This is a genomic window from Flavobacterium sp. CG_23.5 (assembly GCF_017875765.1).
Lineage (GTDB): Bacteria > Bacteroidota > Bacteroidia > Flavobacteriales > Flavobacteriaceae > Flavobacterium.
This window is the reverse complement of record NZ_JAGGNA010000001.1, coordinates 3036099-3151441: the sequence shown is the minus strand read 5'-3', so window position 1 is coordinate 3151441 and position 115343 is coordinate 3036099. Positions and strand designations below refer to the sequence as shown.

General features: G+C 34.0%; 96 protein-coding genes, 4 tRNA genes and 1 pseudogene (2 of these 101 cut by a window edge). 40 read left to right on the top strand and 61 right to left on the bottom strand.

Going from position 1 to position 115343, the window contains the following annotated elements; translation table 11 throughout:
- Positions 1-407 carry the 3' portion of a hypothetical protein gene (locus tag H4V97_RS13635; RefSeq protein WP_196850646.1) on the top strand. The gene continues 175 nt to the left of window position 1, outside the view, so only the last 407 of its 582 coding nucleotides appear in the window; the start codon falls outside the window, past its left edge; its stop codon occupies positions 405-407.
- 55 nt (positions 408-462) lie between these two features.
- Here H4V97_RS13635 and H4V97_RS13630 read toward each other — a convergent pair whose 3' ends face one another.
- The 3 genes from H4V97_RS13630 to H4V97_RS13620 form a co-directional block, all read right to left on the bottom strand.
- Positions 463-2238 carry a cytochrome c peroxidase gene (locus H4V97_RS13630; RefSeq protein ID WP_209549973.1) on the bottom strand — a complete coding sequence of 592 codons (1776 nt, stop codon included), beginning with the start codon at positions 2236-2238 and terminating at the stop codon, positions 463-465.
- An 87-nt stretch (positions 2239-2325) separates the two neighbouring features.
- Entirely contained in the window at positions 2326-3774 is a 1449-nt protein-coding gene (locus H4V97_RS13625; RefSeq protein ID WP_209549972.1) for a hypothetical protein, read from the bottom strand.
- 187 nt (positions 3775-3961) lie between these two features.
- Positions 3962-4843 carry a PPK2 family polyphosphate kinase gene (locus H4V97_RS13620; protein WP_196850643.1) on the bottom strand — a complete coding sequence of 294 codons (882 nt, stop codon included), beginning with the start codon at positions 4841-4843 and terminating at the stop codon, positions 3962-3964.
- Between the two features lie 172 nt (positions 4844-5015).
- Between H4V97_RS13620 and H4V97_RS13615 the strand changes: the two genes are divergently transcribed.
- Positions 5016-5837, top strand: a complete 822-nt coding sequence (locus H4V97_RS13615) for a DUF6929 family protein (RefSeq protein WP_196850642.1) — start codon at positions 5016-5018, stop codon at positions 5835-5837.
- Positions 5838-5853: 16 nt separating this feature from the next.
- Here H4V97_RS13615 and H4V97_RS13610 read toward each other — a convergent pair whose 3' ends face one another.
- Entirely contained in the window at positions 5854-6720 is an 867-nt protein-coding gene (locus H4V97_RS13610) for a L,D-transpeptidase (protein WP_209549971.1), read from the bottom strand.
- Positions 6721-6942: 222 nt separating this feature from the next.
- Here H4V97_RS13610 and H4V97_RS13605 point away from each other — a divergent pair, with 222 nt between their 5' ends.
- The gene (locus H4V97_RS13605) at positions 6943-7659 is read left to right on the top strand and encodes a 3-ketoacyl-ACP reductase (RefSeq protein WP_196850640.1); all 717 of its coding nucleotides are present in this window, start codon (positions 6943-6945) and stop codon (positions 7657-7659) included.
- 231 nt (positions 7660-7890) lie between these two features.
- On the opposite strand, the gene mtaB is transcribed toward H4V97_RS13605, so the two are convergent.
- The 10 genes and pseudogenes from mtaB to hisS all read right to left on the bottom strand — a co-directional run bounded on the left by mtaB (position 7891) and on the right by hisS (position 18712).
- A complete protein-coding gene (mtaB, locus tag H4V97_RS13600) occupies positions 7891-9219 on the bottom strand; it encodes a tRNA (N(6)-L-threonylcarbamoyladenosine(37)-C(2))-methylthiotransferase MtaB (RefSeq protein WP_209549970.1) in 1329 nt (442 codons plus the stop codon).
- Positions 9220-9455: 236 nt separating this feature from the next.
- Positions 9456-10259: a Cof-type HAD-IIB family hydrolase gene (locus tag H4V97_RS13595; RefSeq protein WP_209549969.1), complete on the bottom strand. Its 804-nt coding sequence runs from the start codon at positions 10257-10259 to the stop codon at positions 9456-9458.
- Between the two features lie 29 nt (positions 10260-10288).
- Positions 10289-10507, bottom strand: a complete 219-nt coding sequence (locus tag H4V97_RS13590) for a DUF2007 domain-containing protein (protein ID WP_196850637.1) — start codon at positions 10505-10507, stop codon at positions 10289-10291.
- Between the two features lie 267 nt (positions 10508-10774).
- Positions 10775-11437: pseudogene (locus H4V97_RS13585) on the bottom strand (DEAD/DEAH box helicase); the annotation flags it as partial.
- 86 nt (positions 11438-11523) lie between these two features.
- Complete coding sequence (locus tag H4V97_RS13580; RefSeq protein WP_196850635.1) at positions 11524-12687, bottom strand: sigma-54-dependent transcriptional regulator; 1164 nt, start codon at positions 12685-12687, stop codon at positions 11524-11526.
- 124 nt (positions 12688-12811) lie between these two features.
- Positions 12812-14128 carry an ABC transporter permease gene (locus H4V97_RS13575; protein WP_209549968.1) on the bottom strand — a complete coding sequence of 439 codons (1317 nt, stop codon included), beginning with the start codon at positions 14126-14128 and terminating at the stop codon, positions 12812-12814.
- 71 nt (positions 14129-14199) lie between these two features.
- Positions 14200-15120 carry an ABC transporter ATP-binding protein gene (locus H4V97_RS13570; RefSeq protein WP_209549967.1) on the bottom strand — a complete coding sequence of 307 codons (921 nt, stop codon included), beginning with the start codon at positions 15118-15120 and terminating at the stop codon, positions 14200-14202.
- A 165-nt stretch (positions 15121-15285) separates the two neighbouring features.
- Positions 15286-16401 carry a molecular chaperone DnaJ gene (dnaJ, locus tag H4V97_RS13565; protein ID WP_196850632.1) on the bottom strand — a complete coding sequence of 372 codons (1116 nt, stop codon included), beginning with the start codon at positions 16399-16401 and terminating at the stop codon, positions 15286-15288.
- A 50-nt stretch (positions 16402-16451) separates the two neighbouring features.
- Positions 16452-17030: a nucleotide exchange factor GrpE gene (locus tag H4V97_RS13560; RefSeq protein ID WP_196850631.1), complete on the bottom strand. Its 579-nt coding sequence runs from the start codon at positions 17028-17030 to the stop codon at positions 16452-16454.
- 311 nt (positions 17031-17341) lie between these two features.
- Positions 17342-18712 (bottom strand): histidine--tRNA ligase, encoded by a 1371-nt coding sequence (gene hisS / locus H4V97_RS13555; RefSeq protein ID WP_209549966.1) that lies wholly within the window; start codon positions 18710-18712, stop codon positions 17342-17344.
- A gap of 424 nt (positions 18713-19136) precedes the next feature.
- On the opposite strand from hisS, the gene H4V97_RS13550 reads away from it, so the two are divergent.
- Positions 19137-20381, top strand: a complete 1245-nt coding sequence (locus tag H4V97_RS13550) for an ABC transporter permease (RefSeq protein WP_196850629.1) — start codon at positions 19137-19139, stop codon at positions 20379-20381.
- A gap of 73 nt (positions 20382-20454) precedes the next feature.
- Here H4V97_RS13550 and prmC read toward each other — a convergent pair whose 3' ends face one another.
- Positions 20455-21312, bottom strand: a complete 858-nt coding sequence (gene prmC / locus H4V97_RS13545; protein ID WP_196850628.1) for a peptide chain release factor N(5)-glutamine methyltransferase — start codon at positions 21310-21312, stop codon at positions 20455-20457.
- 135 nt (positions 21313-21447) lie between these two features.
- The gene (locus H4V97_RS13540) at positions 21448-21933 is read right to left on the bottom strand and encodes a GNAT family N-acetyltransferase (protein ID WP_196850627.1); all 486 of its coding nucleotides are present in this window, start codon (positions 21931-21933) and stop codon (positions 21448-21450) included.
- Positions 21934-22050: 117 nt separating this feature from the next.
- Between H4V97_RS13540 and ribD the strand changes: the two genes are divergently transcribed.
- Genes ribD through H4V97_RS13525 form a run of 3 tightly spaced genes read left to right on the top strand, consistent with a single transcriptional unit; the run spans position 22051 to position 24333 of the window.
- Positions 22051-23094 (top strand): bifunctional diaminohydroxyphosphoribosylaminopyrimidine deaminase/5-amino-6-(5-phosphoribosylamino)uracil reductase RibD, encoded by a 1044-nt coding sequence (gene ribD, locus H4V97_RS13535; protein WP_196850626.1) that lies wholly within the window; start codon positions 22051-22053, stop codon positions 23092-23094.
- Entirely contained in the window at positions 23087-23689 is a 603-nt protein-coding gene (locus H4V97_RS13530; RefSeq protein WP_196850625.1) for an HAD family hydrolase, read from the top strand. The genes ribD and H4V97_RS13530 overlap by 8 nt, the downstream gene beginning before the upstream one ends.
- A gap of 14 nt (positions 23690-23703) precedes the next feature.
- Positions 23704-24333, top strand: a complete 630-nt coding sequence (locus tag H4V97_RS13525) for an IMPACT family protein (protein WP_196850624.1) — start codon at positions 23704-23706, stop codon at positions 24331-24333.
- A 30-nt stretch (positions 24334-24363) separates the two neighbouring features.
- Here H4V97_RS13525 and H4V97_RS13520 read toward each other — a convergent pair whose 3' ends face one another.
- Positions 24364-24768 (bottom strand): acyl-CoA thioesterase, encoded by a 405-nt coding sequence (locus tag H4V97_RS13520; protein WP_196850623.1) that lies wholly within the window; start codon positions 24766-24768, stop codon positions 24364-24366.
- Positions 24769-24951: 183 nt separating this feature from the next.
- Here H4V97_RS13520 and dnaA point away from each other — a divergent pair, with 183 nt between their 5' ends.
- The 12 genes from dnaA to H4V97_RS13460 all read left to right on the top strand — a co-directional run bounded on the left by dnaA (position 24952) and on the right by H4V97_RS13460 (position 37355).
- Positions 24952-26379, top strand: coding sequence for a chromosomal replication initiator protein DnaA (gene dnaA, locus H4V97_RS13515; protein ID WP_209549965.1), 1428 nt, complete (start codon positions 24952-24954; stop codon positions 26377-26379).
- 7 nt (positions 26380-26386) lie between these two features.
- Positions 26387-26854, top strand: a complete 468-nt coding sequence (locus tag H4V97_RS13510; RefSeq protein WP_209549964.1) for a low molecular weight protein-tyrosine-phosphatase — start codon at positions 26387-26389, stop codon at positions 26852-26854.
- 109 nt (positions 26855-26963) lie between these two features.
- Entirely contained in the window at positions 26964-27686 is a 723-nt protein-coding gene (locus tag H4V97_RS13505; protein ID WP_209549963.1) for an SAM-dependent methyltransferase, read from the top strand.
- A 515-nt stretch (positions 27687-28201) separates the two neighbouring features.
- Positions 28202-28732: a hypothetical protein gene (locus H4V97_RS13500; protein WP_209549962.1), complete on the top strand. Its 531-nt coding sequence runs from the start codon at positions 28202-28204 to the stop codon at positions 28730-28732.
- A 165-nt stretch (positions 28733-28897) separates the two neighbouring features.
- On the top strand, positions 28898-30028 hold the full coding sequence (locus H4V97_RS13495; protein WP_196850618.1) for a methionine aminotransferase: 1131 nt from the start codon (positions 28898-28900) through the stop codon (positions 30026-30028).
- A gap of 77 nt (positions 30029-30105) precedes the next feature.
- Positions 30106-30987: an SDR family oxidoreductase gene (locus H4V97_RS13490; RefSeq protein ID WP_196850617.1), complete on the top strand. Its 882-nt coding sequence runs from the start codon at positions 30106-30108 to the stop codon at positions 30985-30987.
- A 240-nt stretch (positions 30988-31227) separates the two neighbouring features.
- Positions 31228-31836: a uridine kinase gene (udk, locus tag H4V97_RS13485; RefSeq protein ID WP_196850616.1), complete on the top strand. Its 609-nt coding sequence runs from the start codon at positions 31228-31230 to the stop codon at positions 31834-31836.
- A 223-nt stretch (positions 31837-32059) separates the two neighbouring features.
- On the top strand, positions 32060-32386 hold the full coding sequence (locus tag H4V97_RS13480; protein ID WP_196850615.1) for an FtsB family cell division protein: 327 nt from the start codon (positions 32060-32062) through the stop codon (positions 32384-32386).
- A gap of 26 nt (positions 32387-32412) precedes the next feature.
- Positions 32413-33783, top strand: coding sequence for a methylmalonyl-CoA mutase subunit beta (locus H4V97_RS13475; RefSeq protein WP_196850614.1), 1371 nt, complete (start codon positions 32413-32415; stop codon positions 33781-33783).
- A gap of 40 nt (positions 33784-33823) precedes the next feature.
- Positions 33824-34081 carry a hypothetical protein gene (locus H4V97_RS13470; protein ID WP_196850613.1) on the top strand — a complete coding sequence of 86 codons (258 nt, stop codon included), beginning with the start codon at positions 33824-33826 and terminating at the stop codon, positions 34079-34081.
- A 275-nt stretch (positions 34082-34356) separates the two neighbouring features.
- Entirely contained in the window at positions 34357-36486 is a 2130-nt protein-coding gene (gene scpA / locus H4V97_RS13465) for a methylmalonyl-CoA mutase (protein WP_196850612.1), read from the top strand.
- A gap of 329 nt (positions 36487-36815) precedes the next feature.
- Positions 36816-37355, top strand: coding sequence for a hypothetical protein (locus H4V97_RS13460; protein ID WP_196850611.1), 540 nt, complete (start codon positions 36816-36818; stop codon positions 37353-37355).
- A gap of 236 nt (positions 37356-37591) precedes the next feature.
- On the opposite strand, the gene H4V97_RS13455 is transcribed toward H4V97_RS13460, so the two are convergent.
- The 5 genes from H4V97_RS13455 to dapF form a co-directional block, all read right to left on the bottom strand.
- On the bottom strand, positions 37592-38233 hold the full coding sequence (locus tag H4V97_RS13455; RefSeq protein WP_196850610.1) for a peptidoglycan-binding protein LysM: 642 nt from the start codon (positions 38231-38233) through the stop codon (positions 37592-37594).
- Positions 38234-38330: 97 nt separating this feature from the next.
- Positions 38331-39176, bottom strand: a complete 846-nt coding sequence (locus H4V97_RS13450; protein ID WP_196850609.1) for a DUF2279 domain-containing protein — start codon at positions 39174-39176, stop codon at positions 38331-38333.
- Between the two features lie 77 nt (positions 39177-39253).
- Positions 39254-40294 carry an endolytic transglycosylase MltG gene (mltG, locus tag H4V97_RS13445; RefSeq protein ID WP_196850608.1) on the bottom strand — a complete coding sequence of 347 codons (1041 nt, stop codon included), beginning with the start codon at positions 40292-40294 and terminating at the stop codon, positions 39254-39256.
- A 12-nt stretch (positions 40295-40306) separates the two neighbouring features.
- Positions 40307-40867, bottom strand: coding sequence for a GNAT family N-acetyltransferase (locus H4V97_RS13440; protein WP_196850607.1), 561 nt, complete (start codon positions 40865-40867; stop codon positions 40307-40309).
- Between the two features lie 101 nt (positions 40868-40968).
- On the bottom strand, positions 40969-41751 hold the full coding sequence (gene dapF, locus H4V97_RS13435) for a diaminopimelate epimerase (RefSeq protein WP_196850710.1): 783 nt from the start codon (positions 41749-41751) through the stop codon (positions 40969-40971).
- A gap of 136 nt (positions 41752-41887) precedes the next feature.
- Between dapF and H4V97_RS13430 the strand changes: the two genes are divergently transcribed.
- The 6 genes from H4V97_RS13430 (at position 41888) to H4V97_RS13405 (ending at position 49054) form a co-directional block, all read left to right on the top strand.
- The gene (locus H4V97_RS13430; protein ID WP_196850709.1) at positions 41888-43288 is read left to right on the top strand and encodes a trypsin-like peptidase domain-containing protein; all 1401 of its coding nucleotides are present in this window, start codon (positions 41888-41890) and stop codon (positions 43286-43288) included.
- A gap of 158 nt (positions 43289-43446) precedes the next feature.
- Positions 43447-44895 carry a glyceraldehyde-3-phosphate dehydrogenase gene (locus H4V97_RS13425; RefSeq protein WP_196850606.1) on the top strand — a complete coding sequence of 483 codons (1449 nt, stop codon included), beginning with the start codon at positions 43447-43449 and terminating at the stop codon, positions 44893-44895.
- A gap of 580 nt (positions 44896-45475) precedes the next feature.
- On the top strand, positions 45476-46714 hold the full coding sequence (locus H4V97_RS13420; protein WP_209549961.1) for a T9SS type A sorting domain-containing protein: 1239 nt from the start codon (positions 45476-45478) through the stop codon (positions 46712-46714).
- 491 nt (positions 46715-47205) lie between these two features.
- Complete coding sequence (gene lgt / locus H4V97_RS13415; protein WP_209549960.1) at positions 47206-48054, top strand: prolipoprotein diacylglyceryl transferase; 849 nt, start codon at positions 47206-47208, stop codon at positions 48052-48054.
- 440 nt (positions 48055-48494) lie between these two features.
- Positions 48495-48740 (top strand): AbrB/MazE/SpoVT family DNA-binding domain-containing protein, encoded by a 246-nt coding sequence (locus H4V97_RS13410; protein WP_196850603.1) that lies wholly within the window; start codon positions 48495-48497, stop codon positions 48738-48740.
- A complete protein-coding gene (locus H4V97_RS13405; RefSeq protein WP_196850602.1) occupies positions 48731-49054 on the top strand; it encodes a type II toxin-antitoxin system PemK/MazF family toxin in 324 nt (107 codons plus the stop codon). The genes H4V97_RS13410 and H4V97_RS13405 overlap by 10 nt, the downstream gene beginning before the upstream one ends.
- Positions 49055-49120: 66 nt before the next feature.
- Here the strand turns inward: H4V97_RS13405 and H4V97_RS13400 are convergent, their stop codons facing one another.
- Positions 49121-49579 carry an Lrp/AsnC family transcriptional regulator gene (locus tag H4V97_RS13400; RefSeq protein WP_196850601.1) on the bottom strand — a complete coding sequence of 153 codons (459 nt, stop codon included), beginning with the start codon at positions 49577-49579 and terminating at the stop codon, positions 49121-49123.
- 213 nt (positions 49580-49792) lie between these two features.
- Between H4V97_RS13400 and ald the strand changes: the two genes are divergently transcribed.
- Positions 49793-50923 (top strand): alanine dehydrogenase, encoded by a 1131-nt coding sequence (ald, locus tag H4V97_RS13395; protein WP_196850600.1) that lies wholly within the window; start codon positions 49793-49795, stop codon positions 50921-50923.
- A gap of 296 nt (positions 50924-51219) precedes the next feature.
- Here ald and H4V97_RS13390 read toward each other — a convergent pair whose 3' ends face one another.
- Positions 51220-52626 (bottom strand): APC family permease, encoded by a 1407-nt coding sequence (locus H4V97_RS13390; RefSeq protein WP_196850599.1) that lies wholly within the window; start codon positions 52624-52626, stop codon positions 51220-51222.
- A 445-nt stretch (positions 52627-53071) separates the two neighbouring features.
- On the opposite strand from H4V97_RS13390, the gene H4V97_RS13385 reads away from it, so the two are divergent.
- The 7 genes from H4V97_RS13385 (at position 53072) to H4V97_RS13355 (ending at position 60323) form a co-directional block, all read left to right on the top strand.
- Positions 53072-53980 (top strand): type II restriction endonuclease, encoded by a 909-nt coding sequence (locus H4V97_RS13385; RefSeq protein ID WP_196850598.1) that lies wholly within the window; start codon positions 53072-53074, stop codon positions 53978-53980.
- On the top strand, positions 53980-54954 hold the full coding sequence (locus tag H4V97_RS13380; protein ID WP_196850597.1) for a Dam family site-specific DNA-(adenine-N6)-methyltransferase: 975 nt from the start codon (positions 53980-53982) through the stop codon (positions 54952-54954). Before H4V97_RS13385 ends, H4V97_RS13380 begins: the two co-directional genes overlap by 1 nt.
- A gap of 273 nt (positions 54955-55227) precedes the next feature.
- Positions 55228-55782: an REP-associated tyrosine transposase gene (locus H4V97_RS13375; RefSeq protein WP_196850596.1), complete on the top strand. Its 555-nt coding sequence runs from the start codon at positions 55228-55230 to the stop codon at positions 55780-55782.
- Between the two features lie 138 nt (positions 55783-55920).
- Positions 55921-56781, top strand: coding sequence for an NAD(P)-dependent oxidoreductase (locus H4V97_RS13370; protein ID WP_196850595.1), 861 nt, complete (start codon positions 55921-55923; stop codon positions 56779-56781).
- A gap of 101 nt (positions 56782-56882) precedes the next feature.
- On the top strand, positions 56883-57779 hold the full coding sequence (locus H4V97_RS13365) for a 3-hydroxyacyl-CoA dehydrogenase (protein ID WP_196850594.1): 897 nt from the start codon (positions 56883-56885) through the stop codon (positions 57777-57779).
- Positions 57780-58992: 1213 nt separating this feature from the next.
- Positions 58993-59439, top strand: a complete 447-nt coding sequence (locus H4V97_RS13360) for a hypothetical protein (protein ID WP_196850593.1) — start codon at positions 58993-58995, stop codon at positions 59437-59439.
- 431 nt (positions 59440-59870) lie between these two features.
- Positions 59871-60323, top strand: coding sequence for a ferritin-like domain-containing protein (locus tag H4V97_RS13355; RefSeq protein ID WP_231385464.1), 453 nt, complete (start codon positions 59871-59873; stop codon positions 60321-60323).
- 300 nt (positions 60324-60623) lie between these two features.
- On the opposite strand, the gene H4V97_RS13350 is transcribed toward H4V97_RS13355, so the two are convergent.
- The 5 genes from H4V97_RS13350 to H4V97_RS13330 form a co-directional block, all read right to left on the bottom strand.
- Entirely contained in the window at positions 60624-62108 is a 1485-nt protein-coding gene (locus tag H4V97_RS13350; protein WP_209549959.1) for a peptidoglycan endopeptidase, read from the bottom strand.
- Positions 62109-62897: 789 nt separating this feature from the next.
- Positions 62898-65159, bottom strand: coding sequence for an aconitate hydratase (locus tag H4V97_RS13345; protein WP_196850591.1), 2262 nt, complete (start codon positions 65157-65159; stop codon positions 62898-62900).
- A 127-nt stretch (positions 65160-65286) separates the two neighbouring features.
- Complete coding sequence (locus tag H4V97_RS13340) at positions 65287-68058, bottom strand: bifunctional aconitate hydratase 2/2-methylisocitrate dehydratase (RefSeq protein WP_196850590.1); 2772 nt, start codon at positions 68056-68058, stop codon at positions 65287-65289.
- A gap of 336 nt (positions 68059-68394) precedes the next feature.
- Positions 68395-69348 (bottom strand): AAA family ATPase, encoded by a 954-nt coding sequence (locus H4V97_RS13335; protein ID WP_209549958.1) that lies wholly within the window; start codon positions 69346-69348, stop codon positions 68395-68397.
- 79 nt (positions 69349-69427) lie between these two features.
- Positions 69428-70855, bottom strand: a complete 1428-nt coding sequence (locus H4V97_RS13330; RefSeq protein WP_209549957.1) for a peptidylprolyl isomerase — start codon at positions 70853-70855, stop codon at positions 69428-69430.
- A gap of 761 nt (positions 70856-71616) precedes the next feature.
- On the opposite strand from H4V97_RS13330, the gene H4V97_RS13325 reads away from it, so the two are divergent.
- Together H4V97_RS13325 and H4V97_RS13320 are read left to right on the top strand one after the other, a co-directional pair.
- The gene (locus H4V97_RS13325) at positions 71617-73056 is read left to right on the top strand and encodes an alpha-amylase (protein ID WP_209549956.1); all 1440 of its coding nucleotides are present in this window, start codon (positions 71617-71619) and stop codon (positions 73054-73056) included.
- A 191-nt stretch (positions 73057-73247) separates the two neighbouring features.
- Positions 73248-74837, top strand: coding sequence for a peptide chain release factor 3 (locus tag H4V97_RS13320; protein WP_209549955.1), 1590 nt, complete (start codon positions 73248-73250; stop codon positions 74835-74837).
- Positions 74838-74923: 86 nt separating this feature from the next.
- Here H4V97_RS13320 and H4V97_RS13315 read toward each other — a convergent pair whose 3' ends face one another.
- From H4V97_RS13315 to H4V97_RS13220, 20 genes are all read right to left on the bottom strand, one after another.
- Positions 74924-75262: a hypothetical protein gene (locus tag H4V97_RS13315; protein ID WP_209549954.1), complete on the bottom strand. Its 339-nt coding sequence runs from the start codon at positions 75260-75262 to the stop codon at positions 74924-74926.
- A gap of 293 nt (positions 75263-75555) precedes the next feature.
- Positions 75556-75867: a DUF3467 domain-containing protein gene (locus tag H4V97_RS13310; protein WP_196849898.1), complete on the bottom strand. Its 312-nt coding sequence runs from the start codon at positions 75865-75867 to the stop codon at positions 75556-75558.
- A 3-nt stretch (positions 75868-75870) separates the two neighbouring features.
- The gene (rpoC, locus tag H4V97_RS13305) at positions 75871-80184 is read right to left on the bottom strand and encodes a DNA-directed RNA polymerase subunit beta' (RefSeq protein ID WP_196849897.1); all 4314 of its coding nucleotides are present in this window, start codon (positions 80182-80184) and stop codon (positions 75871-75873) included.
- A gap of 299 nt (positions 80185-80483) precedes the next feature.
- The gene (rpoB, locus tag H4V97_RS13300; RefSeq protein ID WP_196849896.1) at positions 80484-84296 is read right to left on the bottom strand and encodes a DNA-directed RNA polymerase subunit beta; all 3813 of its coding nucleotides are present in this window, start codon (positions 84294-84296) and stop codon (positions 80484-80486) included.
- A gap of 271 nt (positions 84297-84567) precedes the next feature.
- The gene (gene rplL, locus H4V97_RS13295; protein ID WP_039109063.1) at positions 84568-84936 is read right to left on the bottom strand and encodes a 50S ribosomal protein L7/L12; all 369 of its coding nucleotides are present in this window, start codon (positions 84934-84936) and stop codon (positions 84568-84570) included.
- Between the two features lie 90 nt (positions 84937-85026).
- Positions 85027-85539 carry a 50S ribosomal protein L10 gene (gene rplJ, locus H4V97_RS13290; RefSeq protein ID WP_196849895.1) on the bottom strand — a complete coding sequence of 171 codons (513 nt, stop codon included), beginning with the start codon at positions 85537-85539 and terminating at the stop codon, positions 85027-85029.
- A gap of 22 nt (positions 85540-85561) precedes the next feature.
- Positions 85562-86251 carry a 50S ribosomal protein L1 gene (rplA, locus tag H4V97_RS13285; protein ID WP_066082291.1) on the bottom strand — a complete coding sequence of 230 codons (690 nt, stop codon included), beginning with the start codon at positions 86249-86251 and terminating at the stop codon, positions 85562-85564.
- Positions 86252-86264: 13 nt separating this feature from the next.
- Complete coding sequence (rplK, locus tag H4V97_RS13280) at positions 86265-86702, bottom strand: 50S ribosomal protein L11 (protein WP_035619182.1); 438 nt, start codon at positions 86700-86702, stop codon at positions 86265-86267.
- 67 nt (positions 86703-86769) lie between these two features.
- The gene (gene nusG, locus H4V97_RS13275) at positions 86770-87321 is read right to left on the bottom strand and encodes a transcription termination/antitermination protein NusG (RefSeq protein ID WP_196849894.1); all 552 of its coding nucleotides are present in this window, start codon (positions 87319-87321) and stop codon (positions 86770-86772) included.
- 8 nt (positions 87322-87329) lie between these two features.
- Positions 87330-87527: a preprotein translocase subunit SecE gene (secE, locus tag H4V97_RS13270; protein ID WP_209549953.1), complete on the bottom strand. Its 198-nt coding sequence runs from the start codon at positions 87525-87527 to the stop codon at positions 87330-87332.
- An 18-nt stretch (positions 87528-87545) separates the two neighbouring features.
- Positions 87546-87616 (bottom strand) — tRNA-Trp (locus tag H4V97_RS13265).
- Between the two features lie 57 nt (positions 87617-87673).
- A complete protein-coding gene (gene tuf / locus H4V97_RS13260) occupies positions 87674-88861 on the bottom strand; it encodes an elongation factor Tu (protein WP_196849892.1) in 1188 nt (395 codons plus the stop codon).
- A gap of 54 nt (positions 88862-88915) precedes the next feature.
- Positions 88916-88987, bottom strand: a tRNA-Thr gene (locus tag H4V97_RS13255).
- 36 nt (positions 88988-89023) lie between these two features.
- Positions 89024-89104 (bottom strand) — tRNA-Tyr (locus H4V97_RS13250).
- A gap of 47 nt (positions 89105-89151) precedes the next feature.
- Positions 89152-89225, bottom strand: a tRNA-Thr gene (locus H4V97_RS13245).
- Between the two features lie 92 nt (positions 89226-89317).
- Positions 89318-89620, bottom strand: coding sequence for a ribosome hibernation-promoting factor, HPF/YfiA family (gene hpf, locus H4V97_RS13240; RefSeq protein WP_196849891.1), 303 nt, complete (start codon positions 89618-89620; stop codon positions 89318-89320).
- A 34-nt stretch (positions 89621-89654) separates the two neighbouring features.
- On the bottom strand, positions 89655-90548 hold the full coding sequence (locus tag H4V97_RS13235; RefSeq protein ID WP_209549952.1) for a tyrosine-type recombinase/integrase: 894 nt from the start codon (positions 90546-90548) through the stop codon (positions 89655-89657).
- A gap of 70 nt (positions 90549-90618) precedes the next feature.
- Entirely contained in the window at positions 90619-90813 is a 195-nt protein-coding gene (gene rpsU, locus H4V97_RS13230; protein WP_035670421.1) for a 30S ribosomal protein S21, read from the bottom strand.
- A 390-nt stretch (positions 90814-91203) separates the two neighbouring features.
- Positions 91204-92373, bottom strand: coding sequence for an acyl-CoA dehydrogenase family protein (locus H4V97_RS13225; protein ID WP_209549951.1), 1170 nt, complete (start codon positions 92371-92373; stop codon positions 91204-91206).
- A 176-nt stretch (positions 92374-92549) separates the two neighbouring features.
- Positions 92550-93437 (bottom strand): ComEA family DNA-binding protein, encoded by an 888-nt coding sequence (locus tag H4V97_RS13220; RefSeq protein ID WP_196849888.1) that lies wholly within the window; start codon positions 93435-93437, stop codon positions 92550-92552.
- Between the two features lie 283 nt (positions 93438-93720).
- Between H4V97_RS13220 and H4V97_RS13215 the strand changes: the two genes are divergently transcribed.
- Entirely contained in the window at positions 93721-95199 is a 1479-nt protein-coding gene (locus tag H4V97_RS13215) for an amino acid permease (RefSeq protein WP_209549950.1), read from the top strand.
- A gap of 76 nt (positions 95200-95275) precedes the next feature.
- On the opposite strand, the gene H4V97_RS13210 is transcribed toward H4V97_RS13215, so the two are convergent.
- The 7 genes from H4V97_RS13210 to H4V97_RS13180 all read right to left on the bottom strand — a co-directional run bounded on the left by H4V97_RS13210 (position 95276) and on the right by H4V97_RS13180 (position 105946).
- Positions 95276-95503, bottom strand: coding sequence for a PspC family transcriptional regulator (locus H4V97_RS13210; protein ID WP_066082307.1), 228 nt, complete (start codon positions 95501-95503; stop codon positions 95276-95278).
- A 55-nt stretch (positions 95504-95558) separates the two neighbouring features.
- Positions 95559-96830, bottom strand: coding sequence for a DUF2851 family protein (locus tag H4V97_RS13205; protein WP_209549949.1), 1272 nt, complete (start codon positions 96828-96830; stop codon positions 95559-95561).
- A 107-nt stretch (positions 96831-96937) separates the two neighbouring features.
- Positions 96938-97420 (bottom strand): 3'-5' exonuclease, encoded by a 483-nt coding sequence (locus tag H4V97_RS13200; protein ID WP_209549948.1) that lies wholly within the window; start codon positions 97418-97420, stop codon positions 96938-96940.
- Positions 97421-97515: 95 nt separating this feature from the next.
- Positions 97516-98877, bottom strand: coding sequence for a pyridoxal-phosphate dependent enzyme (locus H4V97_RS13195; RefSeq protein WP_196849884.1), 1362 nt, complete (start codon positions 98875-98877; stop codon positions 97516-97518).
- A 202-nt stretch (positions 98878-99079) separates the two neighbouring features.
- Complete coding sequence (locus H4V97_RS13190) at positions 99080-101035, bottom strand: putative porin (protein ID WP_209549947.1); 1956 nt, start codon at positions 101033-101035, stop codon at positions 99080-99082.
- A 283-nt stretch (positions 101036-101318) separates the two neighbouring features.
- Entirely contained in the window at positions 101319-102794 is a 1476-nt protein-coding gene (locus H4V97_RS13185) for a RagB/SusD family nutrient uptake outer membrane protein (RefSeq protein WP_209549946.1), read from the bottom strand.
- Between the two features lie 11 nt (positions 102795-102805).
- A complete protein-coding gene (locus H4V97_RS13180; protein ID WP_209549945.1) occupies positions 102806-105946 on the bottom strand; it encodes a SusC/RagA family TonB-linked outer membrane protein in 3141 nt (1046 codons plus the stop codon).
- Between the two features lie 197 nt (positions 105947-106143).
- On the opposite strand from H4V97_RS13180, the gene H4V97_RS13175 reads away from it, so the two are divergent.
- Positions 106144-106809 (top strand): ribonuclease HII, encoded by a 666-nt coding sequence (locus H4V97_RS13175; RefSeq protein ID WP_209549944.1) that lies wholly within the window; start codon positions 106144-106146, stop codon positions 106807-106809.
- On the opposite strand, the gene lipB is transcribed toward H4V97_RS13175, so the two are convergent.
- The 3 genes from lipB to H4V97_RS13160 form a co-directional block, all read right to left on the bottom strand.
- A complete protein-coding gene (gene lipB, locus H4V97_RS13170) occupies positions 106798-107508 on the bottom strand; it encodes a lipoyl(octanoyl) transferase LipB (RefSeq protein WP_209549943.1) in 711 nt (236 codons plus the stop codon). The genes H4V97_RS13175 and lipB overlap by 12 nt on opposite strands.
- Before the next feature lie 214 nt (positions 107509-107722).
- Positions 107723-108841 carry a glutathione-independent formaldehyde dehydrogenase gene (locus tag H4V97_RS13165; protein ID WP_209549942.1) on the bottom strand — a complete coding sequence of 373 codons (1119 nt, stop codon included), beginning with the start codon at positions 108839-108841 and terminating at the stop codon, positions 107723-107725.
- Between the two features lie 234 nt (positions 108842-109075).
- A complete protein-coding gene (locus H4V97_RS13160; RefSeq protein WP_209549941.1) occupies positions 109076-109807 on the bottom strand; it encodes a hypothetical protein in 732 nt (243 codons plus the stop codon).
- A gap of 207 nt (positions 109808-110014) precedes the next feature.
- On the opposite strand from H4V97_RS13160, the gene lysS reads away from it, so the two are divergent.
- Together lysS and H4V97_RS13150 are read left to right on the top strand one after the other, a co-directional pair.
- On the top strand, positions 110015-111724 hold the full coding sequence (lysS, locus tag H4V97_RS13155; RefSeq protein ID WP_196849876.1) for a lysine--tRNA ligase: 1710 nt from the start codon (positions 110015-110017) through the stop codon (positions 111722-111724).
- Between the two features lie 210 nt (positions 111725-111934).
- Positions 111935-112456, top strand: coding sequence for a hypothetical protein (locus H4V97_RS13150; RefSeq protein WP_209549940.1), 522 nt, complete (start codon positions 111935-111937; stop codon positions 112454-112456).
- A gap of 91 nt (positions 112457-112547) precedes the next feature.
- Here H4V97_RS13150 and H4V97_RS13145 read toward each other — a convergent pair whose 3' ends face one another.
- Positions 112548-114359: a hypothetical protein gene (locus tag H4V97_RS13145; protein ID WP_209549939.1), complete on the bottom strand. Its 1812-nt coding sequence runs from the start codon at positions 114357-114359 to the stop codon at positions 112548-112550.
- 219 nt (positions 114360-114578) lie between these two features.
- Between H4V97_RS13145 and H4V97_RS13140 the strand changes: the two genes are divergently transcribed.
- Entirely contained in the window at positions 114579-115049 is a 471-nt protein-coding gene (locus tag H4V97_RS13140; protein WP_196849873.1) for a hypothetical protein, read from the top strand.
- A 66-nt stretch (positions 115050-115115) separates the two neighbouring features.
- On the opposite strand, the gene hemL is transcribed toward H4V97_RS13140, so the two are convergent.
- Positions 115116-115343: the 3' end of a glutamate-1-semialdehyde 2,1-aminomutase gene (gene hemL, locus H4V97_RS13135; protein ID WP_209549938.1), read on the bottom strand. It continues 1059 nt past the right edge of the window; the window shows 228 of its 1287 coding nt (coding positions 1060-1287); the start codon falls outside the window, past its right edge — the gene reads right to left on this strand; its stop codon occupies positions 115116-115118.

Genomic DNA, 115343 nt, shown 5'->3' with positions numbered 1-115343 from the left:
GAGCCGATGTAAGAGGGCAATATGATTTATCAAAAAGATACTCTTTGACTTTAACTACAGGTTATACTAACTTATTTGTAAGCAAAGCTGATACTTTTCCTGGACAAACTGAAGGAAAAGATTTAGGGATTATCCCAGCTAAAGCGGGTTTCAAAGCTTTTGTATGGAATGACGAATTTTATGTAATGGGAGAAGCTGGAGCTGCATTTGCAGTAAGCAATGTAGATAACACTAGAGACAAAACTTCTTTATTGTTATCTCCAAGTATTGGGTACGCAACAAAATATATCGATATTTCTTTGAACTATACCCATTACAATCATTTTGATCGTTTAAACAACAATGGTACTCTTGGTAGAGGAGTTGGACAAGTTGGTGTACGTTTAGCTTATGGTTTTCAACTATAAAACTATTTTGAATTAGTTTAAAAAAATGCGCTGAAATTCAGCGCATTTTTTTGTTTTAATTTTTTAAATATTTTTTATCCGTTAGCGTTTTCATAAAGGCAATAAGTTGCTTTTTTTCTATAGATGTCAAGTTCAGTTTATCCTCTGGCAGCGTTTGATTTGGCAAATTAAATCCCAATCCTTTTCCTCCTCCATCATTATAAAAATCAATTACTTCTTCTAAGGTTTTAAAAACACCATTATGCATATATGGCACCGTTAAGGCTACATTTCTAATAGTGGGAGTCTTGAAAGAATTTCTGTTAATTTCAGCTTTTGTCAATTCGAATTTTCCTAAATCAGCATCTAATTTTTTATTTGCATTGGGAACGCCCAGTACTTCGCTTTCTGATTTTATAAAACTTGGAGGCACTGTTCCGTTAGTTAATGGAATAAAATGACAAGTAGCACATTTTGCCTTTCCGGCAAATAAATTAAATCCAGCAATCTCATCCAAATCAAATTTCTCCTCTCCCCGCATGAATTCATCAAACTTTGAATCATAGTTACTCAATGACCTAATATAAGATGCTAAAACATTTTTTATTGCGAATTCATCAATTGCCTTTTTTGGAAATGCTTTTTGGAATTTAGCGGCATATTTCCGGTTAGTTTTTAAAGCCAAAACTGATTTTTTCAAAGAGCCATGCATTTCATTTTCATTTGTAATTACAGCTATCGCTTGATCCTCTAGGTAATTAACTCTGGAATCCGAAAAGAAAACACGTTGAAAAGCAATGTTAGAAAGCGTAGGTGTATTTCTTTTTACCAATGATCTTCCATCCAACGAAACTGCTTTTTCTAATCCGTCAGTAAATGCATTTTCCGAATGATGGCAGGAAGCACACGAACGGGAATTATTACCAGACAAAATAGGATCATTGAATAACAATTTTCCTAACTCAATTTTCTCTGGCGTAGTTTTATAATCTGGAAATCCTGAAAAAGCTTCGGCATCAAAAGCAGTTGCATCAAAAAGTGTTTGGGCGGTAGTTTTTAATCCTCTTACTTCTTTAATCAAAGGAATTTTCAATTCCATTTGAGTTCTATACAAACCTTTACTCAGCGGGTTTGCAATTTCCCGAATAAAAACAGCGCGGTCAAATTCATTAAACTTGGTATTCTTATGTAAATACTCTTTCCCGGTTTTAATCGTTTTTAAAACTGACTTAGCAATCAAATCCTCTGAATTGTCCAAATAAATTTGATAATATTCCTCAATACTTTCCAGTGACGAGACTGCTTCAGGAATAGAATTTTGAACAATTGGAGAATCAAATCCAGTTATTCCTAAAGTGATTATCCTAAAAACTTCTAAACGCATCGCATCAAAAATATGGGAATCCGTTAGTTCATTGGTTTGCGACACTTTGTCCAATCGTTTTAAATTAGCCGAAAGAATCCCAATTTCTTTTAGAAGTTCCTCTTTTGATTGAGGATCATAATTAGGGAAAAGAAATTCTTCGATAACTTGAAATCCCTCAGGAGGAACTGTTTTTCCTTCATCTTCTTCAAACTCGGCTAATGCGGGTCCGTTAATCGATTTAGAAACAACAGGAAAATAATATTCGCTTATCATTTCTACTCGTTTATAGTTTTGATGTGCTTGAAGAAATTGTTTTTGGATTTGTGTTGGCTTTGAATCCGATTGTACCAAAAGTTCCAATTGCGAAACATTTTGAATTAGAACCTGAATATCCGCTTGGAACAAATCCTTTATTTTTTCATGTGTGAGTTTGTTTTTACAAGAGAAAAGGGAAATCAATAATAAAAGAAAAAAGAAATTTTTCATAAGAAATTTTAAAAATGGAGAGAAAACAAAAACCACGATTCCTAATAGGAAATCGTGGATTTTCGTAACTATTTACTTTAGAATATATTATCTAGCAAGTCCTTTGATTATTACAATTTGACTGGCTTGATCTTCATTTGGACGATTTGTTCCTCCATCAACCCCCTTATATTTTATCCCTCTCCAAGTATGTGGTTGAACACTTAATAAAAAGGTATCATCCATTCCTAATTGTTCGGACACATCAATCAATGCACCGTATTCCCAATCACCAAATTTGCTAACGCCACCTACATTATATTTTGCAGCATCAGTAGCATCACGACGGTGATCTAACTCTACAACAACTTTCAATTGTTTAGTTGCAATATTGTATTGATAAATATAACCATCATGAGTTTCATCCCCGTAACCATTAGCATCTTCTTCAACATACACATAGTTTTTAGTTACGCAAATGTTATCTGGATTTTGGAATTTTCCAGCAATGCCGGTACGATCGTCTCCGTCAAGAATTACTTGCAAAGTTCCAACTAATGGATTGGCAGCGTCTAAATTCAATTTATAAACTCTACCATATTTAGTTCTTGAAGCATCAGCATTTGTTCCTGTAGTATTTTGTCCTGTAGCATTAAAGTAGATTTCACGATCTGCTGCATCTCCGCCTTTTCGGTAATCTAAATCTTCAATTCTACCAAATTTTATCGCTTTTAGTGTATTTACCGCTGCGTTAATTTGGGCTCCAGTCATTGTAGTATGATTCTCAATTTTCACAAACGAAACAGAGTACGATTGTCCCGCAACCATATCTTTTTCTCTCTGATTATCATCTGTTCTTTTCATCATGTATAAAGAACCATTCGCTAAATCACCTACAGTATTAGAAACATACATGAATACCTGACCTCCATAAGTTCCGGAATCATCATCACCTATTACAACTACCGTTTTTCCTGCAAAAGCAGACTTTCTTAAAGGCAAAGCATTCTCAGCGCTTAATCTTCCAAAACCAGGCAACTCTTTAGAAACAGAATTGGACCCAACATCTCCATAAGGATTTAAAGCATGTGTTCGAGATTCTTCTCCAGATTCACCGCAAGTTAAATAAAGCGGACCAAAACCATGTTCAGCAACTGTAGCCATTGTAGCGCCACACAATCTCCAGGTTCCACCATTAGAATTCAGCAAATATTCTCCCTTTGTAGGTTTGAATGTCTTGTCTAAAGTAATTCTTGAAACCGCAAAATTATCTTCTTGATTTACTAAGAAAGTAAAAGTCCCATCTGCATTTTTTAATAAACCGGAACCATCCGCTGATCCACCAAAAACATAATTTGGACTTCCTGCTAAAACATCATCTGAAGTAATTAGTGAAAAAAGTTCTAAGTTTTCAAAACCAGCTTGCTTTTTTAATAATACTGGAGTAACCGATTGGTTTGCTAAAACTACACTTGTAGTTTCCTTCGAAGATTTAGGATCATTCTCACAAGAGATTAATGAAACTAAAAATAACATTGGTAAAATAATTCTTTTCATTTTGGTCGATAGTTTAAAATTCAAAGCAAAGAAATGAACTGAATTTTAACTTCAAATGAACGGAATATTAATAAAAAGCCAAGAGTTTACTGTAAAATCCAACGCTGTAAACCAATAAATTTACATACTAACAATTTGATAATAAAGTAATAAACTTGTAATAACTTTCACCGAAAAAATATTCAAACTAATTCTCTTCCTTTAGAATCTCCTTATACTTTTCTATATTCTCCATTACTGTTTTATCTAATTGTGGTTCTTTTATATCCGTATGTTTTTGCATTTCTTCCCAAATAATTTTGGCAACAATGTAACGAGACATTTCCTTATCATCAGCAGGAATCACATACCAAGGAGCATAGTCCGTAGAAGTATTATTTATCGCCTCTTCATAAAAATGCATATAATCATCCCAACGCTCTCTTTCTGCCAAATCCCCAGTAGAAAATTTCCAATTTTTTTTCTCATCTTCTAACCTGCTCAACAAACGTTTTCTCTGCTCTTCTTTGCTCATGTGCAAAAAGAATTTCAGCACAATAATTCCGTTTTGAGTAATGTGTTTCTCAAAATGTCTAATTTGCTGCATTCTATTGTCCCAAAACTCAGGCGTAATAGCCGAAACAGTATCTATTCCCGGCAAGTTTTCCTTTAGGATATATTCAGGGTGCACCCGTGTGACTAAAACATTTTCATAATGAGATCTGTTAAAAACAGCAAACTTTCCTTTTTCTGGCAAAGCCAAATAGTGTCGCCACAAATAATCATGTTCTAATTCTGTTGTATTAGGAGTTTTAAAACTGTGCACCACAACTCCGCGAGAATTAAATTCATCGAAAACTTCCCGAATTAAGCTGTCTTTCCCAGAAGTGTCCATGCCTTGTAAACATATCAGCACACCATAGCGATTATGAGCATACATTACATCCTGAATCTCGCTTAACTTGGCCTGCACCTTGTCCAGTTTTTCTTCCTTCTTATTATCACTAGCACCAATATCTAAATTGGTAGGCAATTTTGACAATTCTATCTTGTCAACAACTTTAAAATCAATAGGATTTATAGACTTCATAAGAAATATTTTATCTTTACTAACTCAAATATAATGAATAAATAGGATTAATCCTGATGAATTTCAGGAGCTATTTCCGGCTATCCGTTACAATCTTTCTATTTTTAAAGAAAAAATAAAAAGGATTTTTACTATTATCCGGGCTAGGGCATTCGATTTCAAAAATACATTTATGGAAAAATTTACACTTGAATTACAATTTCAAATCGCAGGCATTGGTTCGTCATCAGGACTCATTTATAAAGACAATTCCTTATACATTATATCTGACAACAGCTCCTTTCTTTACCAATATCGAATCCAAGAAAAAGAACTCAACAAAATAAAACTCTTTGATAACGGTCAGGAAAACATCGCAAAAAAGGAAAAATACGACTTTGAATCCATTACCCTAAAAGGAAATAAACTCTATCTTTTCGGGTCCGGTTCCACACCTAATCGAAACAGACGAATTACTTTTCACTTGGAAAATAGAAAAGTTGAAGAAAAAGATTTATCATCCCTTTATGACAAACTAAAACAAACCGCTTACATCTCAGATGATGATTTAAATATCGAAGGCGCTTTATTCCATAACGAAAAATGGCATATGTTTCAAAGAGGAAATGGAGCACAATCTAAAAACGGACTTTTTACTTTGGATAAAAAAGGAAATGACATTCACTTTTTTCCTATCTCATTGCCAAAAATTCAAAACATAGAAGCCACTTTTACAGATGCAATTCTCGTGGAAGATAAAATCTATTTTCTGGCAGCTGTCGAAAATACCACCTTAACGTATGATGACGGAGAAGTATTGGGCAGTTTTATAGGCGCATTGTCCTTAGAAAATTTCGAAGTACTGATTACCCAAAAAATTTCGGATATACATAAATTCGAAGGACTAACATTATACGCCAAAACAGAACAAAAAATAGATTTTTTGCTCTGCGAAGACAAGGATACTGAAGCTCTGGAAACGGATATTTACAAACTTAGTGTTGACCTAAAATAAAACGAAACCCAGAGGTTTATTTCTTGGAATCTTGAAATGATTGTCTGTTTTTCTGTTCTTTTAAAATGCTACTTAAAAAAGGCAGAGTAACTTTTTCGATTTCGTTTTCAGAAATATCCAAGGCTTTAGGATTTGTCGCCAATTGTAACCAAGGCTTAGGGGCACTAAAATTATAAGCACCAAAAACAATTACCGGAGTTCCTTTTACTTTTACATTTTCCTCGTCGGCTAATTCCCATTGATCCGCCCAATCATAAAGATTACGGGCATCTTTTTCTTGAAGTCTTAAACAAGAATGAGAAGCTGGATAACCTGGTAAAGTATATTGATGCCATCCCACACCCAATTTATTTTCAATATTAAAATTCCAACGCAAGTCCCATTCATCATCAAAAGTACTTGTGGTTTGTTCGGCTTTCCAGTTCGTATAAAAAAGTCCTGTAGGGGTCAGATCCTTTTTTCTTCCCATATTAGTTGGTCCAGTATAAACTAATTGTCCTTTTTCATAAGCGGCAAATGTTTGTGTAGGATAGGAGAAAAAAATGATTTTATTAATTTCTTTCAAGGAAGAAACCTCTAGTGGAAAAGGAAGATAAAACTCTATATCACCACTCATATCATCTGGAATAACAACAGAACCCATATTTTTAAAATTGGCTCCATCAGTTCTGTTCACGGCATACGCGATGTGAAGTTGGGTACTGTCAGTGTTATTTTTTGACAGCCATTCTTTCGTGTTCTCAAGTCGATAGGACAATTTTTTAGGCTGATGTCTTTCCTTCACTTTCACAGGTTCTCCAGTAACATCTGTTTTATCTTGTTGTTTACAGGAAACTAACAACATTACAATACTAATATTTAAAAGAAGGACAATTTTTTTCATAGTTTAATTTTTACGTTGCAAAATTCAATCATTTTGCCAATCTAAATGTTACATAATTACGGGGTTTTGTTGTCTAATTATAATATTGGCAAAATAACCTACGCATTTTAATTTTTGAAGCAATGCGCAAATGTTAATAGTATCCATTTTTTACTTTTTATTACCAGTTAAAAAAAGCTAATGGTTTAACTTTGCTAATCACATTACAAAACGTAAACGAACATGACCGACTTAAAAAATAAAAACGCATTAATTACCGGTGCTGGAAAAGGAATTGGTAAAGCAGTAGCTATTGCTTTGGCAAAAGAAGGTGTAAACGTAATTTTACTGGCAAGAACTCAATCTGATTTAGATGAAGTAGCACAAGAAGTGAATGCATTTGGAGTAAAATCATTAACCCTTATTGCTGATGTTGCCGATATTAAATCCGTAAACATAGCAGTAGAAAAAGCCTTAGCCGAATTCAAAACCATTGATATTTTAATCAACAGTGCCGGAATAGCTGCTTTTGGTAAATTTATGGAATTAGAACCTGTAGCCTGGGAACGAATTATTCAGGTAAACTTAATGGGAACTTATTATGTAACACGTGCCGTTTTGTTTAATATGATTGAAAGACAAACTGGAGATATCATCAATATTTCTTCCACAGCCGGATTAAGTGGAAATGCTTTAACCAGTGCCTATAGCGCCTCTAAATTTGCAGTTTTAGGATTGACGGAATCGTTGATGCAAGAAGTCCGCAAACATAATATTCGTGTGACGGCATTAACACCAAGCACCGTTGCTACTGACATGGCCAAAGAATTGAAATTAACTGATGGCAATCCTGATAAAGTCATGCAAGCCGAAGATATGGCCGAATTAATTATCGCGCAACTCAAATTAAACCGAAGAGTTTTCATCAAAAACAGCAGTATTTGGTCTACGAATCCTTAAAATTTTCAACATATAAGTCATATGATTTTTAACCATTAAGGCATTTAAACTTAAAATATAAAACCATTAAGAGATTAAGTTTCATTAAGTCTCACGCTTAATTTTCTTAATCTCTTAATGGTTTAAAAATTTCGAGTCACTTATTTAAATATCACTCTTACTCTCTTAATCTCTTTGTTAGTTAAATTCCTGGTTAGTTCTAAAAACTTAAATGACTTATATGTTTAAAAACTAAACCAAAGCCGAAACAAAATCCATCCGGACGCTTCCATCTTCATCAATTTTAGTCAAATTAATTTCATGTAAAGTATTCACTAATTCGGGATTCCATGGTGTTTTTACTTTTACGTAATTTTCAGTAAATCCATGAATGTATCCTTCTTTATTTTCACTTTCGAACAAAACAGTTCTATTACTACCCAACTGACTTTCATAAAAAGCACGACGCTTTTTAACTGAAAGTCCACGCATCATTTTGCTTCTTTTTGCGCGAACATTAGCAGGAACAACTCCGCTCATGTCAGCAGCTTCCGTATTATCACGTTCTGAATACGTGAAAACATGCAAATAGGAAATATCCATTTCATTCAGAAAATTATAAGTCTCCAAGAAATGTTCGTCCGTCTCTCCGGGAAATCCAACAATCACGTCCACGCCAATACAGGCATGAGGCATCACTTCCCTAATTTTATTTACTCTTTCGGTATATACTTCACGTAAATAACGACGTTTCATCAACTTTAGAATATCGTTACTTCCGGATTGCAACGGAATGTGAAAATGCGGTACAAAAGTTCTGCTTTTCGACACAAATTCAATCGTTTCGTTTTTCAATAAATTCGGTTCAATAGACGAAATTCGCAAACGCTCAATTCCTTCCACTTTATCTAATTCCTGAACCAATTCCAAGAAGGTATGTTCGTGTTTTTTATTTCCAAATTCTCCTTTTCCGTAATCTCCAATATTTACTCCAGTCAAAACAATTTCCTTGATATTTTGAGCTGAAATGTCCTTTGCATTTTTCAACACGTTTTCCAACTCATCACTTCTTGAAATTCCTCTTGCCAAAGGAATAGTACAATAGGTACATTTATAGTCGCAACCATCCTGGACTTTTAAGAAAGCACGCGTTCTGTCACCAATAGAATAACTTCCCACATAAAAATCAGCTTCAGAAATCTCGCAAGAATGCACTTCGCCCATATCATTTTTGGACAAATCATTGATATAATCGGTGATTTTAAATTTTTCAGTTGCACCAAGAACCAAGTCAACTCCATCAACAGCAGCTAATTCCTCTGGTTTCAATTGTGCATAACAACCAACCGCAGCAACAAAAGCTTTGTTATTTAACTTCATTGCTTTCTTTACAATCTGCTTGAATTGCTTATCTGCATTTTCAGTTACGGAACACGTATTTATCACATACATGTCAGCCACTTCTTCAAAATCAACACGGTCAAAACCTTCATCCTGAATAGAACGGGCAATCGTTGAGGTCTCCGAAAAATTCAGTTTGCAACCAAGCGTATAAAAGGCAACTTTTTTTCTTTCTGTCATATTCTTTTAGTTTGTGCGAGTCCCTTACTTCGTCGGGTCAGGCTATGCGCTGTATCCACGCCAAAAAAAGGCGCGGGATGTCGCTTCTATCCCTCTCGCAACACGGTGCAAATTTACACACATTTTTCATTAAAACGAAATCGATAATCGGCTATATATCAATATCCTAAATAGAAGTGAAATATTATTTTTTAATCTTTAATGAGTTTTCGACTGTGTTTAAATTACGCACAAACCTAATTCAAAATAAATCTACGAACAACCTCAGCCACACCATGATTATTATTCGAGGCAACAACAAAATCTCCTTTATCTCTCAATTCCGGATCTACATTATCTACCCAAACACCCAATCCTGCATATTCTATCATCGATAAATCATTTCCAGCGTTTCCTACGGCTATAATTTCGCTTTGATGAATGTTTAGTTTTTCTGCTAAAAATTTCACACTTGCAGCCTTATCAATTCCGTTCTGAGCTACTTCCAGAAAAAAAGGTTTTGACATGGAAACACTCAAATGTGGCATTGCTTCTTTCAAATCAATTTCAATTTTTTTGAGATAGCTGGGTTCTTCCAATAAAATACATTTTACAGCAGAAGAAGTCACGGCATTCTTGAAATTAGGGACTTTGATATGCTGCAATCCAGTAATATTTTTTTCTACATCAATATATTCCGAATCGGTTTCGCTGACAATCTTACCATCTATATAAGTAATAATATCAGTTTTGCTTTTTAAACTGTAATCGTATAATTCATGAATTTGTTGCTGCGTCAACATTTGTTCAAACAACACTTTATCTTCTTTCAAATCTGTAATTACGGCCCCGTTAAAAGATAACATATACGAATTATTGATATCCAATTCTAATTCTTTGGCAAAAGCAGTCATGGCTAATGTTGGTCTGCCCGAAGCCAAAACAACATACACACCCAATTCCTGAGCCTTAAACAACATTTCTTTATTCTCTTTTGAAATTTTATGGTCATCAGTCAACAAGGTGTCATCCATGTCTAAGACCAACATTTTATATTTCATCTACTTCTTTTTGCAATTATAATTTGAGCTTAAATGCTCATTCTAAATTCTTCAATTACTGGATTTACTTTTGCAAATTCCGTTTCTTGAACGAATAATTCAACCGCTAAATCCGAATTTCCAAAACCGCCTAATCTAGCTGATTGTATGTTGTTTTTTACCAATACATCTACACCTATCGCTTCGATTTTTTCTTGTAAAGCCATTGCTAGAATTTCACTTCCCGAAAACACTTTCATTAATCCCATCTTGTTCTTTATTTTTTATTAAAGTTATTCCTTCAGCTCCTCTGCTCCGCAAAGTCTCCGACTTTGAGGAAGTGTAGGAAGGTCTCCTGACCTTTTAGACATAATGATTATTTCAGTCTAAGACTGAAATTCACATCCTCAAAGTCGGAGACTTTGCGGAGCATATTAATTTTTATCTTCTTCTTCATTTTCCCCTTCTAATTCCTCTAAATCGTCTTCTTCCTCGAAAACTCCTTCCTCTTCCGCAGCTTCTTCCTCTAAATCCTCATCGTCTTCGTCATCTTCGTCTTCATCATCTTCGTCTTCTTCGTCTTCGTCTTCATCAATTTCGAATAAATACGGCTCCAATAGCATTTTATCAGCCAAGATTTCAATTCTTTCCGTGAGCTGCTCCGAGAAAATAATTCGTTGGGTTTTATTAATACTGTTGGAAATACGCATGATTTTAGTTTCGTGACGCAATTTCAAAATAGGATCTGCATCATCAAGAATGAACATTTTAAGTCTGTTTACATTAAATCCTGCCGTAGTAAACATTTCGCTCAATTTATTTGGTGTTCCAATTAACACATCAATTCCGGTAGAAATATAATTTTTGTCATATTCCATATCTCCTTTATCATGTACACCGTACACACGTAAATCTGTATATTTTCCAAATTTTTCAAAAAGCTCTTCCATCTCCAAAACTTTGGCTTTGTCTTCTACAATTACCAAAGCACGAGGCGATTCCTCACCCTCACGAACTAATTGTTGAATCACGTTTAGCACAATTGTTGTGGATTTTCCGCTTCCTTCCGGCGCGATGATAATACAATCTGAACCGCTTTTTAGTGTCGAAAAAGTTTCTTTTTGCATGGCATTAGCCTCAGTTAAACCACTTTCAATTAAGGCTTCTTGTAACTTTTCGTTTATTTTTTTTAGTTTCATTTATTTTAGATTGAAAGATTTAAATATTCAAAAATTAAAAGATTACTTCACTAATTTTTAAATTATTCAATCTTTAAATTATTTAATTATTTCGATGCAAACAGCTTCACATCATTTTCGGAAATTTCGTTTCCTCCAAGGATTATTAAGCGCTCCACTACATTTCTTAATTCTCGAATATTCCCCGTCCAATCATATGCCTGCAACAAATCGATAGCTTTCTTAGAGAAATGTTTCAATGCATTGCCTTGCTCCGAAGCAATTTTATCTGCAAAATGGCTAATCAGCATCGGGATATCTTCTCGTCTGTCATTTAGTGCCGGAACTTTTATCAAGATAACTGCTAATCGATGGTACAAATCCTCACGGAAACGACCTTCGGCAATTTCTACTTTTAAATCTTTGTTGGTGGCTGCAACGACACGCACATCTACTTTTATGTCTTTATCCGCTCCTACTCTAGTAATCATACTTTCTTGTAAAGCTCGCAATACTTTGGCTTGCGCCGAAAGGCTCATATCACCAATTTCATCTAAGAAAATAGTTCCTTTATCGGCTGCTTCAAATTTTCCTGCTCGGTCTTTCACTGCCGATGTAAAGGCTCCTTTTACGTGACCAAATAATTCACTTTCGATTAATTCAGATGGAATTGCTGCACAATTCACTTCGATTAAAGGAAAATTAGCTCTTTCGCTTTTTTCGTGCAATTGGTGCGCAACCAATTCTTTTCCGGTTCCGTTTGGTCCAGTTATTAAAACTCGGGCTTCAGTTTGAGCGACTTTTTCAATCATCAGTTTGATGTGATTAATTGCTTCGCTTTCGCCAATCATTTCGTAGTTTTTACTAACTTTTTTCTTTAGAATTTTGTTTTCTACTACGAGTTGTTTTTTGTCTAAAGCATTGCGAACTGTATTCAACAATCGGTTTAAATCAGGTGGTTTTGAAATGTAATCAAACGCACCGAGACGCATCGTATTAATTGCCGTGTCCAGATCACCATGGCCGGAAATCATAACCATAGGGATTTCGGGCTTGATTTTTTTTACGGCTTCCAAAACCTCAACGCCATCCATTTTCGGCATTTTGATATCGCACAAAACCAAATCGTAATCGTTATTTTTTATTTTTTCAAAACCAGCAGCACCGTCTTCGGCTTCTTCTACCTGATAGGTATCATTTTCTTCGGAGAGTATTTTTGTAAGCACTCGTCGAATTGCGGCTTCGTCTTCTATGATTAATATTTTTGGCATGTCTTTATTTTTTTTTAGCCCCGATTGAAGTGGAAATCCTTTTTTGAGGTTTTTACCGAAAAAAAGATTGCAACGGAAAGCGGGAAATAGCTCCTAAAACTAATTAGGGAAATTGTAAATTATTTTAATATTTCAACCATTTGTATAATTCGCCCCAAGTTGGTTTTTTGCCATACATGAGTATTCCTACTCTATATATTTTAGCCGCAAACCACACTACGGAAAAGAATGTTCCAAATAATAATGTTACTGATATTGCAATTTGCCACAAAGGTACGCCAAACGGAATTCGCATCAGCATAACGATGGGCGACGTGAGCGGAATCATGGAAAATATGATTGCAATTGTGCCGTGTGGGTCATTGATGACGGTGAAAAATCCTATATAAACGCTTAGCATTAATGGCATAATGATTGGCAAAAGGAATTGTTGCGAATCTGTTTGATTGTCAACAGCAGCGCCAATTGCGGCATAAAAAGAACTATAAAGGAAATAGCCACCAATGAAATAAATCACGAATCCAATTAAAATGCTGGCAATAGGCAAATTCCATAATTCCTTAATATACATTTGTGCCGTTCCCGCAAATTCCTGTGTTGCAGAGTTCATTAATTCTGGTGAAATTCTGGCTGTTGGCCCTACATTTACCCCGAAAAATACGGAAGCTGCAAACATTAAAGACAATCCAATAATTGCCCAAATAAGAAATTGCAATAATCCTGCCAATGAAGTTCCTATGATTTTCCCCATCATAAGCTGGAATGGTTTCACGGAAGAAATAATAATTTCGACGATGCGATTTGTTTTTTCCTCTATCACGCTGCGCATAACCATGTTTCCATAAATGATGATGAACATCATAATAAGATATCCAAAGGCTCCGCCAATCCCTATTTTTATTTCGTTAAGTCCTTTTACACTTTCCTCTCCAGAAGCTTTTGCCAAGCTGATATTCACTTTCGATTCGGCATTTTTTATGGCCAAAGTATCGAGATGTGCATTTTCCAGATTCGTTTTGGTCAACTTCTTTGCAATTACATCTTGAACGTTTTCGATGAAAGAAATACTCGGACTGTTGTTTGAAATAAACTGTATTTTATTTTCAAAATCCTTTGTATTGTTCTCTTTTGGGATATATAATAATCCTTCGTAGCTTTCATTTGTGATACTGTCTTTAAGAAACTTCAAATCAATCAAAGACAAATCGAGGTATTTATATTCCCCTTTCTTAGTGTTTTGCGAAGTGAATTCTTTGACAAAAAGGCCCGATTCGTCGTGAATCGCGATTCGTTTCGTATCCGCTTTCATGGAACTCAAATACCCTACAAACGCTGCAATTCCCACAAATAATAGCGGACTTAGAAAAGTCATTACAATGAAAGACTTATTACGAACTTTGGCAATAAATTCTCTTTTTATGATTAATGAAATTATACTCATTTATATTTAGATTATTGGATTGTCGGATTGTTAGATTTTCGAAAAATCGAAATGTCAAATAATCTGACAATCTATTTACTTACTGTTTGAATGAAAATATCATTTACACTCGGTATTTTTTCTACAAAATGGGTGACTTGTCCGCTTTGTGTCAGGACATTCAACAACTCATTTGGTGTGGCATTCCCTAATTGAATTTCTAGTTTTAATTCGTTGTTAAGCGATTTGAAATTAGCGGGACCAACGGTGAATTTTTGTGTAATATCGTACATCAATCCTTCCACGTTATCCGACAAAACACCCACTTCATAACTATTGGTTTTGAATTGTCTTTTGACATCATTTAGCTTTCCTTCAATCAATTTATTTGACTTATGAATTAAAGCAATATGATCGCACAATTCCTCCACACTTTCCATTCGGTGAGTTGAAAAAATTATCGTAGCTCCATCCTCTCGCAACTTCAAAATTTCATCTTTAATGACATTAGCATTTACGGGATCAAAACCAGAAAAAGGTTCGTCAAAAATTAACAATTTTGGCTTGTGCAACACACAAACGACAAATTGAATTTTTTGAGCCATTCCTTTAGATAATTCTTGAATTTTTTTGTTCCACCAACCCTGAATATCTAATCTTTCAAACCAGTATTCGAGTTGAATTTTTGCTTCCGCTTTTGAAAGTCCTTTCATTTGAGCTAGATACAAACATTGCTCACCAACTTTCATCGTATTGTACAATCCTCTTTCTTCCGGAAGATATCCAATATATTGAATGTGTTTAGGTTGCAATTTTTCTCCATCAAGGATAATTTCGCCACTGTCAGGTAAGGTAATTTGATTTATGATTCGGATCAGCGATGTTTTTCCGGCTCCATTTGGACCTAGGAGACCGTAAATACTGCCTTTGGGAACAGTTAATGAAACTTCGTTAAGCGCCACGTATTCACCATATTGCTTTACAACTTTATTAACTTCAAGTATATTACTCATGCTTTATTTTTAATTGGTGTAAAAGTAAATAATTAGTGCCGAAATAGTTACTATTGTTACAAAAAAAACCCACCCTTGTAAAATAAGGATGGGAAATGTATTTTTTTGTACAGACGCGATAAATCACATCTAATTAATACAGACGCGATAAATCGCGTCTCTACACTATGAAAACATATCTTTTACTTTCTCGAAAAATGATTTGTCCGATTTTTCCGGATTTGGAATAAAATTCTCATCCGTTAAGGAATCTTCAAAAAACTGTTTTTGTTCTTTGTTTAATGTTTTTGGCGTCCAGACATTCACGTGAACCAATAAATCTCCGTTACCGTATCCGTTGATATTTGGAATTCCTTTTCCTTTCAGTCTAAGAATTTTACCAGATTGAATACCTTCTTCTAGTTTGATTCTCACTTTACCGTTTATAGCTTCGATGTCTTTAGAAATTCCTAGAACAGCTTCAGCAAAACTGATATATAAATCAAAATGTAAATTCTCCCCTTCACGTTTCAAAAACTCATGTTCCAGTTCTTCAATCGCCACAATTAAATCTCCCGGAATACTATTTCCTGGAGCATCGTTTCCTTTGTTAGAAACTTTTAATTGCATCCCGTCTACTACACCGGCAGGGATTTTTATAGAAACGGTTTCATCTTCAAGGATCATTCCTTGAGAATCCGCATTTGTTGGTTTTTTATCTAGAATTTGACCCGACCCGCCACAAGTTGGACAAGTTGAAGCAGACTGCATTCTACCCAAAATTGTATTGGTAACACGCATTACTTGACCTTGACCGTTACAAGTAGAACAGGTTTTGTATGAAACACCTGGCGCTTGAACTTTACGTTTTACTTTTACTTTTTTCTCAACACCATTGGCAATTTCTTCCAGTGTCAATTTTACTTTTATACGTAGGTTACTTCCTTTAGCGCGACGAACTCCGCCACCGCCACCGCCTCCAAAACCACCGAAACCACCTCCAAAGATATCACCAAACTGACTGAATATGTCATCCATATTCATTCCGCCGTGACCACCTCCACCAAAACCGCCTGAGCCATCGAAAGCTTGATGTCCCATTTGGTCATACTTAGCTCTCTTCTGTGGGTCACTTAATATTTCATAAGCTTCGGCTGCTAATTTGAATTTCTCTTCTGCCGATTTGTCTCCAGGATTTTTGTCAGGATGATATTGTAATGCGTTTTTTCGGTATGCCTTTTTAATTTCGGCAGCATCAGCACTTTTTGAAATGCCTAATATTTCGTAAAAATCTTTTTTCATTTTTATTTTTTTTGTTGAGATGCACTGAAGTGCGTCTCTACGCGTCTCTATTACTGCCCTATAACAACTTTAGGAAAACGAATGATTTTGTCACCCAATTTGTACCCTTTTTCAAGAACATCCACAATTTTACCTTTCAACTTAGGTGATGGAGCAGGAATTTGAGTAATTGCCTCAGCAAAATCAGCGTCAAAAGGATCTCCAGCTTTAATTTCAACTTGCTCTAATCCCTTAGCAACTAAAGTGTTTTTCAATTTTTCATGAATAAGCTCAACACCTTTCAATAAATGTTCCTCTTCTGATTTGCTTATTTCTACCATGGCTCTATCAAAATCGTCTAAAACTGGAAGCATAGCAAGTAAAACCTCTTGATTGGCTGTTTTAAATAACTCAATACGCTCTTTTGAAGTTCTTCGCTTGTAATTTTCAAATTCAGCAAACAATCGCAAATACTTATCTTTTTCCTTCGCTAAGTCTTGCGTTAATTGCTCCTCTACACTTAATTCCTCAATAATAAGTTGTTCTCCGTTCGCATTATTTTCTAATGTTACTTCGTCTATTTCTTGATCGATTTCTGTATTTTCAGTAGTCATATTACTTGTATTTTTAAAAATATTCTTAAACTTCATTTTTTATTCTTTTCTTTGGATTGCAAAAGTACTGCCAATTCTTTTAAAATGTCAAATTGTCACCTTTTTATTGAAATCCTCTTCCATTCCTATCTCCTTTTCTTTGAAATAATTAAATGGTAAACCCCAAAAATTTAATATAATTTTAAGAATATCTCGATATAGTTTCTCTAGATTTGTCTAAGTTTTTTTTCTAAAAAATTAAAACCCAAGGTTGCCTTCAAAAAAATTATTAATTCACCTTTGTATTATATTAGAAAAAGCTTCGTTTTATCCAAAACGAAGCTTTTTTTTATGTATTAAAATCAGGTTTACAACAGTGCGGCTTTTAAACTTTCGAAATCAAGTAAAACCTGTTCACCGCTAACTAAATTTTTAAGAGAATACGAATTGGAAGCCATTTCCTGTTCTCCAATAATAACTGCAAAAGGAATCCCACGCTTGTCCGCGTGTTGAAACTGTTTGGCCACCTTTGTATTATCTGGATACAATTCTACTTTAATACCCGAAGATCTCAATTTTTGTATCGCTTGTAAAGCATAAAAAGCTTCCGCATCTCCATAGTTAATAAATAATGCTCTAGACGTTTCCGTTACGGTTTCAGGAAATAAATTCAATTCTTCGATAACCAAATAAATTCGGTCTAATCCAAATGAAATTCCCACACCACTCATATTTTTCAATCCAAAAATTCCTGTCAAATCATCGTATCGACCTCCACCACCAATGGAACCCATTGCAACTGATTTGGGCGGAGCCACTTCAAAAATAGCTCCTGTATAATAATTCAATCCTCTTGCCAGCGTTACATCTAAATCCAACATGGAATTATTCAATCCTAATTTCATTACGTTTTCACAAATAAAACGCAATTCTTCCACTCCTTTCATTCCTTCTTCGGAAGTCGAAAGTAAGTCAGAAAGTTTTTCAATTTTCTCCGAAATGGTTCCCGTGAAATTAAATAAGGGCTGCACTTTTACTATTGCTTCTTCTGAAATTCCTTTCTCAATCATTTCTTTTTTCACACCGTCCTCGCCTATTTTATCGAGTTTATCCAACGCAACTGTGAAATCTATTAATTTTTCTGATGCTCCAATAACCTCAGCAATTCCAGACAATATTTTTCTGTTGTTGATTTTGATGGTTACGCCATTTAAACCCAAAGCGGTAAAAACAGTATCATATAATTGAACCAATTCTACTTCTTGCCACAACGATTTTGATCCTACCACATCGGCATCACATTGAAAAAATTCTCTGAAACGTCCTTTTTGAGGTCTGTCCGCTCGCCAAACGGGTTGTATCTGATAGCGTTTGAATGGGAATTCGATTTCGTTTTGGTGTTGTACTACGTAACGAGCAAACGGAACCGTTAAGTCATAACGCAACGCTTTTTCTGAAATACTTGACGTCAATTTGGTACTGTCTTTATTTTCCAAATGAGTTTCATTGGCTTTCGCCAAATAATCTCCGGAATTTAATATTTTGAAAATCAATCGATCGCCTTCTTCTCCATATTTTCCCATCAAGGTTTCGGAGTTTTCGAATGAAGGAGTTTCTATTGGTTGGAAACCAAATTTCTCGAAATTACTTTTTATAATCTGAATTATATATTGACGTTTTGCCACCTCAGATGGTGAAAAATCTCTTGTTCCTTTTGGAATGCTGGGTTTTGATGCCATTTTTTTTATTTAAGATTTTAGATTCAGGATTCAGGATTTAATCGTTGGCCAAAAAAACAGTTGTCATCCTGAACGCATTCGAAGAACCAAATCATAATTCTATCTGCAAATATCTTACTTTTTAAAATAATTCTTTCTAAAAAAATTCGCATTTTATTTTCCGAAGCCCTAGCCCAGATTAGAGTGGAAATTAAGCGCTAAAAATAATATTATTTTCTTGGCGAAAAGAGCGACCAAAGGAAGCTCCTTTTTGACAATTGAAAATAAATTATTTTCAGTGCTTGATTACTTCACGTATTCTATATTTATATTTGAGTTCAGTGAACTTCGTTTGTAGCGAAAGCTGGAAATAGCTCCCAAAAATAAATTAGGTTTTTAAAAAAGAAAATTTGTAACAAAAATTGTATTTTCGTGTCAAACTACCATGATGTTTAAATTATTCAAAGAAAATATTCGGATTGCCTTAGGATCCATCAAAACACAGTTGTTAAGAACCATTCTTACTGTCTTGATAATCGCTATTGGAATCACCGCATTAGTTGGAATTCTGACGGTTGTTGCCGCTTTAGAAAATACCATTTCAACTGATTTTGCTTCCATGGGAGCAAACACTTTTAATATCAATCAGTACGAAAATACAGCTCGAAGACAAGGTGGTGAGGAACGAAAAATCATAAATCCAATCATTTCCTATCCCGAAGCAGTAGCTTTTAAAAACAAATTCAAGTATCCTTTTACCGAAACTTCACTTTCCTTTACTGCAACATCAACAGCCGAAGTAAAATACGGGGCAGTCAAAACCGATCCCGAAAATAAAATCGTGGGAGTTGATGAATTTTTTTATACCAATTCAGGTTTAGAAACAAGTTCAGGAAGAAATTTTACTGGATTTGACATTCAAAATAATGCTTATGTATGTATTGTAGGTTCTGATTTTGAAAAAAGTTTACTCAAAGACGTCAATCCAATCGACAAAATCATATCGATTAGAGGAGCCCGATTTAGAGTTATTGGCGTATTAAAAGAAAAAGGCGCCACCTTTGGCAACAAACAAGATCTACGAGTTTTAATTCCTATTCAAGTCGCACGTTCTTTATTCACGGCACCGAACATTAATTATACGATGAGCGTGATGGTTTCCAAAAAAGAATTGTTGGACCAAGCCATCGATAACGCAACAAGCACGATGCGCAGGGTTCGTAAATTAAGTCCGGTGAAAGACAATAACTTTGGAGTCGTTCGCAGTGATGACCTAATCAACAAAATTTTGGGAATTACAAAATATCTTGGTCTTGCCTCTTGGCTTATTGGGATAATCACGGTATTGGGATCTTCTATTGCTTTGATGAATATCATGATCGTTTCCGTAACGGAGCGCACGCGAGAAATAGGCGTTCGTAAAGCATTGGGCGCCAAAAAAACCACAATTGCCGTCCAATTTTTCATTGAAACTTTACTAATTGGTCAGTTAGGCGGTTTGGCAGGTATTATTTTTGGAATTTTGATTGGTTTTGGTATTGCAACCGCCATGAATTTTGACTTTATAATTCCATGGGGAGCAATTATGGCAGCCTTTATAACCAGTTTCATAGTCGCTATCGTTTCTGGTTTATATCCTGCTATAAAAGCGGCGGTATTGGACCCGATTGAGGCCTTGAGATACGAGTAAAGCTCCCTAACCCCCGAAGGGGGAATAAAAAAATGGTCAGTATTCAGTTAGCAGATTTGAAACCGAATACTGATTACTGAACACTTCCCTTAATCATCCTATCATTCCCATAAATATCTTTTCGCAATTCGATGTTTTTAAAATTCATTTTTTCAAGTAAGTCGATCATTTCCGCACCTAAATATTGATTGATTTCGAAATATAAGTGTCCGTTTTCTGACAGGTTTTTTTGAGCCATTTCTGCTATTTTTTTATAAAAAATTAAGGCATCATTGTCTTCCACAAAAAGCGCCAAATGCGGTTCATTGTCCAAAACGTTTTTCTTGATTTCCTCTTTTTCTAAATTTCGAACATAAGGAGGATTAGAAACTATAATGTCAAATTGTTGCAGTAAATCTTCGGTTTCAAGAATGTTTTGATTGATAAAAGTAACATTGACGGAATTATTTTCTGCATTTTTATTGGCCGTAGCTAAAGCTTTTTCAGAAACATCAATCGCATAAACTTGTGCATTCGGGATATTTTTTGCCAATGAAATTGCAATACAACCGCTACCGGTTCCGATGTCAAGAATTTTTAAATCTTTAAATTTTTCAATCTTTAAATTTGAACTAATAATCCAATCCACCAATTCCTCGGTTTCTGGTCTTGGAATTAAAACGGCTGGATTGACTTCAAAATCCAACCCATAAAAGCTCGTTTTTCCTAAAAGATACTGAATCGGAATTTCTTGTTTTAATTGTTCCAAAATTAAATTCCAAATACTAATTTCTTCGTCAGAAAAATCTAAATCAGGATGTAAAGCCAAATCAATTCTTTTCAATTGGTGCTTTTCTTCCAGAATCAAATAAAAGAAACTTTCCGCTTCTCCAGCATCATAAATTGGAGTGAGTTCTTCAATGAAATGATTTCTATATTCTTTTATTTTCATTGGTTTTATACTATTATTTGTTCCAAATTGAATATTCAGTTTTTTGATTGGAAATTCGCTACTCAAAATTGAATATTCAACATTTAAAAAATTAAAGTTTGAACAAGGAATGTTGATCAACGAATTTTAAAGTTTTTATAAATCTTTCAACATCCAAACCGGACATGAGGTATGACCTGTGCTTCCCATAGGTGAACAAATGTATTCAAAGCCTACTTTTTTGTAAAGTTTCTGAGCATCATGCATAAAAGGCATCGTTTCCAGATAACATTTTTCGAAACCAAAATCCTTAGCACTTTGCAAACATTTTGCCATCATTTGGCTTCCAATTCCCAACCCACGTGTTTCTGGCAGAAAGTACATTTTCTGCAATTCACAAATCGTTTCGGCTTCGTTTTCTAGCGGCGCCACTCCGGCTGAACCGATAATTCTGCCTTCTTTTTCAACGACGTAATAAACCGATTTTGGTTTGTTGTACTCCTCAAACATCAAATCCAAATATGGATCTTCATAAGCGGTTCCAACTTTTGGAATATTCAATTCGTCAAAAACGGCTCTTATCAATGCTGCAACTGAACTATTGTCTTCTTTTTTAATTTTTCTAATGCTGTAATTTTCCATTTTTTGACACTACTTATTTTACTCGCAAAAATAGAAATTGTTTATTGTAATTTTCGAAAGTTTTAAAACAAATCGGGAAGTTTCAAGGCTAAACTCAAAAATAACTACTTTTGTAAGGTGAAAATACATGAAAAATATATAGCTCGTTGCATTGAATTAGCCAAAAACGGATTGGGAACAACCTATCCCAATCCTATGGTAGGAAGTGTAATTGTTTATGAAAATAAAATCATTGGCGAAGGCTGGCATAAAAAATCAGGAGAACCGCATGCCGAAGTAAATGCCATAAATTCGGTCAAAGACAAATCGTTGTTAAAAAAAGCGACTATTTATGTGAGTTTAGAACCCTGCAGTCATTTTGGAAAAACACCTCCTTGTTGCGATTTGATTGTAAAAAATGAAATCCCAAATGTGGTAATTGGAACTTTTGACCCAAATGAGAAAGTGTCCGGAAATGGCATCAAAAAATTAATTGAAGCCGGAATAAATGTTACAGTTGGCATTCTTGAAGCCGAATGCAATGAGCTGAACAAACGCTATTTTACTTTTCACAACAAGAAAAGACCCTACATTATTTTGAAATGGGCCGAAAGTAAAGATGGCTTCATCGCTCCTTTAGAAAAATTAGAAAAAAAACCAGTTTGGATTACCAACGTTTATTCGAGACAATTGGTCCATAAATGGAGAAGTGAAGAACAAGCCATTCTTGTGGGAACCCAAACCGTTATTGACGATAATCCAAAATTAGATGTAAGAGATTGGACGGGAAAAAATCCTGTTCGGGTGGTTCTGGACCAAAACAACCGCATTTCCAATGACTGTCACATCTTTAACTGTCAGATCAAAACAATCGTATTTTCGAAATTAAAGCCTGCAGTTGAAAAAGAAAATATTATCTTTGAAGTAATTGATTTCGAACAAAATATAGCTGCACAAATAGTCAAAACACTTCACCAGCATCAAATTCAATCCGTAATTATTGAAGGAGGCAGACAAACGTTACAGACTTTTATTGATGCCAACCTTTGGGACGAAGCCCGCATTTTTGTTGGAAATATCCAATTAAAAGAAGGAATTGAAGCACCAATAATTGCTAAAAAATCGTTCGACAAATCTACGATTGGCGACGATGAATTAATACTATCTAGAAACCATGATTAATACTATAATTTTTGATTTTGGAGATATTTTTATCAATTTAGATAAAAAATCCACTATGGACGGTCTAAAAAAACTAGGATTGACAGAGTGGAATGACGATTTAGATCATTTAAATATTCAATTTGAAACAGGGAAAATCTCGCGAGAAAATTTCCTTTTCGGGATTCAAAAACACATTCCAAATGCAAGTATTAAAGAAATTTTAGCTGCTTGGAATGCTATTCTTCTTGACTTTCCACTGTATCGATTGGAATTTATTCAAATGCTATCAAAAAAATACCGATTATTTTTATTGAGTAACACCGATTCCATTCATATCGAAACTTTCGAAAAAAAAGTAGGAGTTTCATTTTACAGTGATTTTTATCAATGTTTTGAAAAAGTATATTTTTCATTTGAAATTGGAATGAGAAAACCAGGTCCTGAAGTTTTCAATCACCTAATAAACAACCATGAATTGTCACCAAAAAGGACCTTATTCATAGATGACAAAAAAGAAAATACCGACGCTGCACATGCATTGGGATTAGAAGTTTGGAATTTAATAGTTGGTAAAGAAGATATCGTTGATTTATTTGACAAAAAAATAATTTAGAAAATAATCCGCTTTTGGAATTTAAAGACACCTACAATACCATTGAATTTTCACCAGAAGAAGTACTATTCAAAGAAAAAAACAGCAAATTTTTTGGTTATGCTTTCCCAATTCAATCGGAAGACCAAGTAAAACCCATTATCGACAGTTTACGAAAGCAGCATCCTAATGCAGGACATTTTTGTTATGCCTATCAAATTGGTACTGATTCGATAACTTACAGAGCTAATGATGATGGAGAACCAAGCAACAGCGCTGGAATGCCTATTTATGGTCAAATTCAGTCCTTTTCTATTACTAATGTATTGATTGTAGTGGTTCGGATTTTTGGAGGCGTAAAACTGGGTGTAGGTGGATTGATTTCAGCTTATAAAACTACAGCACAAATAATTCTTGAGACTTGCGAAATAGTTGAAAAAACAATTGATCTACATTTTTTGATCTCTTTTGATTATAAAAATATGAATAAAGTGATGCGAGTAATTAAGGAAAAGAAGCTGGAAATTGTTACTCAAGAAATGGAAATAAATGAAGTTTCAGGTCTTCCAATTGGTAAAATCGAGATAAAAACACGAAAAAAAAATGCCGAAAAAATCTTCGACATTTTTAATTCAATGTTTGAAATTGATATTAAAAAAAAATAATTTCTCTATAAAAATTACTTTTTTATTATTTTATTCCATTGTTTTTAACAATTCCAAAATATAGTGCGGTGGAGCGGTTGGACGACCTGTTTTTATGGACACAAAAACTAAAATAAATTGGGCAGTTGTTAATAACTCATCTGATTCATTATAAATCGTACAATCAAATTCTATCTTCACAGAGCTCTGACTTTTAAAAACGGTGTGCACAGTAAGTAGCTCATCATATCGCGCCGATTTTTTATAATTTATATTCATGGAAACGATAGGAAGCGCAATACCACTTTCTTCCATACTTTTATAAGAAATCCCTTTGTCTCTAAGCCATTCGACTCTTCCTATCTCAAAATAAGGAATATAATTCCCATGATAAACAACACCCATTTGGTCTGTCTCAGAGTAACGCACCCTAACTTGAATTTGATGATCTTTCATTAATTATTTATTAAAAATTTAAAATATAAAAAGTTCCTTACAACAATAATTTAAAAAATTACCACCTAAATTATTTTTTTTTACAGAAATTTGTTCACATATTTGTTACCCCGAAAAAAAGACAAAACTTACTATTTTTTTGGTAGGACAATAATTACCAATTAAATATAATTAACAGAATATATGAACAAAACTGCTCAATCAGTATGGGAAAACTGTTTGTCTTTTATTAAAGACAACATCCAAGATCAAGCCTATAAAACTTGGTTCGAACCAATCAAGTCAGTTGAACTTACCGATAACGCATTATATATTCAAGTTCCAAGTAAATTTTTCTACGAATGGTTAGAAGAACACTATGTGAAATTGTTAAAAGTGGCACTTACCAAAGAACTTGGAAAAAACGCAAAGTTACTCTATAAAATCAGAATGGAAAACACTTACGGCAACAAACAACCTTTCACGGAACAATTGCCAAGTGCCAATAGAGTACCTATGAAGCCTCAAGAAGTTGATGCTCCATTTAAGAACTTAAATCCTGAATTAAAAAACCCATTTGTAATTCCCGGAATTCGAAATTTGAAAATCGAATCCCAGTTGAACGCGAATTATAGTTTTGATAATTTTTTAGAAGGGGATTCAAATAGATTAGCTCGTTCTGCCGGTATGGCTGTGGCCAATAAGCCTGGAGGAACTTCATTTAATCCATTATTGATTTTTGGCGGTGTTGGTCTGGGGAAAACACATTTAGCGCATGCTATTGGAGTTGAAATAAAAGACAAATATCCTGAAAAAACAGTTTTATACATTTCTGCTGAAATTTTCACTCAACAATATATTGATTCCGTAAAGAAAAATAACAGAAATGATTTCATTCATTTCTACCAGTTAATTGATGTTTTAATCATTGATGATGTTCAATTCCTTTCTGGAAAATCAGGGACTCAAGATGTATTTTTTCATATATTCAACTATTTGCATCAAAACGGAAAACAGGTAATCTTGACATCAGACAAGGCTCCTGTTGATATGCAAGATATCGAACAACGGTTATTATCTCGTTTCAAATGGGGATTGTCCGCTGAATTGCACCAACCTGATTATGAAACCAGAATTTCTATCTTGAAAAATATATTATACAGAGATGGTGTAGAAATCCCTGAAGAAATTATTGAATATGTGGCTCGTAATATTAAATCTAATGTTCGAGAACTAGAAGGAGCTATCATTTCCTTGATTGCGCAATCGTCATTTAATAAAAAAGAAGTTACGCTGGAACTTGCGAAAAGTGTCGTTGAAAAATTTGTTAAAAATGTAAAACGAGAAATTTCTATTGATTACATTCAAAAAATTGTGTCTGATTATTTTCAATTGGATTTAGAAACATTGCAATCAAAAACTAGAAAAAGACATGTAGTTCAAGCAAGACAATTAGCTATGTTTTTTGCTAAAAAATTCACCAAAGCGTCTTTAGCGAATATTGGTTCTCAAATAGGCGATCGCGATCATGCTACGGTATTACATGCTTGTAAAACTGTTGACAATTTAGTTGCTACTGACAAACAGTTTAAAAAGTTTGTTGATGACATTAATATCAAATTAACGTTATAAAAGCATCATGCCCATAAAAATTTTAATGGTCTGTTTAGGAAATATTTGTCGGTCACCTTTGGCCGAAGGCATATTAGCTTCAAAACTTCCAAAAAACAAATTCACTGTAGATTCGGCAGGAACAGGTTCGTGGCATATTGGTCATGCGCCTGACGAACGTTCCATCGCTGTTGCAAAAAAAAACAGGGTATTTATTTCCCATCAGAAAGGCAGACAATTTAGCAAATCTGATTTCGATTCTTTTGACTATATCTATGTGATGGACCATACTAATTACCAAGATGTACTGGAACTTGCAGAAAATAACGAACAAAAAGACAAAGTCAAGCTTATATTGAATGAGCTATTTCCAAACGAAAATGTAGATGTTCCGGATCCATACTTTGGTTTGCCAAATGGATTTCAAATAGTTTACAATATGCTTGATGAAGCTTGCGATGTCATTGCCAAAAAACTAATAGTCAAACACCAATAAACTTTGATTTAATTTTAAAAAAAAACTAATGTCACAATCTGATTATTAGCGCATTTTCATAGAAAAATTAATCTCACATTATTCATTTTAGAAATAAAATAACCTACTTATGAAACCAACTGCACTTTTAGGAAAACTTTATTTAATCCCTACGACCATGGGTGATTGCGACCCGATGGATGTTTTACCGCAAACCGTAAAAAGAAGTATTGATTTTATAGATTATTATATTGTTGAGAACGAAAAGACAGCTCGTAAGTCTATTAAAGGTGTAAGTCCAGAAAAAAAACAATCTGAACTTATCCTTTTTGTGTTAAACAAACATACCGAAACCAAGGAACATTTAGACTTTATAAAGCCTTTACTTGAAGGAAAAAATGTTGGATTAATGAGCGAAGCTGGGTGTCCTGGAGTAGCTGATCCGGGTGCAGTAATTGTGAAATTGGCTCATGAAAAAGGAATTCAAGTCATTCCTCTGGTAGGACCTTCTTCGATACTTTTAGCGATGATGGCTTCTGGTATGAATGGTCAAAGTTTTACGTTCAATGGATATTTGCCAATTGAAAAAAGCGAAAAGAAAACCGCTCTTAAAAATTTAGAGAAGCTTTCTCAAGACAAGAACCAATCCCAAATTTTTATTGAAACTCCGTATCGAAACAATAAAATGTTGGAAGATATTTTACAAGCTATAAACCCTGCAACTCATCTTTGTATCGCAACAGATATTACTTTACCTACAGAGTACATCAAAACGATGAGAGCTTCTGATTGGAAAAAAGTTACGGTTGATTTACACAATCGTCCTACTATTTTTATTATTCATAAAATGTAAAGTTCTCGATTTCCATTATTAAAAGACATAAACTAAAATTCTATACTAAAGGAATTATTAGTTGGTCTAAAAATATTTGATTCAAAAACAAAAACTACAGCTGTTTTATGAATTAATGAATTGCTTTTTTTGGAGCTTTTTATTCTTTTTAAAAGCATAACATGTTCCCTTAAGAACTATAATTATAAGGATTATTTTTTTTCTTTTTACCTAAAAAACCACCTATTTTATTTAAATAAAGATGGATTTTCTGATTAATAAATAACAGAAAATCTACGATTATATTAACAATAATTATAGAAAATATTAACCGTAAAACTCTAAAAAAAGTGTTAATTTTACTTGTGCCTATCATTTTTTGATATCAAAATTCAAAAAAATAAATAATTAAAACTCTGAATTATAGTGATTTAAAATAATTTATAAAAACCAAAAGGGGAAGAAAAAAATAAGCCTTGCTACAATTAATTAATCATTAAAATTCTTCAGAAATAACTAATTTAAATCTAAAAATCATGAAATCAATTATTGTTATTTTGTTTTTATTAAGTCTGGTTCCTCATTCCTATTCTCAGGTTACAAAAGATACTGTTAATGGGAATATGAGAATGGAAGAATTACCCGCAGTTGTCATCAAAAAAGCGGGAAAGGATTTTTCAGTATATTTACCTGATCGAAACGCTGATTTAAAAGTAAGAAATCTAGAAGATAAATTTATTGCCTATGATGTTGGAAAAGATTATGAAGGATATGAGGAGTACTTGGTGATTATGGAAACCAAAGACGGCTCTTTGAATGCGACCTATAATGAAAATGGAAAATTAACACGAGTTATTGAAAATTATAAAGATGTAAAACTTCCAAGTAGTGTGATTTATTCAATATACAAAGCGTATCCGGGCTGGCAAATTGTAAATGACAAATATTTATATTCTCAAAAAGAAGGCGATGTTCTTAAAAAAGAATATACTATTCGAATTAAAAAAGATAAAGAAATTCGAAAATTAATTGTTAATGCCGATGGAGTTATTACCAAAGATAAATAATAAAATTAATTTTAATTACAAGCTGCCTTCGGGTAGCTTTTTTTTTATGGAATCTTAAAAAGCCTTTTTTTCTCCACAGGAATAAATGAACTTCAATTTTTGCAAAAACGAATCAAGATAATTATAAAACGAGTACATTTATAAACAATAATAAATGTGATTTTCATGAGTAAACTTCCAAATATTGGGACTAGCATCTTTACGGTAATGTCAAAAATGGCAAGCGAATTCAACGCCATAAATCTTTCACAAGGTTTTCCAAACTTTCCAGTCGATGAAAGATTAACGGATATTGTGGCTCAACTTGCCAAAGAAAATGTACACCAATACCTGCCGATGTCAGGCTATCCGCCGTTATTGTTGAAAATCGCTCTACTGATCAAGAATTCATACGGAAGAGCAGTTCAACCTGACACTGAAATCCTAGTTACCGCTGGCGCTACTCAAGCAATTTTTACAACAATCACAGCCTTGGTAGAAACAAATGATGAAGTAATCATTTTGGACCCAAGTTATGATTGCTACGAAGCTCCTGTATTACTTTGCAATGCGAATCCGGTTCGTGTATCTTTAAACGATGACTATACGCCAAACTGGAATTCAATCGAGAGCGCTTGCAGTACTAATACCAAAATGATTATTATAAATAATCCTCATAATCCGACAGGGAAGATTTTAACTCAAGCAGATTTTGAAATTTTAGAATCACTCTTAGAAAAGTATCCAAATATCATTATTCTTTCAGACGAAGTCTATGAATACATCACTTTTGAAGAAAAACATATTTCTGCAAATACGCGGGAAAAATTGCTCAATCGATGTGTGATGATTTCCTCATTTGGAAAATCCTTTCATGTTACGGGGTGGAAAGTAGGTTATTTAATAGCTCCCGAATATTTGATGAAAGAAATCAAAAAAGTACATCAATTTTTGGTTTTTAGTGTAAATAGCATTTGTCAAGTTGCCATCAGCGAGTATCTAGATTTAGTTTCCGTCAATGAAATAGGAAACTTCTATCAGGAAAAACGGAACTACTTTAGACAATTATTAAAAGAGAGTCAATTTGAACTCATGCCTTGCGAAGGAACCTATTTTCAAGTTGCATCCTATGCCTCTATTTCTGATAAAAATGACGTTGATTTTTGCAAATGGTTGATAACTGAACATGGAGTTGCAGCTATACCTATTTCTACTTTTTATGCAAATGGTAAAGATCTTAAACTAATTCGGTTTTGCTTCGCCAAAGACAATGATACGCTAGAGGCAGCCGCGAAACGATTGTGCGCAATCAAATAGCCTGATATTTACTATTTTTTTATATGCATGCATACTATTTAATTTTATTATATTTACGAATCAAATTATAAAACACTATGAATTATACAGATAAAATGTTACGCGATGACGCCTTAAAAGGAAAAGTGATAGTTGTAACCGGCGGTGGTAGCGGTTTAGGTAAAGCAATGACTAAATATTTCATGGAATTAGGCGCACAAGTTGCCATCACTTCAAGAGATTTAGAGAAATTAAAGAATACTGCTTCAGAACTGGAAACCGAAACTGGCGGAACTTGTTTGCCCCTACAATGTGATGTGCGTCATTACGAAGAAGTGGAAAACATGCTGCAAGAAGTATTAAAAGCTTTTGGAAAAGTAGATGTGTTACTTAACAATGCTGCAGGAAATTTTATTTCACCAACGGAGCGATTGTCTGCTAATGCGTTTGATACTGTAATTGACATTGTCTTAAAAGGGTCTAAAAACTGTACTCTTGCATTTGGAAAACATTGGATTGATACCAAGCAAAAATCTTCTACCATTTTAAATATTGTAACTACTTATGCTTGGACAGGATCCGCTTATGTAGTACCCAGTGCAACTGCAAAAGCAGGAGTTCTGGCTATGACGCGAAGTCTTGCCGTAGAATGGGCAAAATACGGAATTCGTTCTAATGCAATAGCTCCTGGACCTTTTCCTACCAAAGGCGCTTGGGATAGATTATTGCCTGGCGATTTAGCCGAAAAATTTGATATGGCAAAAAAAGTGCCTTTGAAACGTGTGGGAGATCATCAAGAATTAGCCAATTTAGCCGCTTATTTAGTTTCTGATTTCTCTGCTTATGTAAATGGCGAAGTCATTGTTATCGATGGTGGCGAATGGTTGAAAGGAGCAGGACAATTCAACATCCTCGAAGCAATTCCTGAGGAACTTTGGGATCAGTTAGAAATGATGATTAAAGCAAAAAAGAATAAATAGAAAATCGAATATTATAAATGTAAAAAGGAGAGCCGTTTTTTGGCTCTCCTTTTTTTAAATATTTATTTAAATTTCACAGAATAATTGAAATAACAAGAATAACACGAAAGAAAGACACCTAAAATCGAGATTTACTAATAACGCAATAAGTATATTAAATTAGCAAATATTTCTCCCAAAACAAAATTCACTCCCAATTAAATTCCTATTTTTGCAGGACAAAAACATAACAAAACATTTATGCTCATTATAGGAATTGCAGGCGGAACAGGAAGTGGGAAAACAACAGTAGTTCATCAGATTATGAATGAATTACCAGAAACGGAAGTAGGTATTATTTCGCAAGATTCTTACTATAAAGAAAATCATGGGTTGTCATTTGATGAAAGAGCGCTAATAAATTTTGATCATCCACGCGCCATTGATTTCGAATTATTGGTTGCACATCTTAAGGAATTGAAAGCCGAAAGAAATATTCACCAACCTGTTTATTCTTTTGTAACGCACAATAGAACAGACGACACCATTTTCACGCATCCAAGAAAAGTAATGATTGTGGAAGGGATTTTAATTTTGGCAAATGCTGAATTGAGAGAACTTTTTGACATTAAAGTTTATGTTCATGCCGATTCTGATGAGCGTTTAATTCGCCGTTTAAAACGTGATATTGCGGAACGTGGTCGCGATATGAATGAAGTTTTAAATCGGTACCAATCAACACTAAAACCAATGCATGAGCAATTTATTGAGCCTACAAAAGCATTTGCCGATATCATCATACCAAACGACAAATATAATACCGTTGCCATAGACGTAGTTCGTGCCGTAATAAATCAAAAAATTCTATAATTTATTGTAATTTTATTGCAAAATTAGAAAACATAATACCATGATGTCATTCCGATGAAAAGAGGAATTAGGATCTATTTCCTGTCTCGTCGTAAAGACATTATTATTATTTTTTTTCCTAGCAAAGACGAGTCAATATAAGATTTCCAATTCAAAAGGAGTTCACAGAACTCCGATGAAAATAAAAGTTAAGTGCAGTAATCAGGGCTAAAAAATATTATAAATGACAAATCCGTATAAAGGCAAACCTTGGTTTAAATTTTTGAGTAACAAGTATGTTTGGGTCTTGTTATTTTTTTCTACTTGGATGATTTTCCTTGATAACTATTCGTATTTCGATCACCGTTTTTTGGATAAACAAATTGATGAACTTCAAGACAATAAAGAATATTATCAAGAAGAAATAAAAAAAGACCAAGAGAATATTAAACAATTAAAAAATTCTGAACAAATAGAAAAATATGCCCGAGAAAAATACTATATGAAAAAAGATAGTGAAGATATTTATATCATCGAATTCGAAGGTGACACGATTGAAAAAAATAAATAATAAAATTATTAAAATCAACTACCAAAATGGCTAATTCCCTTTTCGATGATTTCAATCCCCTTTCTTCCAAACAATGGAAACAGAAAATCCAATTTGAACTCAATGGAGCCGATTATAATGAAACTCTAATTTGGAATTCCCCAGAAGACATAAAGGTAAAACCATTTTATCACAAAGATGAATTCACGAAAGTTTATCCAGTTGTAACGAAAGCAACCGAATTTAAAATATGTCAGAACATTTTTGTTTATGATGTAGAAAAATCCGTAGAAAGAGCCTTAGATTCTATAAATCGTGGTGCAGAAAGTCTGCGTTTTACCATAGAAAAGGATACTATTGATGTCGAAAAATTATTAGCGAAACTACCCTTGGAAGAAGTAACAGTTTACTTTAATTTGGCCTTTATTTCAATCGATTTCGTGAAAAAAATTGAAACAATTGCAAAGGAAAAGAACGCGACAATTTTCATCAACCTAGACCCAATCGGGCAATTGGCCAAAGACGGAAACTGGTTCGTTACTAAAGAAAAGAATAATTTTGAAACGCTCAATTTACTTTCGAAAGAAGCAACATCAACTTCTTTACTAAGTATTAATTCAGCATTATATCAAAATGCAGGAGCTAACATGGTACAGCAAATCGCTTATAGTTTAGCGCATGCCAATGAATATTTCAACAAGATTACAACCATAAATCAGCCTATTGTTTTCGAAGTTGCTGTAGGAACAAATTACTTTTTCGAAATTGCAAAACTGCGAGCTTTACGTTTGCTTTTTAATCTAATTGCAAAAGAATACGACCACAATCTTGATTGTAACATTATAGTTTCGCCGACAAAACGCAACAAAACATTGTACGATTATAATGTGAATATGTTGCGAACTACAACGGAATGCATGTCGGCAATTCTTGGCGGGGCTGATGCTATTGCTAATTTACCTTATGATGCATTGTATCATAAAGACAATGAATTTGGTGATAGAATAGCGAGAAATCAGTTGTTGGTTCTCAAGCATGAAAGTTACTTTGCCAAAGTCAATAATCCGGCCGATGGAAGTTACTACATAGAAAATATTACCAATCAATTAGCCGAAAAATCTTTAGCTTTATTCAAAGACATCGAGGCTAACGGCGGTTTCTTAAAACAACTCAACGACGGAATCATTAAAAGAAAAATCCAAGAAAGCGCAGACAAAGAACAAGAATTATTTGATACAGGAAAAGAAATTTTATTGGGAACCAATAAATATCCCAACAAAGACGATAGAATGAAACACGATTTAGAATTATTTCCTTTTGTAAAACAAAATCCTAGAAAAACATTGATTACACCAATAATCGAAAAACGTTTAGCCGAAAAATTGGAACAGGAAAGGTTAAAAGGAGAAGAAAACTAGATCTCTTTTTTGGTTTATTTGAATATAAATAATAATAATTATGGAAGCGATTAGACAAATTGTTACAGTTATAAATCACAAAATAACCATCACCTTGCCCGCTGATTTTTCAGCTGAGGAAGTGGAAGTAATTATTTTGCCTAAATCAAATGGGTATGAAATTCCGCAATGGCAAATTGATGAAGTAAGAGAAAGAACCCAAAGATATTTGGACGATCCTTCCTCGGCCCAAGATATTGATGATTTTTTAAAAGAAATCGACAGTGAATTATCAGATGATAATTTTAGCGGAAGCTAGATTAGACTTTAAAAAAAGTTTTGAGGGATATAAAGACATTCATCCTAAACTTGGAGAACGATTTAAAAATTCGTTTAAAGAAAGTTTCAAAATAATTAAGTCAAATCCATTATTATTTTAAATTAGATAATAATAGAGTTATCCTATTAGAAAAATTTCCTTATTTAATACATTTTAGTGTAGATGATAAATTAATTCAGATTAAGGCTGTTTTTCATACTTCAAGAAACAGCGAAATAAATAAAATTGTTTAATTAGATTTATACAAAATAACATTGAGAAAAAGCATTCAACATATAGAATTAGAAAAGTCTGAAGGTAGAAGTCCTAAGTTAGAAGAAAAAAGCTTTTTAACCGCTGAAAATATCGAACTTAAACAAACGTACTCAGACGAGGATATCAAAGATATTAAACATCTTGATTTCGGTGCTGGCTTTGCGCCAAATTTACGCGGACCTTACGCAACGATGTATGTGCGCAGACCATGGACAGTGAGACAGTACGCTGGATTTTCAACAGCTGAAGAAAGCAATGCTTTTTACAGACGAAATCTTGCAGCAGGACAAAAAGGATTATCAATCGCTTTTGACTTACCTACGCATCGCGGATATGATTCAGATCACGAACGTGTAGTGGGCGATGTGGGGAAAGCGGGAGTCGCAATTGACTCGGTTGAGGATATGAAAGTATTATTCGACCAAATCCCTTTAGATGAAATGTCCGTTTCTATGACTATGAACGGAGCGGTTTTACCAATCATGGCTTTTTATATTGTCGCTGCCGAAGAACAAGGCGTAAAACCAGAACAACTTTCCGGAACGATACAAAATGATATTTTGAAAGAGTTTATGGTGCGTAACACCTATATCTATCCTCCAACACCTTCGATGAAAATCATTGCTGATATTTTTGAATTTACCAGCAAAAAAATGCCGAAATTCAATTCCATTTCAATATCGGGTTACCACATGCAGGAAGCGGGAGCTACCGCTGATATTGAGCTGGCATACACACTTGCCGATGGATTGGAATACATTAGAACTGGACTTGCCACAGGAATGAAAATCGACGAGTTTGCTCCTCGCCTATCGTTTTTCTGGGCGATTGGTATGAACCATTTTATGGAAATTGCCAAAATGCGTGCGGGAAGAATGATTTGGGCAAAACTGGTAAAACAATTTAATCCAAAAGATGACAAATCATTAGCATTGCGAACACACTGTCAAACTTCTGGTTGGAGTTTAACGGAGCAAGATCCTTTTAACAATGTGGCTCGAACCTGTATTGAAGCTTCGGCGGCAGCTTTTGGAGGGACACAATCGTTGCATACCAATGCACTGGATGAAGCTATTGCCTTACCAACTGATTTTTCTGCCAGAATTGCCAGAAATACCCAGATATTTTTGCAGGAAGAAACTAAGATTACCAAAACAGTTGATCCTTGGGCCGGAAGCTATTATGTGGAAAGTCTGACAAATGAAATTGCCGAAAACGCATGGGAACTCATCCAAGAAGTAGAGGAATTGGGAGGAATGACCAAAGCCATTGAAACAGGAATTCCAAAAATTCGTATCGAAGAAGCTGCAGCAAGAAAACAAGCAAGAATAGACAGCAGTCAAGATATTATCGTAGGTATCAATAAATACCGATTAGAGAAAGAGGATCCCTTGCAAATTCTTGATGTTGACAACCAAATGGTACGAAAGCAACAACTGGAACAATTAGATCGAATTAAAACAACGCGGGACACCGAAAAAGTACAAAATTCACTTAAAAAATTAACTCTTTGTGCTCAAACTGGTGAAGGAAATTTACTGGAATTAGCTGTTGATGCCGCAAGAAACCGAACTACATTAGGCGAAATTAGTGATGCCTTAGAAACCGTTTTTGGAAGATACAAAGCACAAATAAAATCCTTTAGTGGCGTGTATAGCAAAGAAATAAAAGACGACAAAAGCTTTGAAAAAGCGAAACAAATGGCAGATGAATTTGCTAAAAAAGAAGGCCGTCGACCAAGAATTATGATTGCCAAAATGGGACAGGATGGACACGATCGTGGAGCGAAAGTTGTCGCTACTGGTTATGCCGATGTAGGTTTTGATGTTGACATTGGCCCACTTTTTCAAACTCCGGCTGAAGCGGCTAAACAAGCCATAGAAAACGACGTACATATTCTAGGTGTTTCCTCTCTTGCTGCAGGACATAAAACGCTGGTTCCGCAAGTAATTGAGGAACTCAAAAAGTACGGTCGTGAAGATATTATGGTGGTTGTTGGCGGTGTAATCCCTGCACAGGATTACCAGTTTTTATTTGACTCAGGTGCAGTTGCAGTTTTTGGACCTGGAACAAAAATTAGTGAGGCGGCGATAAAAATATTAGAAATTTTAATAGGAGGAATGGAATAATTATTTTAAGCCATTTTCATAAGGAGATAAATAATAGTTACAAAACATCAATTTTATAATTGGTGTTTTTTTTATTTCTTACACACAAGACGTTCATTTTTCCTATTAAAAAAAACATCAAAAAAGTTTTTATATTAACATAATTTATAGTAAATATTAACAGAAACTACTTAATAAAAAAACTAAATTTACTTAATAAAAATATGTTTGATTCTTACAAATATTTGTCAAAATATTGATTTACAATTTATTACATTTTAAAGTAAATAAAATATCAACTATTTTAATTTCATAAAAAAAAATACATTATTAATTTAAAACTGAATATTATGAAAACATCTATTACTATTATTTTAGCTTTTTTGGCAGTAACATCCTCTTTGTATTCTCAAGTAGAAACTGGCAAAATTAAAATCGAAGAATTACCCGAAGTTGTTATTAAAAGAGCAGGAAAAGATTTTTCTGTTTTTTTACCAAGTAATAGCCCGGATCAAAGGGTAAAGTCTGTCGAGGAAAAATTTATCGCTTATGACCTTGGTAAAGATGCCGAAGGAGCTGAAGAATATCTTGTGATTATGAAGGCAAAAAATGGTTCATTGGCTGCAACTTATGATGATAAAGGTAAATTGATTCGTGTTGTAGAAGAATTCAAAAATGTAAGACTTCCCAATCAGGTGATTTACTCAGTTTATAGAACGTATCCTGGATGGACTATTGTTAATGATAAATTTCTCTACACACAAGAGAAAGGAGATGTTACCAAAAAACAGTATAATATAAAAATCAAAAAAGACAAGGACGTAGTTAAATTGGTAGTTAAACCAAATGGGGAAATAGTTAAAACAAGTAAACCAATGTTAATAAAATAAAAAGACAGAACGAAAAACCTGTCGTGAACACTTAAAATTGAGTAGTATATTAAACCCAAATTGCACGGATTTGCAAAAATTAATTAGTGCAAATTCGTGAAATTTGGGTTTTTATTTTTAAAATCAACTTAAAAATCAGTGTAAATCTGCTTAATAAGTACTACTTGTGTTATCAGTGTACTATTTTAAACTTGCTTCCAAACAACGGTACGTCAAGAGACACAATTTGTAATAATTTATATACTTTTTATAGTTGCATTACTGTCTGCTACGATAAATGAAGTGTCGTAGCCACCAAAGGCTTTCATATAACTTCGTATTGAAGTTCCATAAGCATCTCGAAAGGATCTTTTACCTTTATTTTTAAAAAATCTTCTTACTGTTCCAGGTCCTCCAAGGTGCGCTGCAGCCAGAATTCCTGATTCCGTGATATAAATTCCATTAAGAATAGTACCTTCATATTTCTCGATTTCTTTTTTCAATTCCCATTTATTTTGAGCTAAAAGTGCTATAAATGCTTTTTCTTGCATTTCGGGACTGTTCAAAAAAGCGGAACTACTATGTATTCCAACAGATTTTAATGTTTCTATACCAAATTGATATTTACCTAAGTATCCCAGAGAATTAACTTTTTTATATTTACTTTCCGATTCTCTGTAGCCGATTGCTTCTTTAAAACCAATAAAGAAATTGCCGGTAAAAGGGATATTCAATTTGGTGTAATCATTTTGTTGTTCAGAGGGAAATAAGTAGGGTGATCCGTCTGTTTCGTGAACTAAAAACCATGGGGTAGTTTCTAAATTAAAAGGTTTAAACCCTGAGCTTAAAAAAGCTATAATAATCGTCAAACCTGAGTAAAAATACCATTTCTTTATCATAAATTGTTTTTCTTCAAAACGCTGTCCCGTTAAGAAATTTCTGCGGGCAAAGATACAACAATTTAATTTATACTGATTTTCAGCCTGTTAAATAATTCTAAAAATAGATTAAGTGCCATTTAATTCCGTTTAAGTGCGTGATTTCTATCGTTGGCGCTGGAATTTTTACTGTATTTAAAACAGAAAAAACCGTCTTTAAAAAATGGGATTTTGTATTTATTTTAGTCAAATCGGCGTCCAAACTGAGATAAAACTGTCTGAATCTCTGTGGATTATACGTTACATTTTGGGCGTAATTTTCCTTATTTCCTGTAACCATTCCTTCTGCTCCATAACCCACAGCCAGATTTAACCATTTTGGGATTTTTGAGCCCTTTGAAAAGGAATGTAAATTGACAGAAAGCCAATAGGTTTGACCATTATAATCTTTTAGAATTTGTTCTGTAAATGAACTTCCTAACACTTCCGGTCTATAACTGGGGTATTGTGTCGTATGAAATGAAAATTTAGGGGTTATCCGTTGTTCTTTCCACAATAATTCTTGAGAAACATACAAAGCGGTACCGGAAGCATTAGCAATTATATCACCTGTAGAAGCGCCCCATTCCGCTGAAAACCCGTCAAAAACCTCAACAGCAGTAAGGAAAACAAATCCTAAACCGGCTCCGTAAACCAGCTGCTTTTTTTTACTGGCTCCGCTCCAATTCAACAATTCTGCACCAGCTCGCCCCAAATGATAGGCCGAAAATAAATGTCCTGCTTTATCCATTTGAAGCCATTCGGAATTATCATTTATAAAATGAAAATTAGATTTTGGATAATCGGCATACCAAAGTTGGTTTAAGCCTACCAAAGCTCCTGAAGCCAATACGGCTTCAGAAATGATTACCGTATTTTGCCTTTTACTATTTAAAGAATCCGATGGTTTCAGGAAACTCTCCATTTTATTTTGACCAAAAACAGGTTGGAGGCCAATCAAAAATAAAAGAAGAAAACAATAGTTTTTTTTATATTTCAAAACTATCTCTTTACACCTTGACTGTTTATCCAATCCGAATATTTTTTGGCATTCACGTTATGTTCTTCTAAAGTGGTCGCAAATTCATGATATCCAAAACGCTCCACGCTTGCACAGAAATAGATGTAATTGTTTTTTTCTGGATTTAAAACTGCTTCTAATGCCGTAATATCGGGCATTGCGATTGGTCCTGGAGGCAGACCAACATTCATATACGTGTTATAAGGTGAGGCAATTTTTAGATCATTATAAAATACTCTTTTGATTACTTGGTCAAAATCGTTAAACTTCAATTTTAAAGCATATATAACAGTGGGATCCGCTTGAAGAGGCATTTGCAATCTTATACGATTTAAATAAGCGCCCGCAATTCTTGGTCTTTCATCTTTTTTTACGGACTCTTTATGAACAATCGATGCCAAAATTGTAGCTTGGATTGGAGTCAATCCTTGTTTTGCTGCTTTTGCTACACGCTCTTTATTCCAAAAATTTCTATATTCCTTAATCATTTTATCTCGGAATTTTTCAGCCGAAGTATTCCAATACGTTTCATATGTATTTGGAATAAACAATGCCAACACATTTTCGTTAGTGAAACCGTTTTCTTTTAAAAATATAGAATCTTTAAAAGATTTCAATAAGGACAAACTGTCTGATTCAATTTGAGAACCTACTCTTCCCGCTAAATTCTCCAGTCTTTCTTGGTTATTGAATGCTAAATTCACAGGAACATTTGTTCTTAAAGCCTTTACCAGATTGTAACTGCTCATTCCTTTTGTGAATAAAAATCGTCCTGGATTTACATTGTCTGGATAACTTCTTTTATCGGCAACCATTTCAAAACGATCTATGTTTTGAACATAAGGGGCAATTATTTTTTTGACATTATCATAGGTCGAACCCGTTGGGACATACACATAGACTTCTTTCTCTGAAAATTTTGTATTATCAGAAAAAATTTGACGTACTAAAACAAATCCGTAAACGATTAATCCTGTTATTAAAACAACAGATACGATTGTTATAATTTTTTTTATATTCAAAATAATTATTGTTTAAAATTGCTGCGTCAGTTCGCTGTCGCTCGCGTGATTATTAATTAATTGAAAAATAGCTTCGTCTTTATAATTGCCGTTTACTAAATTCCAATCTTTTTTTATTCCTATACTTTGAAAGCCAAATTTAGTAAAAAGAGCTATACTAGCCACATTTTCTGTACCAATATTTGCATATAATTGATGCAAATTAAGATGGCGAAAAGCATACTGAATTAACAACGCTAAGGCTTCAGAACCAATATTTTGCTTGCGGTTTTCATGCCCTTGTAACATTATACCAACTCCTGCTCTATTATTTTTTGGATCAAAATCAAACAAATCAATTAATCCCAATGCCGGAAAATCCTGATCTTGACAAATAGCCAATCGCAATTGCTTGGCTTCATAAATATCCTGGTGCGCATTTTCTAAATATTGTTTCACTAAAAACCGACTATAAGGTGTATTAGTGTTACTTACTTCCCAAATACTTTGATCATTTTCGACGGCATAAATAAACTCTAAGTCATTTGGTTCTAATGCACGAATATAGATATTCTCTCCTTTTAATGTTATCATTTTAAATTTAGGATTTAGGAATTCAGAATTAGGAATTAACGCTTCGACTATACTTCGACTTCTCTCACTGTAGACTTCCTAAGGTGACGTAAGGATTTTGTTTAAATTTCAATAGTTCCTTTGAATACAAATTCGGCTGGTCCTTTTAGGAAAACATTCGTGAACATACCGTCTTTTTTATCAAAAGAAACAGTCAGTTTTCCGCCTTCCACATGCAAAATAATTGAACTGGCATTCGTTTTTCCTAATTCATTCATGGCTATAGCTACTGCTGTTGCGCCAGTTCCGCAAGAAAGTGTTTCATCCTCTACTCCTCTTTCGTAGGTTCTTAAAGAAAAAGTTGCTTCATCGATTTGCTTTACAAAATTGATGTTGCTTCCTTCTTTTCCATACAAATCTCCGTATCTGATTATTGCTCCATTTTCTTTTACATTAAAATCTTCTAAATTCTCTACCAATTGAACATGATGCGGGGAACCCGTATTGAGAAAAACATAATCGGGATGAGTCTTAATAGTGGAAACATCAATCATTTGCAAAGAAACTAATCCGTCTTCGCCAATTGTTGCATGATGTACCCCATCAATCGCTATAAAAATAGTGCTGTTTTGAATCACATTTCGATTTTTGGCGAAAGCCACCAAACATCTTCCTCCATTACCACACATCGAACTTTGATTTCCATCGGAGTTGTAATAGACCATTTTAAAATCAGTTTCCGTGTCATTTTCCAATAAAATAAGCCCGTCGCCGCCTATGCCAAAACGCCGGTCACATAAATGAGCGATGAGTTGAATATTATCTTTTGGAAAAAAATCCGAACGATTATCAATCATTACGAAATCATTCCCGGTTCCTTGGTATTTATAAAATTCTATTTGCATTTTATTTGAATTGTGTTGTACAAAAGTACGAACTATTAATGAAATGTTAATCATTGTTAAAGAGCGTTAAACCGTATTGTGAGAAAACAATTTAGTTTTATTTTTACCTGTAAATAATTTAAAAATGAATTCTAACATGAACCGATTTTCAACCTTATTTTTAGTGTCATTATTAAGCGGAGCCACTACATTGGGCGCGTACAAGTTATTATTTGACAATAACGGATATTTTTCCAACAGGAACAACCCAACTGTCACCCTGGCATCTGAATCATTTGGTAAAAACGTAGGACTATCCGTAGAAAATGTTGATTTTACGGAAGCTGCCGAAAAAACGATTCACACCGTGGTTCACGTAAAAAACGTGTCCCGAAAAACAGTCAATGATCCCATGTTAGAATATTTTTACGGATACCAAGGCGGACAAACTCAGGAGCAAGTAGGAACAGGATCCGGTGTAATAATTTCGGAAGACGGCTATATTGTAACGAATAATCACGTGATAAAAGACGCAACGGAAATTGAAATCACACTAAATAATAAAAAATCATACAAAGCAAAACTCATTGGAACCGATTCCAAAATGGACATTGCTTTATTAAAAATTGATGCCGATGAAAAATTACCCTATACCGCTTTTGCCAATTCTGATTCGGTTAAAATTGGAGAATGGGTTCTGGCAGTTGGAAACCCGTATAATTTAACTTCAACGGTTACCGCTGGGATTGTTTCGGCAAAAGCGAGAGATTTAGGTACTAGCGGAATTCAATCATTCATACAAACCGATGCCGCTGTAAATCCCGGGAATAGCGGTGGCGCGTTAGTGAATACACGAGGGGAATTAATTGGAATCAATACCATGATTTCGTCAATGACGGGTTCTTATGTTGGGTATTCCTTTGCAGTTCCATCAAATATCGCCCGGAAAATAATCGAAGACATTATGGAATTCGGGAATGTGCAACGAGGAATTCTAGGCGTTGAAGGAGGCGAATTGAATTCAAATGCTTCAAAAGAACTAGGTATTCCGGAAACGCAAGGTTTTTACATAAAAGATGTAACTAAAAATTCAGGTGCCGAGAGATCCGGACTTGAAAAAGGGGATATTATCATAAAGCTGGATAATCAAAATGTGGCGACTTATGCTGACCTTTCGGGTTACATTAATACAAAAAGACCAAATGACAAAGTTCAGGTGACTTTTATAAGAGATGGAAAAAACAGAGTTCTCCCAGTTGTATTAAGTAAAAATGAATTTTTTAGTACCGAATTTAAAGGAATGGAACTGGAAAATATCAATGCTACCGACAAAAAGAAATATAATCTGGATTACGGAGTGAAAATTAAATCGATTACCAATGATAATCTAAAGCAATATGAAAATGAACTTAAAGGAAATATAATTCTGAATATTGATAATGAAAAAGCAAAAGATATTGAGACCGTTTCTAAACTTTTGAGTAAAAAAGAAGAAAGCCAAAGCGTTCGAATAGAAATGATCAATAAAAACGGTGAAATTCTAAAAATTATTATCTAAATATTTTTCCAATCCAATTTAACAACCATCTTGCAAAAACAAGATGGTTTTTTTTATTTCAAAAATAAATCACAAAATAGCTTACGAAATCGATTGAAATAGGTATTTTTGCGCCAAATTTAAAAAAATAACTACTAAATTTTTACAAATTTTCAGCTATGAACAATACAACTTTGTACCAAAAAGAAGTTTCATTTCAAGTCGACAGACGACGTGCCGGGGTCGAGTTAATCAAAATTATTAGCGATTTATGGTACGACAAATCCATAGAAATGGTTTTGTTTAAAAATCAATTACTGGATAAAAACGTAAATGAGATCATCAACTTGCATCAATATGCAGGTGAATTTGTGGGAAAACCAATTACCGTTTTCGATTCGGTTGAAATTGCCAGAGTCATTTTAGAATTAGATTTACCACCTTCCAAATTGGACATTGGTAAACTTACTTACGAATATCGTTTAGAAGACGAAAAATATCCAGATGCAAGACATTTTGTAATCGACAAATTAAAGGAAGCTAAATCTACAGAAGAAATTCAACCTAAAGATGTGATTCTTTATGGTTTTGGTAGAATTGGGCGTTTATTGGCCAGAGAATTAATGTCGAAAACTGGAAAAGGAAATCAATTGCGATTGAGAGCCATTGTAACCAGAGATAAAAATGACGCTTCAAGTCTAGAGAAAAGAGCTTCTTTATTGCGCTACGACTCTATTCATGGTGATTTTCAAGGTTCAGTAACTGCTGATCCCGAAAATAATGCGCTAATCATCAACGGAACCACCGTTCATGTGATCACAGCAAATTCACCGGAGGAAATTGACTATACACTTTATGAAATTGACAACGCTCTAGTGATTGATAACACTGGCGCTTTCACAACGCATGAAGCATTAAGCCGACATTTAAGTTCAAAAGGAGTAGAAAAAGTGTTGCTTACCGCTCCTGGAAAAGGAGTTCCAAATATCGTTCACGGTGTAAACCAAAACGAATACAATCCGGATGAAATAAATATTTTCTCGGCAGCATCTTGTACTACAAATGCTATTACGCCAATTCTAAAAGCAGTCGAAGACACTTTGGGCGTTGTAAAAGGGCATTTAGAAACCATTCATGCCTATACCAATGACCAAAATTTAGTAGACAACATGCACAACAAATACCGTCGTGGTAGAGCTGCTGCACTAAATATGGTAATTACCGAAACTGGTGCTGGAAGTGCTGTTGCAAAAGCGTTGCCATCGCTGGAAGGAAAATTAACGTCTAATGCGATTCGGGTTCCCGTTCCTAATGGTTCACTTGTTGTTTTGAATCTTGAAGTATCCAGAGAAACTTCTGTACAGGAAATCAATGCCATTATGAAAAAATATGCACTAGAAGGTGAACTGGTAGAACAAATAAAATATTCCTTGAATAACGAGTTGGTTTCTTCGGATATCGTGGGTACATCGGCACCTTCAATTTACGACAGTAACGCAACAATCGTTTCTAGAGATGGAAAGAATATCGTCTTGTATATTTGGTATGACAACGAATATGGCTACAGCCATCAAGTAATACGATTGGCGAAATACATTGCTAAAGTAAGACGTTTTACGTATTACTAGCGTTCGTTTTAGTTATCGTTTTTTTAGTTTTTAGTTTTTTTAGACTAAAATCCGTCTCGTTTGCAAGAACTTGGCGGATTTTTTTGTTTAAAAGATTTAGATTTTCTTATAATCATCGGGCGATTATTTTGGGCGTGCCCTCCGTGATTTTTTCATCGTTCCTCCTTGCAAAGTCACTGCGGTCGGGCTATACGTTTCTCTCGTCCCAAGAGACGAGATTTACTGCTAACCCTCACGCAAACCCTGCTCAAAATCACATTAATTTTCCCAAATTGAATTTCAAATACGGTAGGAATTCACATCATGTTATATTATTTTTGTAAGAATAAAACACTATATTTGATTTGTTGAACTGCACTTAATTATAGTCAAATTCCTTATAATTTTATCGAGAATAGAAGTATAAAAAGTGACATATTAGGTTTGTTGATAGAAAAAAACACGATGCGTTTTTTGTGTTGCTGAAATTAAAATAGTAACAATCAAGTAAATTAAATATTTAGCACTTTCTAAGGAGTAGTATACATTTAAGAGTTAGCAGAAAACTAAAAAAAACAAAATCAACAAAAATTAAATAAAAATGAAAAAAATTCTACCTTTTCTATTGCTTGGAAGTAGCATGTTATCATTTGCACAATTACAGGTTAATACACTAAACTTAACAACAAATGATTTGGTATACGATTCATTTACAAATAAAATTTATGCAAGTATCCCTAGTTCAAATGGTTCAAACGGAAATAGTATTGGAATCATTAATCCTACTAATAATACATTAGTAAACACTGTCTTTATAGGTAGTGAGCCTACAGTTTTGGCAATTTCTGATAATGGTCAATATATATATTCCGGCTTTAGCGGTTCTTCAACAGTTAGAAGATTTGATGTTGCAAATCAAACTGCAGGTCTTCAATTTAGTTTAGGAAGTGACCCTTCTACAGGTTCGTTTTATGTGGAAGATATTGAAGTTATGCCAGGTCAATCAACAACTATTGCTATTTCAAGAAAAAATAATGGCTTTTCACCTAGACACGAAGGAGTTGTAATTTACGACAATAATGTCATGAGACCAACAACAACACCTGACCATACAGGAAGTAACAGAATAGAATTTACAAGTCCAAACGCATTAATTGGATACAATAATGAAACAACCGAGTTTGGAATTAGAAGATTATCTGTAAATAATAGTGGAGTAACTAATGTAAGTGTAGCTCAAAATGTTTTATCTAACTTTTATTTAGATTTTATTTACAAAGACAATTATCTGTATTCATTTGACGGTAAAGTTGTAGATATTACAACTGCACCATTCGTAATTGGAAAATTTACAAATACAACAGGTCCAGTTGTTTATGATACATATTACAATAGAGTTTGCTTTGCAAGTTATGATTTTTCTGGAAATATTACATTCAAGAGGTTTAACCCAAATACATTTTTGCTTTTTGATAGTTTACCTATTTCGCAAGCATTTGGTTCAGTGAAGAATATTATAACATGCGGAAATGGTTGTTACGCCTTTAATACAACTGACAATAAAGTTATAATTATTAAAGATTCTACTTTGGGATTATCTGAATTAGAAACTAAAAATAGATTAACCATTTATCCAAATCCCACATCAGATTATTTATATATTAAAAGTGAGATAGAAATAAAAGAAATCATAATTTCTGATTTAAATGGTAGAATAATAAATAATATTGATCATGTAGATAATAAAATATCTTTAAAAAATTTAGAAACTGGTTTATATATAGCGAAATTGATAGATATTAATGGTAACGTAAAGACCGAAAAAATTATAAAAAAATAGGCTAATACCACTAGCAAAAGCTTCGTTTGCAAAACCAACAATGAAGAATTTTTTCCACGAAGCTGTTGTGATTCCGCTCATATGGGGCTATCATTATTGAATGTTAAGAAATTAAAGAGGCGTAAGCGCCTCTTTTTTTTATGGAATATTGTTTTTGCAGTACTTATAACTTTTTTACACCATTAAAAAATTCGAAAAACATTTGTACAAAAATTAAAAAGCGTCTTTATTTTGTAAGAATAAAGCGCTACATTTGATTCCTTGTAACTGCATTTATTCATAGTTAAATTCCTTAATGTTAATTAGGAATAGGAATTTAAAATATAAGATTTATTAGTACAAAAAAATGCAATGTCTTTTTTGTATTGTAGAAATTAAAACAGTGACAATCAATACATTAAATAGTTAGCAATTTTAAGGAGTTGCATCTATCTAAGAGTTGGTGGCTAGTTTACCGAAAAATCGCAGAAAATAGAAATTAATAAAAAAAAATGATTGAATTATACATAAATTGGGATTTTGACTCGCAAATAATTAATATTTTCGGGTTTCCATTAAAATATTACGGACTGTTATTTGGTTCTGGTTTACTTTTATGCGCATACATTCTAAAAGGAATTTTCAAAAGAGAAAACTTAAAAGATAGCGCACACGAAGCGTTGTTTATATACGGTATAGTTGGAATTCTTGTCGGAGCAAGACTTGGACATTGTCTATTTTATGACTTTGAGTATTATTCAAAAAATATATTAGAAATATTTTTACCAATCAAAATAAATCAAATCGGAGAAATAAAATTTACTGGCTATACTGGCTTAGCAAGCCACGGCGGAACAATCGGATTGATTGTTTCACTTTATTTATATTCAAGAAAATACGAAATAAAATATCTTAAAATACTTGATTTAATTGCCATTGTTGCACCACTTGGTGCAACATTTATAAGACTTGCTAATTTAATGAACTCAGAAATGATTGGTAATCCGACTACAATGCCTTGGGCATTTATATTTAGACGTGTTGACAATATACCAAGACATCCAGCCCAACTTTATGAAGCAATTTCGTATTTAATAATTTTCATTATAGTTTTTACCATTTACAAAACGGAAAACATAAAGTTAGGAAATGGTTTCTTGTTTGGTTTAGCAATAACTTTAATTTTCATAATGAGAATTTTAATTGAGTTTGTAAAAATAAATCAAGTGGAATTTGAAGATGGAATGAAATTAAATATGGGACAAATGTTGAGTATTCCATTTATAATAATAGGAATGTATTTTATGGGTAAAAATTTAATAAAAAAGAACCTAAATAAAAAACCAGCCACCAAAAGCTAAGGGTTTGTTGGGCTTGCAAAACTAACAATGAATCCTCTGTTGAACGAAATGAAATTCATCGAACGCCAATAAAATATAAAAAAGTGGGATAAACTGGTTGTGATTCCGCTCCTATGGGTTTATCGTGATTGAAGTTTAGGAAATTCAAGAGGCTAGATTGCTTCTTTTTTTATGGAATACTGTTTTTGCAGAAGTTAAAATTTTTTTACGCCACTAAAAAATTCGAAAAACAATTGTATATAATTTAAAAAGTGTCTTTCTATCGTGCAATATATCAACTATAGCTACTCCACATTAACTTAAAAAACCTTTATAGGTTTTTTGCCCGAAAGCTATCGGATAAACTGCCGTTATGTTGCACAGCCAAAAAAAATAATGGTTTAAAGTAGTTGAAGCTAAAAAAAATGTAATAACTTTGTGGCTACTAAATTAAAAAGGTTATGGATATTTCTGTTATTCAAATTGGAAATTCTAAAGGAATTCGTTTATCGAAAACTTTATTAGAAAAATATAATATCACGGATAAAGTAGAACTTATTCTTGAAAAAGGATATATTATCCTAAAACCGAAATCTGAACCAAGAAGCGGTTGGGAAAATGCTTTTGAAAAAATGCATAAAAATGGCGACGATAGTTTGTTAATAAATGACTTCTTTGAAGACGAAAATCTCGAAGAATGGAGTTAAAACAGTATCAAATAGTTTTAGTCAATCTGGATCCAACCATTGGAAGTGAAATGAAAAAAACACGTCCTTCGATAATAATTTCACCAAACGAAATGAATAAATTTTTGCAAACTATTGTCATTGCACCGATAACGAGTAGTTCGAAAACTTATCCAACAAGAATTGAAATTAACCATAACAAAACCAAAGGCTGGATTGTTTTAGACCAAATCAGAACAGTTGACAGGCAAAGAATAATAAAAACGGTGGGCAATCTGAATGAAAAAGAAATTGAAAAAGTAAAAAGTATCTTGAAAGAAACTTATGTAGATTAGACAAACAACGTCAGTTCACGGCAGTTTTTATGTAAAGCCTCACAACATTATTTCAATCAAAAAACCCTAAATCGGCAAAACGGTCGTACTTTTCACTTCCGAAATCACAAAAAAAGTATTGATTAGAGAAACTTCGGGTAAAATCGATAATTTCTTTTGATGAAAATGATGGTAACTTTCCATGTCCGGCAACACGATTTTAAGCATGTAATCAAAACTTCCGGAAACGAAATTACATTCTACCACTTCGGGGAAATTCAATATCGATTGGTTGAATCCTTCGGAGATATCATAATTCTGTTTGACTAAAGTTACTTGACAATATACGGTCAGGTTTATTCCTAATTTTTTTTTGTTCAAAACAGACACATACCTATCTATAATACCCTCTTTTTCAAGTCGTTTCACACGATCATGAACCGGCGTCAAGGAAAGATTTATTTTATTTGAAATGTCTTTTAGCGTCAAATGAGCATCTTCCTGCAGCAGACGTAAGATTTTTTTGTCGGTTTCGTCTAGTATCATAATGAAAAAAAGAGTTAATGAAATCGATATAGTACCGATTCTCAGATATTTTTTCTTTTTAGAAATATAAAAAGTTTCTTATTCAGAAATATTTACTGCTAAATTACCAAATAAAATTAATATTTTCTTAATTAATAACCGTATAACAATAATATTTTCTTACTGTATTATTTTTGTTGTTCAATAATACTATTAACTATTAAACTTATAAATATGATAATCGGAATTCCAAAAGAAATCAAAAATAACGAAAATCGTGTAGCGCTTACACCAGCAGGAGTTGCTGAATTCAAAAAACAAGGTCATACCGTTTACGTTCAAGCAAGTGCTGGAGAAAACAGTGGTTTTAGTGATAAAGCCTATGGTGAAGCTGGAGCAACATTATTGCCAACAATAGAAGACGTTTACAGCATTGCTGAAATGATCATCAAAGTAAAAGAACCTATTGCTTCTGAATATCCCTTGATCAAAAAAGACCAATTATTGTTTACATATTTTCACTTTGCTTCTTCTGAGCCATTGACTCATGCTATGATTGAGCGTGGAGCAGTTTGTTTGGCTTATGAAACAGTAGAAAAAGCAGATCGTAGTTTGCCTTTGTTGGTACCAATGTCAGAAGTGGCTGGACGTATGTCAATTCAAGAAGGGGCTAAATATTTAGAGAAACCATTAAAAGGAAAAGGTATCCTTTTAGGCGGAGTTCCGGGAGTTCCTCCTGCTAAAGTTTTAGTTTTAGGTGGTGGTATCGTAGGTACACAAGCTGCAAAAATGGCTGCTGGATTCGGAGCTCAAGTAACTATTATGGATGTGAGTTTAGCGCGTTTACGTTATTTATCTGACGTGATGCCTGCTAATGTAACTACTGTTATGTCTAACCATTACAATATCGTTGAAGCTATCGCTACTGCTGATTTAGTTATTGGTGCGGTATTGATTCCAGGTGCAAAAGCGCCACATTTAATCACTCGTGATATGTTGAAATTAATGGGTCCTGGAACTGTAGTAGTGGATGTAGCGGTTGATCAAGGTGGATGTATCGAAACTTGTACTCCTACAACTCACGAAGATCCAACATTCATCATTGATGATATCGTTCACTATTGCGTAGCGAATATGCCAGGTGCTGTTCCTTATACTTCTACTTTAGCGTTGACTAATGCTACTTTACCTTATGCGTTGCAATTAGCAAACAAAGGATGGAAAAAAGCATGTGAAGACAACGAAGAATTGAAAAAAGGATTGAACGTTGCTGAAGGAAAAATCGTTTATAGAGGAGTAGCTGAAGCTTGGGGATTGCCTTTTAACGAAGTGGCATCTGTATTGAATGATTTAGCTACAGCTTAATTAATTCGAAAGAATAAACAAACAAGTTCCCACTTGTTACTATAAATAGAAAATCCGTCCCGTTATTAAACGAGACGGATTTTTTTTGATGCTTTTTTTAAAAATGCAGCTAAGATTTTTTAACCATCTAGAAAAACAGTCTTTCTTTTTTTAACATATAAGACATATAAGTTAAAAAAGATCCTAACTGAATAAAATGCAATCCCAGCTTTATATACAAGTTCTTACATTACTTATATGTTTAAAAACACCGCCAAACTTGTTTCGCCTGAACACTGAACACTGAACACTGAATACTATTCCTTAGCTTTCGTCAAGTAATAAATAGGGATTCCAATCAGCATAATCAAAACGCCCCATCCGCTTGTGCTTGTTTTAGTATATAATAAGGCCAGACAAATGGCACTTGCAATAACAATATAGAGTCCCGGTAAAAAAGGATATCCAAAAGCTTTATACGGTCTTTCGGCATCTGGCATTTTCTTGCGGAGAATAAATATTCCTAAAATAGTCAGTATATAAAATATCAAAACGATGATTACTACAAAATCTAATAAATCACCATATTTCCCTGTCAAACACAAAGCCGAAGCCCAAAAACACTGCACCCATATTGACCACGCCGGAACACTCGCTTTATTCAATTCGGCAGCTTTCTTGAAGAAAACACCATCTTGAGCCATCGTATAATACACTCTGGCGCCTGCCATAATCAATCCGTTGTTACAGGCAAAAGTCGAAATCATAATCATCACAGCAATAATCAAAGTCCCAACTGATCCAAAGATAACTTGTGAAGCCACAACAGCAACTCGATCAGACTCGGCCGTGGCAATACCTTGCAAAGGCACAACAGCCAGATACATCACATTGGCCAAAATATAAATAACACTAACAATTAAGGTTCCTAAGAACAAACTCAATCCCACGTTGCGTTTTGGATTTTTAATCTCCCCAGCAATAAAAGTCACCCCTTCCCAAGCTACACTTGAGAACAACGAACCCACTAAAGCAGCTGAAATAGCCGAAATCAATGTCACTCCGCTTATTGGCATCCAAGATCCATTCGTCACATCCATAGATTGCGACGCCCAGGCATTGGTCCAATTGGCATCCCATACTTCCGCTTTCGCAGCCATGAAACCAAAAATAATCAAACCTGCCAAAGACAAAATCTTGATTACAGTAAGAACCGTTTGTAAAATCTTAGAGTTTTTCACTCCACGACTATTAATATAACTCAATAAAATAATAGTGAAAATAGAAACAATTTGAGCGGCATTTAGCTTAAAACTGCCCAATTCATACAGAATATTTTTGTCACTTAAAGGAGCATACAAATAGGCGGCAAATTTAGCAAAAGCCACACCCACGGCGGCAATCGTACCCGTTTGTATCACGGCAAAAAAGCTCCAGCCGTATAAAAAACCAATCAGTTTTCCGTAGGCTTCTTTAATATACACATATTGCCCACCAGCCTTTGGAAACATCGCGCTCAACTCCCCATAACTCACGGCAGCAATCACAGTAATGGTTCCTGTAAGCACCCACATAGCGATAAGCCAACCGGCAGAACCCAACTGGCGTACCATATCCGAACTCACAATAAATATCCCCGAACCTATCATAGAACCCACCACAAGCATGGTTCCGTCGAGTAATCCTAATTCTCTTTTAAAATCTTCTGGTTTTTGGTCTTCCATATATTGGGTTTTTGGTTTTTAGTTGGCTAAAGATATACTTTTTTTGGAAATTTCATAAAATGGAGCCGAAAATGACAAACTCGTTTTTTGTTTTGGGCGTGTCCTTCCGTAAAAACTTCAGGTCGGGCTGTTCGCTGTATCTTTTTCGTCAGTTCGAGTTGCTGTTTTTACAGCAGTATCGAGAACACGAAAAAGGATGCCGCTTCCATCCCTCACGCGAGACCGAAATAACAATAGCATTTATTACTTTCAAGAAATTTTGTAAGAAAAATTTAATATATTTGAAAACATAACGCGCAATCAATAGCGATAATCTAACCATTTTTGGGTATATATATGCTATTTTGTAGCGAGTATGCAAAAGTTGGCAGACATTTTGGAAAAACAGAATATAACGAAACATTGGTATTAACATTTTGTATATTTGTTCCCAGAAAATAAATATATGAATATTAAAGAAAAATATGTTGCTGAATTTGAGAAATCTTTAAATGAATTTGTCGACGATTTAAAAAAACACGTTTCTACGGAAACTGGAGAATGGACTGTAAAAGGATTTATTGACATCTACAAAAATATATACACAATTTCTTCGGATACAAAAATTGTTTCAAAAATTCTTGAAATCCACATTTTCCCTGTAATTCTAAAATTTGCAAATGATGCAGGCTATAAAATTATTTTGGCAACTCATCAAAACTATTATCCTGACTTAACCTTTGTAAATAAAGAAAATGATCAAATTAAGTTTGCGCTTGATTTAAAAACAACATTTAGAAGGGATGATAAGTCCGCAAAATTTACATTAGGTAGTTATGGCGCATATTTCAAAGAAAGAGATAAAGACAAGAATATTCAATTCCCGTACAATCAATATACAGGACATTATTGTTTAGGTGTTATTTACACAAGAATAGATTTCGACGATGATTTATCTGATATAGAAATTTTTCAGGTTAATGAAATCGAAGAAAATTATAGTAACCAAATTGACCCAATAGGAGAAAGAGAAATTACCAAAGTTGAGAACTTAAAATCTATAACATCAGTAATAAAAGATTTTGATTTCTTCGCCGTAGCCAAATGGAAAATAGCAAGTGATGGAAAAGGTTCAGGAAATACAGCAAATATTGGTTCGGTCAATAATATTGACGATTTGAAAGCTGGAAATGGTGTTTTTAGTAAACTCGGAGAAGAATGGTTCGATGAATATTGGGTAAACTATGGTAATGCTAAAATAATGCGGGATGATAAAGCAGTACCAATTACTAATATTTGGGATTTTCTCGAATTTAAAGGTAGAACTGACTTAATTGATAAAGTTGGAAACGGAGCTAAAAAAAGAAAAAAGTAATGAAAATATTTGTTCCTCCTATAAAATCTCAGGGTATAAAATCAAAACTTACCGAATGGATTTCAACAAATGTTGAAAACGTTTCCTATGAAAGATGGGTAGAACCATTTATGGGAACTGGTGTTGTTGCATTTAATGTTAGACCCAAAAGAGCACTTTTATGTGATAGTAATCCTCATTTAATTAGATTTTACAACGCCATTAAAGACAAAGAAATTACCAGTGGTATCGTAAAAAGACATCTTACAGAAGAAGGAAAAAAATTATTAGAAAGTGATGGTAAATATTATTATGACGTAAGAACAAGATTTAATCTTGAAGGAAATCCTCTTGATTTTTTATTTTTAAGCCGTTCTTGTTTTAACGGAATGATGCGTTTTAATAAAAAAGGTGGTTTTAATGTACCGTTTTGTAAAAAGCCAAATCGCTTCGCTCAAGCATTAGTCACAAAAATTACAAATCAAGTAGAAAACATATCTCAAATTATTGAGAATGGGGATTATACATTCAAACATCAAGATTTTAAAGATACTTTAAATGAAATAAAGCCTAATGATTTTGTTTATTCTGACCCTCCATATATTGGAAGACACGTAGATTATTTTGACTCTTGGACAGAAGAGGAAGAAATAATTTTAAACAATGGACTACATAAATCAAATGTTTCATTTATTCTATCAACTTGGCTGAGTAATAAATATAGAACAAATGATTATGTGTTTTCTGTTTGGAAAAATTGTTTCGTATCTACAAAAGAACATTTTTATCACGTTGGTGGGAAGGAAACAAATAGAAATGCAGTTTATGAAGCACTGTTATCAAACATAAAACTAAAAGACAGTATATCAAATTCTGAAATGAGCGAAAGAATTAGATTAAATCAATCACAATTGACAAGTAACGTGAAAAGTTACAATGAACCACAACAATTGACATTTATACTTGAAGAACAACAACTACAGCCAATCGAGTAGACGGCTCCGCCCCTAATGGAACGGAGTGCGCCTCTCACACCACCGTACGTACGGGTCTCGTATACGGTGGTTAGCAAAGAGATGGGTTGAGTTCAATATAAACATCAGTAAGTGATCGACCTCGCTGATATCCCACAATCGTTAGCCCGACCGCGCTGATATGCTTCAATCGTTCGCGCAGTTTTGCAAACTGTGCCCACAATGACCAAATAATATAAAAAAAACAAAAAGCTATGAATTATTCATGGCTTTTTGTTATTTTTAAAATAAAAAATGTCTACAAAGTATAAAGCCACAACAACAGAAGACGCTTATTTTATAACGATTACTACAGTGGGTTGGATAGATGTTTTTACACGATTAAATCAAAAACAAATTATTATTCAAGCGTTACACTATTGTCAAAATCAAAAAGGATTAGAAATCTATGGATATTGTATTATGCACAGCCATATTCATTTGCTTTGCAAAGCAACAAATGGTTTTGTTTTATCAGATGTGATGCGTGATTTTAAAAAATTCACCTCCAAAAAAATTATTCAGACAATTATTGAACAGCCGGAAAGCAGAAGAGAATGGATGTTGGATTATTTTAAAAAAGCTTGTGCCCATTTAAAACAAGAACAACAATATAAAGTTTGGCAAAACGGTTATCATGCGGAACATATATTTAGTAATAAATTTATAAAACAAAAAATGGATTACATTCACAACAATCCTGTAAAAGATAAGATTGTAACGCTGCCAGAAGATTACTATTTCAGTTCTGCAAGAAATTATGCTGCATTAGAAAATGAATTAGAGGTAATTTTATTAGAATTATATTAGCTCCCAATTGGAATGGGCACAGTTTGAAAAACTGCGCTAACGATTGTCTATAAATCGAGCATTAAAAAAAAACGAAATGGATAAAACCAATATTTTAAATACCCACAAAGAGCAAATAATATAAATGAAACAAAAACTATGAATACATTAAAATTAGGATGGATCGGTCTTGGAAACATGGGAAATCCAATGGTTATGAACCTACTCAAAGCAGGTTTTGAAGTCTCCGTTTTCAATCGTACCAAAGATAAAGAAGTGCCATTACTAACAGCTGGAGCAAAAGCAGCAAGCAGTTTGCAAAATCTTATGGAAACTTGTGACGTAGTTTTGACCATGTTATCCAATGACGCAGCAGTCAAAGAAGTTTTTGAGGGACCAACGGGTTTATTGTCTGCAACATCAGCGGGCAAAACCATCATCAATATGAGCACGGTTTCCCCGGAAACGTCCCGCTATTTAAACACTATTTGCAACCAACATAACGTGCATTTCATAGATGCTCCCGTTTCTGGAAGTGTAAAACCGGCACAAGACGGAACGCTGGTCATTCTTGTAGGAGCTTCAAAAGAAGACTTCGAAGCGACCAAACCAATATTTGACGTTTTGGGTAAAATTGCCATTCACGTAGGAGAACCGGGCGTAGCAAGTTCAGCTAAATTAGCGATCAATTACTTATTGGGATTAAATCTTCAAGGATTAGCCGAAACCGTTTTATTTGCCGAGAAAAATGGAGTGAGCAAAGAAGACATGCTCAACATTATCAATCAAGGCGCCTGCGGTAACGGAATTACGAATATCAAAACACCTTCCATTCTGAACGACTCGTATCCTGCGGCTTTTGCGTTAAAACATCTGGTCAAAGATTTAAGGTTGGCCAAAGAAGCCGGACTCGATTCCCCGTTGATTCATCCGCTGTATGACAGCTATGCAGCAGCAGAAAAAGAAGGACTAGGCGATCAAGATGTCATGGCAATAATCAGCAGTTTAAAAAACAAGTAATACCCAGAATTTTCTGGATATCATTACACCGCTGCAATCTTTAGCACAAACCGGAGTAATAACAATAATAATAGAATAAATAACTTTAAAAGTAAAAAATTATGAGCTTTAAAAATATAACTGTTGCCGGTAGCGGTGTTTTGGGTTATCAAATTGCCTTTCAAAGTGCTTTTTATGGTTATAATGTTACCATATATGATATTAATGACGAAGTTTTGGCCAAAGCCAAAACAAAATTCAGCGTTTTAAGCGAAGCCTATAAAAGCGATTTGCAGGCAACGAAAGAACAATTAGAGGCGACTTATGCTAATTTAGGTTATTCATCAGATTTAGCAGAAGCCGTAAAAAATGCCGATTTAATGATCGAAGCCGTTCCTGAAAACCCAAATATTAAAATTGCCTTTTACGAAAAATTAGCCGCAGTTTCTCCGGATAAAACCATATTTGCCACTAATTCTTCGACCATGTTACCCAGCCAATTTGCAGAGTTTACCAAACGTCCAGAAAAATTTTTAGCATTGCATTTTGCAAATGAAATATGGAAGCACAACACAGCAGAAATAATGGGACATCCAGGAACTGCGACCGAAGTTTTTGATGCTGTTGTAGCCTTTACAAAAACTATAGGAATGGTGGCCTTACCATTATATAAAGAGCAGCCTGGTTACATTCTAAATTCTCTGTTAGTGCCATTATTAAATGCTGCAACCAACTTATTGATAAAAGGAGTTTCTGATGTAGAAACAATTGATAAAACGTGGATGGTTGCAACAGGAGCGCCTGTTGGTCCTTTTGGAATTTTAGATGTTGTTGGTATTACAACTGCCTACAATATCAACAAAATGGCTGCGGATGCTACACAAGATCCAATAAAAATTAAAACAGTAGAATATTTAAAAGAGAATTTTATTGACAAAGGTAAATTAGGCTTCGACACAGGTGAAGGATTTTATAAATATCCTAATCCAGCATACAAGAAAGAGGATTTTTTGAAATAAAAAATCATCTTTCTTTTTATTTTTTAACTAATATATTGCAATTCTTCTCATTACTTAGCTTTCTCCAATTGGCGCTCGTTTGCAACGAGTGCCAATTTTAATTTAAACTGATATCGCAGCGTTTGCGACGCGATTACTAAAGCTTTAAGAATTGCACAAAGTCGGGAGACTTCGCCAGCTAGGACTTTAACTTTCCCTAACTCAAAAGTTCAAACGATGTAAAAAATTCTACTCTCATTTTCGTTCATCTTAATTGCAGCGCGTAATGTATCCTTTGCCCAATCAAAAATCAAAGCAATAAAAGCTGGAAAATGATTGATGTTTTAAGCGGAAAAGTCCTTACAAATCAAATAATATTGATTGATAGCAGTAGGATTATTACAATTGGAAGCGATATTACAATTCTCAAAAATATAGAAATCACTGACCTACGTAATGCCACAGTATTACCCGGATTAATGGATTGTCATACTTACTCCCATTTATGTGAAGCGAACATTATATTCAGGTTTCACAATGGACTTTTTTCGATTTTATTGCTGCTGGTGTCTTATTGCTCATTACGGGTCTGATGCTTGACCTTGTAATGAGCAAGGTAAAGAAAACCAACCTCCGAATTGCGTTTAGCTTGGTTATTCTATCAATTCAACTTCTCATTTGGGCAGAGTTTGCCGTTAGCATCCTTTGACAACGTTGAACCATGTATAGATTTCTAATTAAAGAGAAAGTCTGCCAACTTTTTATCCCATACATATAGAAAGTCAAAAAAAAAATCTTCAAAAGTGTGATCTTTTCACCAAGTTGTACACTAATCTAATATCGGTAACGTAATTGTAAATTATTACGGGATAAAAAAGAAACATTTATAGCAGCAATAAAAGAGAATGAAGGCTTTATCTTCAAAATAGCAGCTGTTTATACCAATAAAACAGATGATAAGAATGATTTAGTTCAGGAAATCAACAACAAAATCGGGTTATTAAAATGATCCATTTGATATTTTTTTTGTATATTTAGTACCTTATTTAAATGAAAGTCAGTGCTTTAAAATCCCCAATTCGTAGCACTTAAAAGTTATTAATTTTCCTAACCTACAATAACTACAAGCAGAAATATTTACGCATCTTTCAAAACTAATTGGCACAGTTTAGTATTGAGCCGGCACACTACAATCCGAGTATAAAAATTAATAGTTCACCAATAAATAGTTATCATGGAAAATTTAAGATACCGACCAAAAGGTAATTTTACGTGGGAAGCCGAGTGGCAACACTTATATACAGTGACGGAGCACTGGCTATCTGACTTACAATTCTATAAAGATGATTTGGATTTTTTATATCATCTTATCGACAAATATTTTCTTTGGTTAGCCCAAAAGGACAACTTAGCTGAAATGAAGGAATTAACCACTGGCTTGTCGGGCGAAATCAAAGAATATGATAAATTGGTCCAGAAAACAGCCAAACATTTGATGCATCTGTCCGAACTTATTGATGATCCTTTTAAATATGATTCACATCAATTTAGAAGTGAACATGAAGAATTGGAGAATGAGATTGCCGATTTCGTGAAAAAATTCAGAAAAAACAAAAAGGAAACATTCGCAATTACAGAGCAAGCTATAAAAAAAGAAATTAAAAAAAGACTTATGCCGTAGACATACAAAGACTACAGCTAACAATGAATGTAAAAATACGGTATTGAGAAGGGCGTATTTCCTGATTACAAGTCTAACTTTTAAAATCTATTTTATACTGATAAAACTGCCCCCAATACCTGTCTGAATTTATGGGGGCAATTCATTTCTGAAATCTATTCCTGTAAAAATTTATTTACTGTTTTAAATTTCAATTCATGATTGTAAAGTTCAATTACTGGAACAGATTCCTTTTTAGAAACGGATTTATGCCTGTGAAAATTTATTTTAGTGTTTTTTTATCTTAAACAATACTGCACGACAAAATTTTCCTTATAAAAATGTTAATATGTAAATGATATAAATTTTAAAAAAAATATCATAACAAACTAATTATAAAACCTTTATACCTTTATAATATAATAAAAAAAATAATCTAAAAGACTATAAAAATGGAAAATGAAAAAACAATTAGCCTGTTAAACAACTTGATCGAAATTAATAATGATCGTATTGAAGGGTATAAAACAGCTACCGATGAAACAGATGAAAGCGATTTAAAAGCATTATTTACTCAATTTAAACAAACGAGTGAAAAGTGTAAATCTGAACTTACTTCCGAGGTACACCGATTGGGTGCAGAACCAGTTGAAGGAACTAGAGTCACCGGGAAATTTTTCAGAGTGTGGATGGATGTAAAAGCTGCACTTACCGGAAAAGACAGAAAAGCGATTTTAAACTCCTGCGAATATGGTGAAGGTGTTGCGCAAGACAACTATGAAGATACACTAAAAGACGCTTCAACTGATTTATCATTTGAGCAACAAAACATGTTAAAATCTCAACTTGAAGTATTAAGAGCTGATCACAATACCGTTAAACAATTAAGTGGAGCAATTGCATAATACTTCTTTTAATGCTCTACTAAAATAGATTTGCATATAAAATGATTCCCATAAATGTATATATTTTGCAAAAGCAAATCTACACGTACTATCATAAAGTTATTTTGGCAGTAAAGTTTTGTTTAAAAAATGATTATTTATTTTTTGTGACCTGAAAGAGTTCTTTTATTAAGAGCTCTTTTAGGTTATTAAAAAAAAAGCCTACCTTTCAAATGAGTAAAACGGGGAAAAAATTCCATAAAAAAACTCTCAATTTTTGTTGAGAGTTTGATTTACAATATATTTTTTTTTCGTTAATTATTACAAAACTCTGTTTACCTGAACCACTTTCCTTTTATAATAGTTTTCTCTGGTAGAGGAAATAATAACACCATTTCCTACTGAGGCATGGATGAATTTTATTTCTCCTTCACAAACTTCCACCACCATTCCTACATGATTAATTTGATTTCTGCCGTTGGTTTTAAAGAAAATTAAATCTCCTTTTTTAGCTTCTTCGGCCTCAACTTTAGTCCCAAAACCAGATTGTTCTATGGAAGACCTTGGCAATTTAATATCAAAAGCGCCAAACGTATTACACATTAAACCCGAGCAATCAAATCCAGATTTAGAAGTTCCACCAGTTTGGTATCTTGTTCCAATGTTTTCCGCAGCTTTATTAATCAATTGATCCAAGAAATCGGTATTTCTGGAGGCCATATTGACAAAAGTTTTTATTTCAGCTTTTGTTGTTTCGATCGTATTGTTCTCAACAACACTATTATTATTATTATTATTATTATTATTATTATTATTCACTTCAACTTTCGCAATGGCAACCTCTTTTTCAGGTGCATTAAAAGCATGAATATTTAATTTAAATCCTACCGGTAATTTTTTAGTGATTTCAGGATTTTGTTTTTCTAATTCCTGAACTGAAATTCCGTATTGTTTCGCGATTCCGTATTTTGTTTCTTTTGGTAAAACTTCGCGAATAATATCTTGTGCCATTGCATTTGCAGCAATAGTTGATTGATTTTTTTCTACTAATTCTGCTTTTAATTTCTCTTTTTTGGATTGATGTACCACAGCTATTTCTTCTTTTGCCTTCTCCACTATTGTTTCAGAAACGACTGCTTTTTCTGTTGTTAGGATTGCATTAGCTGGGATTATAATTTTCTGACCTACTTTCAACGATTTGACACCTATTTTTGGATTGGCTTTGTTGAATTCCTGAATGGTGATTCCGTATTGTTTTGCGATTGAATATTTAGTTTCATGAGGTAAAACTTCGCGGGTATTTTCTTCTGTTGATTGATTTGTATTTTCTGTTGCTTGAGGAACAACTGCACTCTCTTTTTTTGATTGGGATACAACTGCGATTTCAGTTGAGGGTAATGCGTGTGCAGGAATTTTAATTTTTTGACCTATTGTTAATGAATTTGATCCTAAGTTGGGATTGGCTTGATTTAATTCGTCAACTGTAATTCCGTATTGTCTAGAAAGTCCGTATAGTGTTTCTTTGGCCAGAACTTCGTGGGTTCTTTCGGACTTGTTTGTTTTTGTCCGAGAAACAATTTTTGTGTTTTTTGAATGAGCTACAGGAATTAATAGTACCGAATGAAGTTTTAAAAGATTTTTGGCATTGTGATTTAATTTGTAGATATCAGTAACTTTAACATCGTATTTTTCTGCAATTTCAGAAATTGTTTCTCCTTTTGAGACGGTATGCTTTGTAAAATTCTCTTGAGAAAAAGCTAGAACACTATTTAAAAAAACTAAAACTAAAATTAATTGATACCTCATAATTACATTCTTCAAATTAACTATCCCATTTTTATTCCTATCAGCGATTCCGGGATATAATTATTGAATCTCGCTGCTATTAAATTCTTAACTGATAAAAAACACTGTTCTGACTAAATATTTCATAATGAAAATAAAAAAAGGAAAATTTAATAAATTTGGAATTTAAACTGATTCTTATTTCTGTTAAGTAAAAGTTGGAATTTCCTAAAAAGCTAATTTAAACTTAATAATCAAAAAAACTAACTTTTTGTATCAAAACTTTTCAAATTTCTTATATAATAACTACTTTTTTCTTTTTTAATTGCATTCTTCTAAGAAAAAAATTGTTAAATTAAAGTCTGACGTTTTAATCTTTCTTTTGCAAAAATGACCCCTTTAGATTGTTCTACCAATTTTTTTAAGAAAAATTAATGTTAAACTTTTTCTTAAAGATTGTTAAAATTATAATTGAGAAATCGAATTTTCTATTTATTTCCCTAACCTAGCCCTGATGGAAATGGAAAGCCTTTTGAAGTGGAATTGCATATTTTTCCTGACCTAAAAGAGCGACCGCAGGAAGCTCCTTTTTGGTCTTGGAAAAAAGAAATGACACGAAAAAGCTTGAAATGGACAGCAGGATAAGCTTCTAATCTTCATTAGAATAGATTCTGAATAGATTCTGAAATAAATTCAGAATAAAAAAAAGTGTTCAGTAATTAGTTTCCGTATTGAATTACGGAAAACTAAAGTACTAAACACTTTCTATGTTAAACTGACCGCTATAATTGGGTCATTTACTACTTCTAATTATGCTTCGGCAGCAATCAAATTTAATGCTGAACCTGCAACAAACCAGCCAATTTGACCTTCATTGTACGTATGGTTTGCCAAGATAATATCCTTAGTACCATCAGCATGAACGAATTCTAATGTTAATGGTTTTGCTGGTGCGAAATCAACTAAATCTAAGAAATTGATGGTATCATCTTCTTGGATTTTCTCATAATCCGCTTCGTTAGCAAAAGTCAATCCTAACATACCTTGTTTTTTAAGGTTTGTTTCGTGGATACGAGCAAATGATTTCACCAATACCGCTTTTACACCAAGGAAACGAGGTTCCATAGCAGCGTGTTCACGTGAAGAACCTTCTCCGTAATTGTGGTCTCCAACAACAATTGAAGGAACACCAGCCGCTTTGTAAGCACGCGCCACAGCAGGAACTGCATCGTAAGTACCAGTCAATTGGTTTTTTACTGAATTTGGTTTTTGGTTGAATGCATTGATAGCACCAATCAACATATTATTTGAAATATTATCTAAATGTCCACGGAAACGCAACCATGGCCCAGCCATAGAAATGTGATCTGTGGTACATTTTCCAAATGCTTTAATAAGCAATTTAGCGCCCGTAATGTTTTTTCCATCCCAAGCTGAAAATGGAGCTAATAATTGTAATCTTTCTGAAGTTTCACTTACAGAAACAGTAACACCTGAACCGTCTGCAGCTGGTGCTTGAAAACCTGGGTCTTTTGCATCAAATCCGTTTTTAGGCAATTCATCACCTGTTGGTGCTTCCAGTCTCACCTCTTCACCATCTTCGTTGATTAACGTATCAGTCACTGGATTGAAACTTAAATCTCCTGCGATAGCCATAGCAGTCACTAATTCCGGAGATCCTACGAAAGCCAAAGTGTTCGGGTTTCCATCGGCACGTTTGGAGAAATTACGGTTGAAAGAGTGAACGATTGTATTGCGTTCTTCTTTTTCAGCTCCTTCTCTATCCCACATTCCGATACATGGTCCGCAAGCATTTGCAAAAACGGTCGCTCCCATTTTATCAAAAATATCAATAAATCCGTCACGTTCTATCGTATAACGCACTACTTCAGAACCTGGAGTAATAGTAAACTTTGATTTTATTTTTAATTTTTTATCGGTAACTTGTTTAGCTATTGAAGCTGCACGAGCAATATCTTCATAAGAAGAGTTGGTACACGAACCAATCAAAGCTACTTCAATTTTTAAAGGCCAGTTGTTTTTGATGGCTTCCTCTTTCATTTTAGAAATAGGTGTAGCTAAATCTGGAGTGAAAGGACCGTTTAAATGTGGCTCTAATTCAGATAAGTTGATTTCGATTACTTGGTCAAAATACAATTCCGGATTTGCATACACTTCAGCATCACCTGTTAAGTAAGGAGCAATTTTATCAGCTGCATCAGCAACATCTGCTCTGTTAGTAGAACGCAAATAACGTCCCATTGAAGCATCATAACCAAAAGTAGAAGTAGTTGCGCCAATTTCTGCACCCATATTACAGATAGTTCCTTTTCCAGTACAAGACATAGAAGTTGCACCTTCACCAAAATATTCAACGATAGCTCCTGTTCCACCTTTTACAGTAAGAATCCCGGCTACTTTAAGGATAACATCTTTTGGAGCAGTCCATCCTGACAATTTACCTGTTAATTTAACACCGATAAGTTTAGGGAATTTTAATTCCCATGCCATTCCCGACATCACATCTACAGCATCTGCACCACCAACACCAATGGCAACCATTCCTAATCCACCTGCATTAACAGTATGCGAATCAGTACCTATCATCATTCCTCCAGGAAAAGCATAGTTCTCAAGAACTACTTGGTGAATAATTCCAGCTCCCGGTTTCCAGAAACCAATCCCGTATTTATTTGACACCGACGAAAGAAAATCAAAAACTTCATTACTTTGCGTTTTGGCTCGGGCCAAATCCGTCACCGCATCCACTTTAGCTTGGATTAAGTGGTCACAATGCACCGTTGTAGGAACGGCAACCTTAGCTTTTCCAGCATGCATAAATTGCAATAACGCCATTTGTGCAGTTGCATCTTGACAAGCAACTCTATCTGGAGCAAAATCTACATAATCAATACCTCTTCCAAAAGCTTTGGATGGCGTTCCATCCCAAAGGTGGTTGTATAAAATTTTCTCTGTCAAAGTAAGCGGATGGCCAACTATTTCGCGTGCTTTATCAACACGAGTTGTCATGTTGTCGTACACTTTTTTAATCATTTCAATATCAAAAGCCATATATATAATTGTTTTTTATTATTGTTTTTTAGACTTCACAAGGTACAAAAAATACAGGAGCTATAAAAATAAAAAAAGCCTGAATCGTAGACTCAGGCTTTTAGATATAAATAACTAATCTTAGTGGTTATATAACTAACAATTTATGAGAGGGTGCAAATTGTGTCAGATTAATACCTTTTACTGCAGCTTTATACTCGTCCATCGTAGGTGTTCTACCTAAGATTGTCGACAATACGACAACAGGTGTTGAGGAAAGTAAAGATTCTCCTTTTTTACCTTCAGAATCTTCTACAACTCTTCCTTGGAAAAGACGAGTAGAAGTTGCCATTACTGTATCCCCTTTTTCTGCTTTTTCTTGGTTACCCATACATAAGTTGCATCCAGGACGCTCTAGGTAAAGAATATTTTCATATCCAGTACGTGCCACGCCTTTTGGAGCATTATCGTCAAATTCGAAACCTGAATACTTTTGTAAAACTTCCCAGTCCCCTTCCGCTTTCAGTTCATCAACGATGTTATAAGTTGGTGGCGCTACTACAAGTGGCGCTTTAAACTCTACCTTACCAAATTGCTCATCTATATTCTTAAGCATTTGAGAAAGAATTTTCAAATCTCCTTTGTGAACCATACAAGAGCCAACAAAACCAAGATCTACCTTTTTAACTCCTCCATAAAAAGAAAGAGGTCTAATAGTATCGTGTGTGTATCGTTTAGAAACGTCTGCATTATTAACATCCGGATCTGCAATCATTGGCTCTTCAACCATATCAAGATCAATAACAACTTCAGCATAATACTTTGCATTTGCATCTGGAGTTAAAGCTGGTTTATCACCTGATCTAATGGCTGCAATTCTATTATCAGCAATTGTAATCAAACCTTTAAGAACTTGCTTAGCATTATCCATTCCTTTGTCTATCATAATCTGGATTCTTCGCTTAGCGATCATTAATGATTCGATCAAAGTTTCATCCTCAGAAATACAGATAGAAGCTTTCGCTTTCATCTCTGCCGTCCAGTCTGTAAAAGTAAATGCTTGATCAGCGGTAAGAGTTCCTAAGTGAACCTCAATGATTCTACCTTGGAACACATTCTCTCCACCAAATTGCTTCAACATTTGAGATTGAGTAGCGTGAACCACATCACGGAAATCCATGTACGTTTTCATATCCCCTTTGAAGGTAACTTTTACGGACTCTGGAATTGGCATTGAAGCTTCTCCAGTAGCAAGTGCAAGAGCAACTGTTCCTGAATCTGCACCAAAAGCAACCCCTTTTGACATTCTTGTGTGAGAGTCACCTCCAATAATAATTGCCCACTCATCAACAGTAATATCATTAAGTACCTTATGAATTACATCAGTCATTGCAAGATACTTCCCTTTTGGGTCACGAGCGGTAATCAAACCGAAGTCGTTCATGAACTTCATTAATCTAGGAATATTTGCCTTAGACTTATTATCCCAAACTGAGGCTGTATGACAACCTGATTGGTACGCACCGTCAACAATTGGCGAAATCACAGTAGCGGCCATAGACTCCAATTCTTGAGAAGTCATCAAACCAGTCGTATCTTGTGAACCAACAATATTTACTGTAACACGTACATCAGAACCAGCGTGTAACACTTTCCCTGGAGTTGTACCAACAGCATTTTTATTAAATATTTTTTCTACTGCTGTAAGCCCTTGTCCTTCAATAGAAACTTCTTTTGATGGAGCAAAAACAGGAACAATAGCAATTCCTAATGTCTTAGAGGCAAACGTTTGTAATTTTTTTCCAAAAACAATCGCATAAGATCCGCCAGCCTTGATAAATTCCATTTTCTGAGGTGTAAATGCCTTAGAAATATCAATCAATTCGGTATTGCCATTATACAATTTCTTCGTTTTTGTATTAATCGTAAGAACAGTTCCTGTAGCAACAGAATAGGCTTCTTCGAGAACAACATCGCCACTTTCGTTGCGAACAGGGTTCCCTTTTTCATCAAGTACTTTTACCCAGTTTTTAAGGTCTAGACCAATACCACCCGTAACATCTACAGTAGTAAGGAAAATTGGAGAAATCCCGTTTGTTCCTGCTACGATTGGAGCAATATTAATAAAAGGAACATAAGGACTTGCTTTTTTACCAGTCCAAAGCGCCACATTATTCACACCTGACATTCTTGAAGATCCCACACCCATAGTCCCTTTTTCAGCAATCAGCATCACACTTTTATCAGGATGTTGTGCTTGTAGCGCTTTAATTTCATCTTGTGCTGCAGGGGAAATCAAACATTTACCATGAAGTTCACGATCAGATCTTGAGTGCGCTTGGTTACCTGGAGAAAGTAAATCAGTTGAAATATCTCCTTCACCAGCAATATAAGTAACTACCTTAATCTCTTCTACTACCTCTGGAAGTTTTGTAAAGAACTCAGCCTTTGCATAGCTCTCTAAAATATCTTTAGCAATTTCGTTACCACTTTTATATGCTACTTCTAAACGAGCTGTATCAGCCTCGTATAGAAAAAATTGAGTTTTAAGAACCATTGATGCTTCTTTTGCAATAGCAACCTCATTACCTAAACCTAAATCAAGTAACACCTCAATCGAAGGACCACCTTTCATATGTGATAATAATTCAAATGCAAAAGCAGGACTAATTTCTTTTACTACAGATTCTCCGAGGATAATTTCCTTTAGAAACATAGCTTTCACTCCAGCAGCAGGAGTCGTTCCTGGAACAGTATTATAAATAAAGAATTTAAGAGATTCTTCGCGATCTGCGTTATCTGAATCTTTAATTTGTGTAATGATTGCGCTTAGCAATTCAGCACCATCAATAGGCTTTGGGTTAAGCCCTTGAACTTTTCGTTCTTCGATTTCTTGTAGATAATCGTTATAAATGTTCATAATAGAATTCTTTTCAATGTTAAAGGCTGATTTTATTGATTATCTCAAAATCAAAAGCCATAATATCTCGGTGTTTTTTTCGTAATGCAAATTAACGAATTTAAGATGAGAATTAAAAAAAATTGAATAGAAGTGGACTTTTCAAAAATTATTATTGCCAGATACTAATTTTTAATACGTATAATTATAGAAATGCAAAAAATTTAACATTTTAATGATTAATCCATAATTAATCATTTGTAATCGTATTATTCCTAAATTCCAAAAATCATCACAAACAAGAAAACGTTATAGTTCAGAATAAAATTCAACCCTAAAACGACCAAAAAATACATTTTAAAGCAATTTAGCAATTATCATTTCTTCAGTTACACCTTCAGCATCTGCTTTATAGTTTTTAATTATTCTATGACGAAGTATCCCTACTGCAACTGCTTTTACATCTTCAATATCTGGAGAAAACTTACCATTAAAAGCGGCGTTCGCTTTCGCAGCCAAAATTAAATTTTGAGAAGCTCTAGGACCCGCTCCCCAGTCTAAATAATTCTTGACAAATTCGTTTGACAGTGAATTATCCGGTCTTGTCTTACTGACCAAAGTCACTGCATATTCGATGACATTATCTGCAACAGGAATGCGACGTATCAATTGTTGGAAATCTATTATATCTTGTGATGTAAATAGCGGATTTATTGTATTAACTGAATCGGAAGTGGTTCGCTTTACCACTAGAACTTCTTCTTGAAAAGAAGGATATTCAAGTTTTATGGCAAACATAAATCGGTCCAACTGCGCTTCAGGCAAAGGATAAGTTCCCTCTTGTTCAATAGGATTTTGGGTAGCCAAAACAAAATATGGCAAGTCTAATTTATAATTCTCACCGGCAATGGTAACGGAACGCTCCTGCATCGCTTCAAGCAAAGCAGCTTGTGTTTTTGGCGGTGTTCTGTTTATTTCATCTGCCAGAATAATATTCGAAAAAACAGGTCCTTTTATAAATTTGAATTTACGACTTTCATCTAATATTTCACTACCAAGTATATCCGAAGGCATTAAATCTGGTGTAAATTGGATTCTTTTAAAATCAAGTCCCAATGCAAGCGCAAGCGTGTTCACCATCAATGTCTTGGCCAATCCGGGAACTCCAACTAACAAAGCATGACCGCCAGAAAAAATACAAAGTAAAATTTGATCTACCACTGCATCCTGACCCACAATGATTTTTGCTATTTCGTTTTTTAGCTCGTTTCGTTTTTGTACTAAGTTATGTATTGCTGCTACGTCAGACATTTTTGAATGTTTATTAAATTAAAAAAGGGTTAGCGATATGAATTCATAAAGCTAACCCTTTTTATTTATTTTAAAAAAATTATTTTTTCAACCAATTGTTCGTGAAAGCACAATCTCTGTATTCTCCAATAATTTTAATATATGTTTGTTTTATTTTCTCATCAAACCATTTTCCAATAGCTTTGATTTGTTTTTCTTTTAAAGCTAAATCTTTAATTTTGATATAATCCTTAGCGTAATCCGCCGTATGTTCATCTATTCTATTTGTAACGGTAATCAATTTATATTTTTTCTTGCCTTGTTGATCTTCCATTATTGGCAAAGAAATTTCTCCTTCTTTCAAATTCGAAACTTGACTGTATAAACTAGGATCCATTTTTGTTAATTCAAAGCGCGTATCTTGAGTTTTCGGATTGATCAAAGCACCACCATTTAATCTGGTTTCTTTTTCATCTGACGAAGCTCTTGCTGCATCAGCGAAAGTAAGCTCCTTGTCTTCAATCTTTTTTCTGATTAATTCAATTTTATCCTTGGCTTCTTTCATAGATTCTTCTGAAACTGCTGGAGTCAATAATATATGACGCAATTCAACTTCTTGCCCTTTTATCTTTTCAACATAAATAATATGAAAACCAAAATCAGTTTCAAAAGGAGCAGAAATTTCTCCTTCTGCAAGACTAAAAGCAACGTCTTTAAACTCTTTTACAAATGGAGTTTTTCTATTCATTTTGTAATACCCACCATTTGAACTGGAACCCGGATCTTGTGAATATAGCACTGCTTTTGTAGCAAAACTAGCGCCATCTTGGCATTCTTTTTTGTAACCATTCAGTCTCTCAATAACTTTTTGCTTATCGGCATCAGAAACTTTAGGAGTCACAATAATTTGTGCTACTTCCATTTCGGCACCAAAAGTAGGAAGATCGGCAGCAGGTATTTTTTTGAAAAAATTACGCACTTCTTCTGGAGTTATTTCTACTCCATCGACAATCTTTTTTTGCATTTCAGAAGTCAATTTCTGCTCTTTCAAAACATCAAAGAAATAAGTTCTAAACTCTTCCTCATTATTTTTCTTGTAATACTTCACTACTTTATCCAGCGATCCTAATTGTTCTGTCATATAGTTCACCCGATCATCCATCATGCCTTTTATTTCAGAATCGCTTACCTTAATACTGTCTTGTACCGCTTGATGTGCATATAATTTGTCTTCCAATAATTTACCTAACATTTGACATCTTGTAATATCTTTTACAGAACCTCCTTGTCCTGAAATTTCCAAATACGATTTGTCGATATCAGAATCTAAAATTATATAATCTCCAACTGTTGCAATTACACCGTCTATTTTTTGTTTTTGATTGGATTGTATTTTTTTAACAGAAACAACCGCACTATCTTTAATAATTTCTTGCGCTCTTGTAATCGCACTTGAAAACAGTAAAAGAAAAAATGTTAATGCAATTTTATTGTTTATGGATCTCATTTGTAATGTTTTTAATGGCATTTTTATAATTTATTATTAGCGTAATGTATCGTTAGTTTTCTTTTTTTAATTTATCTAAAAAAGGACCTTTTAATTTTGGCCAAATATACACTTTAAGAATCAAGAAAAGAGTGGAATTTATAATACAATTACTTACAATTCTTTAAACTTAAAACCAACAAAAATAACAATTCAATTACATAATACAAGTTTCCTTTGTACTATTAACAAAAAATTGTAAAACGCATTAATTTATTAGTTTAAATACTTCCTAAAAGTCATATTTACTCACTAAATATTTAGATTAAAATGGATAAGAACAGGAATTCCACTTTATAAAAGTCAAACTACAAGCAAACCTTCCTATGCGTTTTTAATTACTATTTTTTTTCAACTTATTTTATCGAGCATTTATTTGTCTAAAAAAGCGAAAACTAATTGCATGAATATTTACGATTGAAAACAAAATTAAAAATCATTAAAACCTTCCTCTAAAACTGCATTTTAAAAAAAGTTCTTAACACTATTACGTTTTCGTAAAGAAGATTACAGCACTCGATGTAAGAAGTATTGTTATTTGTGTAAATTAGATAAATAATTAGCAATTTAATTAAAATTAGACCTAAAAAATAAATTAAAATTATTTTTTTAGTATATTTTTTTTCATTTTAATATAAAAAAGAATAGTACCACTATTACTTATTAAAGAAAAAAATAAAGTCCTTCTATTTTATCTAATCGCCATTAACCAAATCTATTACCTAACCAAAATTATTAAGTTTATGAAAAAGCAAAATTTTAAAATTTATGCATTAACGGCATTACTTATTGGCCTTTATTCGTGTAATTCAAATGATGATGCAGTAACAGATTCTGCAGTAGCAGCTTCGCAATTCAAAGTAATCAACGTAACCCATCATGATGGACATCCGTTCAGTACCGGAGTAACAACTTCCGCAACAGGAAAATATGTTGCAAATCCTGGAGGAGGCGTTATGATGCAGGCATTTTATTGGGATGTCCCTGCAGGTGGAACTTGGTGGAATACCGTTGGCACAAAAGTAACCGAATGGTCAAATGCCGGAATTGGATCAATCTGGTTACCTCCAGCATCTAAAGCACAAAATGGCGCCTTTTCTATGGGATACGACCCTACTGACTATTTTGATTTTGGAGATTACAATCAAAATGGCACAATTGAAACACGTTTTGGTTCCAAAACAGAATTAGTAAGCTTAATTACTAAAGCACATACTGAAAACATGCAAGTGTATGCTGATATTGTAATTAATCACAATAGTGGAGGGCAATTAGAAAACAACCCTTTTACAGGAACACAAACGTACACTAATTTTACGGGTGTAGCCTCTGGAAAATTCCCTAGAACTAGTGCCGATTTTTACAAAAACTCTTTCGGAAATAACGACGAAGGTGCATTCGGAGGATTTCCTGATTTATGCCATGCCGCGTCAAATGTTCAAAATTGGTTGTGGTTGAGAACGGATGGTGTAGGTAAATATTACAAAAACACTATGAAATTCGATGGATGGAGATTTGATTATGTAAAAGGTTTTGGTTCATGGGTTATTAACAGTTGGAATGCAAACGTTGGTGGTTTCTCCGTTGGAGAATTATGGGATTCAAACGTAAATACATTGAATGATTGGGCAAATAATGCCAACAGTTCTGTTTTTGATTTTGCTTGTTATTACAAAATGAATGATGCTTTTGACGGTAATAATCTTGCCCTGTTGAATGATGACATGATGTGGAAAAGAAACCCTTACAAAGCGGTTACTTTCGTTACCAACCACGATACAGATGAAATTTGGAAAAAAGAATTGGCTTATGCTTATATTCTAACACATGAAGGTTATCCAACTATTTTCTACAGAGATTATGAAGAATGGTTGAATAAAACAAAATTAAACAACTTAATCTGGATTCATAACAACAAAGCAACTGGTACAACTTCTATTTTATATGCGGATAATGATGAGTATGTGGCACGAAGAAATGGATATAATGGAAATCCGGGATTAGTAGTTTACATTAACAATTCAACCGTTTGGCAGGAAAGATGGATTCAGACTAACTGGGTCAATGCACAAATTAAGGATTTCACTGGTAGTTCAACTTGGATACCAACAACCCAAGCAGATAAATGGGTAAAAATTCAGTGTCCGCCAAACGGATATTCTGTTTGGTCTATCAATATGTAAAACATAAATATTCTAGAGGCTGTCTGAAAAGGCAGCCTTCTTTTTTTTTAATCTTTAAAACTTCACAATATCAGTTTTGATATAAAAGTTATCACATTACCGCATTCAAAATTCACATAAGCAATTAAGAGTATACTATTTTTTTAATTGGCATTTATAAATAGTACTTTTGCAGACTATTTATATTATACATGAGCTTTTTAAAAGAAATACAACGTAGAAGAACTTTTGGGATTATCTCACATCCTGATGCCGGAAAAACAACACTTACTGAAAAACTGCTTCTTTTTGGTGGTGCTATTCAAGAAGCGGGTGCTGTAAAAAACAACAAAATAAAAAAAGGCGCTACCAGTGACTTTATGGAAATTGAACGTCAGAGAGGGATTTCGGTTTCTACATCGGTTTTGGCATTCAATTATAAAAACAAAAAAATAAACATTCTCGATACTCCCGGACACAAGGATTTTGCTGAGGACACTTTTAGAACTTTGACAGCCGTTGATAGCGTTATTGTTGTAATTGATGTAGCCAAAGGTGTGGAGGAACAAACAGAGAAATTAGTAGCGGTTTGTAGGTTGCGCAAAATTCCAATTATTGTATTCATCAATAAGATGGACCGCGAAGGAAAGGATGCTTTTGATCTTATGGACGAAGTGGAACAAAAACTAGGACTAAAAGTTACGCCGCTTAGTTTTCCGATAGGAATGGGTTATGATTTCCAAGGAATTTACAATTTATGGGAACAAAACATCAACTTATTTAGTGGTGATAACCGTAAAAACATTGAAGAAACTATCGCTTTTTCGGATGTTAAAAATCCTGAATTGGAAAAAATTATCGGACAAAAACCAGCCGATACTTTGCGTGAAGAATTAGAATTAATTGATGAAGTGTATCCAAAATTTGATCGTCAAGATTATTTGGACGGAAAATTACAACCCGTGTTTTTCGGATCCGCTTTAAATAATTTTGGAGTAAGAGAATTATTAGATTGTTTTGTTGAAATTGCTCCATCACCAAGACCAAAAGAGTCTGAAACTCGATTGGTGGACCCAAAAGAAGAGAAAATGTCTGGTTTCGTTTTCAAAATCCATGCAAACATGGATCCTAAACACAGAGACCGATTAGCGTTTATAAAAATTGTTTCAGGGACTTTCGAAAGAAATAAACCGTATTACCACGTTCGACAAAAAAAGAATTTAAAATTTTCCAGTCCAAATGCCTTTTTTGCCGAAAAGAAAGAGATTGTAGATATATCCTACCCTGGTGACATTGTAGGTTTACACGACACTGGTAATTTTAAAATTGGAGACACTTTGACCGAAGGTGAAATCATGAGTTTTAAAGGAATTCCAAGTTTCTCTCCGGAACATTTTAGATATATCAATAATGCAGATCCAATGAAAGCTAAACAACTCGACAAAGGTATTGATCAGTTGATGGATGAAGGTGTAGCGCAATTATTTACATTAGAAATGAATAACAGAAAAATCATTGGAACGGTAGGCGCGCTTCAATATGAGGTTATTCAATATCGATTAGAACATGAATATGGTGCAAAATGTACGTATGAAAATTTTCCCGTACACAAAGCTTGTTGGGTAAAACCTAGTGATCCAAAAAGTGATGAATTTAAGGAATTTAGAAGAATCAAACAGAAATTCTTGGCCCACGATAAATACGGACAATTAGTGTTCCTTGCCGATTCTGACTTTACCATTCAAATGACACAGAATAAATATCCGAATGTTAAATTGTATTTCACATCGGAGTTTGAATAATATTCGAAATATCATTTCATAAAAAAAACGCTAATTTGACAATTAGCGTTTTTTTTATGTTTTATATAGTTTCTTGAACCTGAAACTTATGCAATTGTGCTTTCTAAATTGATTGCTTTTTTCAAAAATGCTTTAATTAACAAACGATTCGGAGCCATTCCAGAAGTCATAACTTGTTTCTTAGTATTGATTCCTTCTGTTGTTATCGTTCTATTAGGATCTTGTTTAGAACCCATAAACCAAAGCACAAAATTCATATTTGAAGTGTTTTCTTGTTTTGCGATAGTATTTACTTCAATCGTAGTATTCACAACTTCATTTTTAGTTTGACTAAAAACAGAAACATTACAAAATAAAGCAAACACCACCATTATAAAGATAGTTGTGATTTTATTATTATTGTTTTGTTTAGAAAAGTTGTTCATGGAATATATTATTTTTTTATAAAAGATGACTGTCATCTATTATTTTGAGCGAAACTAGAACTTAAATGCACTAGTAAAAAATATTTCCGATGAACAACTTTTTTATCCGTTAAACTGCAAAATGTGTGTTTTTTACCTGATAATTCTCGATGTATTCCTGAAAAAATTAAACAAACTAAAACTACTTGGCTTTAGAAAAAGCAAATCACAGATGGCAAGAACATCCCAAAAAAATTGGCACAAAAAAAAAGGCTTCCACTGATGCGGAAGCCTTTTCTATTATTCAATTACAATTAAGCTTGTCCTGCAGGACCAAAGTTAAGAGGAATGGGAGGTTGTTCTGTGTCTTTAATTTCGCCGTGAGCGACTTCAAAACGGTGAATATTTTCTCCAATAGCCTTCAATAACCTTTTGGCGTGTTGCGGTGTCAAAACAATTCTTGATTTTACTTTAGCCTTAGGAATACCAGGCATAATACTTACAAAATCTAAAACAAATTCAGAAGAAGAATGATTGATTATTGCCAAGTTGGAATAAATTCCTTCGGCAGTTTTTTCATCCAATTCAATGTTGATTTGCTCTTGTTGTTGATTAGAATTACTCATACCTTAATAAATATATTCTTCTTTATTAGCCATCATATCATTATAATCTTCTTTTGAACCTACAATTGTATTATCATATTCTCTCATACCAGTTCCGGCAGGAATTCTATGACCTACAATTACATTTTCTTTCAATCCTTCTAAGTAATCGATTTTACCTGCAACTGCAGCTTCATTCAATACTTTAGTAGTTTCCTGGAACGACGCAGCAGAGATAAACGATTTTGTTTGAAGCGATGCTCTTGTAATACCTTGTAAAACTGGTGTTGCAGTTGCAGTAACTACTTCACGAGCGACAACAAGATTTTTATCTGTACGTTTCAATAGAGAGTTTTCATCACGCAATTCACGAGGCGTAATAATTTGACCTTCTTTCAATGCACTAGAATCTCCAGCATCTTCAACTACTTTCATACCATATAATTTATCATTTTGAACGATAAAATCTTTAGTGTGAATTAATTGATCTTCTAAGAATAAAGTATCACCTGGATCTTGTACTCTTACTTTACGCATCATTTGACGTATTACTACTTCAAAGTGTTTGTCGTTGATTTTTACCCCTTGCAAACGGTATACTTCTTGAATTTCATTTACCAAATACTGTTGAACAGCTGCTGGTCCTTGAATTCTTAAAATATCATCTGGAGTAATTGCTCCATCAGATAATGGTACACCTGCTCTTACGAAGTCATTTTCTTGAACTAGAATTTGGCTTGATAATTTAACCAAGTATTTTCTAACATCACCAAATTTAGATTCGATAACGATCTCACGGTTACCTCTTTTGATTTTTCCAAAAGAAACAACACCATCAATCTCAGAAACTACAGCTGGATTTGAAGGATTACGAGCTTCTAACAACTCTGTAATTCTTGGTAAACCTCCTGTAATATCTCCTGATTTAGAAGAACGACGAGGAATTTTTACCAATACTTTACCTGCTTTAATTTTCTCCCCGTTTTCAACCATTAAGTGGGCTCCAACTGGTAAGTTATAAGAACGAATTAATTCATTGTCTTTACCGTAAACCAATAAAGTTGGAATTAATTTTTTAGCTCTTGATTCAGAAATTACTTTCTCTTGGAAACCAGTTTGCTCATCAATTTCAACCATGAATGATTGACCCTGCTCTAATTCTTCGTAAGCAATTTTACCGGTAAATTCAGAAACGATAACTCCATTATATGGATCCCATTTACAGATTACATCTCCTTTTACAACAGACTGACCGTCTTTAACGAAGATACTTGAACCGTAAGGAATATTATTAGTACTCAATAAAATACCTGTTCTTTCATCAATTAATTTCAATTCCGTAGAACGAGATACTACAATATCAACTGCATTACCTTCACTATCTTCTCCTTTAACAGTTTTTAAATCTTCGATTTCAAGTTTACCATTAAATTTGGTAACGATACTTGACTCTTCAGATATACCACCCGCAACCCCACCAACGTGGAAAGTACGTAATGTTAACTGTGTTCCTGGCTCTCCAATAGATTGAGCTGCAATAACACCAACAGCTTCTCCTCTTTGTGTCATTTTTCCAGTAGCTAAATTTCTACCGTAACATTTGGCACAAATACCTTTCAATGCTTCACAAACAAGTGGTGAACGAACTTCTACTTTCTCAATTGGAGAAGCTTCAATTTGTTTCATCAATGCTTCAGTGATTTGCTCGCCTGAACGTACAAGAATATCATTAGTTAAAGGATTAATTATGTCTTGCAATGCAACACGTCCTAAAATTCTTTCTCCTAAAGTTTCAACTATTTCTTCATTTTTCTTCAATGCTGAAACTTCAACACCTCTAAGTGTACCACAATCATCGATGTTAACAATAACATCTTGAGATACATCATGCAATCTTCTTGTTAAATATCCTGCATCGGCAGTTTTCAATGCCGTATCCGCAAGACCTTTACGCGCACCGTGAGTAGAAATAAAATACTCAAGAATAGAAAGACCTTCTTTAAAGTTAGAAAGAATCGGGTTTTCAATAATTTCACCACCACCAGCAGTAGATTTTTTTGGCTTAGCCATCAAACCACGCATACCGGTTAACTGACGAATTTGTTCTTTGGAACCCCTTGCTCCAGAATCAAGCATCATATACACTGAGTTGAAACCTTGTTGGTCTTCTCTAATGTTTTTCATTGCTAATTCTGTAAGTTGAGCATTCGCTGAAGTCCAAACATCAATAACTTGGTTGTAACGTTCGTTATTAGTGATAAGACCCATGTTATAATTAGCAGAAATCCCTTGAACTTGTTCTCTGGCGTCTGCAATTAATTTTGGTTTTTGTTCTGGAATTCTAATATCTCCAAGTGAGAATGACAAACCACCTTTAAAGGCAAATTTGTAACCCATGTCTTTCATGTTATCCAAGAAAGCTGCAGTTGTAGGCACATCAGTAGAACTTAAAACGTGTCCAATAATGTCTCTAAGATTTTTCTTAGTCAATACATCATTGATATATCCAGCTGCTTCCGGTACTACTTCATTAAATAATACACGTCCAGCAGTTGTTTTTATGATTTGGTACACCAAGTCACCTGCTTCATTAAAATGTTTTGCTCTAATTCTTACAGAAGCATTCAATTCTAATCTACCTTCATTTAAAGCAATATTTACTTCTTCAGCAGAATAAAAAGTGATTCCTTCTCCTAAAATTTTAAGCTCAGGAGTTGATAAACGTTCTTTGGTCATATAATATAGACCCAAAACCATATCCTGAGAAGGTACCGTAATTGGCGCACCATTTGCAGGATTCAAGATATTGTGAGAACCCAACATTAACAATTGAGCTTCCAAAATAGCTTCTGGTCCTAACGGTAAGTGAACTGCCATTTGATCCCCATCAAAATCCGCATTAAATGCAGTACAAACTAAAGGGTGCAATTGGATTGCTTTTCCTTCAATTAATTTTGGTTGAAATGCTTGGATACCTAATCTGTGCAAAGTAGGAGCACGATTCAGTAATATTGGGTGACCTTTGATTACATTTTCAAGGATATCCCAAACTACAGGCTCTTTCTTATCTATTATTTTCTTAGCTGATTTTACCGTTTTTACAATTCCTCTTTCTATCAATTTACGGATAACGAAAGGTTTGTATAATTCGGCAGCCATATCTTTAGGGATACCACACTCAGATAATTTCAATTCAGGTCCAACAACAATTACCGAACGAGCAGAATAATCCACACGTTTTCCAAGTAAATTTTGACGGAAACGTCCTTGTTTACCTTTAAGGGAATCAGATAAAGATTTTAATGGTCTGTTTGATTCTGTTTTTACTGCAGATGCTTTACGAGTATTATCGAAAAGTGAATCTACAGATTCCTGCAACATACGTTTTTCGTTTCTTAAGATAACTTCTGGAGCTTTAATCTCCATTAATCTTTTCAAACGGTTGTTACGTATAATTACACGACGGTATAAATCATTCAAATCTGAAGTTGCAAAACGACCTCCATCAAGTGGCACAAGTGGACGTAATTCTGGTGGAATAACTGGTACCACTTTCATAATCATCCATTCAGGACGATTCTCACGGTTCAAGTTAGACTCACGGAAAGATTCCACAACTTGTAACCTTTTTAATGCTTCCGTTTTACGTTGTTTAGACGTTTCATTATTAGCGTTATGTCTCAATTGGTAAGACAATTGATCTAAATCAATTCTTGCTAATAAATCCATAATACACTCTGCTCCCATTTTGGCAACAAATTTATTAGGATCAAAATCATCAAGATACTGGTTGTCAGCAGGAAGAGTGTCTAAAATATTTAAATATTCTTCTTCTGTCAAAAAGTCTAATCTTTGTACTGATTCACCTTCTGCATTTTTAGCGATACCTGCTTGGATTACTACGTATCTTTCGTAGTAGATAATCATGTCTAATTTCTTAGAAGGAAGTCCAAGGATATAACCAATTTTATTTGGAAGAGAACGGAAATACCAGATATGAGCAATTGGCACAACAAGATTGATGTGACCTACTCTGTCTCTACGTACTTTTTTCTCAGTAACTTCAACACCACAACGGTCACAGATGATTCCTTTGTAACGTATTCTTTTATATTTACCACAAGCACATTCAAAATCTTTTACTGGTCCGAAAATACGTTCACAGAAAAGTCCATCACGCTCTGGTTTGTGCGTTCTGTAGTTGATAGTTTCAGGCTTTAATACTTCACCTCTTGATTCTTTCAAGATAGATTCAGGAGAAGCAAGTCCTATTGAGATTTTATTAAACCTTTTTACAGGGTTTTTATCTTTATTGTTATTATTTCTATTATTCATCATAGTTTTTACTATTGATTTATTTGCAATTAAAAATTGATTCTTGTTTAAGTCGAAAGTTTGAAAGTCGAAGGTCGAAAGCCGCTGACGACTTTAAGACTTTAATACATTTGACTTGCGACTATTAACAGTACCTCGAATTACTTCTCTAAACTTCAAATAAAAATTTTGAAGTGCTATTTACAAAACCTATTGGTTTAAATAAAAAATCGGAACGGGTTACGGGTATAAATCCTAAAAACCTTTATAAATGCCAAAGTAGAGACGCGAATAATCGCGTCTCTACAGTGACAAATTATTATTTATTCTTCTAAACGAATGTCAAGTCCAAGACCTTTCAATTCATGCATTAATACGTTGAATGATTCAGGTAATCCTGGTTCTGGCATAGATTCACCCTTAACGATTGCTTCGTAAGTTTTAGCTCTACCGATAACATCATCAGACTTCACAGTCAAGATTTCTCTCAGCGTACTTGATGCTCCATAAGCCTCAAGTGCCCAAACTTCCATCTCTCCAAAACGTTGGCCTCCAAATTGAGCTTTACCCCCAAGTGGTTGTTGAGTAATCAACGAGTATGGACCTATAGAACGTGCGTGCATTTTATCGTCAACCATATGTCCAAGTTTCAACATGTAGATAACTCCTACTGTTGCCGCTTGATGGAAACGCTCTCCTGTACCACCATCATATAAATGTGTATGTCCAAAACGTGGCACTCCAGCTTCGTCAGTCAATTCATTAATTTGGTCTAAAGTTGCTCCGTCAAAAATTGGTGTAGCAAATTTTCTACCCAAATTCTGTCCAGCCCAACCAAGAACTGTTTCATAAATCTGACCAATGTTCATACGCGAAGGTACACCTAATGGGTTCAACACGATATCAACTGGCGTTCCGTCTTCAAGGAAAGGCATATCTTCATGACGAACAATACGAGCAACAATACCTTTGTTACCGTGACGTCCTGCCATTTTATCCCCAACTTTCAGTTTACGTTTCTTAGCAATATAAATTTTAGCTAATTTCAAAATTCCTGCTGGCAATTCATCACCAACTGTAATTGTGAATTTCTCTCTACGTAATGCCCCTTGTAAATCGTTCAATTTAATTTTATAGTTATGAATTAAATCATTAACCATTTTATTAGTTGCATCATCAGCAACCCATTGACCTTTACTTAAGTGAGCAAAATCTTCAACAGCATAAAGCATTTTTTGAGTATATTTTTTACCTTTTGGTAAAACTTCTTCACCCAAATCATTCATTACACCTTGAGAGGTTTTTCCGTTTACAATCAAGAAAAGTTTTTCAACTAATTTGTCTTTCAATTCAACAAATTTAACTTCAAACTCCATTTCAAGCGCTCCTAAAGCATCCTTGTCTTGTGTACGTTTACGTTTATCTTTTACTGCTCTTGCGAACAATTTTTTATCTAAAACAACACCGTGTAAAGATGGTGATGCTTTTAACGAAGCATCTTTCACATCACCTGCTTTATCCCCGAAGATTGCACGAAGCAATTTTTCTTCCGGAGTAGGATCTGATTCCCCTTTTGGAGTAATTTTTCCGATAAGAATATCACCAGGTTTAACCTCGGCTCCAATTCTAATCATACCATTTTCATCTAAATCTTTAGTAGCTTCTTCAGAAACGTTTGGTATATCATTCGTTAATTCTTCGTTACCTAATTTAGTATCTCTAACTTCTAATGAATAATCATCAACGTGAATAGAGGTAAAAATATCGTCACGAACTACTTTTTCAGAAATTACAATCGCATCCTCAAAGTTGTATCCTTTCCATGGCATAAATGCAACTTTGAGGTTTCTACCTAAAGCTAATTCACCATTTTGAGTCGCATAACCTTCTGACAATACTTGTCCAGGAACCACTCTATCCCCTTTTCTAACGATAGGTTTTAGATTGATACTTGTACCTTGATTGGTTTTTCTAAATTTAATTAGATTGTATGTTTTTTCATCAGGCTCAAAACTTACCATTCTTTCTTCCTCAGAACGATCGTATTTGATAGTGATAATATTTGCATCTACATATTCAATAACTCCATCTCCTTCTGAGTTAATTAAAACTCTAGAATCAGAAGCAACTTGACGCTCTAAACCAGTTCCAACAATTGGAGCTTCAGGACGAATTAATGGTACGGCCTGACGCATCATGTTAGATCCCATCAAGGCTCTATTCGCATCATCATGTTCTAAGAAAGGAATCAAAGAAGCTGAGATAGAAGCAATTTGGTTTGGAGCAACATCGGTATAATCTACTCTTGTTGGTTCAATTACTGGGAAATCACCTTCTTGACGTGCAATTACGTCTTCGGCAGTAATTTTTCCAGTAGCATCCATTTGAATGTTTGCCTGAGCAATCATCATTCCTTCTTCTTCTTCTGCGCTTAAGTAAACTGGAGTAGAAACTAAATCTACAGTTCCATTAGTTACTTTACGGTAAGGCGTTTCGATGAAACCCATTCCGTTTACTTTAGCATAAACACCTAGAGATGAAATCAAACCAATGTTTGGTCCCTCTGGAGTTTCAATTGGACATAAACGTCCGTAATGCGTATAGTGAACGTCACGTACCTCAAAACCTGCTCTTTCTCTCGAAAGTCCACCTGGTCCTAGTGCAGATAATCTTCTCTTGTGTGTTATCTCCGCTAGTGGATTCGTTTGATCCATAAACTGAGACAACTGGTTTGTTCCAAAGAAAGAGTTGATAACAGATGATAATGTTTTAGCATTAATCAAATCTATTGGTGTAAACACCTCGTTATCTCTAACGTTCATACGCTCTCTAATGGTTCTGGCCATACGAGCTAAACCAACACCGAATTGTTGAGACAATTGTTCTCCAACTGTTCTAACACGACGGTTTGATAAGTGATCAATATCATCAATCTCTGCTTTAGAGTTGATTAATTCAATCAAATATTTTACAATGGTAATGATATCTTCTTTGGTAAGCACTTGCTTTTCCATTGGAATATCTAAACCAAGTTTTTTATTCATTCTATAACGACCTACTTCACCTAAGTTGTAACGTTGATCAGAGAAGAATAATTTATCTATAATACCACGAGCAGTTTCTTCATCAGGCGGTTCTGCGTTACGCAATTGTCTGTAGATATGCTCAACAGCTTCTTTTTCAGAATTTGTTGGATCTTTTTGAAGCGTATTGTGAATGATGGCATAATCCCCTTGATTAGCATCTTCCTTATGCAACAAAATAGATTTAACGTTAGAATCAATGATTTCTTCCACATTATCTTTATCGATAATTGTATCTCTATCAAGGATTATTTCGTTACGTTCGATAGAAACTACTTCACCAGTATCTTCATCTACGAAATCTTCATGCCATGTATTCAATACACGAGCAGCTAATTTTCTACCGATATATTTTTTAAGTCCTGTTTTAGATACTTTAATTTCCTCTGCAAGATCGAAAATCTCTAGGATATCCTTGTCTCTTTCGAATCCAATTGCACGGAATAAAGTAGTTACAGGTAATTTTTTCTTTCTGTCAATATAAGCATACATTACGCTGTTTATATCTGTAGAAAATTCTATCCAAGAACCTTTAAAAGGAATTACCCTAGCAGAATATAATTTTGTTCCATTTGCATGGAATGATTGACCAAAGAAAACACCTGGTGATCTGTGTAATTGAGAAACAACTACACGCTCAGCACCATTAATAACAAAGGTACCGCTTGGTGTCATATAAGGAATCGTACCAAGATATACATCTTGAACAATTGTTTCAAAATCCTCATGTTCTGGATCTGTACAATACAGTTTTAACCTTGCTTTTAAAGGCACACTATAAGTAAGACCTCTTTCTATACATTCTTGAATTGTGTAACGTGGGGGATCTACAAAATAATCAAGAAATTCTAATACAAAATTGTTTCTTGTATCAGTAATAGGGAAGTTTTCCATGAAGGTATTGTAAAGCCCTTCGTCGCCTCTTTCGTCAGATTTAGTTTCTAATTGAAAAAAATCTTTAAACGATTTAACCTGAACATCTAGAAAATCTGGATAGTCAGGAATATTTTTAGTAGAGGCAAAATTCAATCTTTCAGTCTGATTTGTTAGCATCAATTGACAAAATTTTGATTAAAAAAGTAATTTTTTTGTGTAAATATTGTTTATTTACACTTTTCTTTTACAACCATTACATCTTTAAAAACCAATTTAAGATAACTACTTTCTTATTATCTGTTAATTTTTTTTCCTCGTAATGGGTAAAATGAATTATTTTAAAAGACTAATATGTACTTATACAAGGTAGACTTTTGTTATACGAAAAATGGTTTAGGTCTTGGATATATATCCAAAGACCTAAACCTAGTTCTCAAAAAGAGTTAAACTATTTAAGCTCAACCTCAGCTCCAGCTTCTTCTAAAGATTTTTTAAGCCCTTCAGCTTCTTCTTTAGAAACACCTTCTTTTACATTACTTGGTGCGCTATCAACTACATCTTTAGCTTCTTTCAAACCTAAACCTGTAAGTTCTTTAACTAATTTTACAACTGCTAATTTAGAAGCACCTGCTGCTTTTAATACCACTGTAAATTCTGTTTGAACATCTTCAGCAGCAGCTTCACCACCACCAGAAACTACTACAGCTGCAGCAGCTGGTTCGATACCGTATTCATCTTTTAATATTGTTGCTAATTCGTTAACTTCTTTTACTGTAAGGTTAACTAATTGTTCTGCGAATTGTTTCAAATCTGCCATTTTTTCTATCGTTTTAAAATGATTTGTAAAAATATAATTTATTTATTGTGCGCTTTTTTAAATAAAAACTAGAGCAAAACTCTATTTTTATTATGCTTCTACTTCTTCTGAAGCCTCTTCGCTTTTTGCGAATTGGTTTTGAAGAGCAGAAATAACTCTTTGAGCTGGTGATTGAAGCAATCCAATGATTTCGCCGATAAGCTCTTCTTTAGATTTAATAGTTGCTAATGCATCTAATTGATCATCTCCAATATAAACTTCAGCATTAACATAAGCTCCCTTTAATATAGGTGTAGCCGACTTTTTTCTGAAATCTTTAATTATTTTTCCAGGTGCATTAGCAATCTCCGAAATGAAGATAGCGCTGTTTCCAGTCAATACAGATGGAAGCTCACCAAATTCTTTATCAGAAGCTTCCATTGCTTTTGCAAGCAAAGTGTTCTTTACAACCTCTAATTTAATACCTGCTTTAAAACAAGCTCTTCTCAAGTTTGAAGTAGTTTCTGCATTCATTCCAGAAATATCAGATACATAAACAATGTTTGTACCGGCTAACTGTGCAGTTAAAACTTCAATCGCGATTGATTTTTCTTCTCTAGTCATACTAAAAATTTTTAACTACCAATTATACTGCTTTAGGATCCAATGCAATTGCAGGACTCATTGTGCTAGTTAGGTAAATACTTTTGATGTAAGTTCCTTTAGCCGCAGTTGGTTTAAGTTTGATTAATGTTTGAATAATTTCGTGAGCATTGTCAATAATTTGTTCAGTTCCAAAAGAAACTTTACCAATTCCTGCATGCACTATACCAGTTTTATCAACTTTAAAGTCAATTTTACCAGCTTTTACCTCTGCAACAGCTTTTGCAACATCCATAGTTACAGTACCTGTTTTAGGGTTAGGCATTAAACCTCTAGGTCCTAATATACGACCTAATGGACCTAATTTACCCATAACAGAAGGCATCGTGATGATTACATCAACATCTGTCCAACCGTCTTTGATTTTTTGTAAATAATCGTCAAGACCTACAAAGTCCGCTCCTGCTGCCAAAGCTTCCGCTTCTTTGTCTGGAGTAACCAATGCTAATACTTTAACGTCTTTACCAGTTCCATGAGGTAATGTTACCACACCTCTAACCATTTGATTCGCTTTTCTTGGATCTACACCCAAACGAACTGCGATATCAACAGACTCATCAAATTTTGCAGAAGCAACTACTTTTATCAATGCCGCAGCATCTTTAAGAGAATATAGTTTGTTCTTTTCAATTTTTGAAGCAGCCTCTTTTTGCTTTTTTGTCAATTTTGCCATGTCTTTCTCTTAATTAAAAAGGAGAATCTCCTGATACAGTTATACCCATAGATCTAGCTGTTCCAGCAACCATACTCATTGCAGACTCCATAGTGAATGCATTTAAGTCTGGCATCTTGTCTTCAGCAATAGCTCTAATTTGTTCCCAAGTAACACTAGCTACTTTTTTACGATTAGGCTCACCAGAACCAGATTTTAGCTTTGCAGCTTCCATTAACTGAACTGCTGCTGGAGGAGTTTTTACAACAAAATCAAATGATTTGTCTTTATACACAGTAATTTGTACTGGGCATATTTTGCCGGGTTTATCTTGAGTTCTAGCATTAAATTGCTTGCAAAACTCCATGATGTTTACCCCAGCAGCTCCTAAAGCAGGTCCAACCGGTGGCGATGGATTCGCAGCACCTCCCTTAACTTGTAGTTTAACTACCTTACTAATTTCTTTAGCCATTTTTTAAAAAATTTAACACCATAATCATTGGAAGCGATTATGATGGATATTATAGATGTAACAAAAATTATACTTTTTCAACTTGCATAAAACTTAATTCTAATGGTGTTTTTCTTCCGAAAATCTTAACCATTACTTCAAGTTTACGCTTTTCTTCATTTATTTTTTCAACGGTACCGTTGAAACCGTTAAATGGACCATCAACAACTTTTATAGTTTCTCCTATATTGAATGGGATAGAACGAGTGTCCGTATTAACAGCCAACTCATCCACTTTACCTAACATTCTGTTGACTTCAGAAACTCTCAATGGAACAGGCTCACCATTTTTGGTTTCACCTAAAAAACCAATAACACTTGTTATAGACTTAATAATATGAGGTATTTCTCCAATTAGGTTTGCTTCAATCATTACGTAACCAGGAAAATAAACTTTATCCTTGATTATTTTTTTCCCTTCCTTAACAGTAACCACTTTTTCAGTAGGAACCAGAACTTGCGAAACATAATCACCCATCCCTAATCTTGCGATCTCAGTTTCGATGTATGCTTTCACTTTATTCTCTTGTCCACTTACTGCTCTAACGACATACCACTTTTTTATACTATTATCTGCCATAACAAAAATTATGCTTTTATCCAGTTAAAAAATCCAGCTAAGGCTTTGGCGAAAATTTCATCAACTCCCCATGTTGCCAAAGCGAATACTACTGAAAAGACAGCCACAATAATTGTTAGACGTTGTACTTCAGCCCACTCAGGCCAAGTTACATTTGACTTTAATTCTTCGAATGCTTCCGATATATAATTAACAACTTTTGCCATTATGATTTAGTTTATTTGCACGGGCGGAGGGATTCGAACCCCCATCAACGGTTTTGGAGACCGCTATTCTACCCTTGAACTACGCCCGTTTGTTAAAAGCCAGCAACAACCTAGGTGTCACTGGCTTTATAATTTATTTAATAGGATTAAGCTACTATCTCAGTTACCTGACCAGCACCTACTGTTCTACCACCTTCACGGATAGCAAAACGTAAACCAACATTTAATGCAATTGCACTAAGCAATACTACATCAATAGTTAAGTTATCCCCAGGCATAACCATTTCTACACCTGCTGGCAAAGTAATGATACCTGTTACGTCAGTTGTACGTACGTAAAACTGTGGACGGTAATTATTATGAAATGGTGTGTGACGACCACCTTCTTCTTTTTTCAAGATATAAACCTCAGCTTTAAATGTCGCGTGTGGTTTAACTGAACCTGGCTTACAAATAACCATTCCTCTTTTGATGTCTTCTTTTTGAATACCTCTTAAAAGAATACCTACGTTATCTCCAGCTTCTCCTCTATCAAGGATTTTACGGAACATCTCAACTCCAGTAATAGTAGAAGTTAATTTTTCAGCTCCCATACCAATGATTTCAACTGGATCTCCTGTATTAGCAACTCCTGTTTCGATACGACCTGTAGCAACAGTTCCACGACCAGTAATTGAGAATACATCTTCAACAGGCATTAAGAAAGGTTTTGCAACATCTCTTATTGGCTCTTCGATCCAAGAATCTACAGCTTCCATCAATTCAAGAATTTTTGGTACCCAAACTGGATCATTGTTCAATCCACCTAAAGCAGAACCTTGAACAACTGGACCATTATCTCCATCATATTCGTAGAAAGATAACAAGTCTCTGATTTCCATCTCAACTAATTCAAGTAATTCCTCATCATCAACCATATCCACTTTATTCATGAATACAACCATTCTAGGAATACCAACCTGACGACCTAAAAGGATATGCTCACGTGTTTGTGGCATTGGTCCATCAGTAGCAGCAACAACAAGAATAGCACCATCCATCTGAGCAGCTCCAGTAACCATGTTCTTTACGTAATCCGCGTGACCTGGACAGTCAACGTGAGCGTAATGACGATTAGCAGTTTCATACTCAACGTGTGATGTATTAATTGTAATACCTCTTTCTTTTTCTTCTGGTGCATTATCAATTTGATCAAATGATTTTGCTTGACAGTAACCAGCATCAGATAACACTTTAGTTATCGCTGCAGTTAATGTAGTTTTTCCGTGATCCACGTGCCCAATTGTACCAATGTTTAAGTGGGGCTTGTTACGGTTAAAGGTTTCTTTTGCCATTTTACTTAATTTTTAATCTAGTTATATATTTAATTTCAATCTCCTACTTACTTGAGCCAATGTCGGGAATTGAACCCGAGACCTCTTCCTTACCAAGGAAGCACTCTACCCCTGAGCTACACCGGCAGAGTTTTAAACTTTAGATTCAAAAATCTAAATTTGTGGGGAGAGCAGGATTCGAACCTGCGAAGTTTACACAGCAGATTTACAGTCTGCCCTCGTTGGCCGCTTGAGTATCTCCCCTCTTTTCTTATTTTATTTCAGCTTATCAAAACCTCAGTTTTATTTTGAGCCGGCGGAGGGACTCGAACCCACGACCTGCTGATTACAAATCAGCTGCTCTAGCCAACTGAGCTACGCTGGCAAAATCAATAAAAAAAGTCCGCTATTTCTAACGGACTGCAAATGTATAGATTTTATCTCTCAATCAAAACATTTTTTAATAAAAAATTCATATTATATCTGCTCTCTTATTTTTTCTTTCTTTTTTACCAATAATCGCTCCAGAGATTCTATCGAAAGATCCACCGCTTCTTCAAAAGTTTTGCACTGCTTTTTCACCAAAAAATCATCGCCTGGAATATTTAATTTTATCTCGGCACATTTATTTTCCTTAACACTTGTCTTTTCAACTTTCAAAAAAACATCTGCTGATACTACTTTGTCATAGTACTTTTCTAATTTATCCATTCTTTCTTGAACAAAATCTACTAGCTTTTTGTCAACTGTAAAGTTAACTGCATGAATACTTACCTTCATAATCATTTTTTTTAATAGTTAAACACTTCATGAATTATTTTTTATTCCTTGGATGCGCCTCTTGGTACACTTTTTTTAGTTCAGACAAACTGTTATGCGTATAAATTTGAGTCGATGCCAGACTTGAATGACCTAACAATTCTTTCACTGAATTTAAATCGGCCCCATTGTTTAATAAATGAGTTGCAAACGTATGCCTCAATATATGCGGGCTTTTTTTTACCTTCTCTGACACTGTACTAAAGTAAGTATTTATTAATCGATACACAAAGGAATCGTTTAATTTTAACCCTTTTTTTGTGAGAAAAAAATATTCACTATCAACAATGGATTCCAGACACAATCGCTCTCTTACATACAACGAGAATTGCTCTGTAATTATTGGCAAAACGGGAAGTATTCTTTCTTTATTTCTTTTACCAAGCACCTTGATTGTATGGCCAGACAAATTAACATTGCTAATTTTAATGTGAATCAACTCCGTTCTACGCATTCCGGTAGTGTAAAATAAATCTATGATAAGCTTATTTCTAATTTCTTCAAAACCTACAGGACTTTGCATATGGCATAACACATCCAATACTTCTTTTTCAGAAAATGGAATTTGTAATATTTTTGGAGTCTTAAGCGCTTTATGCTTTAACAAAGGACTGACATCTATCTGTTTTATTTTTAATAGAAATTTATAAAATGCTTTTAGGGAGGCAATTTTTCTATTGACGGAGACATTTGACAAATTAGCATCCACAAGCGAAACAATCCAATTTCTAATTTGGCTGTAATTCACCTGCTCGACGTTTTCCTGATCAAAATGAAGTTTGTTGAATGTTTCGAAGTCTGTTAAATCATTCAAATACGCATTTACGGTATGTGGAGAATATTTTTTCTCTAATTGTAGATAATCTCGAAATGCGTCTTTAGTATTCATAAAAAAACCGTTAGCATCAAAGTTATAAAACTTTTAATGACTAACGGTAATTTATTTTAATAGATATTGACTAACTCTCTAAGTTATCTCTCATATTTTGGATATAAGCCGCTTTTTGAATTTTGATTCTATTTGTAACTGAAGGCTTAATAAAAGCAGTACGTGCTCTTAGTTGACGAACAGTTCCTGTTTTATCAAATTTTCTTTTGTAGCGTTTTAATGCTCTATCGATATTTTCTCCGTCTTTAATTGGTATAATTAACATAATATAGACACCCCCTTTCTTTAAGTGTGCAAAAGTAAACATTATTTTGACTTATGACTTACGAATTGTCAATTTATTTTTGGTGTGCCGGCAAATACACTATTTGAGTCCAAAATAACATTCCGTTTTGCCGTCAGGCTATTCGTTGCAATCTTTTACTCCGCAAGGCTTCGTAAAAGGATTTCCACTACTATCCTTCACACAAAAAAAGAGTCAATAACAAATTGACTCTTTTTTAAAATTTATGATTTCTTACACTTTCAATAAATCCCATACAAGCACAGCTTGTAAAACATTTGCAATTTAATAGAATCTAACAAGTTCAAAACAAACCAACATAACATAAAAACATGTGGTCATCAATGATTTTTTTTTATTTTGATTGTGCTACTATTTCACCGCTGGCTTATAATCTTGTTTATCAATTATCATTTTTGCTAATATCTCCTTAAGAATTTCTGAAGTTCCACCACCGATTGGTCCTAAGCGACTGTCTCTAAACAAACGTGCTAAAGGATATTCTTCCATATAACCATAACCTCCCAGCATTTGTAAACAACTGTAAATTGTTTCATCAGCAACTTTCGTAGATTTTAATTTAGCCATAGTTGCCTCTTTAACTACATATTCTCCTTTGTCTAATCGCGCTACAGCAGCATAATTAAAGACTTTACAATGCTCTACTTCTGTTGCATGTTCAACTATAGTATGTCTCAAGGCCTGAAACTTATTTATTTTTTTTCCAAAAGCCTCGCGATGCGACATGTATTCAATTGTGTAATCAATTGCATACTCCGCTCTTGCATGAGCATTTATAGCCATAATCAAACGCTCCAAAGCAAAATGTTGCATAATATATGGGAACCCTTTTCCTTCTTCTCCCATCAAATTCTCTACCGGAATTTCCACGTTATCAAATGCTATTTCTGCAGTATCTGAAGCTCTCCAGCCTAACTTATCAAGTTTAACAGCAGAAACACCTTTCAAGTTGCTATCCATCAAAAAGATACTTATTCCTTTATTCCCAAGCTCGGGACTTGTTTTTGCAGCAACGATATAATAATCTGCATAAATACCGTTCGTAATGAATGTTTTAGAACCATTGATAATATATTTATCTCCTTTTCTTACTGCATTAGTACGCATACCAGCAACATCACTACCGCCAAATGGTTCTGTTATACACAACGCACCTATTTTTTCCCCAGCAATACTTGGAGCTAAATAATCTTGTTTTATTCTTTCGTCACCTTCTGCGTTCAAATGGGTCATAGCTAAATAAGAATGTGCCCACATAGCAGCCGCAAAACCAGATGATTTAATTTTTTGAAGTTCTTCTAAAAAAATAACGGTATAAAATAAATCTAAATTCAATCCGCCATAAGCCTCCGGATAGCCTATTCCGAAAAAGCCCATTTCTCCAAACTTTTTCCATATAAAGCGTTCAATAGTGCCTGTTTTCTCCCATTTTTCAATATGAGGCACGACTTCTTTTTGTAAAAAATCTTTTAAACTGTTTCTAAATGATTGATGTTCTTCTGTAAAATAAATTGAATTCATATAACTAGTATTTTCTTTAACAAATTTAAGTGATTGAAACAAAAAGCAGCAGCTTTCTATTTCAGATATAAGTTTTTTTTAAGTTTCACAATAAAGCGACAGTTTTAAAAAAATGTACTACAAAACATCCATTTTGCAGTAATTTAAACAATTTTAACGCAGCAAATTATAAACTTCTAATTAAAGTCCAAATATAAGGCAATTATCTTTGCTTTATCAACAGAAAAACCCTTAATTTTTGTTAAATCCTCAATATTTTTAATATCTCCGTTCATACTTCTATACGTTACAATTTCTTTTGCCAACGGGTATCTGAAGTATGAAAATTGAGAAAGTTCCTTTAATGAAGCGTTATTAATATCTATTTTTTTAATTTTTGGTTGCGCTAAAACTTTGAAATGAGTATTCAAGTTGGCAATAACCTCAGGAGATAATCCCCAAACGTCATTCATCTGTTCCATAGAAACAAAACCTCCAAGACTTTCTTTTAGCTTTAAAATACGAAGTGAAATAGCCTCTCCTATTCCGTATATTTTTATTAGATTTTCCTGTGTAGCCTCATTGATATCGATAAAGACTATTTTTTCCTTTTTGGTGAAAGCCATATTTGGATATTTTTCATAGACTTTAAACTGTTTTTTATTATTAACCCAATCCGGAAACTTGAAAAACGGAGCCATCACATTTAACAAAGAATCAGAAATTTGTGTTACCTGCTGAAATTCTTTAGACGAATTAACGTATTTATTTTCTTTTCTAAAAGCAAAAAGTCGATCTAATTCTTTAACAGACATTCCCAGTTTGTATCCTTTATAGTCTGTGATGAAATTTGGATTGAAAAGATAAATTTTAGGAGATTCGGTTTTACGATCCATTTTCATGGAATCAATTTGAGATTGAAGTGACAGCCATTTCCGTTTCTCTGGAAAGTCTTTTGCCAAAACACTAAAATCAACATAAAAATAAAGCAGCTGTAAAACGACAATAATTGCAACTAATACAAAAATACCTTTACGTTGCTCTCGTGTAAAATTAAAATATTCATTTATTGTATTAAATGCCATTCGAATTAATTAAATCTAACAAATTGATTTTTGCGAACTTTAAAAATAGGAAATATTTTAGGACTCACCAATCACTTTAAACAATATTTAGAAAGTCCACTCAAAATTGTTATTACGAACCACTTAAACCTTCAAATTTATGGGTAGAAAAAAAGCTTACCTCCTAATTACATCTCAAAAAAAATTAAAATCACAGTTTTAACAACTTAAAACTTAATTATTGTTTTTATTTTTTATAAAAAAGAATACATTTGGACCTTAATAACAAAAAAAACCATAAAACATGTCTATTTGGAAAAGAAAACCATTGGCTCAGCTTTTAGCAGAAGCAGCCGATTCTGAAAAGGGATTAAAAAGAACACTAACCGCTTGGTCATTAATCGCATTAGGAATTGGCGCCATTATAGGTGCAGGATTATTTGTAAGAACTGCCATGGCTGCCTCACAAAATGCAGGGCCATCAGTAACAATAGCATTTATTGTTGCAGCAATTGGATGCGCCTTAGCTGGATTATGCTATGCTGAACTATCTTCTTCAATTCCAATTTCGGGTAGTGCTTATACGTATACTTATGCCACCATGGGTGAATTTTTAGCCTGGATTATTGGTTGGGATTTAATCCTTGAATATGCTGTAGGAGCTGCAACGGTAGGAATCGCCTGGAGTGAATATCTAAACAATTTGCTGATTAATGTGCTCCATATGAGTCCAATTCCTTATTCTCTTTCTCATTCACCATTTCAATCAGATTTGGTAACTGGAGAACATGGAATAATCAACTTACCCGCTTTATTTATTGTCGCGGTTATCAGTTTATTATTGATAAAAGGAATTCAAGAATCAGCTTTTGTAAACGGAATCATCGTAGTTGTAAAAGTTGTTATTGTAATATTAATTATTGTTGTTGGTTGGAATTTTATTAATCCAGCAAATCATACACCTTATATCCCAGCAAGTTCAATTTTTACAGATGAACATGGTATCGATCATAATTTTGGTGGTTTTTGGGGAATAATTGGAGCTGCAGGAACTGTGTTTTTTGCCTTTATTGGTTTTGACGCCGTAAGTACTGCTGCACAAGAAACTAAAAACCCTAAAAGAAATATGCCCATAGGGATATTAGGATCACTTGCAGTTTGTACCGTGTTATACATCCTTTTTGCTCATGTATTGACTGGAGTAGCCACAGTAGATGATTTTAGAACTGGTGGAAAAGAAGCTTCTGTAGCTTTTGCAATCAATAAATATATGATCGGTTATGCGTGGTTAGGTCAATTAGTAACTATTGCCATATTAGCAGGATTCTCATCTGTGATTTTAGTGATGTTATTAGGACAATCCAGAGTATTTTATGCTATGGGTAAAGATGGTTTATTACCAAAAGCATTCAGCGATTTGCATTCAAAATACAAAACTCCATATAAAGCAAATATTGCAATTTTAGTAATTGTTGGATTATTTGCAGCCTTTATTCCAGGAGATATTGTAGGAGATATGACCAGTATAGGAACGTTATTTGCATTTTCACTTGTATGTGTATCTGTTATAATTCTTAGAAAAAAAGAACCAAATATGGTAAGAGAATTCAAAACGCCATGGGTGCCTTTAGTTCCAATTTTAGGGGTTATCACTTGCGTATTGATGATGGCAGGTTTAGGTTGGACAAACTGGCTAAGACTTTTCGCTTGGATGGCTATAGGTGTAATAATCTATTTTGTTTATGGTAAAAAGAATAGCGTATTGAACAATCCAAAAGAATAATTTTCTTTAAATAAATTAAAAAGGGACTATAAAGCGCATTAGCTTTATAGTCCCTTTTTTTATATTTTGGTTTCGATTACAAGTCGAAAACCGATGTGCGTTTGGCTCGAATTAAATCTTTCAAGCGGATCCAAAAAGCCAACGTCAAATACACTGCAAACCACAATCCTGCAGTAACAAACGACAAGTATATAAAAAACAACCTTACACTACTCGCTCGCATTCCTAATGTGTCAGCCAAACGTGAAGAAACATGAAAACCATGTTTTTCAAAAAAGAATTTTAGTTTTATTATCGCAGACATTTTGATGAATTGTAAGTTACCGGCAAAATTACGAAATTTTATAGTTATCTCATTTCTAATTGCTTTTTAATAATTCCATCCCCACAGCGCACTCCAAACATTTACTTTTATTGCAATATTCATTTTTGAGTTGTAGAAGCGATTGCGTTTCAAAAGCATTCTTCGATTTTATTCCAAAAGAAGAAAATTTATCTATAATTGCATTTTTTTCGGGAGCGACCTCATTTACCAAACATATTAAATCTTCAGAAACTTCCTTTCCCTGACTTTTTGCGTAAGCAAACTGAAGCGGAATTATTGTATTTATTACAAGTAAATCGATAAATGATTTCGAAAGTGCTTTCTTTTTCTTTGGACTATCTTTATCAAACTGATAATGATTTTGCCAATATTCAGAAGCAGAAACTTCAAATATCCTATAAGTATCCATTAATGAGCTTACAGTGCTGATTTTTGAAAATAAATTCTGCTGAGTATGGTATAAAGTAGCTAATTGAGACAATCGGATTGTTGGAAAATTATCTGGTCGGTGCTTAAAAAACTGCACTGGTTCAATGAAATTTTTCTCTATCTGGTATTTATGTAATAGGTAGTAATACCGAAATTTTAAATCTTTAAAATAATTATCTTCTTTTTCTGAATCCAATAAACCAGCCGTGCCCAAAAGCAATGCTTCTAAATTTTCGACTTCAAAACTTTCTTTCCTTATTATCGAAAAAGGGATCAAATGAGCAATTTTCATAAAAATTTCTCCATTGGTATTCAGCCCGAAATTTTTCGCTAAAAGGATAAATAAAACAGCCTCCCAATCCGAATTTGTTTGCTCTAATAAATCAAATATTGGTTTTGATTTCCTTTCTAATCGTTCAAAAAACAACCGTTCCTGCCAGTTTTTAAAAGTAAATTGGTTGATGTCTTTTAGTTGCTTTTCGCAAAAAATCCATGATTTTGGAGACAATAAAGATTGGTAATTAGCTACCGTTGCTTTTTCAACATATTTTTTGAGTTCCAATACCGGAATTTCAGTGTTATTGCTTCTGAAAATCTCAGTGTCATGTTCCCAAACGACGTGGAGAATTACGTTTTCATATGCCGAATCTCTCTCATGATGATGCACATACCAATCCGAAGATTTAAGGTGAATCTCCACATTTCCAGCCCATTTTTGATTGCCAATTGTAATTTGGGCGTTGAAAAAATCAGGACCGGCTAGTTCCAAATATTGTCCTACACTTATGATTGTGATTTCCTCTTCGTTCGAAGTTTTCAAATTTATGGTATCAAACTTTTTGAATTTCCACAGGTAATGGAGAAAATCTTCTTTCATTTTTAAGACTATTTTGATTATTGATAAAAAGAGGAACAACTAATATACTAAAATATACAATAACTCTTACCTTTTTACAAAATCAATTTTAGACCAAAAAGCCAAATCTAACGTAACAAATACAATTTGGCGCAAGCACGAGCATCAGATAAAGCTTCATGATGATTGAGCTGGATTTTCATTTCACGGCAACAATCACTTAATTTGGTTGGTTTTAATCCTTTGGCTTTATAAATTTTCACGGTACATTCCCAACGAGAAGCAATATTCAAATCGGCGTAATCCAAACCATAAAGTGCCATCGATTTAGCCAAAACGTTTCTGTCAAAACTTTCGTTATGAGCTACAACTACTCTATTTTGCAGGCGTTTCTTGATTTCTGGAAATACTTGCGCAAAGGTTTTTGCATTTATGGTATCTCGCGGATAAATTCCATGTACTTGTATGGTAAAATGGGAATATAAATTATTTGGGGTTTTTATCAGGCTTACAAATTCATCGACAATCACTCCGTTTTCAACAGTAATAATCCCCACAGAACAAGGATGGAATGCAGTTGCAGTTTCAAAATCTATTGCTGTAAAATTCATTGCTTTGCGTTATTTAAGTGTAAAGAAAAACACGAATTTCACCTTCAAAAACAGTGAAATTCGTGCTGTATAATTTAATATTTGTGGCTGAAAATCTATTTTATCGAACCAATAATATCATATTTTGTGATAATATGATGTTTTCCATTTCCTAAATCAACCAAAACGGCTTGATTGTCTTTGGTGAATAGTTTTGAAACTTCTTCTATAGCTGTCCCAAGTTTAACAATTGGGTATGGTTTACCCATAACTTCCCTAATTGGTTTATCGGCTACATCTTTGTCCGAAACATAGCTTTGAAACAAATCAGATTCATCAACAGAACCAACAAATCCTGTAATATCAATCACTGGTATTTGAGAGATTTTATATTTACGCATACGTTCAATAGCATGAGAAACTAATTCTTCCGTACGAACAATTACTAATGGTTTATCGATATGATCTTTGATAACATCTTCGGCCTTTGTAATTTCTTCATCAAGAAAACCTCTTTCACGCATCCAGTCATCATTGAACATTTTACCCACATAACGACTTCCTGAATCGTGGAATAAAACCACAACTACATCTTCTGGTTTGAAATGTTCTTTAAGCTGCAACAATCCTTTTATAGCTGCACCTGCTGAATTTCCAACAAAGATACCTTCTTCAAGAGCTATTTTACGAGTATAAACTGCGGCGTCTTTATCGGTTACTTTTGTAAATCCATCTATCACGGAGAAGTCTACATTTTCTGGCAAAATGTCCTCACCAATTCCTTCTGTGATGTAGGAATAGATTTCATTTTCGTCGAATATTCCTGTTTCATGATATTTTTTAAATACGGAACCATAGGTATCAATTCCCCAAATTTTAATGTTCGGATTTTTCTCTTTCAAGTATTTTCCAACACCAGAAATTGTTCCTCCAGTCCCCACACCAGAAACAAAATGAGTGATTTTTCCATCGGTTTGTTCCCAAATTTCAGGTCCTGTTTGTTCGTAATGCGCAATTGCATTTGATGGATTATCATATTGATTTACATACCAGGAATTAGGTGTTTCTTCCGCCAGTCTTTTTGAAACCGAATAATAAGAACGTGGATCTGTTGGCTCCACATCAGTAGGGCATACGACCACTTTTGCGCCTACTGCACGAAGGATATCCATTTTCTCTTTGGATTGCTTGTCAGAAATCACACAAATCAATTTGTATCCTTTTATAATAGCGACTAAAGCTAATCCCATTCCTGTATTTCCTGAAGTTCCTTCAATAATAGTTCCTCCTGGCTTTAATCGACCATCGGCTTCAGCATCAGCAATCATTTTTACTGCCATTCTGTCTTTTACTGAATTTCCCGGATTGAAAGTCTCCACTTTAGCAAGTACTAATGCATCCACACCAGCAACCACTTTATTAAGTTTTACTAATGGCGTATTCCCTATGGTGCCTAATATATTTTCTGAGTATTTCATATGAGTTTGTATGTTTACCGAAATCTGTTTATGATGCAAAGATAGAATTAAAAAAATGTTTGGCAATTAGCAAATTCCTACCTTTTTAGCCCTGATGGTCCCGATCCCGATACCTCGGGCGGCATCCTCGCAACGGAGTGGAGAGATATAGCTGATAGCAGGAAATATCACTGCTAAAATGCCTAAGCTTTCGCTCCTAAAATTAATTGAAGAAATTCCAAACTAACCCAAAACGGATTGTAAAATCACGATACGGATTGTTAGGTGACGAATAAAAATTATTTCCTGTCAACGAAGAATTGAAGTGTTCTGCTTTGAAATAAATTCGGGTTCTTTGAATTTTTGCATTAATGAAAAAATCAAGGTTTGGATAATTGCCTATTTCTTTTTTGTTTTGAACAAAAAATTCTCCAATTACAGGATTGTACTCATTTCCTAGGTATTTAGTGAAATAATTCAGTGAGATACCAGTTTGCAGAAATAATGCATTCTTTTTGAAAAAATAATTAGAGTAGTAAAAAGTATTTCTCGTTACAATTTGAGGAACGTTTAGGATTTTGTCCTGTTGACCCACTTTTTGATATAAAATAGAATTATCTAAAGCAAAATTCCCAAAATTAAATTCTCTGCTGGCTTTTATGGATAGATAATTTATGGTTTTGTCGTATTGTGCTGGCGCAATTATTTGGGTACGGGCCAATATTTGGGCATCTGTAGAAACATCTGCAAAATAAAGGTGATCGTTTAATATCGAATATTGGAGCGACGCGTTAACCCAAGGAGTCACGGCATTAGCTGATACAGAATTTATTTTTTCATTCTTGAAATCATTAGACCAATTGTACTGGACGTAACTACTTTGATACAAATCATAGTTGTTATTTGGCAACTTGTTTATATTTTGATATGAAAATGTTAATTCCGTTTCATCATTGTAATCGTATTTCAACTTGGCGTCTAAATTCGACAAAGATTGATTTGTAACGGATCTTGAATATAAAAATTTCCCATTCCACTTATTTTTTTGATACTCATATTGACCGCCAACATTGTTTATATTTTGGCTCAAAGAACTTGGAACTGTTTTATTGTCAAAAATCAAAATCTGATTGTAGAAATAGTTTGATCTAAAATCTTCTGCAAAAAACTGAAATTTCCCGAGAGTCGTGTTTTCGTAAATCAACCCCACTTTATTATACATTTTATTATAATGGGTTTGATCGTTGATCCCGCTGCCTACAAAAGAAGCACCAAAGCGATAAACAGTTTGAGAACCAACATTGGAAGGAACTGTAGCCTGATTGTATTCGAAAAATTTATTTTCGTAATTGAATTGGTGCGCTATAAATAAATTATTAGCTCCTTTGGTAGGATTAATTCTAAAATTGTGATCTACAAAAATTCTTTTACCCTTAAGAAATGATTTAGCATCGTTTAAAAAAACTTCTAATCTTTGTCTATTATTAAAATTTGGGTCTTCACTTTCAAAATCATTATTTGTGGTGATTCCCCCATTTTCTTGATTTAAAATGTCTTGATAGGTGTAATGCGCATTGGAATAATACCGCTTGTTTTTAGTATTATAACTCACGGTAAATCTAAAATTCCCCGTGCTTGCTAATTGATTTATGTATTGTCCCTCAGAGCGCAATCCTTTATAAGCAATAGAAAAATTAAGATTTTCAGAAGTATTTAAAGTAATAAATGAATCTGCCGACTGTCCTTTTTTGATAGTCGTCTTAAAATACAATTCAGTTATAGGAGTTGCAACAGAGTAGTATCGTATTTGGTTTGCTTCCAAAAAATTGAAATGTTTCGCTTTGAAACCAAACTCAGGAAAAGCAGAAAAATCAGTTAAACTATATTGAAGGGTGTTGTAGGTTTGACCATCATTTGCAAAAGCTAACAGTCCAAAAGTATCATTTCTCAAATAGCTATGGCTGTACTCTCTCTTAATGGTAAGTGAGGTGTCAATATAAGTGGTATCACGGTCTATCGTAATTACACGATACAAATCGATTGTGGCAATTTTTTGCTTTTTTGTTGTGTCGGATTGTTGTTGATATTTACTATTGGAATTAAAGTCCTTACTATTTTTAACTTGAGAAAACAGCAACTTAGGGACTGCTAGAAAAATTAGAAAAAAGAAAATCCTCATTTGAAAAAGATATAGTTAGGCAATTGTTTTAATAACGAATAATTGAAACAAAGGTAAATGATAAAAACATATAAATAAAAAAACAGTTGTACGAATACTAATGCCACAGTTAAATAATATCCCCCTCTATAAAAAGGTATGAATTAATTAAACTCGACAATCCAAACCCATTATTTATAATTGAATTATATCGTTTAATAAGAACCATAAGACATTAAAAATAAAAAACTCGATTACTTAAAGTAATCGAGTTTTCTTGACATTTTAATTAATTCAAAATATTTTAAAGTTCGTTTTGAACAATTAAAGGATTTGCATTGATCTCAGCTTTCGGGATTAACCATTGCCATCTTTTATCGGTTGGCAAAACATTTAAAACTCCATTTACAATTGCAGGATCATGATTAGCCCCTGTTCTGTCTAATGGAGAATTTGTTCTTTTTAAATCAAAAAATCTAAATCCTTCACCCCATAACTCAATTCTTCTTTGTAGTAAGATTTCATCCACTAATGCTTGTCCAGTATTGGCAGACAACACATATGAAGGATTTCTACTTTTCACAAAACTGAAAAGTACAGTAGTGGCATCAGCTTGCCCTAACCTTGCTTTTGCTTCAGCCTCAATAAGATACATTTCAGCGGTGCGCATATAAGGAACATCACATCTACTATCTCCTGTACTTATCGCTAAGAATTTTTGACTCGTATATGGGTATTTAGAAGCAGCAGCTACAAGTGTAATATTTGGATGTTGTCCAGTTTTACTAAAAATAGTAGAGCGCACATCTGTTGATGGAATCAAATTATACAACTTACTATTAATTGCCTTCGGACAGGTACGAATTACTGTTGAACTAAAGTTACGAGACATATAAGCTCCAAAATTAGCAAAATACAACGTCTGTACTTCATTAATATGGCTTCCCCACATCCATTCTTTATTTGTATAATCATTGAACCCAGCCCCGTATTCCGGAATAGACATCAGGCTCAAACCAGTTCTTGCTTTATTAGCGTAGTCAGCAGCAACTGCCCATTGTCCTTGAGTTAAAGCTACACGAGCCTTTAACCCCTGTGCAACTTTCAAGTTTAAATGAGAATTATTTGGTTTTACATAACCGATTAGCAAAGTATTTGCTTCATCTAAATCTTTGTTAATTTGAGTATAAACTTCTTCAACAGTTGATCTTGGAAAATTATCACTACCCACTGTCAGGATAATTGGAACACCTGGTTGAGAGTTAGTTGCACCATTTACATATCTTTTCCCATATATCTGAACTAACTGAAAATGGCAAAAAGCACGATAAAGCAAAGCTTGACCTTTTACAATGTTTTTTTCTGCAACAGAGCCTGTAGCATTATCAACTGCATTGATTATTGTATTTGCATTTCTAATTATTCTATAATAAGTCCTGTATGGATACAAAACATCTCCAGAGTTTTCATTATTCAATCCACTCCAGTTATACACAGTTAAAAACCAGCCATTTGTTACAGGAAAAACAATGTCCTCACCAACAATATCTGTTTGTTGCATTATTCCACCTATACCGCCTTGATTCTGTAGACCATCATATTGAATATACAAAGATCTATGAATACCATTTAAGGTTGTCATTAAATTTGCTGTTGTTTTGGTTGCAGCATCAGAATCCACAAATTCCGTAGGCTTTTTGTCCAAAAAATCATCTGAGCAAGAAGCCAACATAACTATTGATATTGTACAGAATATCAGTTTTATATAATTTGATTTCATAATATTAAAATTTAAAAATTTAAATTAAACCCTAAAGTAATTATTCTAGAAGGGGTAAATCTATTTTGAGTAGTCCCATTAAAAGTCTGACTTGGATCCATTCCTATACGTTTTGTGAATAGCAATAGGTTTTCACCATTTACATATACAGTAGCATTATCTACACCTAATTTAGAAATTAAATCAGAAGGCATTTTATAAGACAAATTAATTTGTCTCAAAGATAAATAATCCGAACCTTTTAACCATCTATCTGAAGCAGCAGAGGATTGCGTATTTCTATTTACATCTAACCTAGGAACATCAGTAATATCTCCTGCTTTTTGCCATCTATTCAAAATATCTGTACTTAAAGCTGAACCATAATTATTACCTGAATGCATTAATGCTTGATAATTTGAATCATACATCTTACCTCCTATTTGGTAAGAAAACATAACATCTAATTGTAATCCTTTGTATTTAATCGTATTACCAAAACTACCAAATAAATCTGGAATAGCAGAATCCGCATAATGATATTGAGCTTTGTTTTGATCTGTAGTAACACTTACACCATTAACAACCCTACCTGTTGGATCATTAGTAGCCATTAACAATGGATCTGATACATATAAAGCATACCCATCTGCAGGGTCAACACCATACCAATCTCTCAACCAGTAATCGTAGATCGAACTACCTACAGTATATTTTTTAGTCCCTGTAATAATTTCTTTTTGAGGTAAACTTGTGATTTCATTATGGATCGTAGATGCATTTACATTTAGACTCCATGCAAAATCACTAGTTTTAAGAATTGTTCCGTCTAACGAAACTTCAAAGCCTTTGTTAAACATAGAACCAATGTTTTCTACTCTATTATCTAGTCCTGAAGATAATGGATTGGGCACAGAGAAAATAAGTCCATCGGTGTTTCTATTATAATATTCAACACTTCCTTTAAGTCTGTTATTAAATAACCCGAACTCAACCGCTACGTCTTTTTGAGTATTAACCTCCCATTTCAAGTTTGGTGCACCGGCAGCATTAGTAACAACTCCTCCTTCACTTCCATTATCATTACCTAAACTAAATGTAGGCTGACTTACATAAAAATTTAAACCACCATTATCAGTATGTGAATCATTTCCTACTTCTCCAATTGAAGCTCTTAATTTCAAATCGTTGACCCAAGAACTATTATTAAGGAAATTTTCTTTATTTATAATCCAAGCGCCTCCAATTGACCAAAAATTTCCCCAACGATTATCTTTAGCAAATTTTGAAGATCCATCTTTACGTAAAGATGCTGATAAAACATATTTATCCATATAATCATATCCAACTCTAGAGAAATAAGATTCTGTTGCATAATTTCTTGTATAGGACGATAAATCAGTAGTCGTAGCATAATTAATAAACTCTGGATTACCTGGAGTAACTTGACCAGTTTTTGTACCTGTAGTCCAATTTCTTTCGTAATCAAAGCTTTCGTGCCCTACTAATACCGAGATATTGTGTTTATCTATCTTTTTTGAATAATCTAGTAATTGATTATAAGTTATACCCGTTAATATCCTATTTTCTTTAGACATTAAACCAGAAGGAGCTCCATCTCCTATCAAAGTATTCCAAGAATATGTTCTATTAAAATAAGATTTATCAATAGACGCATTAGCAGTGAATTTGAAATCTTTTAAAAATTTTATTTCAAAATAAGTTCTTGCCGAAAGAGCCAATCCTTTTTGTATATCCGTATTATTTAGTGTCTCATAAACAACATTTCTACCATTAGACGCACCTGATCCACGAACAGTTGAATATACTTGGTTACCTGTAGCATCTAATAAATAATCTCCATTTGCAGTATGATCAAAAACTGGATATATAGGCCCCATATATCTGATCGTCCTAAAAGGATTATTAAAAGAACTTGTATTATCGACACCATCAACCGCTAAATTTGATTTTGTTAATGTTCCCGATAGATTTATTCCTGTTTTAAACCAATCCTTAAGATTTGAATTTACGTTCAAACGTCCAGTGGTTCTTTCAAAATCTGATCCTTTTATATACCCTTCCTCTTTCAAATTTCCTAAAGAAGCAAAATAATTAGATCTTTCTGACTTACCTTGATAAGAAAGATCCGTATTCCTGCGAACTCCTGCTCTTTCTAATTGTTTAGCCCAATCTAAATCTTGAGGGTACAATAATTGTGCACTTGGGTTTAATTTTCCGTCAGTTCCGACAATAATAGCTTTTGGAACATTAAAAGGATTTGTCACCAATACAACAGGAACCCTACCTGAAGCATATAAATTTGCCGCATCAATTTGAGCTTGTGTTCCCATTGGACGACTGTTTCTAATTGCTTCCCATTCTAAAGGATAGTAATCGAAAGCATTTACTCTTTCATATTCCTTTATAGATCTAGAAATAAGACCTTGACTAACATTTAACGAAATTTTATCTTTTGATGATTTCCCTGTTTTTGTAGTAATAATAATTACTCCATTTGCAGCTTTAGAACCATAAAGCGATGTCGAAGAAGCGTCTTTCAAAACAGTTAAACTTTCAACATCATTTGAATTTAAAGTGCTAATATCTCCAGCAAACGGAACACCATCTACAATATACAAAGGGCTATTAGATCCATTTATTGAGCTAAATCCGCGTATTCTTATAGCAGGTGCTGAACCTGGCTGCCCTGCTGAACTCTGAATTTGTACTCCAGATGTACTACCTTCTAAAACCGAAAGTACATTACTTAAAGGTCTATTTTCCAACTTTTCTGATTTAATTTGCGTAGCAGAACCAGTATAGGAACTCTTTTTCGCCTTACCATACGCTACAATTACGACCTCTTCCAATGCTTTACCTACCTGGTCCATTTTTACATTTAGAATTGAAGAAGCACCAACAATAGCGCTTTCATCTTGCATCCCTACAAAAGAAAAAACCACAACGTCTCCAGTCTTTGCTTTTATAGCATATTTTCCTTGCAAATCAGTTTGCACACTTGTTTTTGCACCTTTAACAATAATATTTACTCCAGGGATAGGTGCAGACCCATCTGAAACAACACCCGAAACAGTTCTCTCTTGGGCAAAAGAAAACTGCATAGATAACGCTAGTAATAGCGAAAAAACCCATTTGAATTTCAATCTCATATTAAATTATTTGAATTAGTTATTCGGCAAAAATCATAATTATTTCTTAAAGAAACAAAGGTTTTTAAATAATAATAGAATTACTTTTCAACACAGTTTTAAATAAAAAAAAGAGAATAACTAAACTATAGCTTCAGAAAATGAATTTATGAGTAGATATTAAGTCATAAACTTGTATTTTTGCCAAAATTAATTTAATGTTAAGCCCTTATTTTTTAACACCAAATTTAGAATCCGGAACTGATGAAGCCGGACGTGGCTGCCTTGCCGGACCAGTTACAGCAGCAGCAGTAATTCTTCCAATTGATTTTGTGAATGAAATTCTTAATGACAGTAAGCAACTATCCGAAAAAACCAGAGAAAAATTACGACCTATTATCGAGCAACAATCCATTACGTTCGCCGTAACTCATCTTGAACCATTAGAAATTGACTCCATCAACATATTGAATGCATCCATAAAGGCAATGCAAGAATGTGTTTTAAAACTCAATCCACAACCTGAATATATAATTGTTGATGGAAACAGCCCTTTCATTAGAAAAAAAGGAATAAAAAATTCAAGCGGAAAAATTTTCACTGATGCTGAAATTGAGATCCTGACCTCTATTCCGAGTTGCAGTATTGTAAAGGGAGATTCGAAATATATGAGTATTGCGGCGGCTTCCGTTTTGGCAAAAACTTATCGAGACGACTACATGAATCGCATTCATGAGGAATTCCCAATATATAATTGGAAACAAAATAAAGGATATCCCACCAAAGAACATCGTGAAGCAATTAGAAAATACGGCGTGACTAAATACCATCGAATGACGTTTCGATTGTTGCCGGAAAAAAATATTTTAGATTTAGGATTTTAGATTTAGGATTTCTGCTTCAAATAACTCCGTGAAATGTTTCAGTATTTTTTCTTTCACTTCTTCTTCATTTACTTTTTCAACACCGAGTTCCACGTTTAATGAAGTAACTGCTTTTCCGCGAATACCACACGGAATAATGTTATCAAAATAACCCAAATCAGCATTTACGTTTAAGGCGAATCCATGCATGGTGACCCAACGGGAAGCACGAACACCGAGCGCACAAATTTTTCTGGCAAATGGTGTTCCAGCGCCTAGCCAAACTCCCGTTTCCCCTTCGCTTCGTCCAGAGTTTAGTCCGTATTCAGCCAAAGTGAGGATAATGGCTTCTTCCAAAAAACGTAAGTATTTATGAATATCACTAAAGAAATTTTCTAAATCCAAAATAGGATACCCTACAATTTGGCCTGGCCCATGATAAGTAATATCACCGCCACGGTTGATTTTATAGAAAGTCGCTCCTTTGGCTTCAAGCTGTTTTTCCGATAATAATAAATTAGATAAATCCCCGCTTTTTCCTAACGTATACACATGTGGATGTTCGACAAACAAAAAATAGTTTGGAGTCTCAAGTTCAAGTTCCTCTCTCCTATTCCTGATTTTTAAATCTACGATTTCTCTAAACAATTCTTCTTGGTATTCCCAAGTCGCTTTGTAATCTTTATTTCCTAAATCTTGAAGTTGGATTATTTTGTTCATTTTTGTGAATTGCAAAGTTTCAGCGTGGCAAAGATACGAAGTTTGAAACATGAATGTAGAATATTGGAAATTAGACTACGCAAAAAAGGGATGATATAATCTATTTACATAGCATTACATTACCCCATTTAATTACTAAATTTGGTTCACAAAACAGGGCACTACACCTTTCGTTTTCCCTTTGTGTTGAATACCTCCTATAATTATACGTTTTTTATTTACTTTTATCCATCTCTGGTTTCAGTATTACTTTTGTCCATCCTTCATCGCGAGCATCAAAATGTTTGTAAGCATTAGGAGCCTCGTCCAGTGAAAGTTCATGTGAAATAATTAATGATGGTGTAGCTTTACCAGCAGAAATTAATGTACAAAGCTGACGATCATAGGATTTTACATTTGCCTGTCCAGTTGCTATTCGCTGTCCTTTCATCCAGAATTGGCCAAAGTCAAAGTCCATATGCCCTTCTTTCTGTAAATCTTCTTTGGATTTCGGGTCCTTGGGAACAAAAACCCCCACTACCCCTATTGAACCTGTAGCTTTTACTGCTTGTACGAGTTCATTCATCGTTATATTAGAATGTTCATTACCATGTTTATCACAACACTGGTAGCCTACGCATTCGCAACCTTTATCGGCGCCCTTGCCCTTGGTTAGCTCCAAAACCTGCTCAACCGCTGAACCTTTTGAAAAATCAATAGGGATAGCTCCCAATTTTTCAGCGAGCTTCAATCGGTCAGGATGATTGTCAACAACCATAATCTTACTGGCTCCTTTAATACTCGCTGAATGTGCCGCCATAAGTCCAACCGGACCTGCGCCATAAATCACCACAGAGTCTCCTGGCTTTACACCAGCCAATTCCGTGGCATGATATCCAGTAGGGAAAATATCCGATAGCATCACATAATCATTTTCCTTCTCGATGGCGTCTTCGGGTAATTTTAGGCAATTAAAGTCGCCATGAGGTACACGCAAGTACTCAGCCTGACCCCCGCTGTAAGGTCCCATTCCCGCAAAACCATAAGCAGCACCGGCAGTTCCCGGATTCATTGTGAGACAAAAACCAGTTAAGCCGCGTTCACAATTTTGACAATGACCGCATCCAATGTTAAACGGAAGACAAACCATATCTCCTACTTTTATCTGAGTTACCGCTTTGCCAACTTCAACCACCTTACCCATGTTTTCGTGACCCAAAATTCTTCCAGATTCCATATCTGTTCTCCCTTCGTACATGTGAAGATCTGATCCACAAATATTAGTTGTGGTTACTTTAACCAATACATCCGTCGGTTGCTCAATTTTGGCATCCGGCATTTGTACCACCCTCACGTCTCGAGGACCGAAATAAACAAGTGCTTTCATACTATCTTTATTTAAATTGTTTACTTATTTCCTAAAATCACCTCCGTTTAAACTTGGAATAAGGGATGCGATTTTAAATGAATTTTAAAGAACTTAAAGTTAGAGATAATTTTACATATATTTAATTTTCAGACATTTAAAAAATTTTTTGATTTTTGGCAGCTCAATTCAGCCTTGAAAAACAACACTCAGTTCTGTTAGTTATTCTAAGAAAACCTCTAGATTAGTACTCTCAGGATTTACCAAACAATCTGTTATAAGAAATTGCAATTCCAATGCTTTTTTATCTTCACTTATTTTAGCATTTTGATTTGAAACCGATTTTATTTTTCGAGGAAAATGATATTTTAAAACATACGGCTGATTGATTTTAAAATTGGAAACTCGGGTTTTCAATGTTGCAATTTTATCCTGTTGTTTTTTTAATTCGACAGGATCTGTGATTTTCACTATTCTTTTAAAAAGACTCCCGTCAAAAGCATAACTCACACTATAATAATGTTCTTCGGCGCTTAGTGCGTAATTATGCTCTAAATCATCCGCATATTCCTGAGTTTTGTATAAATCCGGAACTGCAGAAATTTTATTGAAGTTTTGATTGATTTTTGTTCGAAATTCTTTCTCGAAGGAACTTTTCTTGATGTGAACGTTTACGTTTGAAAACTTTTGAAAAATTGCTTTTTCAGATGGTTGAAGTTTTAAAAATGTCTCGGAATATTTCGTTATAAAATCCTTGAAAACGTAAGTTGTATCCTCGAATTTTTCTTCTTTGGAATAATTTTCACCCGCTAATTGCATGTAACTGTGTTCGTCGCGAAGTGATTCGGTTTCTATTTTTCCGGAACCGTCTTGGTTTAGATGGATGGTTTCGGTGATTTGGCAACTTGTTGTTAGAATAACTAAAAGTATAAAGACGTAAATTTTATTTTTCAATTTTTATGGTTTTAAATCGTTATTTTTTGCCAAATGTAAAATAATAACTACAATTTCTAGCCCAGATTAAAGTGAAAATCCTTTTTATTTTTGCTGCCAAAAATAAAAAGATTGCAACGGAAAGCTGGAAATAACTCCAAAAAACCTTTAGCACTTTGTTACTTTGCTACTTATACAGTATCTTTGTGCTCTTAAAAACAGCATAAAATGGCATTATCCGAACAAGAAATATTACGTAGAGAAGCACTTACCGAATTACGCAATTTAGGCATCGAGCCTTATCCAGCAGCCGAATTTATTACCACCGCTTATTCCAGCGAAATCCTAGCCGATTTCGAGAAGTACGAAGGGAAAGAAGTTGTTTTAGCAGGACGATTGATGGGTAAGCGTATCATGGGAAAGGCGTCATTTGCAGAATTGAAAGATGCTGAAGGACGTATTCAAATCTATGTTTCGAGAGATGATATTTCGACTGATGAGGAGAAAACGATGTACAATGTGGTTTTCAAAAAACTATTGGATATTGGCGATTTTATTGGGGTTCGCGGAACGGTTTTTAAAACGCAAGTGGGTGAAATCTCGGTCCATGTGTATGGATTGACAGTTTTGGCAAAAGCCTTGAAACCACTTCCTGTTGTAAAAACGGATGCTGACGGAAAAACACACGATGCTTTTGCTGATCCAGAACAAAGATACCGTCGTCGTTATGTGGATTTAACGGTGAACGATCATGTGAAAGAAACGTTTATCAAGAGAACAAAATTGTTCAATGCCATGCGTACTTTCTTTAATGACAAAGGATATCTTGAAGTGGAAACTCCTGTTTTACAACCAATTCCTGGTGGTGCCGCAGCGCGTCCTTTTATCACACACCACAACTCGCTTGATATGCCTTTATACATGCGTATTGCGAATGAGTTGTACTTAAAAAGATTGATTGTTGGTGGTTTTGAAGGAGTTTATGAGTTTTCGAAAAATTTCCGTAACGAAGGAATGGATCGTACGCACAACCCGGAATTTACCGCTATGGAAATATATGTAGCCTACAAAGACTACAATTGGATGATGAAATTTGCCGAAGATTTGCTGGAATATTGTGCAATTGCTGTAAATGGAACTAGCGAAGTTACTTTTGGAGAACACAAAATTAGCTTTAAAGCACCTTATGCTCGTGTTACGATGACGGATTCTATCAAACATTTTACTGGTTTTGATATTTCTGGAAAAAGTGAAACTGAACTTTTTGATGCTGCAAGAGGCATGGGAATTGACGTGGATGCTACAATGGGGAAAGGAAAATTGATCGATGAGATTTTTGGTGCGAAATGCGAGGGAAATTATATTCAGCCTACTTACATCACTGATTATCCAAAGGAAATGTCGCCTTTGTGTAAATCACACCGCGATAATCCGGAATTGACAGAGCGTTTTGAATTAATGGTTTGTGGTAAAGAAGTGGCAAATGCTTATTCGGAATTGAATGACCCAATTGATCAAAGAGAACGTTTTGAAGACCAAATGCGTTTGGCTGAAAAAGGAGATGATGAAGCCACGGGAATTATCGATGAAGATTTCTTGAGAGCTTTAGAATATGGAATGCCTCCTACATCAGGAATGGGAATAGGAATGGACCGTTTGATTATGTATTTGACAAATAATGCTTCTATTCAAGAAGTATTGTTGTTTCCTCAAATGCGACCAGAGAAAAAGCAAGTTCAAATTGAATTGGAAGATGACGAGAAATTGATTGTTGCGCTGTTGAAAACCAATGAAAACCAAATGGATTTTGGGTTACTAAAAATCAAATCAGAATTGAGTGGTAAAAAATGGGATAAAGCCATGAAAAACTTATCTTCTTTGGGAATGACCGAAGTTGTGGTTGTTGGGGAAAGTAAAGCTTGTCGATTGAAGGAATAAGTTTATTCGAGAAATATATAAAAAAAAGGAGCTTCAAATTGGAGCTCCTTTTTTTATGAAAATACTTCATATTGCAATATGTCTATATTACGATACCAAGTTGATAGTATGATTTTTTAAAAATTTACTTTTAGTTAAATATGTCATAAATTTCTTATTTAAATAAGTTTTAATTCTATTTTTGTTTGAACAAAAAACAAACAAATAAATATGAAGAAAATTATTTTAGCTGCACTTGCGTTATTTGCATTTGGATTTGCAAATGGTCAAGCAAAAGAAGGCCAAGTTTCAAAAGGGAAATGGCTCGTAGAAGTAAATACTGGATTTGGTAAAAATGTAGGTTCTACCTCATTGTACCTAACTTCTTCTGACGGTGTTACTGCTTACAACATTGGAGTCGAGGGCGGTTATTTCATCAAAAACAATCTGGCGCTTAAATTAGGATTAGGTTATGGTGATAATGGTATAGCAGGAGAAAATGAACCTATTGCTTATAAAATTGGAGCCAAATATTATTTTAAAAGTATGATTCCTGTTGAGCTTTCGTATAACGGTGTAGGTTTTGGTAATGCAGATGCTAATCCAACATATGTTGGTGCTCAAGTAGGTTACGCCTTATTTTTAGGAAAAAATGTAAGTATTGAACCTGGAATTCGCTATAATATGGCTACACATAAACAATATTACGACAACAGTTTACAATTTAATATTGGGTTTGCATTGCATTTCTAAGATTACTTTTGCGAAAGGATAAATAATAAAAACATTAATTCATTATTAGGAAATAAAAAATCGGCTTGAATAATTTCAAGCCGATTTCTATTTAAACCAATTCCAGTTCAGGAATTTTTATTCCAAACAATTCCTCTTTATAAAAGTCTAGCAAATGAATACTATTAACATTGGTTTGAGAAGAAAATGAAGAAGAAAATAAGGATTGATAGTACCCAATTCCTTCTATCAAATTATTTTTAAAGGAATTCCATTTTTTAATTTGCGGGGCAGTTATTTCGGCAGAAACAGTTGCGATTTCATTTTTCAAATAATCCACATACATTTTCAATTCTTTCACAAACATATTCGGACGGTTTTTAACATTCAATACCGAAGTGTTTCCATAAATATGCTGCACCATTTTAGAAAGTGAAACTTCATGGTCAAAATAAGCCATGTTAGGTCCCGGACAAATGACTACACCTTGCGCCTGTCCTTTAATCTTGATCTCATTTTCCAGATAGGAAGCATTGGCTAAACCAACACAAAGACACGATTTTTCGGTGATTTTATTTTTTGCATTTTCAAACATTTCGGCAGTCAAAGTATCTTTCTTGGTGTCCAACTCCTCCAATTTTAAATCCTGAAATTTTTTGGAAGCAGAACAAATTCCTTTAGCCCCATATTCTTTGCTTAACGCCAAAAACTTTTTAGGACAAGAACTTCCCGCATTATTATCATGAATACGTTTTAGTTTTAAATGCTCATTCGTTGTTCCTCTTAAGGTGTTAAATGGAATTCCCAAAGGAGAAATATGACTCAAATACAAATCTTCTTCTTTGGCTTTTGCCAATAATTCCCTTGTGGCTTGATCAACAGAAGTAGCTTCGGGAACCAATAAAAATGGAGAACCCCAACCCACAGAATCCACATGATAATAATCCAATAAAAAGTCGTGCTCTTCGGCTGTACCCACGCCACCCTGAACGGTAATTTTTAATTCCAATGGATTTTCAGGAACGTGCATTCCCTTTTGCGCCAGCGCCTTCACCATTAAATCATGTGCCGACTGAATCAATTGCTCTTTTTTATTCTTGAACTCTTCCAAAATTGGACCTAACAAAAATCCCTCAGTAGCAAAAGCATGTCCACCACAATTCAATCCGGATTCGATTCGGTATTCAGAAACCCAAAGTCCTTTTTTGGCCAAAAAATTCCCTTGTATCATCGCCGAACGGAAATCACTCACTTTTAGAATAATTTTCTTCTTCAAAGTATTGGTGTTGTCTGGAAAAAAGACATCGAAGTTCTCAAAATAACTGTACAGTCTAGGATTCATACCTGCTGAAAGCACCACCGAAGAAGTCAACGTGCTATTAGCAAAACCACGAAGTGAAGCATGAGCATCATTGAAAGCTACTGGTAATTGTTCGTCCTTAATGAAATTATCCTTATCGACCTTGGTCATGATATTGACATCAATCTCACCTACAATCAAGTTTTTTTCAAGATAATTCTTGATATTTTCCTTAAAAGTAATTCCGTCATCCATTAGATGCTGAAGTCCTTTTTTGATCTCGGATTTGTTCGGTAACATGGCGATATAATTCTCTAATGCCAATTTACTTTCAGCCAGTTCATTCTTGAAATTCTCGAATTTATCTTTTACGATTTTGTCAACCAAATTTAGATACGACGTAATACGCTCTGCCCTATAATCGTGCATTTTTTGAGAAATCTCCTGATACGGAAGACTAAATTTTTCGCTGTAAAAAGCATTCATTTTTTCGATAAGATCATCGTCTATAATCGAAATCACAGAGGATATACCATATTTTGCCACGCGAATTGGACTGTCTATGGTGTAAGCAAGTCCCATCACTGGTATATGGAAAGTATGTAACGGTTTAGTTGTTTTCATGCGTTTGATGATTTATTAAACAAAGCACAAAATTCGATAAACAAAACAGTTTAAAAACTGATAAATATCATGAAGTACTATTTACTTCATTGAAAACCACACTGTTTTATGAGACTAGTCAATGGGAATTCTTCAAGAATAGAAACTATAAACTTTTGTTAACAATTAAACCTTACTTAACTATCCTCGTCTTATTAGTATAATTTAAAAACAATAAAAATGAAAAGATTAATTATTGCTGCATTGTTAATTGTTGGAATGACAAGCTTTGCTCAAGACAAAAAAGAAACAGGTAAAAGACATGATAGAGCTGAAATGGAAAAATTTACTCCAGAACAGCGAAATCAACTGATGTTAAAAAAAATGACATTGGAGTTGGATTTAAATGCTTCACAACAAAAAGAAATGGGTAAAATCATTGCTGAGAATAGTGCCAAAAGAGAAGCAAGAATGATGGAAATGAAAGCCAATAAAGAGGCTGGTAAAAAACTCACTTCTGATGAACTGTTTGCAAGAAAAAACAAGATGTTAGATGAACAAATTGTTATGAAAGAAAGAATGAAAAAAATTCTTAATCAAGAACAATTTAAAAAATGGGAAGACATGAAAGGGAAAAGACATCACGGAATGAAAAACAGAATGATGCGCCATAAAAACGGGAAACCAGCAAATATGGAGGACAAAAAATAATCCATTTACTTGAAATATTTCATCTTATTTCATAAAAAAAGACCCAAATTTGGGTCTTTTTTTCGTTTAAAATGTTTTGGAAACTTTGTCTACTGCTTGAATGGTAAAATCTAAATCTTCATAAGATAATGCATCAGTAATAAACCAAGTCTCATAAGCCGATGGGGCGATATAAATCCCTTCTTGCAATAAACCATGGAAGAATTTTTTGAAGGTTTCATTATCTCCTTTCGCAGCCGTTTGAAAATCAACTACCGGAGCCTCGTCAAAATGAACTGAAATCATAGATCCAAT

What these genes read in the sequence shown, in the direction of transcription:
- H4V97_RS13495 (WP_196850618.1), top strand. Translation starts at nt 28,898, where the DNA reads ATGAGTAAACTTCCAAATATTGGGACTAGCATCTTTACGGTAATGTCA.
- H4V97_RS13330 (WP_209549957.1), bottom strand. Translation starts at nt 70,855, where the DNA reads ATGCCATTAAAAACATTACAAATGAGATCCATAAACAATAAAATTGCA.
- H4V97_RS13430 (WP_196850709.1), top strand. Translation starts at nt 41,888, where the DNA reads ATGAACCGATTTTCAACCTTATTTTTAGTGTCATTATTAAGCGGAGCC.
- H4V97_RS13410 (WP_196850603.1), top strand. Translation starts at nt 48,495, where the DNA reads ATGGATATTTCTGTTATTCAAATTGGAAATTCTAAAGGAATTCGTTTA.
- H4V97_RS13205 (WP_209549949.1), bottom strand. Translation starts at nt 96,830, where the DNA reads ATGAAAGAAGATTTTCTCCATTACCTGTGGAAATTCAAAAAGTTTGAT.
- H4V97_RS13145 (WP_209549939.1), bottom strand. Translation starts at nt 114,359, where the DNA reads ATGAAAACAACTAAACCGTTACATACTTTCCATATACCAGTGATGGGA.
- H4V97_RS13375 (WP_196850596.1), top strand. Translation starts at nt 55,228, where the DNA reads ATGTCTACAAAGTATAAAGCCACAACAACAGAAGACGCTTATTTTATA.
- H4V97_RS13320 (WP_209549955.1), top strand. Translation starts at nt 73,248, where the DNA reads ATGAGCTTTTTAAAAGAAATACAACGTAGAAGAACTTTTGGGATTATC.
- H4V97_RS13550 (WP_196850629.1), top strand. Translation starts at nt 19,137, where the DNA reads ATGATGTTTAAATTATTCAAAGAAAATATTCGGATTGCCTTAGGATCC.
- rpoC (WP_196849897.1), bottom strand. Translation starts at nt 80,184, where the DNA reads ATGATGAATAATAGAAATAATAACAATAAAGATAAAAACCCTGTAAAA.
- H4V97_RS13405 (WP_196850602.1), top strand. Translation starts at nt 48,731, where the DNA reads ATGGAGTTAAAACAGTATCAAATAGTTTTAGTCAATCTGGATCCAACC.
- H4V97_RS13380 (WP_196850597.1), top strand. Translation starts at nt 53,980, where the DNA reads ATGAAAATATTTGTTCCTCCTATAAAATCTCAGGGTATAAAATCAAAA.
- H4V97_RS13200 (WP_209549948.1), bottom strand. Translation starts at nt 97,420, where the DNA reads ATGAATTTTACAGCAATAGATTTTGAAACTGCAACTGCATTCCATCCT.
- lipB (WP_209549943.1), bottom strand. Translation starts at nt 107,508, where the DNA reads ATGAACAAAATAATCCAACTTCAAGATTTAGGAAATAAAGATTACAAA.
- H4V97_RS13210 (WP_066082307.1), bottom strand. Translation starts at nt 95,503, where the DNA reads ATGTCTGCGATAATAAAACTAAAATTCTTTTTTGAAAAACATGGTTTT.
- H4V97_RS13450 (WP_196850609.1), bottom strand. Translation starts at nt 39,176, where the DNA reads ATGGAGAGTTTCCTGAAACCATCGGATTCTTTAAATAGTAAAAGGCAA.
- rplK (WP_035619182.1), bottom strand. Translation starts at nt 86,702, where the DNA reads ATGGCTAAAGAAATTAGTAAGGTAGTTAAACTACAAGTTAAGGGAGGT.
- rpsU (WP_035670421.1), bottom strand. Translation starts at nt 90,813, where the DNA reads ATGTTAATTATACCAATTAAAGACGGAGAAAATATCGATAGAGCATTA.
- H4V97_RS13350 (WP_209549959.1), bottom strand. Translation starts at nt 62,108, where the DNA reads ATGAGGTATCAATTAATTTTAGTTTTAGTTTTTTTAAATAGTGTTCTA.
- H4V97_RS13420 (WP_209549961.1), top strand. Translation starts at nt 45,476, where the DNA reads ATGAAAAAAATTCTACCTTTTCTATTGCTTGGAAGTAGCATGTTATCA.
- H4V97_RS13530 (WP_196850625.1), top strand. Translation starts at nt 23,087, where the DNA reads ATGATTAATACTATAATTTTTGATTTTGGAGATATTTTTATCAATTTA.
- secE (WP_209549953.1), bottom strand. Translation starts at nt 87,527, where the DNA reads ATGGCAAAAGTTGTTAATTATATATCGGAAGCATTCGAAGAATTAAAG.
- H4V97_RS13400 (WP_196850601.1), bottom strand. Translation starts at nt 49,579, where the DNA reads ATGATACTAGACGAAACCGACAAAAAAATCTTACGTCTGCTGCAGGAA.
- H4V97_RS13540 (WP_196850627.1), bottom strand. Translation starts at nt 21,933, where the DNA reads ATGGAAAATTACAGCATTAGAAAAATTAAAAAAGAAGACAATAGTTCA.
- H4V97_RS13455 (WP_196850610.1), bottom strand. Translation starts at nt 38,233, where the DNA reads ATGATAAAGAAATGGTATTTTTACTCAGGTTTGACGATTATTATAGCT.
- H4V97_RS13140 (WP_196849873.1), top strand. Translation starts at nt 114,579, where the DNA reads ATGAAAAGATTAATTATTGCTGCATTGTTAATTGTTGGAATGACAAGC.
- dapF (WP_196850710.1), bottom strand. Translation starts at nt 41,751, where the DNA reads ATGCAAATAGAATTTTATAAATACCAAGGAACCGGGAATGATTTCGTA.
- hpf (WP_196849891.1), bottom strand. Translation starts at nt 89,620, where the DNA reads ATGAAGGTAAGTATTCATGCAGTTAACTTTACAGTTGACAAAAAGCTA.
- H4V97_RS13235 (WP_209549952.1), bottom strand. Translation starts at nt 90,548, where the DNA reads ATGAATACTAAAGACGCATTTCGAGATTATCTACAATTAGAGAAAAAA.
- H4V97_RS13220 (WP_196849888.1), bottom strand. Translation starts at nt 93,437, where the DNA reads ATGGCATTTAATACAATAAATGAATATTTTAATTTTACACGAGAGCAA.
- mtaB (WP_209549970.1), bottom strand. Translation starts at nt 9,219, where the DNA reads ATGACAGAAAGAAAAAAAGTTGCCTTTTATACGCTTGGTTGCAAACTG.
- H4V97_RS13510 (WP_209549964.1), top strand. Translation starts at nt 26,387, where the DNA reads ATGCCCATAAAAATTTTAATGGTCTGTTTAGGAAATATTTGTCGGTCA.
- H4V97_RS13625 (WP_209549972.1), bottom strand. Translation starts at nt 3,774, where the DNA reads ATGAAAAGAATTATTTTACCAATGTTATTTTTAGTTTCATTAATCTCT.
- H4V97_RS13440 (WP_196850607.1), bottom strand. Translation starts at nt 40,867, where the DNA reads ATGATAACATTAAAAGGAGAGAATATCTATATTCGTGCATTAGAACCA.
- H4V97_RS13500 (WP_209549962.1), top strand. Translation starts at nt 28,202, where the DNA reads ATGAAATCAATTATTGTTATTTTGTTTTTATTAAGTCTGGTTCCTCAT.
- H4V97_RS13180 (WP_209549945.1), bottom strand. Translation starts at nt 105,946, where the DNA reads ATGAGATTGAAATTCAAATGGGTTTTTTCGCTATTACTAGCGTTATCT.
- H4V97_RS13225 (WP_209549951.1), bottom strand. Translation starts at nt 92,373, where the DNA reads ATGAATTCAATTTATTTTACAGAAGAACATCAATCATTTAGAAACAGT.
- H4V97_RS13175 (WP_209549944.1), top strand. Translation starts at nt 106,144, where the DNA reads ATGTTAAGCCCTTATTTTTTAACACCAAATTTAGAATCCGGAACTGAT.
- H4V97_RS13520 (WP_196850623.1), bottom strand. Translation starts at nt 24,768, where the DNA reads ATGAAAGATCATCAAATTCAAGTTAGGGTGCGTTACTCTGAGACAGAC.
- H4V97_RS13470 (WP_196850613.1), top strand. Translation starts at nt 33,824, where the DNA reads ATGGAAGCGATTAGACAAATTGTTACAGTTATAAATCACAAAATAACC.
- rpoB (WP_196849896.1), bottom strand. Translation starts at nt 84,296, where the DNA reads ATGCTAACAAATCAGACTGAAAGATTGAATTTTGCCTCTACTAAAAAT.
- H4V97_RS13480 (WP_196850615.1), top strand. Translation starts at nt 32,060, where the DNA reads ATGACAAATCCGTATAAAGGCAAACCTTGGTTTAAATTTTTGAGTAAC.
- H4V97_RS13475 (WP_196850614.1), top strand. Translation starts at nt 32,413, where the DNA reads ATGGCTAATTCCCTTTTCGATGATTTCAATCCCCTTTCTTCCAAACAA.
- lysS (WP_196849876.1), top strand. Translation starts at nt 110,015, where the DNA reads ATGGCATTATCCGAACAAGAAATATTACGTAGAGAAGCACTTACCGAA.
- H4V97_RS13390 (WP_196850599.1), bottom strand. Translation starts at nt 52,626, where the DNA reads ATGGAAGACCAAAAACCAGAAGATTTTAAAAGAGAATTAGGATTACTC.
- H4V97_RS13505 (WP_209549963.1), top strand. Translation starts at nt 26,964, where the DNA reads ATGAAACCAACTGCACTTTTAGGAAAACTTTATTTAATCCCTACGACC.
- H4V97_RS13360 (WP_196850593.1), top strand. Translation starts at nt 58,993, where the DNA reads ATGGAAAATTTAAGATACCGACCAAAAGGTAATTTTACGTGGGAAGCC.
- H4V97_RS13385 (WP_196850598.1), top strand. Translation starts at nt 53,072, where the DNA reads ATGAATATTAAAGAAAAATATGTTGCTGAATTTGAGAAATCTTTAAAT.
- prmC (WP_196850628.1), bottom strand. Translation starts at nt 21,312, where the DNA reads ATGAAAATAAAAGAATATAGAAATCATTTCATTGAAGAACTCACTCCA.
- H4V97_RS13560 (WP_196850631.1), bottom strand. Translation starts at nt 17,030, where the DNA reads ATGAAGTTTAAGAATATTTTTAAAAATACAAGTAATATGACTACTGAA.
- H4V97_RS13150 (WP_209549940.1), top strand. Translation starts at nt 111,935, where the DNA reads ATGAAGAAAATTATTTTAGCTGCACTTGCGTTATTTGCATTTGGATTT.
- lgt (WP_209549960.1), top strand. Translation starts at nt 47,206, where the DNA reads ATGATTGAATTATACATAAATTGGGATTTTGACTCGCAAATAATTAAT.
- H4V97_RS13195 (WP_196849884.1), bottom strand. Translation starts at nt 98,877, where the DNA reads ATGAAATACTCAGAAAATATATTAGGCACCATAGGGAATACGCCATTA.
- rplJ (WP_196849895.1), bottom strand. Translation starts at nt 85,539, where the DNA reads ATGACTAGAGAAGAAAAATCAATCGCGATTGAAGTTTTAACTGCACAG.
- H4V97_RS13370 (WP_196850595.1), top strand. Translation starts at nt 55,921, where the DNA reads ATGAATACATTAAAATTAGGATGGATCGGTCTTGGAAACATGGGAAAT.
- H4V97_RS13335 (WP_209549958.1), bottom strand. Translation starts at nt 69,348, where the DNA reads ATGTCTGACGTAGCAGCAATACATAACTTAGTACAAAAACGAAACGAG.
- H4V97_RS13570 (WP_209549967.1), bottom strand. Translation starts at nt 15,120, where the DNA reads ATGAGTAATATACTTGAAGTTAATAAAGTTGTAAAGCAATATGGTGAA.
- H4V97_RS13215 (WP_209549950.1), top strand. Translation starts at nt 93,721, where the DNA reads ATGTCTATTTGGAAAAGAAAACCATTGGCTCAGCTTTTAGCAGAAGCA.
- udk (WP_196850616.1), top strand. Translation starts at nt 31,228, where the DNA reads ATGCTCATTATAGGAATTGCAGGCGGAACAGGAAGTGGGAAAACAACA.
- H4V97_RS13630 (WP_209549973.1), bottom strand. Translation starts at nt 2,238, where the DNA reads ATGAAAAATTTCTTTTTTCTTTTATTATTGATTTCCCTTTTCTCTTGT.
- H4V97_RS13315 (WP_209549954.1), bottom strand. Translation starts at nt 75,262, where the DNA reads ATGAACAACTTTTCTAAACAAAACAATAATAATAAAATCACAACTATC.
- rplA (WP_066082291.1), bottom strand. Translation starts at nt 86,251, where the DNA reads ATGGCAAAATTGACAAAAAAGCAAAAAGAGGCTGCTTCAAAAATTGAA.
- H4V97_RS13310 (WP_196849898.1), bottom strand. Translation starts at nt 75,867, where the DNA reads ATGAGTAATTCTAATCAACAACAAGAGCAAATCAACATTGAATTGGAT.
- H4V97_RS13615 (WP_196850642.1), top strand. Translation starts at nt 5,016, where the DNA reads ATGGAAAAATTTACACTTGAATTACAATTTCAAATCGCAGGCATTGGT.
- H4V97_RS13575 (WP_209549968.1), bottom strand. Translation starts at nt 14,128, where the DNA reads ATGAGTATAATTTCATTAATCATAAAAAGAGAATTTATTGCCAAAGTT.
- tuf (WP_196849892.1), bottom strand. Translation starts at nt 88,861, where the DNA reads ATGGCAAAAGAAACCTTTAACCGTAACAAGCCCCACTTAAACATTGGT.
- H4V97_RS13590 (WP_196850637.1), bottom strand. Translation starts at nt 10,507, where the DNA reads ATGGGATTAATGAAAGTGTTTTCGGGAAGTGAAATTCTAGCAATGGCT.
- nusG (WP_196849894.1), bottom strand. Translation starts at nt 87,321, where the DNA reads ATGGCAGATAATAGTATAAAAAAGTGGTATGTCGTTAGAGCAGTAAGT.
- H4V97_RS13190 (WP_209549947.1), bottom strand. Translation starts at nt 101,035, where the DNA reads ATGAGGATTTTCTTTTTTCTAATTTTTCTAGCAGTCCCTAAGTTGCTG.
- H4V97_RS13185 (WP_209549946.1), bottom strand. Translation starts at nt 102,794, where the DNA reads ATGAAATCAAATTATATAAAACTGATATTCTGTACAATATCAATAGTT.
- H4V97_RS13620 (WP_196850643.1), bottom strand. Translation starts at nt 4,843, where the DNA reads ATGAAGTCTATAAATCCTATTGATTTTAAAGTTGTTGACAAGATAGAA.
- H4V97_RS13340 (WP_196850590.1), bottom strand. Translation starts at nt 68,058, where the DNA reads ATGAACATTTATAACGATTATCTACAAGAAATCGAAGAACGAAAAGTT.
- ald (WP_196850600.1), top strand. Translation starts at nt 49,793, where the DNA reads ATGATAATCGGAATTCCAAAAGAAATCAAAAATAACGAAAATCGTGTA.
- H4V97_RS13490 (WP_196850617.1), top strand. Translation starts at nt 30,106, where the DNA reads ATGAATTATACAGATAAAATGTTACGCGATGACGCCTTAAAAGGAAAA.
- H4V97_RS13605 (WP_196850640.1), top strand. Translation starts at nt 6,943, where the DNA reads ATGACCGACTTAAAAAATAAAAACGCATTAATTACCGGTGCTGGAAAA.
- dnaA (WP_209549965.1), top strand. Translation starts at nt 24,952, where the DNA reads ATGAACAAAACTGCTCAATCAGTATGGGAAAACTGTTTGTCTTTTATT.
- hisS (WP_209549966.1), bottom strand. Translation starts at nt 18,712, where the DNA reads ATGGCATCAAAACCCAGCATTCCAAAAGGAACAAGAGATTTTTCACCA.
- H4V97_RS13610 (WP_209549971.1), bottom strand. Translation starts at nt 6,720, where the DNA reads ATGAAAAAAATTGTCCTTCTTTTAAATATTAGTATTGTAATGTTGTTA.
- rplL (WP_039109063.1), bottom strand. Translation starts at nt 84,936, where the DNA reads ATGGCAGATTTGAAACAATTCGCAGAACAATTAGTTAACCTTACAGTA.
- H4V97_RS13345 (WP_196850591.1), bottom strand. Translation starts at nt 65,159, where the DNA reads ATGGCTTTTGATATTGAAATGATTAAAAAAGTGTACGACAACATGACA.
- dnaJ (WP_196850632.1), bottom strand. Translation starts at nt 16,401, where the DNA reads ATGAAAAAAGATTTTTACGAAATATTAGGCATTTCAAAAAGTGCTGAT.
- H4V97_RS13355 (WP_231385464.1), top strand. Translation starts at nt 59,871, where the DNA reads ATGGAAAATGAAAAAACAATTAGCCTGTTAAACAACTTGATCGAAATT.
- H4V97_RS13595 (WP_209549969.1), bottom strand. Translation starts at nt 10,259, where the DNA reads ATGAAATATAAAATGTTGGTCTTAGACATGGATGACACCTTGTTGACT.
- H4V97_RS13580 (WP_196850635.1), bottom strand. Translation starts at nt 12,687, where the DNA reads ATGCCAAAAATATTAATCATAGAAGACGAAGCCGCAATTCGACGAGTG.
- H4V97_RS13460 (WP_196850611.1), top strand. Translation starts at nt 36,816, where the DNA reads ATGAAAACATCTATTACTATTATTTTAGCTTTTTTGGCAGTAACATCC.
- H4V97_RS13425 (WP_196850606.1), top strand. Translation starts at nt 43,447, where the DNA reads ATGAACAATACAACTTTGTACCAAAAAGAAGTTTCATTTCAAGTCGAC.
- H4V97_RS13365 (WP_196850594.1), top strand. Translation starts at nt 56,883, where the DNA reads ATGAGCTTTAAAAATATAACTGTTGCCGGTAGCGGTGTTTTGGGTTAT.
- H4V97_RS13325 (WP_209549956.1), top strand. Translation starts at nt 71,617, where the DNA reads ATGAAAAAGCAAAATTTTAAAATTTATGCATTAACGGCATTACTTATT.